Origin of the sequence: Planotetraspora silvatica (assembly GCF_016863315.1) — a bacterium.
Lineage (GTDB): Bacteria > Actinomycetota > Actinomycetes > Streptosporangiales > Streptosporangiaceae > Planotetraspora > Planotetraspora silvatica.
On sequence record NZ_BOOQ01000006.1, the window covers coordinates 1 to 96,234 of the forward strand.

The following is a 96,234-nucleotide window of genomic DNA, read 5'->3' on the forward strand; positions in this document are numbered from 1 at the left end:
CCGTGCCCGGATCTGTGCCCGGATCGGCAGGGGGAACGCCGGGGTTGCCCCCCGGTGGGTTCACGGGCGGGTCACCCGGGTCGGCGGGTGGGTTACCGGGGTTGGCGGGTGGGTTCGCTGGAGGGTTGCCCGGGGGATTCGCGGGCGGGTTCGCCGGGTTCCCCGGCGGGTTGGCGGGGGGATTGCCCGGCGGGTTCGCGGGCGGATTGACGCCCGGGTTGCCGGGAGGCTGCGGCACCACTCCGGGATCGGGGCTCGGCGTCTCCTCGGGCTCGTCCGAGACCGTCTCCTCAGGCGTGACTGGTTCGTCGGTGGTCTCGGTGCCGGCTCCGGGCGCCGCGGGCGACTCGGCCGCCGTGCCCGCCTGGAGCTTCGTCCCGTTGGTGATGGAACCGACCAGCAGCGCGCCACCTGTGGCGACCACCACCGCGCCCGCCAGTGACAGGCCGACCTTCATGCCCGTCTTGCTCAGCAGGCTCTTGCCCCTGCCCAGCCTGGTCTCGGCGAGTGACGTGCCGACCTCGGGCGCCTCCTCGGTCAGCGGGAAGAACGGAAGCAGCAGCCCGGCGAGGACGGCCAGGCGCCGCCGGCCCTTCTCCTCCCATTCCGGGCCGTACGCGTCGTGCGCGACGAACTCGAGCTCGTTGACGAACGCCTCGGCGTTCTGGGGCCGGTCGGCCGCGTGTTTGGCCATGCCGCGCTCGATGAGGCCGCGCAGCGGGGCCGGCACCTCCTCCACCGGGGGAGGCGTGATCCGGTGCTGACGGGCGAGGGCGGCCATGTTCTGCGCCCGGAAGGGGCGGGTGCCGGTGAGGCACTCGAAGAAGACGACGGTGGCGGCGTAGACGTCCGTCGCCGGGCTCGCCGGCGCGCCCGACCACTGCTCGGGCGCCATGTACGGAGGCGTGCCGCTCGTGGTCGTGCCCTCACCGGCACGTGCGGCGATGCCGAAGTCGACCAGCTTGCTCGTGCCGTCGGTCTCGATCATGATGTTCTCGGGCTTGTAGTCCCGGTGGACCATGTCGGCGGCGTGCACGGCGGCCAGCCCGAACAGGGAGCCCTTCAGTACGGCCAGCGCCGCCTCCGGGCCGGTGGGGCCCTCCGAGCGCAGCATGACGCGCAGCGAGACGCCGTCGATCAGCTCCATGACGATGGCGGCGCCCTGCGGCGTCTCCAGGTATTCGTAGAAGCGGGCGGCGTGCGGACTGGGCGGCATCGTCGCGAGCAGGCGCGCCTCGTGCCGGAATCTCGCGACGAAGTCGAGGTCGGTCAGGAGTGCGTCCGACAGGTACTTGATCGCTACTAGGATGTCGTTGGCATCGTGTCGTGCGAGCACGACCCTTCCGGTGGCCCCAGTGCCGAGTTCTCGAATCTCGGTGTAGCCGGGGACGAACCAGGTGCCCGTGTGGCCGTACATACGGTCTCCTCATCGCCCGGGCCCCCGCCGGAACCGAGCTTAATGACGGCCGTCGTCGGTGGTACGAAAAGTCACGAAACAGTCGTGGGTGGCTGTCAAATAGTCTGAACGTTGTGTAACCGACTAATCACACAACTGGTCAGTCGGTGCGCGAATGCCGTGCGGGCGCCTTTCCGGAGCGGTTCCGCCTGACGGCCGCCGCCATGGCGCGCAGAATCCCGGGCGGCCGGTCGAGGGGCGGCCGGTTGAGCGGGAAGGTGGGGGCCAGTGGCGCGGCCAGGTCGGCCACCGCGCGCCTGCCCCGCTGCTCCCATGCCGCGCCGCACGCCGCGGACGCGATCTCGTCCAGCTCCGCGACGAACATCGCGGCGCTCGGGGGGCGCAGCTCGGGATCCCCGGCCAGCCCCCGCTCGACCAGATCGCGCAGCGGTACCGGGACCTGCCTGGACGCCGCGTGCGAACGCCGTCCGCCGGGGAGGCGGCCGGTGAGGCATTCGCGGAGCACGGCGGTCGCGGCGTACATGTCGGAGGCGGCCGACGCCGGCTGTCCTGCCCGCACCTCGGGAGCGAGATAGGCGGGCGTCCCGGTGCGTACGGCCAGGCCGAAGCCGACGAGCTTGCTCGCTCCGTCGCCCTGGACGAGCACGTGCTCGGGCTTGTGGTCGCCATGGACGACGCCCGCCTCGTGGGCCGCCGCTAGGCCGAGCAGCGAGTCCTTGAACAGCACGAGGGCGGCCCGCGGCGCGATCGGGGACTCCTCGCGGAGCACCGCCCGCAGCGAGGCCCCGTTGACCGGCTCCATGACGACCGCCGCGCCGCGCGGCCCGTCGGCGTACTCGTGCACCCGGGCCACGTGGGGGTCGTCGAGATCCGCCAGGAGCCGGAAGTCCGCGCGGAACCGTTCGGCGAAGCCGGGCTCCGTCCGCGTCTCCTCCGGCAGGTACCGGATGGCGACGTGGGAGCCCGACGTCTCCTCGACGGCCAGGACGACGCGGCCGTCATCCCCCGATCCGAGCGCGCGCACCTCGGCGTATCCGGGTACCCGCCACTCGCCGGGGACGGTCATGCGCACTCCTGCGGTGAGCGGGGCCGCCCATCGGGAGGCCCATCCGATCGAACGGGACGCCCAAAGTGTGACGAATTAGGGGGATCCCCGCTATCCCCTCTTCCGGATATGCCGCGGAACAGTCACGCCGGGAGTCAGGCGGGGGTCGGGCAGCGGCTCGCCCCAGGACACGTTCAGCGGCAGCACGCCCGCCCATACCGGCAGGTCGTAATCCTCCTCGTCGTCCTTCGGCGGGCCCTGCCGCACCTTCACGGAGGCCTCCTTCAGAGACAGGGCGAGGACGGCGGTCGCCGCGAGTTCCTTCCTGGTGGGAAGGCGGACGACGTCCCACTGGCCGGGAGCGAGTTGCTCGGTGACGGCGCGCAGGCCGTCGAGATGCTCGTCCGGGTCGTCCACGCGGCGGGCCCGGCCGTAGATCATCGCGGAGCGGTAGTTCACCGAATGGTGGAAGGCCGAACGGGCCAGCACGATGCCGTCGAGATGGGTGACGGTGACGCACACCGGCTCGGTGGTCCCCGCCCTGAGCGACGAGGCGCCGGTCGAGCCGTGCAGGTAGAGCGTGTCGCCGATCCGCCCGTAGCCGGTCGGGATCACCATCGGCGCCCCGTCGACGATCACACCGAGATGGCAGATCAACCCGGCGTCGAGCACGGCGTACAGGTCGGTGCGGTCGGTCCGGGCACGTTCCTTGCCCCGGTTCAGGGTCGTACGGGCGGTGGTGGAGAGCATGCCCGTTAAGTTAGATGAAAGTGGACTGGTGAAACACGTCCACTTCAGGCGACTTATGGGAGACCACTTTGCGCACCGACATCGACCTTCCACTGGTCGTGGACCGGACGACACCGGTGCCGCTCGTCGTGCAGATCGGCGATCAGTTGCGGGAGGCGATGCGGAGCGGGGCGCTGAAGGCGGGGGAGCGGCTGCCGTCGAGCCGCGCGCTCGCCGGCCTGCTCGGCGTGAGCCGCACCGTGGTCACCGACGCCTTCCAGCAGCTCTACGCGGAGGGCTGGCTCGACGGGCGACACGGGTCGGGCACCTACGTGGCCGCTTCCGGGGACGGCGCGGCCACGGGACGAGAAGCCGCGGTGCAGGGGTGGACCAGGAGAGAGCACGCGCCGACGGAGGACGATCCGGTCGCGCGTGAACCCGTGCCCGATCGCGATGCGGCGGGGGTCGTCGATCTGCGGCCGGGGCGGCCGTGGGTCTTCGGATACGACCCGGCGGCGTGGCGGCGCGCCTGGCGCAGCGCGGGAGAGATCGCGCCCGCCGACAGGCCCGACCCCTACGGCCACGCCGAGCTGCGCGAACTGCTGGCCGAGCACCTCCGGCGGGCGCGAGCCGTGCCCACGGGCCCCCGGAACGTCATGGTCACCAGGGGGACGGGCAACGGGCTCGACCTCATCGCGGCCACGCTCGTCCGGCCGGGCGCCAGGGCGGGCGTGGAGGAGCCCGGTTACCGGGTCGCCCGCAACGTGTTCGCCGCGAGGGGGGCGGAGATCGTGCCGTGCCCGGTCGACGGTCAGGGGGTGGTCGTCGAGGCGCTGCCCGACGATCTGGAGGTGCTCTACACGACGCCCGCGCACCAGTATCCGGTGGGCGGCAGGCTGTCCATCCCGCGCAGGGAGCGGTTGCTCGCATGGGCCCGCCGTACGGGGGCGATCGTCGTCGAGGACGACTACGACGCCGAGTTCCGCTACGACGTCGCCCCGTTGCCCGCGCTCCACGGCATGGACCCCGAGCGCGTCGTGCTCCTCGGGACGCTCTCGAAGTCGCTCAGTCCCGACGTCGGGCTCGGCTGGCTGGTCGCGTCCGAAGCGCTGCTGGCCGCCGTCGCCCGCCGCAGGGACGAGTTGGGCGACAGGACGCCCGGGCCCGTGCAGAAGGCCGTCGCGACCCTGCTGGAGCGGGGCGACCTCGACAGGCACCTGCGCAGGATGCGGCTCGAGTACGCCCGGCGCCGCGCGGCCATCGTCGAGGCGCTCGGCCCGCTCGTGCAGGGGGACACCGCGGGCCTGCACGTGATGATCGAGCTGCCGGAGCCGGTCGTGCCCGACCTCGTCAAGAGGGCGGAGGACCGCGGCGTCCTCCTGGACACGACCGAACGGCATCACCACGGGCCGCCGCGGGTCCACGGCCTCGTTCTCGGGTACGGCTACGCGTCCCTCGCCGACGTGAAGCGCGGCTGTGCCGTGATCAGAGACCTGCTCTAGATCACGCGCTCCAGCACCCGGAAATCCTCGCGTGGGCGGGGAACCGAGAAATCGGGAGACTCGTCCCCGATGATCCGGGAGATGTCGATCGAGCCCGGGTCTCCCTCACTCGTCCCCGGCACCTGGGAGTGGCCGAAGTGTCCGCCACGCGCCCAGATACGGCCGCTGCGGGCACTCACGAGTGACTGCGGGAACGCCTGGGGCGGGCCCGCGGGCCAGCGACGGGGGATGTCCCACGAGTCGAGCCACGTCAGGATCTCATCGAGACCGTCCAGTTTCGTGTCGGTGAACGGCTCGTGCGCCGAGCCGATCACCCGGATCTGCACGCAGACCCGTCCGTTGCGTCCACGGTCGCCCGCCAGTCCACAGGCCGCCCTCGTGATCGGCAGGAGTTGCGCCGTCTCTCCTGTCACCGGGTTCCACACCAGGTGAGGGGGCCGTTTGAGCTGGATTAGCCGCTGGGCGACCGACCGTGCGGAGACCCCGTGAGGGTCGGCGGGCCAGATGAACCAGACAGCCCGGGGAGCTCCGCCGATCATCGGTCCGGAGTCCTCGGAGGAGGGATTCAGGCTGGCGCCAGGAAGCCATGCTTGGGCCACAATGCCCCCTAAGATCCTCGGTCGCGTGTTTCCTCCCCTTTCGCGCTCCGGCTGACACCTCGTGAATCGTGATTGTTACCGGCGGGGAGCCTTTGGCCGGATCCGGCCAAAGGCTGGCGTTATCCCTGGTGGTGATGGGTTTTGTGAGGCTTCAGATGAGTGCCGCAGGGGGGCGGGGACGGGGTCAGAGGACGGAGGGATCGGGGGACGGGCTTGCCGGTGGTTCGGGCGGGGGACTGCCGCCCGTCCCGCTCCAGGAGACGCGGCAGGTGGGGTTGCCCGCAGCCGAGTGGAAGGCGACGATCCCGCTGCCCGCCGAACCGGGGTCGATGATCGTCAGTGCGACCCGGCCTGAGGCATCCGCCTTGAGCCGGCCCTGTCCCGGGGCGATGGCCACACCCAGGGGCGGAGTCGCCGACCAGTCGACGGCCGCGTTGCGGGCGGCCAGGGTGATCGTGCCGCCCGTGGCAGCGCCGAGATCGCCCGGGCAGCCCACCTCCAGAACGGGAGGGGGAGGCCGCCGCGTCGGGGATCGGGTGGGAGCCGGGGTCGTCCGTGCTGCGGGAGGCCGCGGCGGAGTGGTCACACGCGCCCGCGGAGAGGCGGGCGGCGTGGGCGGCGTGGGCGGCGGGGACGTGGGGGCGGGGCTGGTCTCCTCCGGTTCGGCCGTCTCGAGCGGATCGACTTCCGGGGTCGGGACGGGCGCGTCGGGCGGTGCCGGTGCCGGTGCCGGGTTCATCGCCTCCAGACGGCGCTCGGGAGCCTGGCCGTAGATCAGGGTCGCGGCGCCGGCCGTGCCGAACACGAAGACCGCGGGCAGCAGGATGAAGGTCGTCCGGCTGCTGCGCCGGTCACGCGAGCCCCGTCGCCGGCGGCTCCGCCTCCTGCCGGACGGCCCCGCGGGCGCGATGGGGAACCCCCTCTTGTCGAAGCGGTTCCCCTGCTCGAGGATCGCCGCTCTGGCCGCCTCACACTCGGGGGAGACGCACGTGTCGATCACGTGACGGCGCAGCGACAGGGGCGGGAACGCGATGGGCATCGTGGTCAGCAGGGGATCGGCTGACACGTGCCGCTCGCGGCCCTCCACACAGACCTTGCAGCCGCTGATGTGCCGGCTCAGCCGCTTGCGGAGCGCCGTGCTCAGCGGCCCGTCCTGCCAGGAGGCCCCCACGCCGGAGTCGACGAGCGCGGACAGGTCGGGGCAGTGGGCCCGCCCGGTACGGGCGAGCACGATGGCCGCGGCGGAGTTCTCCACGTGGCCGCGCGCTTTGGAGAGGTGTCCCGCCGCCTGCCGGGAGGTGACGCCGAGCACCGCTCCGATCTCCGCGGTGGACAGCCCGTGCCGTACGGACAGGTCGAGGGCCTGGCGCTCGTGCCCTCCGAGTTCGCCGAGCGCCTCGTGGACGACGGCCGCGAGTTGCGGGTCGGCCGGCTCGTCCAGGGTGGCGGGCGGGGCCATGCCGTGCGGCGGCGTCCTGCCGCCGGTGCGGGCCGCGCTCCGCGTGCGGGCCAGCGCGTACAGCCAGGCCCGCAGCCGGGCCGGTTCGGTCAGCCGGTCCACGCATTCGTGGGCGATCACCAGGCTGTCGTGTACGGCTTCCGCGGCGAGATCCTGATCGTGGAGTAGGGAATGGGCGTAGTCGTTGAGTCGGTCGGCGTACGCGTCATAGAGACTGGCGGGCGCGTGCGCGTCCCCGCGCCGGAGCGCCTCCAGCAGTCGATGATCGTCGGTACGGCCGACGTCCGGCCATCCGGGCAACAGATTTTCCTCCCCGCGTGACGGAAACCAGATTCGAGCCAGTCCCCACACGAGAAAGACGCCGCCGGAGCGGCCCTCGTTTACTGATCCGTAAGTCATGCCCAGCGGGCATGACCTGCGAAAACTGTGTTCAGAGCGAGCCTTGCGGCAAAAGTGAACGCCGGGTCCCAATGGGGCCCGGCGTTCAGGGAGGGAGCCGCCTGCGCGCTCCCTCTGAGCTCCTCCGCGCTACTTCCCGGTGTCTCCGCAGTTCGGCGCGCAGAGGCGGCGGGCGATGCCCTTCAGGAAGATGTTGCGGATCTCGAGGACCGTCTGCGGGAAGTACGCCGTTCCGCCGGTGGCCTTCGCGATCGAGTTCATCTGCTTGCGGTTCTCGTCCTTCGTGGTGTTGAACGAGATGATCAGGATGCTGACCGGCTTCTTCGGGTCGTAAGCCTGCTTGAGCTTCTGCAGGATCTCGGGGTTGGAGATGCCGCCGTTCGGGTCGTCGTTCCCGACGCCGTCGGTGAACAGGATGATCGTGTTGACCTTGTCCGGCTCGTAGTCCTTCGACATCTTCTGGTAGGCCGCCCAGAGGGTGTCGTTGAGGCCGGTGTTGCCGGTCGGGATCGCCTTGGACGCCTGGAGGGCCTGCTCGATGAGGGTGCGCCGGGTGACCCCGTTGCTCTGCTGGGCGAGCGGGCCGATCGGCACGATCTGCTTCCAGTCGACGCCCTTGCCGCGGAGGTTGTCGGAGAAGGCCCAGATGCCGAGCTCGGCCTTGTCGGGGAAGAGCTTCAGCCCCTCGATTCCGACGCCCGAGATGGCCTGCATGCGGGTGGTGCCGGACTTGTCGGCCGGCAGGGCCATGGTGCCCGAGATGTCGATCAGAGCGAGGATCTTGGTCCCCAGCTTGATCTGCTGCCACGCCTGGGCGAGCTGCGTGATGGTCGCGGCGTTGGGAAGGGGCAGTTCCGCCGGCTTCTTCGCGTTCACGCCGTGCTCGGCCGTGAGCAGGTCGCCGCCCTTGCCGTCCGGCGTGCGGAAGCCGAACTCCTGCACGGTCTGGCGGCCCTTCGCGGAGGTGACCTGCGCGGAGAAGGCCTCGGCGGCCTTGCGCAGCCCGGCGTCCTTGGTCGTGATGATGATCGGGTAGTCCAGGCTGACCGTGCCCTCCGCCGGGTAGAGCGCGACGGCGGGGTTGCTCGGGGTCTTGTTGGTGTTGAACGCCCAGACCGCCTGCTCGGAGGCGATGCCGACGGGAGTGCGGGCCGCCGTCTTCGTCAGCGTGGCGAACATGCTGTCGGACGACGGCACCGTGGACTCCGACAACTGCCGGAGCACGCCGACGAGGACGTCCTCGCTGCCGCCCGCGCTCTTCAGCACGTTCGCGCCGGCGAGCAGCGCGCCGAGGCCCGCCGCGTTCTGCGTCGGGTCGAGCGCGAGCACGCGGACCTTCTTGGCGAGGCCGTCCGGGTTCGCGGCGTTGGCCGCGCTCAGCAGGCCCGTCCAGCTCGCCGGACTGAAGGCCGACTTGAGCTTCGAGGCCCCGGCCTTCGACGCCGTCAGCACGACGGGGGAGTCCGCGGCGCTGCCGGACGGCTTCACCGCGGGGCCGCCCGACTTGGCGAGCCCGGCGAGCCACAGGCTGGAGTCGGGGATCCACACGGCGGGGTTCAGCTTGGCGCTGGTCGGGCCGGTGCCCGACATCGCGTTGGCGACGTCGGCCGAACTCGCCGCCGTGACGGTGACGGCCACACATTGCCCGTCGACCGACGGAGGGGAGGTCTTCGCGATCTTCTCGACCGCCGGCTGGATGTCGGGGGACGCCACGACCGACAGGGCGATCTTGTCCCCGCCGCTGGTGCAGCCGGGACTCTTGTTCAGGAGTACGTACGCGGCCACGCCGCAGAGGACGGCCAACGCGACCGCGCCTGCCAGGGGGACGAACACCCTGCCCCGGCTGGCACGCCGGCGTGGTGGCGGATCGTTGTACGCGTCGAAGCCGCCATCGAGTTCGTCATTGCGGTGACGTCCGCCCATGGTGCCCTCTTTGGAGTCGATTGGCTCCCGACGGTACGCGTCTCTGCGGCACCATTTAGGGAGATTCACCTGAATGCTTACGGAACGATACTGGTTAGGCCAAGTCTGGCAAAACGCCGGTCTTGGTGCAGTGATTACGAAAAGTCATGGTAAAGACTCATCATGTAAACTAACTTGCGATACATCTTGACTGGGGGCAAACGCGATGTATCGTGAGGCGCAGAGGGCTAGGGGGCGCAGGTGGCGGCGGTCATGGACGGCGAGGTCGGCGAAACGGTGAGCGCGGCGACCCTCACGTCGTCCCGTGAGTGGCCCGGAGACCTCGTTCTCATCGAGTTCGCCGAACCGGGTTGCCCGGCCGAAGTCAGGCGGCGGTTGCGCGAGCTCACCTGCCTGCGGGGGATCGTGATGACGGGCCGGATCGGCCGGGCGTGGACCGATCCCGGCGGTGGGCCGGCCCTGGCGCGGGCGTTCCGCTCTCTCGGGTTCGACCTCGCGGTCGTCACCCTCCAGTGGCGGCGGGACCGGCCGTTCCAGGCCGTCCGGCCCTCATGTACGGCCACCGCGGACAGCCCGGCCACGATCGCGTGCTCGGCCGCCACCGGCAACGGCATCCTGACCAAGATGATCGTCGTGACGGCGGACCCCGGCACGCCGGGCGCGGCCCGGCAGTCCTGATCCACCCTGATCCGTGTGCCGCGGGCGGCAGAGGGCACGGCCTGTGCGGGCGGAAGCCGGCCGTCGGGGGATCGCCCGCGGATGGCGGCGACGTGTCGCGCACGCCGTACCCTTGGCGCGTGGTCATCCCGGTCGAAGACGCCGCCGATCCCCGTCTGGCGGACTACACGCGGCTACGCGACGTCGACCTGCGCAAGAGCCTTGAAGGTGCGCGGGGGCTGTTCCTCGCCGAGGGGGAGAAGGTCATCAGGCGGGCGGTGGCCGCCGGGCATCCGGTGCGCTCGGTGCTGACCACCGCCAAGTGGCTCGGCCACCTCGCGGACGTGATCGAAGGCGTCACCGTCTACCTGGTCTCCGACGAGGTCATGGAGGGCGTCACCGGCTTCCAGGTCCATCGCGGAGCGCTCGCGTCGATGGAACGCCTCACCCCGCCGTCGGTCGCCGATGTCATCTCCGGCCGTGCACTCGCCGGAGGGACGGAGCCGGAGGGCCGGGGGAGGACGCCCCGCCGGATCGTTGTGCTGGAGGACCTGGTCGACCATGGGAACGTCGGAGCCATCTTCCGCTGCGCCGCGGCCCTGGGCGTCGACGCCGTGGTCCTGTCGCCCCGCTGCGCCGACCCTCTCTACCGGAGGTCGGTGAAGGTGTCGATGGGCGCGGTGTTCGCCGTTCCGTACGCCCGGATGGCCGACTGGCACGACGGGCTCGCCGAGATCCGCGCGGAGGGGTTCCAACTGCTGGCTCTGACGCCCGACCGGGCGGCCGTGCCGATGGACGACGTGCCGCTCGGCGACCGCGTCGCCCTCATGCTCGGCTCGGAGGGCGACGGCCTGTCCTCTCACTGGCTGCACGAGGCCGACCACCCCGTCCGCATCCCGATGAGCGAGACGGCGATGGACCTCGGGGTCGACTCGCTGAACGTCGTGGCCGCCGCCGCCATCGCCTGTCACAGCCTGGTGCGCTGACGTACGAACAGCCTGGTGCGCTGACTGCCCGGGAACGTTCCGCGTTCCCGGGCAGTCGCCGTAGAGGTCTGCGGGCCTATGCCTTCTTGGCCGCCGCCACCTGCGCGCCGGCCCATTGGAGGAGCTTGCGGGCGGAGGTGAAGCGGGCCGCGTCGGACTTGTCGCCCAGGACGGCGCCGACGATCGTGTGACCACTCTTCACCTGCGCGAACGTGAGGCAGTAGCCGGCCTTCGCCGTGTAGCCGGTCTTCAGGCCGATCGCGCCCTCGCTGAGCAGCTTGTTCGTGTTGGTCCACGTGTGCTTGCGGTGGACCTTCGTCGCCGGAGTCGTGTACTTCTTGACCTTGATGATCGTCGACAGGGTCGGCGTCTTCAGAATGGTCTGCGCCAGCTTCGTCTGGTCGCGCGCCGTCGAGTACGACTTGGTCGAGGTGAGGCCGTCCGCGTTGGCGTAGCGGGTGTCCTTCAGCCCGAGCGCCTTGGCGGCGTCGTTCATCCTGGCGACGAACTTGGTCTTACCCGGGCCGTACTTCACGGCCAGCGCGTTCGCCGCGTCGGCAGCGGAGGGGAGCATCAGGGCGTAGAGCAGATCCCGGACGTACAGCCGCTCACCCGCCTTGAAGCCGCCTCCGGTCGCGCCGTGGGACGAGGCCCACTGGATGTCGGCCTTGCTGATCGTGACGATGTCGTTCAGCTTGGCCCGCTTCAGCACGACGTAGGCGGTCATGAGCTTGGTCACGCTGGCGATCTGCACGCGGGTGGCCGATGACTTGGACACCAGGGCCTTGCCGGTGGTCGCGTCGATCACGTACGCCCGGAGGGCGGTGATCGACGGAGGCGCCGCGACCGCAGCTGCCTTTGTGGGAACCGCCGTCGCGGGGATGGCTACGGATACGGTCGCCGCGGTGGTGCTCACGGGCACGGTCGCCGCGGCCGCGGCCGTGCCCACCGATCCTGTGGCAAGAATGGCGGCTGTCAACGCGCCGATGATTCTTATACGCATCCGCACATGATCGCATGATTGGCAATCTTGAAAGGTTGCTATTTAAAGGCGCTATGGAGTGAATCGTCAGGATGCCGTCGTCATGTTTCTGCGCCGTCTCCATGCGAGAAAGGCCGCCGCGGCTGCGGCGAGGACCCCGAGCAGCCCGACGGCGAGGACCGGCGACGCGGCGACCAGTCGCACCCAGGTCCAGATGAGCGAGTAGAGCCCGAACGTCGTCACGGGCACCCACGTCAGGCAGCCGAGCGCGCTGGCGACCAGGTACCACCGGTAGTCGACGCGCAGTGCTCCCGCGACCCAGGGCAGCGTGTGCCGCAGGCCGGGGATCCAGAAGCAGCCGTAGACGGCGAGCGCGCCCCACCTGCGCACGATTCCCTCGACCCGGGCGATCCGCTGCTGCCCGATCTTCCTGCCCATGCGTGACCGGTAGAGGGCCTCACCGAGTCTGTGGCCGATCCAGTAATAGGCCTGGAACGCGCCGAACAGGGCGGCCGCGCCGATCGCGACGACGAGCCACAGGGGCAGGCCGAGTATCGAGGCCCCCAGGGGGTCGGGGATCCGCACCGGCCACCACCGCCCTTTCTGAGGTCAGGCTTACCTTACCGCCGGGTTCGGTCGCCCCTGCAAGCCGCCGTCAAGCGCCGGTCAACCGTTCGGCCTGAATGTGGGGGTGGAAGGAAGGGGAGGCCGATGAGTCCGCGAAGCAGTGTGATGCCGATCGTGGCGAGCGGCACCGTGAACATGGCGAAGCTGCTGATCGCCACCATGGCGGTGGCCGGCGCGTACGTGGGGGCGCAGGCGTCCCAGACCGAGCCCGGCGGTGTCCCGGCGATCTCGTCCACGGTGCCCTCGGCGCCCGCGAGGTCCACCGGGTCCACCGCCGCGGCGTCGGCGGCGTCCACGACAGGGGCCTTCGCGGACCGGCCCACCCGAGTGATGACCCTGACCACCCGCGCCGATGAGACGGACGCGGCCCCCAGGCCCGGCACGGTGGAGGTGACCATGACGCCCGGAGGCGCGGGATGCGAGCGGACCTACCGGGTGCGGACGGTGATCGGCTCCCCCGGCGCGGACACCTCGTACGGCTGGCAGGTCCAGCGCTGGAACTCCGCGACAGGTGAGTGGCAGCCCTACTTCGCCAGCAGGAGCGGTTTCACGGGCGGCCCGCGGGCCGTCGAGTGGCGGCCGAGGATCTCTGGCAACCCCGGTCGCTACCGCGTGCGGCTCGACGTCGCCTCCCGCTCATACGAGAGTGCGACGTTCCAGATCACCTGCTGACCATGTGACCTCGGCCCTTTTGGGTGGTGATCATGCACAGGTTCTGCGAAGGGCCCATCCACAAGCCCAAACCCCCGCCGTGATCATGCACAGGTTCGGCGAAAGGCCCTTGACCTGCGGATCCCGAGTTCGTGATCATGCGCAGGTTCGGGGAATCACCCCACCACCAGGGCGCATTCACCGCGTGATCATGCAACGAGCCCGCCGCTGCATGATCACGGTCGTCATCGTCCGAGGTCGACAGCCCGATCTCCGAAAGCGCGCATGATCACGCTCACGGTTTGACCAGGTCACTCGGCAAGAGCCCGAATCCGTGCATGATCACGGGCTGGGTTTGTGCACGTCAACAGCACCTTCGCCGAACCTGTGCATGATCACGACTCAGGTGGGCAGGGACTGGCGGGCTTCGTCGATCCAGCGGGGGACGCCGACCCGCTCCGCCACCCCGAGGGCCGTCTCGTAGTGCTCACGGGCGGGCAGGCCGAGCCGTACGGCGAGATCTCCGAGAGTCCTGGCCACCGGCCACAGGGCGACCACGCCGGTTCCCGCTCCGGCGATGCGGTCGCGGAACGGCACGAGCTTCTCGTAGGCCTCCTTCATCCGATCGGCGTCGTCGAGGAGCATCCCGGCGAGCGCCCGCCAGATGAGCGCGAGCTCGTAGAGGAAGTCGGTGCGCACCGGCTCCCGCCCGGTCGCGATGACCTGGGCGTCCTTCAGGTGGCCGGCGGACGCGAGCGCTACGGCGTAGGCGTCGAGCGTCCACTTGGCTCCCCGCTGGTGCGCCTCGGCGAGCGGCTCGGCCATCTCGGCGGCGCGCCCGTCCACGAGGTGCAGGCAGAAGGTCGCGATCAGCGGCAGGTCCTGGCGGCCCTCCAGCATGCCCGCCCGGGCCGTCAGCCTGGCCGCGTTGCGGTAGGCCCGCTCGGCTTCCGCGTAGTCGCCGGTGATCATCAGGCGCTGTCCGGCGTACCAGGCGCCGACGGCGGCCGGGGCCGGCAGGTCGTACTGGCGTCCGAGCGACTCAGCCTCCGCCAGGTGCCCGTCTGCCTCGGCGAAGTCGCCGCGCGCCGCCGCGCATTCGAGCAGGACGAGGTGGGCCAGCGCCCGGACGGCGATCTGTCCTGATTCCGCGCCGACCCTGAGCAGTTCGCGGCCGATGGTCTCCCGCTCGTCGACCTGCGTCATCGTGTAGGACTGGCGCAGCCTGCCGCTGAGCGCCACCGCCAGCAGGGCCGGGTCGCCGCTCGACCGGGCCAGTTCCTCCGCCTCCAGCGACGCCTGGTATCCGCGCTGGGTGGCGGAGCCCTCCAGTTCGAGCGCCAGCGTGGCCAGCAGGCTCGCCCGCAACGACTGCTCGCCCGGAGGCAGCTCGACCAGGGCCTTCTCGGTGACGTCGACGATCTCCCAGGCGGTCCTGGTGAAGTCGCGGGCGATCCCCTTGTGCGGGACGGCGAGGGCCGCCGCGATCCGCGCCGTCAGCTCCATGTCGCCGAGCGGAAGGGCGACGTTCATGGCCTCCCGCCGCAGGCCGCGCGCGGCGGTCATGTCGCCGCCCAGGGCCAGCGCCCTGATGTGCCTGAGCTGAAGCTCCAGCCGCTCCCTGACGGGGCCGTGTCCGCCGTGAGCGCGGTCGAGGGCGGTGACGGCCTGCTGCCACAACGACGCCGCCTCGCGATGCGCGAACCGACGCTCGGCCTGCTCGGCCGCCAGCCCGGCGTACCAGCCGGCCTTCGCCGCGCTGTCCGCGGTGCCCGCGGCGTCGTAGTGGTGGGCCATCGCCGCCACGTCGCCCGGATTGCGCCGCTCGATCACGGACGCCACGGCCGCGTGCAGCCGGGACCTGCGCAACCGCGAGGCATCGGAGTACAGGGTGTCCCTGACCAGGTCGTGGTCGAAGCGGAGGAGGCCGGTGCCCGGCTCGGTGACGAGCCCGGCGAGCAGCGCGGCCTCGACGGCGTCCACCACCGCGTCCTCGTCGCCCGAGACGTCGACCAGCACGTCGACGTCGACGTCGCGCCCGATCACCGCCGCCTGGAGCAGCACCTGCTGCGCCCGCTCGGGTAGCCGGGCGATCCTCCGGCGCAGGACGTCGCGGACCCCGGACGGCACCTCGGAGATGTCGGCCTCGGCCTCGAACAGGCGGACCGTCTCCTTGACGAAGAAGGGGTTGCCGCCGGCCCGCTCGACGATCGTGGTGACGACCTCGTCGTCCACGTCGTGCACACAGGTCGCCCTGACCAGCTCGGCCACCGACGCGTCGTCGAGCCCGTCGAGGCCCACCCGCACGGGCCCCAGCCTGGCCAGTGCCGCGAGCACGTCCTGCTGCTGGTCGTTCAGCTCGCCGTCACGGCAGGTCACGACCATCAGCACCCGGCTGGCGGCCAGCAGACTGGGCAGCGCGCGCAGCAGCGCGAGCGTCTGGTCGTCGGCCCAGTGCAGGTCCTCCAGGACGATCAGCAGTGGGGCCTCGCGCGCCACCGCCGACAGGTAGCCGCCGACCGCCCGGTGGAGGCGGAATCCACCCGACGCCTCGTCGTCTCCCGTGTCCGGCGCCGCGTCGTCGAGCAGGGGCGCCAGCAGGGCGGCGTATTCGCCCGCACCGCGCCGCGCGACCAGAGCCCGCAGCACCTCGACCCACGCCCAGCCGGGAGGTGTCGCGCTGCTGTCCGGGCAGCCGCCGGCGGCCGCGATCCAGCCGCCGTCTTCCAGCAGGCCGGACAACTGGCGGACGAGCGTCGTCTTGCCCGCGCCGGGGTCACCGTTGACGACGGCGACGGTGAACCGGCCTGCCCCGGCACGCGGCGCCGCGGCCCGCAACATGTCCAGTTCGCCGTCGCGGCCCATGAAGGGCTCGGGCTCCAGCGGAGGCAGGTCCACCGCCTCGAACGACCGGGGCGGCCAGGTCGCGCCGATCTCCGTGGTCCGGCGGGCCGCGGGTGCGGCGAGGTCGAGTGCGGGGTCCTGCGACAGGATGCCGGACTCCAGCTTCCGCAGCGCCGGGCCGGGGTCGATGCCGAGCTCGTCCGAGAGGATCGTGCGGGCCTTGCGGATCGCGGCGAGCGCGTCTCCCTGCCGCCCGCACCGGTAGAGCCCGAGCGCGAGCAGCCGCCAGCCCTCCTCGCGCAGGGCGTGCTCGGTGGTCATCGCCTCGAGGTCGGGAACGGTCTCGGCGTGCAGGCCCATCCGCAGCCCGGCGTCGGCGTGCCGTTCGCGGGCCACGAGCCGGAGTTCGCTCAGCCTGGCCACCTCCGCCTCGGCCCACGACTGGTCGGCGAAGCCGGAGTACGGCGTGCCCTGCCACAGCCCGAGGGCGGACCCGAGCCTGGCCCTGGCCGAGGCGGGGTCGTCATCGAGCCACTCCCCGGCCGAGCGGACGGTCGCCTCGAAGCGCAGCGCGTCGACCTGCTCGGCCGCGGTGCGCAGGGCGTAGCCGGAGGCCACCGTCACCAGCAGGCGGTTCGGCCCGCCGCGCGGGCGGTTCGGCTCGAGCACGCGGCGCAGCCGCGAGACGTAGACCTGCAGCCCCGACTGCGCCCCCTTGGCGGCGTCGTCGTCCCACAGGTCGAACAGCAGCGTGTCCACGGGAACGACCTGCCCCCGTGCGACGAGCAGGCGGGCGAGGACGGCACGCTGCCGCAGGCCGCCGAGGTCGATGAGGCCGGCGTCGCCGTCGGCCTCCACCGGGCCGAGGACCCGGAACGTGACCGGACTCATCGGGCGCTCGTCCCGCGCCCGGCCGTACGGATGGTCAGGGGTGCACGCCCGGGCGATCGCCGTGCGTCGTACGCGTCCGCTGCCACTTGCCCACACATGTCAGCCGTAACGGTATGCGCGCCCGCGAAGGGGGCACAAGGTCTTTCCGGATCCGGGCATCATCGCTCTCGCGGGACGGTCACGTCGTCTGCGCGCGGGCCGGTGTCCGCCGGTCCTCCGTCGACCTGTTCTCGCGCCTGCGGAGCAGCGACCACGCGCCGAGCGCCAGCGCGCCCCAGGGGATCTCGATCGTGTAGGTCCAGAAGCCGAACAGGATGGCGGCCGCGGTCGCTCCGCTCGCGGGCTGCCCGAAGGCGCCGATCAGCAGGGCGGCCACGCCGCCCTCCATGATCCCCGCACCGCTCGGCGTGATGACGGCGGAGGTCAGCACGCGGCTCAGCGCGAAGACGGCGATCGTCTCCGCGGGGCCGGGATACGAGTCGGTCGCCACGAGGCAGCAGGCCATGATCGCGCACTGGAGGGCGAGGAAGGCGATCATGCCCAGCGAAAGTCCCAGCCACTTCCGGTGGATGATCTCCGCGGTGTCCCGGCGGAGCCGGTCGATCGCCGCGGAGGCGGCGTGCTCGGCGGGCCGGAACCGGCGGGGGGCGAGCCGGAGGAGCCCGTCGAGCGCCCGGCTGAGGACCGCCGCGGCACGGTCCCAGTAGAGGGCCGCCGCCACGACGGCGACCAGGCCGACGATGGACGCGGCCCCGACCCATCCGGCGTTCGCGACGGTCGGGTTGGTGGCCTTGCCGGCGATCAGCAGGCCGGCGATGCCGACGGCCGGCAGCAGGAACCTGAACAGGGAGTTCCAGATACCCGTGACCAGCGTGTAGACCACGATGGGCCGGTTGGCGAACCCCCAGCCGCGGGTCATCCCGAAGGTGAGGGCGACCCCCGCCGCGCCGCCGAACGGGAGCAGGTTGCTGACCGCGCTTCCCGCCGCGTTGAGGGTCAGTGCCTGGAGGTGGCTCAGACCGGGCAGCGCCGAGGTCATCACGAAGGTGTACGCCCAGAGACTCGCCAGCCACAACACGGTCATCAGCAGGACCGTGTGCCAGCTCAGCCTGCCGAACTCGCGCCCGATCTCGTGCCAGCTGACCTTGGCGCCGGTCAGCGTGTGCACGATCCAGGGCAGGTAGACGACGAGCGCGACGGCCAGCGCAAGGGACAGCGCGGACAGCGCGACACGCAGCCACTTGTTGTTCACTCGAGATGCCCCCAGTCGTCCTTGGTCGCCTCAAGTGTGCCGGGAGATCGGTTACCTGGAATCATCCTGACGGATGATCGGGTCCCCTAGGGGTTGCCGAAGGGATGCCTGAGGCGGGTGCCAGGGGGCAGCCCCCGCTGGACGAACCATTCGGTCCCGAACACGTACCGGTAGATCGGCGCCGGGATTCTGAGCATGGCGCCGAGCGTCCGGTCCCCGTTTCCGCCGCTGGCCTGGCTCACATGCGCGGCCATGGCGGTCCGCTTGGCCCTGGTGTGCCTGCGGACGTTCACCCGGTGGGTGATGGTCTCCCCGGCGGAGTAGGCCCTCTCGAAGCTCCTGACGTCGAGCGCCGGATAGAAACGGGCCGCGAGCCGCACTCCCTTGACGAGCCAGTCCCGGTTCACCGTTGCCTCCAGCACGATCGGCGTCCCGGCGATCTCGGCCGCCCGGCTGCCGACCCGGTACACCTGGACGTGGTCCGGGTGCCCGTAGCCGCCGGAGGGGTCGTAGATCGTCACCAGGTCGGCCGTCTCCTCCTTGAGGATCGCGGCGAGTCGCTGCGCGGCCTCCTCGATGTCGACGTCGATGAACGCGTTGTCCGCCCGGTCGTCCGCCATTCCGCCGTCGATCGCCAGGCCCGAGTCGCCGTATCCCAGCTGAACGACGCGGGCGCAGCCGAGCGCCGCCGCCGAGCTGCGCAGCTCGTCCATCCTCGCCTTGCCGAGCTCCTCGCCGTGAGGGAGCTCCGCGAGGCCGCGCTCTCCCGCGGTCGCGACGACGAGCACGACCCGATGCCCCTCGTCCGCCAGCATCGCCATGGTCCCCGCGGTCAGCAGGGCCTCGTCATCCGGATGGGCGTGGAAGAACACCGCCGTTTTCATCCCGTTACGCCGAACGTTGTCATCGTGCTCCACGAAATGTTGTCCCAGTCCCTGCCCCATGATCCCACGTGGCGGTTCACGCTCACGGTCCACCCTCCCGGGGCGCACCGGCGGTTTGATGGGCGACGCGCGCTCTGTCACGCTGGCCCGGTGAGGATCCTTCACGTCAGTGACTGCTACCTCCCACGACTCGGGGGAATCGAGGTGCAGGTCGCTGACCTCGTCAGAGTGCAGCGGGAGGCGGGCCACAACGTCGAGGTGGCCACGGCGACGCCCGGGGAGAGCCTGCCCGGCGTGCACCGCGTGGTGGCCTCCCTGCCCTTCGACCTGCCCGTGCACCCCCGTGGAACCACGCACCTGCTCCGGATGATGACGGCGCGGCGGCCCGACGTGGTCCACGTCCACGCGGGGGCGGCCTCGCCGTTCGCCTGGATGGGCGTGCGCGCCGCCGTGCGCGCGGGCCTGCCGGTGGTGGTGACCGTCCACAGCATGTGGGATCCCGTGACGCGGGGCGGCTACCGGGCGTTGCAGAGCGTCTTCCGGTGGCGCCGCTGGGGTCTGGTCGCCACCGCCGTGAGCGAGGCCGCGGCCCGTCCGATCAGGGCGGTGGCCGGGCCGAACGTGCCCGTCCTCGTCGTGTCGAACGGGCTCGACGTCTCGGCCTGGCGCCCCACCGGTGAGCCGGCGCACGAGGAGACGGTCCACGTGGTGGCGGTGGGGCGGCTGGCCCCGCGCAAGCAGCCGATACGGCTGCTCAAACTGCTGGAGGCGGCGCGTGGCCGCGTGCCGGACGAGATCGCGATGCGGGCGACCATCGTGGGAGACGGGCCCGCACGGGGACGCATGGAGCGGTACCTGCGGGCCCGGGGGATGGACTGGGTGTCGCTTCCCGGCCGGTTCAGCAGGGAGCAGATCAAGGTGCTGCTCGCCTCGGCCGACGTCTTCGTTGCCCCGGCGCCACGGGAGTCGTTCGGGCTGGCGGCCCTGGAGGCGCGCTCGGCGGGGATCCCCGTGGTGGCCCGGATGCAGAGCGGTGTGGCCGACTTCGTCCGTCCCGGTAAGGAGGGCCTGCTGGGGCGCACCTTCGACGAGCTGGTCACCTCGGTGGCGACACTGGCGCGAGACAGCGAGCTGCGCCATGCCATCGCCGGTCACAACCGGGAGACCGAACCGGTCAAGTCCTCCTGGCCCGCGGTTCTGGAGGGTTTCGGCCGCTGCTACGAGCTGGCGGCTGAGACCTCCTCAGCGAGCCGGGGCCTCCCCGGTACGTCCGGACCCTTTTGAGAAGCCGGGGCCTCTCAAAAAGGGAGGACCTTGCCCGAAGGGGTGCGCAGGTCGACGGGCTCGGGGTGCTTCGGTGGCCGGGGCCGGGGAATGATCTGCAACTTCTTCATCGGGGGCTGCCCTCCTCTCAAACTCTTGGTGTCATGATTCCCACGAAATCATCGGGATTATCCTCGCCAGGCCATTTCCGCTTCACTTCTTGTTCTTGTACTCCGCAGGCGCCCGCAAACCCTTCGTAGGGCCTCATGCCAGCCGGGTCACCTCGACCGTCACCTCCTGGTTCTCGGCGGGCGGCCCCTGGTAGACGCCCTTGAGGGGTGGTACGTCCGAATAGTCCCTGCCGCGGGCGACGACGACGTGTCCCTCCCCGACCTCCGTCCTGTTGGTGGGATCGAGGGCGGCCCACTCGCCGGTCCAGTACTCGACCCAGGCGTGGCTCTGGCCGACGACGCGGCGGCCGATCTCGGCCTCCCGTTGCGGATGGAGATATCCCGAGACGTATCGGGCCGGGATCCCCGCCGCGCGCATCAGGGCGACGGTGAGGTGGGACATGTCCTGGCAGACGCCCACGGCCTGATCCCAGACCTCCTGGGCGCTGGTGAGCACGCCGGTCGCCCCGGGTGTGTACGCCACCCGGTCGTTCACGCTCCACGCGATCGCCTCGGCCGTCTCGTGCGGGTCGTGTCCCTCGGCGTGCTCCCGGACCGTGGCCGCGAGCTCCGGGGAGATCGAGCTCTGTGCGGTGGGGCGGAGCATCTCCGCCACCGGCCCGTCGACCGTGCGGAGCTCGCCCCAGCTCAGCGGCTTACCGCGGGGACGGGAGGCGGCCGTCTCCACCCTGCTGACCGACTCGATCGTCAGCGACGTGTGGGCCTTCGGCAGGTCGAAGACGCTGACGAGCGTGCCCCAGTGGTCGACGTAGGTCCAGATCGGGGTGGCGGGCCGGACGATCAGCCGCCTCTCCAGGGTGTTCTGCCTGCCGTCGTCCAGTGGCGTCATCCTGACCTCGTTGTACGACGCCGAGGCCGTTCCGTCGTACTCGAAGCCGGTGACATGCCTGATCTTCACACGCCAGCCCATGAGGAGCCTCCTCTCACCCAGCTCGTGGGGGCGGTCTGCTGGAAGAAACGATCCGTGATCGCCAGGGCGGCGGCCGTCCCCGCCTCCTGCAGCGCGATGAGCAGTTGCGGAAGCTGGTCCTGCAGCGATGTCACGTCGGCGTACTCCAGCCCCATGCGGACCCGGCCGATCGCGGCCCGCGCCGAGTCGGTCATGCCCGCACGGTCGTGGTGGGGGGCCAGTTCGGCGAGGCACTGCTCGGCCGTCGCCAGGGCGTGCATGACCGACCGGGGGAACAGCCGGTCCAGCAGGAGGAACTCCAGGACCTTGGCCCTGTCGCCCCGATGGGTCCGGGTGAACGACTCGTCCGCCCCGCAGGCCTCGAGCAGCAGCCGCCACGTCGCGGGCTCGGAGGTCGCCGCGGGCGATCCGGAGACGGCGGAGTGGTGGACGGCGAGCAGGCGGGAGGTCATGTCGGCCCGTTCGAGGCTGCGCCCGAGCACGATGAACCGCCACCCGTCGTCCCTGCTCATGGTCGCGTCCGCCAGGCCGAAGAACAGCGCCGACCGTTCGCGGACGTACCTGAGGTAACTGTGCGGCCCGAGCCGTTCGGCCGCGCCGCGCATGGCGGGCAACTGGTTCCAGGTGACGTTGAGACACTCCCACGTCTCGCTGGAGATGATCTCCCGGACTCCCCGGGCGTTCTCCCTGGCCGCCCGCACGCACCCGGCGATCGAGCTCGGATCGGCCGAGTCGTAGGCCAGCCGCCCGACCATGGTCTCGGTCGTCAGCGGCTCGGCTCCGTCGTGGCCGAGGATCGCGAAGACGGCGGTGCCGTCCTCCTCGCCGGCGAGGGCCCGGTGGAGGGAGACGTCGAGGATCCGGGCGATGTCGTCGGCGCGCTCGACGTACCGCCCGATCCAGTACAGCGTCTCGGCGATCCGGCTGAGCAGCTCTCTCGTCATCCCGTGTCCCCCCGTCATTGTTGTTCGGCGTCCCAGGCGGCGCTGCGGCTCGGCTCCCACTGCACCGGCGGTGCGCCGCCGGCCGCGGCGGGAGTCGTACGGGCCGGCTCGCCGGGCAGCACCCAGGTGTCCTTGGAGCCGCCGCCCTGGCTGGAGTTGACCACCAGTTCTCCTTCCGGGAGGGCGACCCGGGTGAGTCCTCCGGGCAGCAGCCAGACGTCGTCCCCGTCGTTGACCGCGAAGGGACGCAGGTCGATGTGGCGCGGGCGCGGACGGTCGCCGATCAGGCTGGGCGCGGTCGACAGGGCCACCGGCCGCTGCGCCACCCACCCCCGCGGATCCGCTCGTACGGCTGTCGCGAGCGTGTCCAATGCCGCCTCGGACGCCCTCGGGCCGATGACGATGCCCTTGCCTCCGGCGCCGTCCACCGGCTTGAGCACGAGGGCGGAGAGGTTGCCGAGCGCCCACTCGAGCGTGTCGGGATCCTCCAGACGGTAGGACTCCACGTTGGCGATCAGCGGTTCCTCATTCAGGTAGTACTTCATGAGGTCGGGGACGTAGGTGTAGATCAGCTTGTCGTCGGCCACGCCGTTGCCCACGGCGTTGGCGATCGTCACGTTCCGGGAACGCGCCGCGTTGACCAGTCCCGGACAGCCGAGGGTGGAGTCCCAGCGGAAATGGAGCGGGTCCAGATACTCGTCGTCCACCCGCCGGTAGATCACATGGACGGGACGCTTGCCATGTGTGGTCACCATGTAGACGCGGTTGTTCTCGCAGACCAGGTCCCGGCCTTCGACGAGTTCCACGCCCATCAGGCGGGCGAGGAGGGCGTGCTCGAAGTAGGCCGCGTTGTAGACGCCGGGCGTGAGGACCACCACGGTCGGATCGGCCACGTGCTCGGGGGCGGCCTTGCGGAGAGCGGCGAGCAGGCGGCCGGGATACTCGTCGACCTGCCGCACCCGCTGCTCCGCGAAGAGGGCGGGCAGCGTGCGGCTCATGGCCAGCCGGTTCTCCAGGACGTAGCTGACCCCGCTCGGCGTGCGGACGTTGTCCTCGAGGACCCGGAAGTCGCCGTATTCGTCGCGGATGATGTCGATCCCGGCGACGTGCACGCGCACACGGGCGGGGATCCCGTCGGCCGCCCGATGGAAGTGCGGGGAGGAGTGCAACAGCCGCCAGGGCACCACTCCGTCGTGGAACACCTGGCGGCTGCCGTACACGTCGTCGAGGAACCCCTCCAGCGTACGGACGCGTTGCCGTACGGCCCGGGCGATCAGGTCCCACTCGGCCGCGTCGAGGACCCGCGGGATCAGGTCGAGAGGGAAGGGGCGTTCCTCTCCGGCATAGTCGAAGGTCACGCCCCGATCGGTGAACACCCGGGCGAGCTGGTCGGCCCGGAAGCGGAGCTCGTCCGCCCCCAGCGGTTGCAGGGCCGCGAACAGCGCCTGGTACGGCGGGCGGGGGACGCCCGGCCGCTCGAACATCTCGTCCCATGCGTTGGCCAGGGCATATGAGTCGAATATGTCCGCCATGTCCGGAGGGTAGGAAAGCTATGTTTCGGACAATGCGTGGGAATGTTTCAAGTCATGTCCCGGTGGCGGATTCGTCCTTACTCACAGGCCCGTAGCCGCCGAGGTCAGGCCACCGACGCGACGATCTTGCCGAAGAGCGGGGTCAGTTTGGTGGCCGTCGCCTTGTCGGCGTTGACCAGGTAGACGTTCACCAGGCGATCGTCGTCTCCGACCAGCCCCTCCACGACGACCTTGTTCCTCTCGCACACGACGCCCTTGCCGGAGTCGCGCAGCTTCCCGCCGAACCCGGAGCACGAGTCGCCGAAGGCCTGCCGGACCCTGGCCACGTCGGCTCCGAGCACGACGTCGGCGCGCAGGGCCAGCGGGTCCGAGCCCTCCTGGGGCGCTTGTGCGCTGGTGAACAGGCAGACGGTCGCCTTGATGGACTCGGCGGTCTCCAGGGGGTGGTCGTACAGCTGCTCCTGCAACTCCCACTTGAGTGAGGTCGCCTGGCCGAGCGACTCCGCGCTGAGCGGGCAGCCCACCTTCTTGCCTTGGCCGTCCCCGGCCGCGGCGGCCGCACTGGCCTTGGTGGACGCGCCGGACGCACTGGACTCGCCGGGCGTGGCCGTCGAGCCGCATCCGGCCAGGAACGCGCCGGCGATCACGACGGTGACCACCTTGCTCACAGAATGCCGCATGCCTGCGACACCATCCTTTTCATCTGACGAAGGCGCCCGAGAGCGCGGTGCGGGGTCCACACGGCGAGGTCGCCGTGCTCGATCTGCCACTCGACGTGGCCGGGAGACGGGGCCTTGCCCGGCGCCCGTCCCCCGGAGCCGTCAAAGTCGCCCGGCGGCCGTGGCGGCGAGTTCCTCCATCGGTTTCCTGTTCGCCTCCGGGTCGGTGAGGAGAACGAGCCGGATCCCCACCCAAGTGCCCGATTTCAAGAAGAAGACCATGCCGTCCTCGTAGTACGCCTCGTCGCCGACGCCGGGGACCGGGGTGAACTTGTGCTTCAGGGTGCGGTCGATGTCGAGGACCTTCTTCGCGCCGTCGCCCGCGTACACCTCCACCTGCGCCGTCGGCCCGGTGGGCGGCCCGGTGTATCTGCAGGAGCTGGGGTCGCCTGCGACGCCGTCGGCCAGCGGAGTCCCTGCCAGCTTCTCCGCCTCCTCGTGCGTCACGAGCTCGCACGCGACGACGGCTCCCGCGGGAGCGGCCGCCGCGTCCGGTGTCGAAGGGGCGGCGGCCGGCTCCTCGGTAACGGTGACCGTCACCGTGGCGGTGGGCGCGGGGCTCGCCGCGGAAGCGCCGCAGGCCGCGGTCGCCAGGGCGCCGGTGACGAGGGACAGCGCCGTGGCCCACCGGAACACGCGGGCACGCACTGATCGGCTGTTCATGAAAGTCGACCTCAGCTCTTGCAGAGTGGAACGTCTGGTTGGGTGACGGTCCGGTTGACGATGTCCTTCTTGCGGAGGTCCTTCTCCGCCGGGACCTTGACCTTCAGCGTCTTCTCGATCGCCTTGGCGAGCGGGGCGGAGAGGTTGATGCCCGCCCCGCCCCGCACGGTCAGGACGAGCGTCGTCCCCCTGCACTTCACGGCGGGCCCGGCGAGGGGGAGGCCCACGCGGCCCGCCGCCGAGCCGTTCGTCAGCCCGAGCGAGGCCACGACGCCCACGTACGGCCCGGCCCCGGCGACGGGGAGGCCGACCATGAGGCCGAAACGGAACTCCGCGGCCACGACGATGCCCTCGACGCCGATGGAGACGCCGCGGATGGAGTCCATGATGCTCTTGCGCACCGAGAACGTGGGCGTCAGGACGGTCCCGCCATCGAGCCCGAGCGGGCCGCTGAGCCCCCACTCGCCGCCGGCGGAGATCGTGCCGTTCTTCGCGGAGAACGCCGTCTCGACGAGAAGCTTGAAGGTCTGTTTGAGCGTCGCGGGGAACCCGCCGATGAGGATCGGCTGCTTGAGCTCGACCGGCAGTTCGATGCGCGCCTTCTTGTTGTCGGTGTACCCGCCGCCCGCCCCCGCGTGTACGGACATGGCGATGCCCGTGATCCCGAGCAACTGCAGCTGGGGCTTGACGATGGTGCCGTTGGCGACGGTCATGCTCGACCTGATCCGCAGGTCGTTGAACTGCAGCGTGACGTCCAGGCCGACCTTCAGGCCCTTCTTGGCCGTCGCGGCGTGGTCGGCGTGGAGGGTGAGCTGGGTCGGGCTCTTGGCCGCCAGGATCTCCCAGGGGCCTACCTTGGCCGGCTGCGTCTGCGGCCCCGGGCTCGGGGCGCGCCGGTCGCGGGCGACCAGCTGGAGGGCGGGAGCCGCGAGGGCCACCGTGCCGGACGAGGCCGCCGGCGCGAAGGCGGAAACCACGCGGGAGCCGCTCGCGGGCCGTCCACGCAGGGAGGCGGGCGCGGCGGTCCCTCCGGACGAGGGGTCGCTCTCGGGGACGGAGACCGTGTCGTCGGGGCCGGCCGTGTCGGGGTCGACCTCCCCCAGGAGGTCGGGCAGGGTCTGGAAACTCTGTGCCTCGACGTCGAGCGGCTGGTCGACCGAGAACGTGCCGTTGCGCACGATGTCGGTCAGCTCGATGGGGGCGAGAGTCACCGCGAGGTCGTCGTTCGAACGTTCCACCCGGACGACGCGGCCGGCGGCCTCGCCCGTGACGAACATGACCTTGCCCGGCCGTACGTCGCCGGCGCCGTCGGCGCCTCCGTCGATCGTGTAGGTGAGACCGTCCTTGCTGACGGAACGGATGATCGAGCCGCCGCCCTTCACGATCACGACGTCCGGCTGGTACTCGACCGAGGAGTCCGGGCGGGGGGCGTACCCGTATTCGAGGTTGTCCGCCGCGGGGGTGTCCGAGCCCGCGCCGCACGCGGCGACCAGGACCAGGCACAGGACGGACAGGACGCCGCACGCGCCGCGGCGGATGAGCCTGAGTGATCTCATATGCGGTTCTGCGGTGTGTAGGGGCGGACCTCGATGCCGTCGAGGTCGTTGACGTGATACAGGCCGCTGGACACGGCCATCGGGCACCTCCGTCAGGGGGCAGCGTGGCAACCGATGATGTTGAGAATGGGACTTTAAAGTAGTGCTTTAAACAGATGGGCGGGGTCAAGGGGCAGCGGTCCGAACAGACGAAGAACAGGATCGTCGACGCGGTGCGCACTTCGTTCGTCTGGCCCGGCGGGTCAGACGGCCCGGGCCGCGAGGTAGGCGGGCCAGCTCCCATGGGACGTGATGTCCCTGGCGTCCGGTGCGGCGTACGGCTCGCACAGGAAGCCGGTGACGAGACGCCCGTCGGACAACTCGACGGTGCCGAGACCGAGCGGCGGGCGGATCGTCACGAGCAGCCGGCCGAGCGCCTCCGGGGTGAGGCGGAAGAGCTCCACCTCGATCGGCCCGCCCGAGGAGTCCCGGATGAGGCCGGGGCGGTCGCCCAGGTCGTAGAGGCGGTACGTGGAAGCCGTATGGGCGAGGCCGCGGGCGACCGCGCCGAGTCCGGCCAGCTCAGGATGGAGCGGCTGACCGGAGCGGTGTGCTCCCACGACCGCGAGCAGCGCCTCGCCCAGCAGCGCCCCGCCGGGGGCGAGGACCGGGCCGCTCACCGGGGCCGCGCCTGGGTTGCTTCCCACTGCCGCGCCTGGGCTGCTCACCGCGCCCGTGCCGCTTTTCGCGGCCGGGCCGTCTTCCGTGGCCGCGTCCCTTTGCGTGACCGCGTGGAACGACGCCGCCAGATCCGCGAGCAGGGCGTCGGAACCGGCAGGGGCGAGGACGGTGACACCGTGCGGCCTGCCCGTGGCGGTCGTCCCCGCGGGCACGGCCACGGCCGCGAGATCGAGGAGGTTGGCGAAGGTCGTGTAGTGCCCCAGCATGCTGTTGCGCCCGATGGGGTCGGCGGCCACCTCGTCGAGCGTGAAGGTCGTCGGCACGGTGGGGACGGCGAGCAGGTCGATCTCCGCCCAGGTGCGCCGCGTCAGGGCCCGAAGCTCACGGAGTCGATGGAGCCCGCGGAACGTGTCCGCTCCGGTGATGTCCCGCCCTGTGGCGAGGACCCGCGCGGTGACCGGATGGGCGTCGTCAGGGTGGGCAGCGACGAAGTCGCCGACGGCCGCGAGCCGTTCCGCGACCCACGGGCCTTCGTAGAGCAGCCGCCCGGCCGCGAGGAACGGACTCAGGTCGACGGGCACGAGATCGTGCCCCAGGGCCGCGAGCCGCGCCGCGGCTTCGGCGAAGCCCGCCGCCGCGGCGCGGTCCCCGAAGAACTCCGCCTTGTCCGGCAGGCCGATCCGCAGACGCCCACCGGCGCCGGAAGGGACGGGCAGGGGGGAGATCGGCCGTGACCACGGATCGGCGGGCTCGAAGCCGGCGATGACCGAGAGCACGGCCGCGGCGTCCGCCACCGACAGCGCGAACACGCTCGGGCAGTCGAGAGACGCGCAGGCCGGCACGATCCCGAGCGTGCTCACCAGGCCCCGCGAGGGCTTGAGGCCCACCGTGCCCGTCATGACCGCGGGGACCCGGCCCGATCCGGCCGTGTCGGTTCCGATGGAGAAGGTGACGAGGCCGGCGCCCACCGCCACCGCCGACCCCGAACTCGACCCCCCGGAGACAAGCCCCGGAACGAGGGGCGATTCGCAGGAGCCGTACGGGCTGCGCGACCCGGTGAGGCCGGTGGCGAACTGGTCGAGATTGTTCTTGCCGATCAGGACGGCTCCCGCGGCGACGAGCCTGTCCACGAGGGGCGCCGACACCGGCGGCCGGTAGGTGAAGGCCGGGCAGGCCGCCGTGGTGGGCATCCCGGCCACGTCGATGTTGTCCTTGACCGAGAACGGGATGCCGTAGAGGGGGAGACCGGGATCGCCGAGGGAGGCCAGGACCTCGGCCTCGGGACGCAGGCTGATCCAGACGCCGTCGTCGCCCCGCTCCCTGATCCTCCGGTAGACCTCGTGGACGATGTCGGCCGGGGTGAACTCCCCGGTCCGGTAGCCGTGGGACAGCGCGGCCGCCCCCAGGGTCGAGATCGGCACGCTCACCCTCATCTCGTGACGGTTTCGTCGATTGTCGACAGAATACGGCGGGACGCCTCCCTGTGGCAGACGGTAGGAGCGCCGGATTTCACGCCGTGACGGTGCACGTTAATTCACGGTGGCGGGCCGCTCACCGCGCGACAAGGCTCACCGCGCGACAACGCCCGCCGTACGGGTCGCTCACCGCACGAAGACGCTCGCCGTACGGGTCGCTCGCCGACTCAGGCGATCGTCGCGGCTACCTGCGCGTAGGTACCGAGCATGAGATCCCAGAAGCGTCCGGTGTCGATCGAGGTGCCGACCAGCGCGTTGGGAGCCCGGTCGCCCAGATGGAAGTCCACCACGGTCATCCCCGAGGTGAAGCGCCCCATGGTCTCGACCTGGACCACGGCCTGCTGGATCTCGATCAGCGTCGGGTCGATGAGGTAGGCGATCGCGCACGCGTCGTGGATGGCGGGCCCGTCGTTCGCCGTGACCATCCCGTAGAACTCGGCGCAGGGGACGAGCAGGTCGGAGCCGAGCCGTCCCATCTCCCGCATCCGGTCCACGACGGCCATCGTCGCGAGGGCGGTGCGGCTGACGTCGAGGCCGATCATGGTGACCGTCCATCCCGCGGAGAACACGATGGCCGCGGCCTCGGGGTCGGCGGCGATGTTGAACTCGGCCGCCGGGCTGAAGTTGCCCCGGGTGTAGGAGCCGCCGAGGATGACGAACTCGCGTGCCCACTCCACCAGCCGGGGCTCCTTGCGCACGGCCAGTGCGATGTTGGTCAGCGGGCCGATGGCGACGAGCGAGATCTCCCCGGGGGCGGACGCCAGTGTGTCGATGATGAAGTCGACCGCGTGGCCGTCCGCGGGGGGAAGGGTCGGCGGCGGCAGTCGCGTCTCCCCGAGCCCCGAGTCTCCGTGCACCTCCGACGCGTCGATCGTGGAACGCAGCAGGGCGCCCGGGCTCCCCGGGACGACGGGAACCTCGGGGAAGCCGAGGAACTCGCGGAGCCGCAGGGCGTTGGCCGTCGTCTTCGGCAGCGAGACGTTGCCCCCGACCGTGGTGATTCCGAGGATCTCCAGTTCGGCGCTGCCGTGCGCGAGGGTGATGGCCAGCGCGTCGTCGATGCCCGGGTCGCAGTCGATGAGGATCTTCTTCACCCGGGCAGCGTAGTCCTGAGGGTCGCGGTGCCCTGTCACCGGCCACTGAGCTATCTGATAAGCGCGGAGTGCTTGATTTGGCGGCGCTTTCTCACGGCGATCTCTATCTGGCGTTCCATGATCCGGGCCCGCTCGTGATCTCCCTGGCGGGCGCTCGACGCGGCGAGATTCGCCACGACCGCCAGAACGGCTTCCGCGACGTCCTGGAGACGCGTTTCCGATGCCCAGATCTCGCTCATCGGGTCGAGTCCGAGGACATTCAGCATCGCCCGCACGGAACGGCATTTCGCGGCCGCGCCTTCGTGGTCTCCCGCGTTCAGCGCCGCGTTGCCCGCGCCGACCGCCGCGTGGACGACGGCCAGTGCCCGGGACACGTTCAGGTCGCTGTCCATGGCCGCGCTGAACTGCGGGGGAAGCGAGCCGAGGGACGAGCCGACCCGGAGCACGAACCGTTCGATCCTGCGGTAGGCCGCGGCCGCCTCCTCGACCGCCTCGACCGAGAATTCGACCGGCGAGCGATAGTGGGCGGCGGCCAGGTAATAGCGGAGCTCCACCGGCCGAATCCGATCGAGTACGGCCCGGACGGCGAGCGGGTTGCGCACGTGTTTACGGATTTTCTCCCCGCGATGGGTGACCGGTCCGTTGTGCAGCCAGAAACGCGCGAACGCGTCTCCCGCCGCCTGTGACTGGGCCATTTCGTTCTCATGATGGGGAAAGATGAGATTGGCTCCGCCACCGTGGATGTCGAATTCTCCGCCGAGATATCTGCGGGCCATCGCCGAACATTCCAGGTGCCATCCGGGCCGTCCTTCGCCCCAGGGGGCGGACCAGACCGGCTCGCCCGGCTTGGCGCGTTTCCACAGGGCGAAATCGCGGGGGTCGCGTTTTCCCCGCTCGTTCTCCTCGGTGCCGCGCATATGCGTCGCCTGCCGTCGTGAGAGCGACCCGTAATTGGGATAGGAATCGACCGCGAAATAGACGTCTCCGTCCGCCTCGTAGGCGTGGCCGGCGGCGACGAGTTCCTCGATCATCTCGATCATCTCGGGGATGTGACCGGTCGCCCGGGGCTCCACGCTGGCAGGAAGGCACCCGAGCGTCGCGTAGGCACGGGCGAAGGACCGGTAGACGGGGCCGGTGATCCGCCACCACGGCGTCCCCTCGGAAAGGGACCTGCTGATTATCTTGTCTTCGATGTCCGTGACGTTCCGACATAACAGGACTTTGTGGCCGGTGCTTCTCAGCCAGCGGTGAAGAATGTCGAAACTCACCTGCGACCTGATCTGCCCGACATGGGGAGGAACGACGACGGTGGGGCCGCACAGATAAATCGATACCCTGCCGGGAATTCGAGGGGTGAAATCGCGGACCATGCGACGACGCGTATCGTAAAGGCGAAGACCCACCTATCCGAGGGTAAGCGACTAATCCGCTCGCTGTCGATAGCGGTGCGCGGGCCCATGAGCGCACATCGCGGAATGCGGATTGTGAGACGTGCGGAAGGGGGAATAAGCGGACGGCATCCCGTGGTTCGCGCTGACATGGAGACGACGAACCGGGGCCGCGTCCGCGTCGAGACGACGGCCAAGCGCGTGCGGGCCTTCGTGAACGGGCGTCCGGTGGCCGACACCACCCACGCCCTCCTGGTCTGGGAGAGCCCGCACTACCCGACCTACTACTTCCCCGTCGGCGACGTCGACACCGACTCGCTCAAGGCGACCGGCGGGACCAAGCACTCCCCGAGCCGGGGTGACGGACTCCTCCACGACCTGGGGGAGCGGAGGGACGCGGCCCTCCTCTATGGGGACGACGCCCCGTTGAAGGAGATTCGCGGGCACGTCAGGCTCGACTGGGACTCCGTGGACAACTGGTTCGAGGAGGACGAGGAGGTCTTCTTCCACCCGCGTGATCCGTACACGAGGGTGGACATCCTCCCGAGTTCCCGGCACATCCGGGTGGAGGTCGGCGGGGTCACGGTCGCCGATTCGAAGCACACGCGGATCCTGTTCGAGACCGGGCTGCGGCCGCGCTACTACCTGCCGAAGACCGACGTCAGGCTCGACCTGCTGACCCGTTCCGACTCCGTGACCCACTGCCCGTACAAGGGCACGGCCGAGTACTGGTCGATCGGGGAGGGCAAGGACCTCGTCTGGTCGTATCCGACACCCCTGCCCGAGAGCCAGAAGATCGCCGGCCTCGTCTCGTTCTACAACGAGAAGATGGACATCTACGTGGACGGCGTCCTCGAGCAGCGGTGACCGGGTCTCCAGGCCGAGCGGGTCGACCCGGCTAGCGGCGGATGACGTGCAGGACGCTCGCGATGCGCTCGGCGGCGGTGACGACGTCGGAGGCGTGCCCGATGCGGCCGGCCCAGGACAGCCAGTACCACCACTCGCCGTCGCTGGCGTTCGACGCGAGGACGTCCTCGGCCATGGCGGGGGCCATGGGGTTGATCACGCGCAGGCGGGGATACAGCCCCGCCGGCGCCGTCAGGCGCACCTGGAACGAGTGGGCCTCCAACTGGGCGGCGAGCCGCTCCAGATGGTCCATCGCCTCGCTGCGATCTGGCGTCATGGTCGGCCTCCAGGGGATGTCGGTACCTTTCAATCGGAAGCCTGAACCCGACCAGACCGCCCGGCAATCGGGGGCGATCGGCGAAACCGTGCAATAACCAGGGAATTCATCGATATTCCGTGGAACATCCTCGGGTCCCCGGCCACGAACACGTAACGGTGCGGGAGGCCGGGTGCACCTCGCTTTACATTTGGGAAACATTCGTACAGGGGCGACACTCCAACTGCGGAGGGCACGCACATGGCCCGTGGAGAGCATTCACCCGCATGCGCCCGGCGCTGGCGTGAGCAGGCCGAAGGCCGTCAGTGGACGCTCTGGCAGACCGTCCAGGCGATCCACGGATGTTGCGGTGTGAGCCTGCTCAAGGCCCACCGGCTCGGCCGCGGCTGGTCGGCCAGGCAGGCGATAGAGGAGCTCGAGTTCCTCTGCGAGCAGCAGTCCCTCGGGCTGCCGCGCGCCAGCATCGACCTGCTGAACGCCTGGGAGAACAACCGGGCCAGGCCCCGCCCCCAGACGATCGACCTGCTGGCCCGGCTCTACCGGGCCAATGCCGTACGGCTCGGCCTCGCCGCCGACTACTGCGAGGACCAGGGCGGGCAGAAGGTCGTGGTCGTCGGCCCCGGCCAGTCCGACGAGACCGTCCATCTGGAGGACGCCGGCGACGACACCGAGCGGCGGGCGCTGTTCCACCAGGCCATGCTCCTCGGCACGCCCAACGGCCGGTTCTTCGCCGAGGTCGAGGGCACCCGGCACGACATCGACAGGACCCTGGCCGCCGGGTCCGTGACCGAGGACCAGCTCGATCGGCTGGACGAGCAGGTGCTGCGCTACCGCCGCGAGTACATGACCACGCCGCCGATGCCGATGTTGTGCCGCGTCATGCTGGAGATCTCCGACGTGCGGAAGCTGAGCGCGGCCCGCCAGCCGTCCTCGGTGCAGCGCCGCCTGCTGACCGCGACGACGATGCTGGCCCTGCTCTCGGCGGACGCGCTGATGAAGCTGGGCGACACCCGCCAGGCCCACTCCTGGTACGGCACGGCCCGCGCCTCCTCCGACGACGTCGGGGACCTGAGGTTGCGGGCCCTCGTCCGGGCGCAGCAGACGATGTTGCTCTACTACTACGGCGACCTCAACGAGACCGTACGGCTGGCCAGGGAGGCCCGGATGCTCGCGGGATCGGCCCCGAGCTCTCCCGCGGCGCTCGCGGCGGCGGCCGAGGCCCGGGCGCTCGCCCGGATGGGGGACGGCAAGGCGGCCAGGCTGGCCCTCGCGGAGGCCGAGCAGATCTTCGCGAGGATGCGGGGCATGAGCCAGGACGACCTGGCCTTCGTCTTCACCGAGAAACGCATGAAGTTCTACCGGACCGGGACGCTGATCGAGCTGGGCGACGCCGACGATTTCGACGGCCTCGACGGCTTCTCCTCCGGCTTCCACACGATCGACCCCGCTCTCATCCAGCTCGACCAGGCCAGCCATCTGGCCAGGCACGGGGACCACGAGGAGGCGTGCAGGATCGCGGCCGACGCGCTGAGACAGGTGCCGGCCGAGCATCGGACCTCGATCGTCGTCACCCGCGCGAAGGCGCTGCTCGCCGACGTCGACCCGGGGCTGCCGGCCGTGCGGCACCTGCGGCAGGTGCTCTCGGAGTCCTCTTCGCGGCTCGCCCTGGACAGCCGGCTGTGAGGCGGCGATGAGAGCCGGGGGGCGGCCGCCGCTCGCCGAGGAGGCGTTCGGCCTTCTGCGTGAAGTGTGCGGCCAGCTGGGCGTGGATTCCCGGGGCGCACAGCTCATGCGGTTGCGCAGCAACGCGGTCTTCAAGCTCCGCGGCGACATGGTCGTGCGGATCGCCACCGCCCCCGACGCCCTGACACGGCTGCCCGTGGTGCTGGCGGTCGCGCGCTGGCTCGCCGACCGGGGCTTCCCGACCGTGCGCCCGGTGGACGAGATCCCGGGCCAGCCCATCGTCTACGGCGGCAGGGCCGTGACCTTCTGGCGGTACGTGCGGTCGAGGGGCCGTCCCACGACCCAGGAACTCGGCCGGATCCTGCGGAACCTGCACCGCGAGCCCGTGCCCCCCATGCCGCTGCGCCGGCTCACCGACCCCCTCGCGGAGGTGCGTCATGCCGTCGAGCACCGGGCGGAGGTGCTGACCGCCGGGCAGCGGGCCTGGCTCGGCGACCGGATCGAGGAGCTCACCGGGCGCTGGGGCGACCTGGAGACCGGGCCTCCCGTCCTCCTGCACGGCGACGCGTGGATCGACAACCTGCTGCGCTGCCGGGACGGCCACGTGGTGCTGCTGGACTGGGACGGCGTCGCGGTCGGCCCCCGGGAGTGGGACCTCGTGCACACCTACCACGGGCAGCGCCGTTTCGGCCTGTCCGCGGCCGACGTCGAGGAGTTCGCCCGTGCGTACGGCGCCGACCTGCGACTGTGGCCCGGCTACGGCACTCTGATGGAGGTCAGGGACATGTACGCGGTCGGCATCCACATCCGCAACGCCCTGGGAGACCCCTTCTCACGGCAGGAACTTCCCCGCAGGCTCGACTCGTTGACCCGTGGTGACGGCCACGCGAGGTGGTACATGGCATCGCCCGCATAGGTATTCGGCGATCCGGGTACTCTCCGGATAGGCTGTTGTTGTTGCAGCGGTGATTTCCTAGAACGTGTTTTAGCCAAAGGCACGCACTCGGGGAATCTCCCGGCGGCGGGCGTGCTTGCTTGCTTTTCCAGCGTGATACGCGGATGCAGGGTAAGGTCCGCTGAGCAGCCCCGTGTCTCCGACCTGGTGACATGGTGAGGCTCCCGTAAAGGAGAAGCAGTTGTCTGAAGGCACCGTCAAGTGGTTCAACGCCGAAAAGGGCTTCGGGTTCATCGCTCCTGACGACGGTACACCTGACGTGTTCGTTCACTACTCGGCGATCACCTCGAGTGGTTACCGAAGCCTGGACGAGAACCAGCGCGTCAGTTTTGTGACCGTACAGGGCGCCAAGGGTCCGCAGGCCGAGCAGGTCACGCCCCTCTAGGCTCAAGAGAAGTTCGAAGATTCGGGCTCGCGCTCACGAGCCCGACATATCGAAAACCGGACCCGCGTCGCACCGGCGGCGCGGGTTTCCGGATGTTTTGCCGACTTTTTACCGGGCAGCCACCAGCCTTATGAGGCTGAGCGTCACGTCCGATCTGTGGTGGAAGAACGCGGTCGTTTATTGTCTTGATGTCGAGACATATGCCGACGGGAACGGCGACGGGGTCGGGGATTTCCGGGGTGCCATCCAGCGGATCGACCACCTCGACCGGATGGGCGTGACGTGCATCTGGCTGATGCCGTTCTTCCCCAGCCCCGATCGTGACGACGGCTACGACATCACCGACTTCTACAACGTGGACCCGCGACTGGGCACACTCGGCGACTTCGTGGAGTTCATGCGGGTGGCCAGGGACCGGGGCATCCGGGTCATCGCCGACCTCGTCGTGAACCACACGTCCGATCAGCACCCGTGGTTCCTGGACGCCCGATCGGGTAAGGACTCGCGATATCGCGACTGGTACATCTGGTCCGACGAACCCGAGCCCGACGACCCCAAGGGAGTGGTGTTCCCCGACAAGGAGAACAGCCTGTGGGAGTTCGACGAGAAGACCGGCCAGTATTACTTCCACCGGTTCTACCGGTTCCAGCCCGACCTCAACACGAACAATGCCGAGGTGCGCGACGAGATCGCGCGGATCCTCGGCTTCTGGATGGAACTCGGCCTTTCCGGATTCCGCGTCGACGCGGTGCCGTTCCTGGTGGAGCAGGTCACCGATCCCGGTGACGAGAAGCTTCCCGACCCGCACGAGTTCTTCGCCGACCTGCGCGCCTTCATGAATCGCAGGGACGGCTCCGCCGCACTGCTCGGCGAGGTGAACCTGCCCTATGACGACCTCGTGAAGTATTTCGGCGACTCGCTCGGCAACCAGATCACGATGTGCTTCGACTTCATCGGCATGCAGAACATGTATCTCTCGCTGGCCCGGGGCGACGCCGGGCCGCTCGCTGCGGCGCTCAGGGAGCGGCCCCGGCCGCCCAGGGACGCCCATTGGGCGACCTTCGTCCGCAACCACGACGAGCTCACCTTGGACAAGCTCAGCGACTCCGAGCGCCAGGAGGTCTTCGCGGCCTTCGGCCCCGACGAGGACATGCAGTTGTACGGCCGGGGCCTCCGCCGGCGCCTGCCCACGATGCTCGGGGGCGACCTGGAGCGGATCAAGATGGTCTACAGCCTGCTGTTCTCCCTGCCCGGCACCCCCGTCCTGTTCTACGGGGAGGAGATCGGCATGGGGGAGAACCTGGCCCTGGAGGGCCGGCAGGCCGTCCGCACGCCGATGCAGTGGACCCCCAACCGCAACGGCGGTTTCAGCACCGCCGACCTCGCGAAGATCCACAATGCCATGCCCTCCGGGGACTACGGCCCCGAGCGTGTGAACGTCAGTGCCCAGCAGCGCGACCCCGACTCCCTGCTGCTCTGGATCACCCGGCTCGTCCGGCACTACCGGGAGTGCCCTGAGCTCGCCTGGGGCGACTACACCGTCCTCGACTGCGGGGCCGACGCCGTGCTGGCCCATCGGGCGGACGCGGAGGGGGAGACCGTCGTCGCCGCGCACAACTTCGGCGACGAGGAGACCGAGGCCGAGATCGTCCTCGAGGGCCTCGACTCGTCCAAGGTGCTGACCGATCTCCTGGTGGACGGGACGGTGGAGATCTCCGACAGCGGACGCGCGCGATTCGGCCTCGGAAGGTACGGATGCCGGTGGTTCCGCGTCTCCACCCCTGAGACCGCCCCTGCCGATTCCGCGGACCCGTCCTAGGGGAACCTCAGGGGCCGGTCGGGTATATCTCCGATGGGCCGGTGTCCTCCCCGCGGCCACAGTGATGAGCCATGGGGATGTTCTTTACCTTTGCCGGAAACCCGTATGACGTCGCACTACGCCGAGGGGGTTGGGCGCCCGCCTGGTGGGGGCCCGATCTCGCCCGAGTCGCGGGGAACGCGCTGGTCGCCGCCGGCTGCCTGGGCATGGTGCTCCTGCACCTCGTGTCAGGGCTCGACCCTGTGCGCGACGTGATCAGCCAGTTCGTCTTCGCACCGTACGGCTGGCTGTTGCCCGTCTCGCTGGTGTCGCTCGCGTGCGGCTCGGCCCTGGCCGCCCTTCGGCTGGCGCGACTGGACCGCAGGGTCGCGTTGCTGGCCGGGCTGTGGAGCGGCTGTCTGCTTCTGGTGGCCGGATTCCCTACGGACCGGCCAGGGTTGTCCCTGTCGATGTCCGGGGGGATTCACCGATACGCGGCAGCCGTCGCCTTCGTCAGCCTGCCGGTCGGGGGACTGATCCTTGCCCGGATCGTGGGCTCACGCCTCGTCCGGGCGCTCAGCGTGGTCACGCTGGCCCTGGTCGTCCTGGTGCTTCTGCCGTACCTCGCCAAGACGCTGGGTCATGACCTCGGGGCGATCCCCGCCGGCCTGACCCAGCGCCTGACCGTGCTGTCGGACGTGGCAGATCTGGTCGCGATGACGTCGCTCACCGCCCGTGGGGCGGTGGCGCGGCGCCGGTCAGATCAGACCGAGTTCCTTGACGGCGTCGCGCTCCTCGATCAGCTCACCCACGGAGGCGTCGATGCGGCCACGGGAGAACGCGTCGATCTCCAGACCCTGAACGATCTCCCAGCGGCCGTTCTTCGACACGACGGGGAACGAGGAGATGATGCCCTCGGCCACGCCGTACGAGCCGTCGGAGGGGATGGCGGCCGAGGTCCAGTCGCCCTCGGGCGTGCCGTTCACCCAGTCGTGGACGTGGTCGATGGCGGCGTTGGCCGCCGACGCGGCGGAGGAGGCGCCGCGGGCCTCGATGATCGCCGCACCGCGCTTGGCCACCGTCGGGATGAAGGTGTCGCGCAGCCAGTCCTCCTCGACCTGCTCAGCGGCGATCTTGCCGCCGACCTCGGCGTGGAAGAGGTCGGGGTACTGCGTGGCGGAGTGGTTGCCCCAGATCGTCATCTTCTTGATCTCGGAGACCGGGACTCGGAGCTTGGCGGACAGCTGCGACAACGCGCGGTTGTGGTCGAGGCGGGTCATCGCGGTGAACCGCTCGGCGGGGACGTCGGGCGCCGCCGACCGGGCGATGAGGGCGTTGGTGTTGGCGGGGTTGCCGACGACCAGGACGCGGATGTCGTCGGCCGCGTGGTCGTTGATCGCCTTGCCCTGGGGCCCGAAGATGCCGCCGTTGGCCTGGAGGAGGTCGCCCCGCTCCATGCCCGCCGTGCGAGGCCGGGCTCCGACGAGCAGCGCGACGTTGGCGCCGTCGAACGCCTTGGCCGGGTCGTCGGAGATCTCGATGCCCCGCAGCAGCGGGAACGCGCAGTCGTCGAGCTCCATCGCGGTGCCCTCTGCGGCCTTGACCGCCTGCGGGATCTCCAGCAGGCTCAGCGTCACCGGGGTGTCGGCACCCAGGAGCTGGCCTGAGGCGATGCGGAAGAGCAGCGCGTAACCGATCTGGCCGGCCGCGCCGGTGACGGTCACTTTGACGGTCATGACGATCCCCATTCGCGATAAGTATGACTCACGGATGCTACTCGCCTGGGGGCCCGCAGGCGGTGCTGAGGTGCCGGTAGTGCGCCACGTCTTCGCCGGGCCGTGACTCCCCGCCGGGCGGACGAAGCCCGCCTCACGCACCCTGACATGATCTCAGGGTGAACGATCTCTCCCCTGGTGGCGAGGCGCCCGATCCCCGGCTCGGAGCCGCCCTGCGGTTCGCGACGGAGCTGGTGGCGTGGGTGGCCGCCCCGTGGGCGTTGTGGAGCCACTCCGTGGTGCTGGCGCTCGTCTCGGTCGTGGTGCTGATCGGCCTGCCGACGTTGTTGTCCACACCTGGGGACAAGGCCTCGGCCATCGTCCCGGTCCCGGGGTGGGTGGTGATCCTCCTCGTCCTGCTGCAGTTCGCCGCCGCGGCGGTGGCCTCGTGGTTCGCCTGGCCTCCGGTGGTCGCCGTGCTCGTCTGGGTCCTGGTCGTGGCCGCGGTCGTCGCCCAGGGCCCGCGCTGGCGGTGGCTCGCCGGCAACCCGGGCACGGCCAGGAGCTGAAGCCCCCCGGAGTGGGATCAGCGGCACGCTGGGCCGAGCCGGCCGCGAGCGCCCCGGTCATGTCGCGCCGGGGTGGGAGGGGCCGTGCGGGTCCCGGCAGTGCGGGCCCTCCTCGCCGATGATCAGCAGCTTGGGAGAGGCGTGGTCCACCTGGAGCGTCGTGTGCTCGATGCCGTACGTGTCGTGCAGCATGGCCTCGGTGGCCTGCCGTACGGCATGGCAGTCGGAGCCGGGGGCGACGAGCACGTGGGCGGAGAGCGCGGCGTAACCCGAGGTGACCGTCCAGATGTGCAGGTCGTGCACCTCGACGACGTGCTCCGTCGCCGCCATCCGGGCACCGATCTCGTCGGGCGCCATCCCCGCGGGCGCCGCCTCGAGGAAGACGCGGCCGGAGTCGCGGACCAGGCCCCAGCCCGCCTTGGCCATCAGGGCGGCCACCACCAGGGCGGCGATGGCGTCCGCCCGGGCCCACCCGGTCAGCCAGACCACGAGACCGGCCGCCGCCGTGGCGATGAACGCGTAGAGGTCGCTGAGGATGTGCTGGAAGGCCCCTTCGACGTTGAGGCTCGACCGGTTGGCCTTGCTGATGAGCCAGGCGGCGATCACGTTGACGACGATGCCGACGAGGCCGGTCACGGCCACGAGCGCACCCTCGACCACGGGCGGGGACACCAGCCGGTGCACGCCTTCGGCGACGAAGAACACCGTGAGCAGCAGCAGCGTGATGCCGTTGATCTGCGCGCTGATGATCTCCACGCGCTTGAGCCCGTAGGTGAAGCCGCCCTTGGCCGGGCGTGCGGCGATCCGCATGGCGACGAGCGCCAGCCCGATCGCGGCGGCGTCGGTCAGCATGTGGCCGGCGTCCGACAGCAGCGCCAGGGAGCCGGCCAGCAGTCCGGTCACCACCTCGGCCGCCATGAAGCCGAGGATCAGGAGCAGCGCTCCCACAAGTGGGCGCCGGTCGGCGTCCGAGCGCACGGCGTGCCCGTGGCCGTGTCCGTGCCCGTGTCCCGCGTCGTGGCCCTGGCCCTGGCCCGCGTCGTGGTCGCCAACGTCTCCGTGCCCGTGTCCCGCGTCGGGGTCGTGCCCGTCTCCGGGCCCGTGTGCCCGCTCGGCTCCGGACCCCGGGGCGTGCCCGCGGTCGCGGGCGGCCCGCTGATCAGTCATGTGAGCCGGCCTCGTCGTGGGTCACGTGGGTGAGGCCGAGGTCGAAGAGCATCCGTACATGCGAATCGGCCAGCCGGTAGTACGCCATCCGGCCGGACCGCCGCACCTTCACCACGCGGTTGAGCCGGAGCAGTCGCAGCGCGTGGGAGACGGCCGACTCGCTCTGGCCGCACGCCGCCGCGAGATCGCAGACGCACATCTCGCCACCCTCGAGGAGCGCGGCCATCAGCCGGAGCCGCCCGGGATCGGACAGAAGCCCGAAGACCTGGGCCAGGCCCTCGATCGCCGTCTCAGGGGGGAGCGACGCCATGACGGCGCTCACCCGGTCGGCGTCGACCACCCGTGCGTGTGAAGAGGTGCTCATATGAGCGATGGTATGCGCCGTATGAGCGGTTGGCCCGGCGGCTCCCATGATGCCGCGTGGACGGGCCCCGGCCGGCCGCGGCGCCCACGGCCGGCCGCCGGGATGAGTGGGTCAGGCGTAGTGATCGCGGCTTCCGCCGGAGCGGGTCAGCTTGACGACGACGGACACGATCAGTGCGACGGCGCCGATGATCAGTACCCACTTCAGCGCGCCGAAGATGAGAGAGATGATCGAACCGAGCACGAAGAAGCCGACGATGACCGCCGCTGCGATGAGGAGAATGCGTCCCATGTCTTCACCGTAAGCTCCGCCCGCCCCACGATCACAGGGCGGGCGGCCAAGTTCAGGGCTACCTCAGGGACATCTCAGGGGTCAGTCGTTGGCGTGGAGGGCGGAGTTCAACTCGATGCCCGTGCCGGCCCGGTGGACCGCCTCGACCGCGCCGGTCGTGGAGTTGCGGCGCAGCAGGAGCCCGCTCTTGCCGGACAACTCCCTGCCCTTCACGACCTCGCCGCCGGGCAGCGTGACCTTGGTGCCCGCCGTGACGTAGAGGCCCGCCTCGACCACACAGTCGTCGCCCAGGGAGATGCCGATCCCGGAGTTGGCACCCAGGAGGCACCGCTCTCCGACGGAGATGATCTCCTTGCCGCCGCCCGACAGGGTGCCCATGATCGAGGCCCCGCCGCCGACGTCCGAGCCGTCGCCCACGACGACCCCGGCCGAGATCCTGCCCTCAACCATCGAGGCGCCGAGGGTTCCGGCGTTGAAGTTGACGAAGCCCTCGTGCATGACGGTGGTGCCGCTCGCCAGGTGCGCGCCGAGCCGTACGCGGTCGGCGTCGGCGACGCGGACCCCGGTGGGCAGCACGTAGTCGACCATCCGGGGGAACTTGTCCACGCCGTAGACGGTCACGGGCCCCCGGGCGCGCAGGCGGAGCCGTACGGACTCGAAGCCCTCCACCACACACGGGCCGTGGTTGGTCCACACGACGTTGGCCAGCAGGCCGAAGACCCCGTCCAGGTTGAGGCCGTGGGGGCGCACGAGGCGGGAGGACAACAGATGGAGCCGCAGGTACGCGTCGTGGGCGTCGGCAGGCGGCGCGGACAGGTCGGCGATCCCGGTGCGCACCGCCACGACCTCGACGCCGCGGGCGGGGTCGGGCCCCAGGAGCGCGGCCAGGTCCTCGTCGAGACCGGCCACCGCGAGCGGTTCTGTTCCGATGACGGGCGGCTCGCCCAGAGCGGGGGAGGGGTACCACGTGTCGAGGACGGTGCCGTCCGCCGCGATCGTCGCCAGGCCGATTCCGTGGGCGCCCGAGGTTGTGGGGTCCATAGCTGTCATGGCACCCAACGCTACCGGCATCACCAGGTGAGAGCCTTGCGTGGAGGGATGGTCGGGGGAGCTTGCCTTTTTTCCCGCTAAATCCCCTGGTTTTATGGCAATTCAGGTTAGTTCGTGATGCTCCCGGGGAGAACTCGTTCCCCGGAAAGTTCTGCGCCATTCGCGGAGTCTGGAGATCCGCGTGGACGCCGATGGAGGGGCGAATGACCGACGTACAGGCGTACGCCCGGAAGTGTTTTCGTGGCGCCACCACCGACCGGGTCGGCGTCGAGCTGGAGTTCCTCGTCTTCGACGCGGAGGTCCCCGCGAAGCACGTCCCCATCGCCCGGACCATGGCCGCCCTTCCACCGTTGCCGGGCGGCAGCCGGGTCACGTTCGAGCCGGGCGGGCAGCTCGAGCTCTCGGCTCCGCCGGGGCCGCTCCCGCAGGCCGTCGCCGATCTCATCGCCGACGTCGACGCCGTGCGGCTCGGCCTGGCCGGGGCCGGGCTGACCCTGGGGGCGGGGGGCCTCGACCGGTTGCGGCCACCGAAACGCCAGCTCCGGGAGCCGCGCTACGACGCCATGGCGGCCTATCTCGGCGTGCCGTACGGGATCACGATGATGTGCTCGACAGCCTCGATCCAGGTCAACGTGGATTTAGGCGCCGACCCCGCGGAGCGGTGGGCCCGCGCCCACGTGCTCGGGCCGGTCCTCGTCGCGGCCTTCGCCAACTCGCCCGCCGACGGCTGGATGTCCGGACGCCAGGCGGTGTGGTTCAACCTGGACCCGTCCAGGACCGCCTCCGCGGCGGCGGGCGGCGACCCGGCCGGCGACTGGGCCCGGTACCTGCTGGACGCCGGGCTCATGATGGTCCGGGACGGCGACGGCATCCGCGCCGTGCCGGCAGGATCGGCGTTCCGCGACTTCGAGACCGTGGCCGGGCGACCGCCGGAGGAGGACGACGTGGCCTACCACGCGACGACCCTCTTCCCGCCCGTACGGCCACGCGGCTGGCTCGAGATCCGCTATCTCGACGCCCAGGGCGCCGCCGACTGGCCGGTCTGCGCCGCCGTCGTGAGCGCCCTCCTGATGGACGACCGCGCGGCCGCCGTCGCGCTCGACGCCGCCGGGCCGGTGCGCGACAGCTGGGTGCCGGCGGCCCGCCTCGGCCTGGCCGACCCCGCGCTGCGCGAGGCGGCCGGGACGTGTTTCCTGGCGGCGGCCGAGGCCCTTCCCCGCCTGGGGGCCGAACCCTGGCTGGTGGCCCGTGTCTGCGCCTTCGCCGCCAAGCACATCGAGTCCGGCCGCTCGCCGGCCGTCGATCTGATGGAGGAGATGTACGCGTGACCGATTCCATCAAGGTCCCTGATGTGACCGCCCTCAAAGAGAAGATCGCCGCCGAGTTGGCCGCCGTGCGCGACCGCTCCCTGGCCTACACCGACGTCGACGACGACCTGCTCGTCCGCCAGCATTCGCCTCTGATGTCCCCGCTCGTGTGGGACCTCGCCCATGTCGGGAACTACGAGGAGCTCTGGGTGCTGCGCGAGGTCGGGGGGATCACCCCGCTGCGGCCGGAGATCGACGATCTCTACGACGCCTTCACCCACACGCGGAGCGCCCGGCCGAGCCTCCCTCTCCTCGGGCCCGACGAGGCCAGGCGCTACATCTCGGGGGTGCGCGGTCGGGTCCTCGACGTCCTGGACAAGATCGATCTCGACGACCCGGACCCGCTGCGGGCGGGAGGCTTCGTCTTCGGGCTGGTCGTGCAGCACGAGCACCAGCACGACGAGACCATGCTCGCCACCCTGCAACTGTCGAGGGAGCCCGGCCTGATCCGCGAGGGCGACCTGCCGCCCGGCCGCTCCACGAACCTCGGAGCGCCCCGGGAGGTCCACATCCCCGGGGGGATCTTCACGATGGGCGCCGCCGCCACGCCCTGGGCGTACGACAACGAGCGGCCCGCCCACCGGATGTACCTCCCGGGGTACTGGATCGACCGGTTCCCCGTGAGCAACGGGGCGTACACGGAGTTCGTCGCCTCGGGTGGGTATGAGGATCCCCGCTGGTGGACGGCCGAGGGATGGCAGTGGGTGGAGGCGAAGGGCGTCCGCGCCCCCCTCTTCTGGACGAGAGACGGCGACATCTGGTGGCGCACCCGGTTCGGCCGGCCGGAGCCCGTGCCCGCGGACGAGCCGGTGCAGCACGTGTCCTGGTACGAGGCCGACGCCTACGCCCGCTGGGCCGGCGGGCGGCTGCCGACCGAGGCCGAGTGGGAGAAGGCCTGCGGCGGGCGGACCTATCCGTGGGGGGACGCCGATCCCACGCTGGACCAGGCGAACCTCGGCCACCTGGCGGCGCGTCCCGCGCCGATCGGGGCGTTCCCCCAGGGGGCGAGCCCGTACGGGGTGGAGCAGCTCATCGGGGACGTCTGGGAGTGGACCGACTCGTGGTTCCTGCCCTACCCGGGCTACCGGAGCTTCCCCTACAAGGAGTACAGCGAGGTCTTCTTCGGCCAGGAGCACCGGGTGCTCCGCGGCGGATCCTGGGCCACCCATCCCTCAGCCGTCAGGACCACGTTCCGCAACTGGGACTATCCGGTTCGCAGGCAGATCTTCTCCGGGTTCCGGTGCGCCCGCTCGGAGGATTAGATGTGCCGCCACGCGGCCTGGCTGGGGCCGTCGCGAAGCCTGTCCTCGCTGATCTTCGAGCCTGATCAGGGGTTGCTCCGGCAGGCGTACGCCCCGCGCATGCAACGGTTCGGAAGCGTCAACGCCGACGGGTTCGGGGTGGGCTGGTACGACCCCTCCCTCTCCGAGCCGGTCCGGTACCGCAGGTCGATCCCGATCTGGGCCGACGCCAACCTGCCCGGCATCGCCGGCGTCGCGCGCTCCTCCTGCCTGATGGCCGCCGTCAGGTCGGCGACCGTGGGCATGCCCATCGAGGAGTCGGCCACCGCCCCGTTCGCGGACGGCATCTGGCTGCTCAGCCACAACGGCCGGGTCCAGAGGGAGGCCGTCCGGCCGTTGGCGCCCGGCTCGGAGAGCGCGTGCGACTCGGCGTGGCTCGCCTCCGCCGTGTTCGCGCTTCTCCGCGAGGGGATCCCGCTCGCCCGGACGCTTCCCCTCGTCGTCAGGGGCGCCGCGGAGGCCGACCCGGCCGCGCGGCTCAACCTGCTCGTGTGCGGCGGGATGGAGCTCGCCGCGACGGCGTGGGGGGACACCCTCTACGCCCATCTCGGGGAGGGCGTGCTCGTGGCGAGCGAGCCGCTCGACGACCGCCCCGGATGGCAGGCCGTGCCCGACCGCAACCTCCTGCTCGCGTCCCCCGACGGCGTGCTCGTGACACCCATCGACTGAGGAGCGACCACATGACGCTGATCGACCATCTCCACGGTGACTACCTGCGGCAGGCGCTGGAACACGACGTGCGCACCGGGCTGACCTCCACGCCCAAGTGGCTGCCCCCGAAGTGGTTCTACGACGCGGCCGGCAGCGACCTGTTCTCGCGGATCACACGGCTCGACCAGTACTACCCGACCCGCAGGGAGCTCGCCATCCTGCGCAGGAACGCGGCCGACATCGCCGCGCGCAGCGGGGCGGACACGCTCGTCGAGCTCGGCTCGGGCACCAGTGAGAAGACCGTCCTGCTGCTCGACGCGCTGTCCGGCTCGGGCACGTTGCGGACCTACATGCCCGTGGACGTCGACGCGGTCACCCTGGAGGCCGCCGCCGAGCGGCTCGCCGCCCGCTATCCCCGCCTGGCCGTACGGCCGGTCCGCGCCGACTTCGAGCACCACCTCTCGCTGCTGCCGAGGACGGGACGGCGGATGGTCGCCTTCCTCGGCGGGACCATCGGGAACCTCCCGCCGGCGGCCCGCGAGGTGTTCCTCAAGGAGCTGCGCTCCACCCTCAGGCCGGGTGACACCCTGCTGCTCGGGACCGACCTGGTGAAGGACGTCCGGCGGCTGGTCGCGGCCTACGACGACGACCACGGGGTCACGGCCGCGTTCAACCGCAACGTGCTCCACGTGATCAACCGGGAGCTGGACGGCGACTTCGAGCCGGACGCCTTCGAGCACGTCGCCCGGTACGACGAGGACAACGACTGGATCGAGATGCGTCTCAGGGCGACCAGGGCCATGCCCGTACGGCTGGGCGGCCTCGGCCTGTCCCTCGCCTTCGAACCCGGTGAGGAGATGCGGACCGAGATCAGCGCCAAGTTCCGCGAGGAGGGCGTGCGGAGCGAACTGGCCGCCGCGGGATTCGAGGTCGTGCGCTTCTACACCGACCCCGCGGGCGACTTCGGGCTCACCCTGGCCGGTCGCTGACGGCGGCGGCCGCAGGCGCGTGGTGGTGCAGGCGCCGTAGCGCGAGGGCGAGCTGCAGTCGCAACCGTCCCTGCGGCCCGTGGACGGACCAGCCGAGCACCTGCTCGGCGTGGGCCAGCCGATCCTGCAGCGTGGAGTGGTGCAGGTGCAGTGCCGTCGCCGCGGTGCGCAGGCTGGACTGGGAGGCGACCGCGTCGAGCATGGCCAGCATCCACGGGGCCGCCGCGGCGGCGCGATCCAGGGCGTGCACGTCCGGGATGGGATCGCTTCCCGGGCCGATCGCCGCGGCGAGGACGGCGAGCCCGCCCATCTGGTCGGCCCGCACGAGCCGCGGTCCGGGGTCTTGCTCGGTCCCTTCGGCGGTCAGCCGGAGGGCGACGAGCGCGGCCGACCAGGACGCCGGGAGGTCGAGGAGGCGCACCGCCGGGCCGACCCCCGCGCGCGGGTCCCCCGGCGGCGGAGCGGCGCCGGACGGAGGCACGGACTGGATCAGGGCCTGACCGCCCGCGAGTGCCACGGCCCTGGCCGGGACGCCGGGGCGCAGGCCGAGACGCCGGGCCGCGTGCAGGCGCGCCGTCTCCGAGGCGGACGCGTCCAGCAGGACCTCGACGAAGGCCTGGTCGCCCGCGGCGTCCACCGGGGCGCTGCCACGCGTGCGATCGAGCACGGCACGGATCGAGGCCACGGCCCGTTCCAGCACCATCGCGTCGACCACGCCGGCAGGTCCCTCGCGTTCCAGCCACAACGCGGGCGGGCCGTCCGGCGTCAGCGGCGCGGACAACCACGCGGGGTCGGCGGGCTCTTCGTCGTCGGCCCGCCGGCCGTCGGCGTCCACCCTGACGTGGACGCCGCGCTTCTCGTCGGCCAGCCGGGCCGGGCAGCCGGCCAGCACCGCCGCCCCACGCACCAGCGCCTCCAGGCCCGCACGGGTCTCGAGGAGCCGATCGAAGTAGGCGATCACCCGGACCGCCGCGCCGGCGTCGGGGTCGAGTGCCGTGAGCCGGCCGGCAAGCTCCTTCACAGGCCCAATCCTGCATCGTGCGGGGAATCGGTGCCAGGGCCGCCGCTCTGCGAAGGCGCGCCGCCCCGGCGTGCGGCCGGCGTCGCGGCCGGCTCGGCACGTCGGGCCGGCGCGCGACCAGCCCGCCGGCAGGCGGCGCGGTATCAGCGGGTCAGCAGGCGGCGCAGCCAGTCGATTCGGGCGGCGCGGGCCGCCTGGGAGATCGCGGCCTGGGGCACCATGATGTCGAACCCGTGGAACCCGCCCGGCCACACGTGCAGCTCCGCCTGGCCGCCCGCCTGCCAGATGCGGGTGGCGTAGGCCACGTCCTCATCGCGGAACGTCTCGGCGGAACCCACGTCGATGAAGGCGGGCGGCAGCCCGGAAAGGTCCTCCGCGCGGGCCGGGGCGGCGTACGGGGAGACATCGGGGCCGCCCCGCCGTTCCCCGAGCAGCGCCGTCCATCCGGTGTCGTTCGACGTCCTGTCCCACACGCCCAGTCCGGCCATCTGCAGGCTCGACACGGTGTCGTTGCGGTCGTCGAGCATCGGGCAGGCCAGCAGCTGACCGGCGAGCGACGGACCGCCGCGGTCGCGGGCGAGCAGCGCGACCGCCGCGGACAGGCCGCCTCCCGCGCTGCCGCCGCCGACGACGATCCTGTCCCGATCGACGCCGATCTCCTCCGCGTGCTCCGCCGTCCAGACCAGGCCGGCGTAGCAGTCCTCGACCGGGGCGGGGTGCGGGTGTTCCGGCGCCAGGCGGTATTCGACCGACACCACGGCGAGCCCCAACTCCTGGGCCATCTCCAGGATGCCCTCGATCCCGGTCCGGTTGTCGCCCATGACCATGCCGCCGCCGTGGATGTTGTAGAGGGCGGGGATCGGACCGGTCACCCCGGCGGGCCGGCAGATGAGCAGCGAGATGGCGGGGGCGCCCTCCGGCCCGGGCATGGTGCGCTCCTCGATCTCGAAGGCGCCCCCTCGGCGGAGGTCGTCGTCCGACGGCCGCATCAGGACGGCCCCGCCCTGCAGGGCGGGGATCATCTCCGGCAGCAGCGAGGAGGGGATGCTCTCCGCCATGATCGCCAGAGCGGCGGCCAGTTCGGGGTCGAACGGCGGAGGGCTCAGGCGGTCGTCGTGCGGCGGGGAAGACGGGGTGGTCATCGGCCCTCCAGGTTGCGTGTCAGCGTGGTAGACCCATGCTGCAACGCGCCGGGAGTCCAGGACAGCGCCATGTGGCGGGGACGGCCCGCCACATGGCGGGCGTCGCCGGTGGCCGGCCGATCGTTCGTACGCGAGTCGGCACCGGTGATCGGACGGCGGGTGCCGGTGTGGTGAGCGACCGGCGTCATAGCGACCGCGCTTCGATGATCTCGTCGCAGAACCGCGCGCAGCCCTCGCAGATGCGGACTCCTCCGCCGGTCACGAGTGCCGAGACCTCCGTGGCGGACTTGCCGCAGAAGGAACACGACAGCGCGCTGGGGAGTGCCACGAGTTCCAGATGGGCGCGTGACGCGTCCGGCCGTCCGGCTTCCTCGACGACCCGGCAGGCGATCGAGACGCAGCCGTCGCAGATGAACACGCCGGGCCCGGCGACGAGCCGGGTGACTTCGGTCTTGCCCGCCCCGCAGAAACCGCACGCGGGGTCGGCGGATTTCCTGCGGGACCTCCAGCCGGCCGTGCCGCCGGTGGCCTCGATGATCTGGTGAACCCGCTGGTGGCTGATGCCGAGGGCCTCGGCGATCTCGCGCAGCGACGCTCCTCCCAGGTGCAGGCGCCGGACGGCCTGGTGGTAGGCGGTCTTGGCCTGCACGACGTGGTCCTGCGCCTCGGCCCACCGAGTGCCCGCCTGACGGGCCTGGAGCAGCAGTTCCTCGTCGAGAGCCATGGCGACCGGGTTGTCTGGGTCCATCGGGGGGTGCCTCCTGAAACACGGGTGTCTATGCGTAATAGACAAGGAGTATGCCGTCTAGCATCCCTTGACGCAATCGAGCCCACGTGGCCGGAGGGTTCTCAGGACACCGGTTGTGGCGGGGTCAGGAACTTCGACTGCTCGTATTGGGAGCGCTCGCTCGGCAGGATCCGCGCACCCGGGGTCCTGTCGGTCCTGAGCCGGTTCATCGAGATCGCGAGAGACGTTCCGTACACCACGTGGCCCAGTGCCAGGAGAGCCTGGCGCCCCGGGCTGTCACGGGAGATCGGCGGATAGGCGCCCAGCCGGGGCATCACGTGCTGGAAGCTGGCATACCAGACCGCCAGGCCGTAGGCCGCTCCGACCGGGAGAGGGATCCGCTGGCCGCGGAACAGCAGGCCGAGCACGGCTCCCGCGCCGCTGCCGTACGCGTAGTGGGCGATCGTCGCGAGCACCCCCTCACCCGGCTTGCGCCGGTGCCTGCTGCCGGGGAGGGCGACCCGCATGATCTTCTTGGGTGGCGTCTGGTCCAGCAGGCCCGCCCGGTCGCCGGCCATCAGGACGGCGCTGTACGCGGCGGTCGCGAGCGCGCCGCCGACGGCGCCGTTCACCATGTTGCGCGTCATGGTGGTGTCTGTTCCCACAGCCTCGCGGGCGCGTTCCCCGCAACCGGCCCGCTTCCGGTAAATACCTCATCCCGCATCGTCCGCGAATCGCCCGGCCGATCACCCTTGATCGTTTCCATACCCGCCGCGCGGTTTGTGCGGCGGTGGTGCCGGGGCACGGACCAGCCATGACACCGCTCGCCGTCCTGGCAGGCCCGGCGAGCCCGGCCGATCTGGTGGCGGCGCGGACCCAGATGGCGCTCTCCCTGGGCTGGCACATCGTCTTCGCCTGTCTCGGCGTGGGCATGCCCGCGCTGCTGCTGTTCACCGAATGGCGGGCCCACCGGACCGGCGACGCGGACTACCTGCGTCTCGCCCGTCGGTGGGCCACGGCGGTCGGCGTGCTCTTCGCGGTCGGGGCGGTCTCCGGCACCATCCTCAGCTTCGAGATGGGTCTGCTGTGGCCCGGCCTGATGGGCGTCTACGGCGAGGTGATCGGCCTTCCGTTCGCGCTGGAGGGCATCGCCTTCTTCATCGAGGCGATCTTCCTCGGCATCTACCTCTACGCCTGGGACCGGCTTTCTCCCCGGGCGCATCTGCTCAGCGGGGTGCCCGTGCTCGTGGCGGGTGTGGCGTCGGCCATGTTCGTCGTGTCCGCCAACGCCTGGATGAACCAGCCGCGCGGTTTCGACCTCGACGGCGGCCGGGTCACCGGGGTCGCCCCGTGGGCCGCCATGTTCAACCCGGCCACGGCTCCGCAGAGCGTTCACATGATCATCGCGGCTTTCATGGTGTCCGGGTTCGGCACCGCCGGGGTCTACGCGGTGGCGCTGCTGCGGGGCCGCCGGGACCGCTACCACCGCCTCGGCTTCCTGGTCCCGTTCACGCTCGCGGCCGCGCTCTCGCCGGTCCAGATCCTCGCGGGCGACTTCGCCGCGAGGTTCCTCGCCGGTTACCAGCCCACCAAGCTCGCCGCCGCCGAGGCGTTGTTCCGCACCGGCCCGAACGCGCCCCTGCACCTCGGCGGGCTGGTGCTCGACGGTCAAATCCGGTACGCGGTCGAGATCCCCAGCGGGCTGTCGATGCTGGTGGGCTTCACGCCCGGGACGGTCGTCCAGGGGCTGGACCGGGCCGCGCCCGCGGACCGGCCGCCGATCGCGCCCGTCCACCTCGCGTTCGACACGATGGTGGGCATCGGGACGTTGTTGCTGCTCCTGTCGGCCTGGCTGGCCCTGAGCTGGTGGCGGCGCCGCGACATGCCCGCCTCGCCGTGGTTCCTGCGGTTCGCCTCCGTCGCGGGCGTTCTCGCCGTCGTCGCGGTCGAGACGGGCTGGGTCGTGACCGAGGTGGGCAGGCAGCCCTGGATCGTGTACGGCAGGATGCGGACCTTGGAGGCGGTGAACCCCGCGCCCGGCCTGTGGGCGGGGTTCACCGTGGTGGCCGTCGTCTACGCGGTCCTCACGGTCGCCGTCGTCTACGTCCTGCGCCACGTGGCCCGCACCGGGCACGTCGCCCCCCAGGAAACCGCGGAAACCTGATGGAACCGGCGCAGATCCTCCTGGCCGTCATGTGGGTGGGGCTCACCCTCTACGCGCTGCTGGGCGGGGCCGACTTCGGCGCCGGCGTCCTGGACCTGCTCGCCGGGCGCAGCCGGGCCGGGATGCCGCAGCGGCGGCTCATCGAGCACTCGATCGGGCCGGTATGGGAGGCCAACCACGTCTGGCTGATCTTCGTGCTCGTGGTGTTGTGGACGGGCTTCCCCATGGTCTTCGCCTCGGTGATGTCCACGCTCTACATCCCGCTCACGCTGGCCGCGCTCGGGATCATCGCGAGGGGCGCCGCCTTCGCCTTCCGCAAGGCCAGCACGGAATTGTGGCAGCAACGCCTGTTCGGCGGGGCCTTCGCCCTGTCGTCCGTCCTCACCCCGTTCTTCCTCGGAACGGTCGCCGGGGCGATCGCGTCCGGCAGGGTCGAACCGGGTCTCGCGGCGGGTGACCTGGTGACGAGCTGGCTGAACCCGACCTCGCTGCTGGGAGGCGCGCTCGCCGTCCTGGTCTGCGCCTACCTGGCGGCGGTCTACCTGTGCGACGACGCCGCCCGCTCGGGAACGCCGGAACTGGCGGACGGCTTCCGCCTCCGCGCCCTCGTGGCCGCCGCCGCGACCGGCGCCGTCGCGCTCGCCGGCATCGCGGTGCTCCATCAGGACGCGCCCCGCCTGTACTCCGGCCTCACCCACCGGGCGCTGCCCCTGGTCGTGGCCAGCGCCGTGCTCGGGATCGCGTCGATCGTCCTGCTCTGGCGGCGGCGCCACCTGCTCGTGCGGGCGGCGGCCGTGCTCGCCGTCGTGGCCGTCATGTGGGGCTGGCCGGTCGCCCAGTATCCCGCCGTGTTGCCGCCGGGGCTCACCTACCAGGAGGCCGCCGCGACGCCGGTGGTGATCACTACCGTCCTCGTGGTGGCCGGGGTGGGCGCGCTGCTGGTGCTGCCGTCCATCCTCTGGCTGTTCCTCCTCCAGCGCCGCATGCCGTACGACTCCCATCAGACGTGACCGACGTTCGTGGTTCCTGCCAGGCGCGACGCGCTCTCCACGATGGCCTCCAGCCGGTTCCCGTGCGCTCCGCGCCAGTAGACGTGGCCGCAGTCGGGGCATCGGGCGAACGTGTCGTAGCTCCGCCTGGTCCCCGGCGGCAGGACTTCTTCGATCTCGGCCTTGGCGACCGGGGACAGGAGTCCGTTGCATGCCGTGCACCGGGTCCAGGGTGCGAGTGGCGGCGCGAAACGATCGAGCGTGTCGCGGAACTGATCGTCCGGGCGCGCGCCGCGGACGTAGGCGCCGAGCCACAGGCTCCGGCGGAACAGCAGCCGGCGATCCTTGGTGAGCAGCACTCTCCGCTCGGCGTTCGCCTGGATGATCAGCGCGTCGTCGTCGAGGTCGTTCCGGTAGGCGACGTCGACGCCGACGAGGCGCAGCCGCCTGGCGAGCGTGCCGAGGTGGACGTCGAGGACGAACCGGGGAGCAGGGATCCGCTGCGGCCTCGGCATCCCGCACACGTGGACGACGTCGGCCGTGCTCGGACGGTACGACGGCGTGATCGGCCGGCCGCCGGTCAGAAGCGAGCCGATCTCCGGGAGCGGGATGCCCGCCGACTCGACGACGTGCCCCAGCGACGACGTGCCGTCGTAAGGAAGGCGCAGATCGGCGTGCCGCCGGCGGGGCGGGAGGAACAGCCACAGCTCCGCCGCGACGCGCAGGTCGAGTTTCCCGCGGACCATGCCTCCATCATGCCGGGGCGCTCAGGACGGGCACTCGACCGCGTCGGCGGGCACGCGATGACGCGTAGGAGATTTCCTACGGTTGACACGTAGGAAATCTCCTACCTATTGTTTCCTCATGACAGGAAGCGAGCGCGTGACGGCGGGGAACGCGGACGTCTTCGCCGCTCTCGCCAGTCCCGTGCGGCGCGAGCTGACGGCGCTGTTGCTGAGAGGGCCGCGGTCGGTGAACGACCTGGCCTCGCATTTCGAGATGAGCCGTCCGAGCGTCTCCGAGCATCTCCGGGTGCTGCGCGACGCCGGGCTGGTCAGCGAGGAGCGCAGCGGACGGCGGCGGCTCTACCGGTTGGAGGCGGAGCCGCTGATGGAAGTGTCGCGCTGGCTCTCGCCGTACGAGCGGTTCTGGCGGGACAGGCTCGCCGGGCTGCGTGAACTGCTGGATGAGGAGGATGGCGATGACCATGAGCACTGATCGGACGTCGATCGAGGTCGACGAGTTCCTGCCGCACCCGCCTGCCAAGGTGTGGCGCGCCCTGACCGATCCTGCCCTGCAGGAGCGCTGGCTGATGGCGGGTGACATGAAACCCGTGGTGGGGCACCGCTTCACCTTCACCACCCGGCCGATCCCGCAGGTCGAGTTCGACGGGGTGATCTCGTGCGAGGTGCTCGACGTCGAGGAGGGACGCCTGCTGCGCATCAGCTGGCGAGGCGGATCGCTGGACACCACGGTCACCTGGAGACTGGTCGCCGAGGGACAGGGGACCCGGCTCTTCGTCGAGCACGCGGGCTTCGACCTCGACGACCCGGCTCAGGCCTTCGCGTTCACGAACATGGGCAGCGGCTGGCGTTCCACGGTGATGCGGTCGCTCCTCAAGACACTCAGCGAGATGTGACCGTCCCCTCCGGCAGGTATTCGGCGGCGGCGTCGAGGAGCCAGTCCGCGAGGTAGCCCGCGAACGAGGACCGCACGAACACGCGGAACCCGTCGTCCTCCCGGGCGGCGAGCACGACCTGCGCGCGGGCGAGCATCGTCTGCGCGCAGCGCCCCGGGCCGAACACCCGGGGATGCAGATCGAGGGCGCAGCCGTGCGCGAGCAGGTCACGTGACCTCGGACCGTCCACGGCGACGACCGTGCGCTGGGCCGACACGTCGGTGATCCCCACGTGGGCCGTCCCCGCCGCCGCCCGGATCGTCGCCTCGAGATCGTGGCCCCGCGCCCCGACCACCAGCCACTCGTCGGGCCCCATCCAGAGCACGTCGGCGTCCGCGCTCGTGCAGGTGCCCGGCTCGGTCGGCAGTGGCGCGCCCAGCGCCACCCCGATGTCGGCGGCCGCCCGGCTCTTGGGATCCACCCGCAGGTTGATCTGCGTGAGGAAGGGGATCTCCGCGATCCGCAGGTCGTCGGCCGACACCGGCGTGAACCGGGCCAGCGGGCTCAGTCGCTCAGCCATCGCGGCGGGCTCCCTCGGGGTCGTAGAGGATGTGGGACGTGACGGTGACGGGGACCTGCTCGCCGCCGAGCGGGACGTACAACACCTCGCCCATCCGATCGCGCCCGCCGCTGACCAGGGCGAGTGCGAAGGTGCTGCCGAGAACCGCGCTCCGGTAGCTCGACGTCACGTGGCCGAGGGTCGGTACGGGCGGCTCGGGCAGTGTGCTCGTCTCCACCAGGTGGGCGCCTTCGGGGAGCAGGCGGCCGGGATCGGCGGGCAACAGGCCGACCAGGTGCTTGCGGTCCGGCCGGCTCGTGTCGGCCCTGGCGAACGACCTCTTCCCGATGAAGTCGGGTTTCTTCTTCGACACGACCCAGTCCATGCCGAGGTCGGCCGGGGTGACCGTGCCGTCGGTGTCCTGGCCGACGATCGGGTAGCCCTTCTCCGCGCGCAGGACGTGCATGGTCTCGGTGCCGTACGGCGTGACCACCCCCGTCCCCATGACCGCCTCCCACAGGGCGAGGCCGTCCCACGCGTTGACGTTGATCTCATAGGCGAGCTCGCCGGAGAAGCTGATCCGGCACACCCGCGCGGCCAGCCCGGCCACCTCGGTGTCCCGCCAGGTCATGAAGGGGAAACTCGCCGCGTCCACGGCCAGGCCCGGGGCCAGTCCGGCCAGCACGTCACGGGAGCCGGGACCGGCGAGGGCCACCGTCGCCCAGTGCTCGGTTACCGACGTGCAGTAGACGCGCAGCCCCGGCCACTCGGTCTGGAGCCACTCCTCCATCCAGTCGAGCACGGCCGCCGCGTTGCCCGTGGTCGTGGTCACCAGGAACCGGTCGTCCGCCAGGCGGATCACGGTGCCGTCGTCGAAGACCATCCCGTCGGGCCTGCACATGACGCCGTAGCGGATCGCGCCCACCTTGAGGGTGCTCATCATGTTCGTGTAGATCCGGTCGAGGAACTCCGCCGCGTCCGGGCCCTGCACGTCGATCTTGCCGAGTGTGGAGGCGTCCATCGCGCCCACGGACTCCCGTACGGCGCCGCACTCGCGCAGGACCGCCGTCTCCATGTCCTCGCCCGCACGCGGGTAGTACCAGGGCCGCTTCCACTGGCCGACGTTCTCGAACGGCGCGCCGTAGGCCACGTGCCATTCGTGCAGAGACGTGGTCCGCACCGGATCGTGCAGCGCGCCCCTGTGCCGTCCCGCGAGCGTCGCGAAGCCGACCGGCACGTACGGCGCGCGGAACGTGGTGGTGCCGAGATCGCCGAGCGGCAGGCCGAGGGCGTGGCCGACGACCGCGCTGGTGAGGACACCCGACAGCTTGCCCTGGTCGTGTGCCGTGCCCGCCGTGGTGTAGCGCTTGACGTGCTCGACCGAGCGCAGGCCCGCTCCGGTCGCCCGCATGACGTCGGCGACGGTGACGTCTCGCTGGAGGTCCACGAAGTGCGTGCTGTAGTCGGCCCCGGGCACGAGCCACAGGTGCTCTGCCGGTGCGGCCGGGTCCTCGTCCGGCGTGCGCGGGACCTCGAACGTGCCCTCCACGCGGAACCCGGCGGCCTCGGCGGCCCGCGCTCCGGCGGCGGCGCCGTCCTCCAGGCATCCGGCCAGGGTGAACACTCCGCGAGCGGCGCCCGCGACCTCGACCGCCTGCCGCGCGGACGCGGGTACGAACGAGCCGATCCCGTCGTCGTGGCGCAGGTCGCCGCCCGACTGGCTGAACAGGTGGACCAGCGGGCTCCAGCCACCGGACACGAGCAGCAGGTCGGCCTCGATCTCCCGGCCGGCCCCGCCGTCAGAGGGGGAGACGGTGACGGACGAGACGCCGTCGTCTCCGCCGACCGCGGTGACCACGTGGCCGGTGAGGATCTCCACGCCGTCTCCGCCGCGACTGGGGGTCGCCCGCGTGTCGACGATCGCGGCGATCTCCACGCCGGCCGCCGCGAGGTCCCTGGCAGCGGCGTAGGCGCTGTCGTTCGTGGTGAACACGACCGCACGGTCGCCGGGGAGGACTCCGTGGCGGTTGGCGTACGCGCGTGCCGACCCGGCCAGCATGACGCCCGGCCGGTCGTTGCCCGCGAAGGCGATCGGCCGCTCGTGCGCTCCGGTCGCCAGCACGACGCGGCGGGCCCTGATGCGCCACACGCGCTCGCGCGAGTGGGCGTGCTCTCCGCGGCGCTCGACGGCGACGAGGTAGTTGTCGTCGTAGTAGCCGAACACGCTGGTGCGGCGCAGCACCCGGATGTCGGGACGGCCGTCGAGCGCGTCCAGCGTCGCGGCCGCCCACTCGGCTCCCGCCACGCCGCCGACCGTCTCCGCCGTGTCCGGCAGGCTGCCGCCCGCGATCGGCCGGTCGTCCGCGATGATCACTCGGGCGCCGGTCTCCGCCGCCACCGTCGCGGCCGCCAGCCCGGCCGGGCCCGCGCCCACGACGAGGACGTCGCAGTGCGCGTGGACGGCGTCGTAGCGTGCCGTGTCCGTCTCGTCGGTCAGCCGGCCCCTTCCCGAGAGGCCGTGCGCGTCGAGCCCGTCGCGCAATTCGACGGTCGTGGCCTGCAGCATCGGCTCCGCGGCGACCTGGACGAGGGCGTTGGGCTCCTCCGTCCAGGCGGCGTAGATCCCCCGGGGGCGGCCGAGCGCCGGACTGGCGGCCACGGTGCGCACGCCGTTGGCGAGCAGGGCGGAGGCCAGTGTGTCGCCTCGGACCCCCTCGTAGTCGCGGCCGTCGAAACGGAACCGCACCGTCTCGCCCTGCCACCCGGTCATCCGACGGGATGTCACGCGGTCACCTCGCCGGCCTCGATCTCGTTGGTGGCGGTGTTCCGTACGGCGTTGAACCAGCGGCGGCAGCCCGCCGTGTGGTTCCACCGTTCGGCGAACCGCCCCTTCGGGTTGTCACGGAAGAAGAGATAGCGGGCCCACTCCTCGTCGGAGAGCGCCGCGGGGTTCTCGGGGTAGGCGACGTGCGCCTGCCCGCCGTAGTGGAACTCGGCCTCGTCGCGCGGCCCGCACCACGGACAGGGGATCAGCAGCATCGGGGGATCTCCTTCAGTGGGCCACGGCCGCCGCGCCGTGCTCGTCCACGAGCGCGCCGGTGGTGAACCGTTCGAGCGAGAAGGGGGCGTTGAGCGGATGCGGCTCGCCGTGGGCGATCGTGTGCGCGTAGCACCAGCCCACGCCCGGCGTCGCCTTGAAGCCGCCGGTTCCCCAGCCGCAGTTGACGAGCAGGCCGTCCACGGGCGTCTTGCCGACCACGGGGGAGGCGTCCGGGGTGACGTCGACGATCCCCGCCCAGGTGCGCAGGACGTGGGCCCGCGCAAAGATCGGGAAGAGCTCCAGAGCCGCCGACATCTGCTGCTCGATGATGTGGAACGCGCCGCGCTGGCGGTAGGAGTTGTACGGGTCGATGCCCGCGCCCATGACCAGTTCGCCCTTGTGCGCCTGGCTGACGTAGACGTGCACGGCGTTGGACATGACCACCGTCGGGTGCACCGGCTCCAGCAGCTCCGACACGAGCGCCTGGAGCGGGTGGGTCTGCACCGGCAACTCCACCCCGGCGGTCGCCGCGACGACGGAGGAGTGGCCGGCGGCGGACAGGGCCACCGTGCCCGCCGCGATCCTGCCCTTCGTCGTCTGGACGGCCTGGACCCGGCCGCCGGCCACCTCGACGCCGGTGACCTCGCAGTTCTCGATCAGGTGCACGCCCATCGCCGCGGCGGCCCTGGCGAAGCCCCAGGCCACGTAGTCGTGCTTGGCGATGCCCGCGCGCGGCTGGTAGGTCGCGCCCAGCACCGGATAGCGCACGTCGGGCGAGACGTTGACGATCGGGCAGATCTCCTTGACCTCGTCGGGCCCCAGCCATTCCGCGTCGACGCCGTTGAGGCGGTTGGCGTGGACCCGGCGCACGCTGTCCCTGACGTCCTGCAGGCTGTGCGCCAGGTTGAGCACGCCGCGCTGGCTGAACAGGATCGGATACCCGAGGTCGTCCTCGAGCCCCTCCCACAGCTTGAGGGCGTGCTCGTAGATCCCGGCGCTCTCGTCCCACAGGTAGTTGGACCGGATGATCGTGGTGTTGCGGGCCATGTTGCCGCCCGCCAGCCAGCCGCGCTCCAGCACCGCCACGTCGGTGATCCCGTGGTTCTTGGCCAGGTAGTAGGCCGTCGCCAGCCCGTGGCCGCCTCCGCCGACGATCACCACGTCGTACGAGCGTTTCGGCTCGGGGCTGCTCCACAACCAGTCGGGATGCTCGGGGACGTCCCGCATCACGAACCATCTCCGGCGTTCTCGTCGGTGTAGAGCGGGTGCTTCGCGGCCAGGGCCTCGACGCGTCCGCGCAGGTGGGCGATGGAGGACTCGTCGCCGTCGCCGATCAGGGCCGCCGCGATGACGTCGGAGACCTCCTGGAAGTCGGCGGCCTGGAATCCGCGCGTCGCGAGCGCGGGGGTCCCGATCCTGAGTCCGGAGGTGACCATCGGAGGGCGGGGGTCGAACGGCACGGCGTTGCGGTTGACGGTGATCCCGGCCGCGTGCAGCCGGTCCTCCGCCTGCCTGCCGTCCAGTTCGGACTCGCGCAGGTCGACCAGCACCAGGTGGACGTCCGTACCGCCGGAGATGACCCGCACGCCCGCCGCGGCGGCGTCGGGTTCGAGGAGGCGGGCGGCGAGGATGCGCGCCCCTTCGAGCGTGCGCCGCTGACGGTCGGCGAACCAGGCGCTCGCCGCGATCTTGAAGGAGACCGCCTTGGCCGCGATGACGTGTTCGAGCGGGCCGCCCTGCTGACCGGGGAACACCGCCGAGTTGATCTTCTTGGCCAGTTCCTCCGAGGAGAGGATGACGCCGCCTCTCGGCCCGCCGAGGGTCTTGTGGGTGGTCGTCGTGACGACGTGGGCGTGCGGCACGGGGGAGGGGTGCAGCCCCGCGGCCACCAGGCCGGCGAAGTGGGCCATGTCGACCATGAGGTACGCCCCGACCTCGTCGGCGATCCGCCGGAAGGCCGCGAAGTCGAGGTGGCGGGGGTACGCCGACCAGCCCGCGATGATCAGCTTGGGCCGGTGCTCCCTGGCCAGCCGCTCCACCTCGTCCATGTCCACGAGGTTGTCGCTCTCCCGCACGTGGTAGGCGACCACGTTGTAGAGGCGGCCGGAGAAGTTGATCCGCATGCCGTGTGTCAGGTGGCCGCCGTGCGCGAGATCCAGCCCGAGGATCGTGTCGCCGGGCTCGAGCAGGGCCGCCATGACCGCCGCGTTGGCCTGGGCGCCCGAGTGCGGCTGCACGTTGGCCGCCTCCGCTCCGAACAGGCCCTTCACCCGGTCGATCGCCAGCCGCTCGATGACGTCGACGTGCTCGCAGCCGCCGTAGTAGCGCCGGCCCGGGTAGCCCTCGGCGTACTTGTTGGTCAGGACGGACCCCTGCGCCCGCATGACCGACACCGGGGCGAAGTTCTCCGAGGCGATCATCTCGAGCGTGGACTGCTGGCGGTGCAGTTCGGCGCCGATCGCCGCCGCGACCTCGGGGTCGGCCTCGGCGAGCGGTATGTCGACCAGCGATTCGGGTGAGTTCAAGGCGGGTCCTCCAGAGGTGGTGCTCATGCGGCGACCGCGTCAGCCGCGGAGGCGTTCCATGGCGGGGTCGAACAGGGGTTCCTCGGCGACGACCGCGGCGATCCGCCGGTCGAAGTACCCGATGTGCACCACCTGGCCGGGGGTGGACAGCTCGGTGGGAAGCCAGGCGTAGGCGATGCCCTTGCCGATCGTGTAGCCGTAGGCCGCGCTCGTGACGTAGCCGACGCAGTGGTCGCCGTCGTACACCGGCTCCTTGCCCATGACCACGGCCTCGGGGCCGTCGATGGTCAGGCAGGTCAGGCGCCGCCGTACGTCCTGGCGGCGTTCGAGCAGGGCCTCGCGGCCGATGAAGTCGCCCTTGTCGGGCTTGACGGCGAAGGCGAGGCCCGCCTCGAAGGGATCGTGCTCGTAGGTCATGTCCGTGCCGAACGACCGGTAGCCCTTCTCCAGCCGGAGGCTGTTGAAGGCCCCGCGGCCGCCCGCGATGATCCCGTGCTCCTGGCCGGCCTCCCACAGGGTGTCCCAGAGCTTGGCGCCCATGTCGGCGGTCGTGTAGAGCTCCCAGCCGAGTTCCCCGATGTAGGACAGCCGCAGCGCCGTGACGGGAACCGCCCCGACGTAGGCCTTCTTGCCGCGGAAGTAGCGGAAGCCGTCCTTGGAGAAGTCGCGCCCGGCCAGTGGCGCCACGACCTCACGGGCACGGGGCCCCCAGATGCCGATACAACACGTCCCGGCCGTGATGTCGCGGACGACGACCGTGCCGTCGGCGTGCCGGTGGAACCAGTCCAGGTCCAGGTTGCCGTTGGCGCCCACCTGGTAGTGGTCGCGGCCCAGCCTCGCGATGGTGACGTCGCTGCGGATGCCGCCGTCCTCGTCGAGCAGCAGGCAGTACGTCACCGAGCCGACGGACTTGTCGACGTCGCCGGTCGACAGGCGCTGGAGGAAGGCCGTGGCTCCGGGCCCGCTGACCTCGATGCGCTTGAGCGCCGACATGTCGTACACGGCCACGGACTCGCGGGACGCCTGGGCCTCCGCGCCGACGATGGGCGACCAGTGGCGGGACGCCCAGTCGCCGGGGTGGGGGATGTCCCTGCCGTCGGCCAGGCCGGCGTTGGCGCCGTACCACTGGGGCCGCTCCCAGCCGGTCGCCTCCAGGAAGTACGCGCCGAGCTCGCGCTCGCGGGTGTGGAAGGGGCTGGTCCGCAGCGGCCGGAGGTCCGCCGGGGGCTCCAGCGGATGGATGATGTCGTAGACCTCGACGTAGTTCTGGCAGTCGCGGGCCAGGACGTAGTCGGGGGCGAGCTGGTGTTGCTCGAACCGGTTCACGTCGCACTCGTGCAGGTCGAACGAGGAGCAGTGGCCGTCGGCCAGCCACTCGGCCATGGCCCTGCCGACGCCGGCCGAGTGCGTCACCCACACGGCCTCGGCCACCCAGAAGCCCTTGACCTCGGGGGACTCGCCGAGCAGCGGCATGTTGTCGGTCGTGAAGGAGAACAGCCCGTTGATGCCCTCCTCGACCTTGGCGTCGCGCGTGTCCGGCAGCAGCGACCGGGTCTCGGCCCAGGCGGGCGCGAAATCGTCCTCGGTGAAGGTCAGCACCGAGGGCATGACCTCCGCCTCGCCGAAGGGCAGGATCTCGTCGGAGGTGATCGGCAGGGGGCGATGGCCGTAGTAGCCGATGCCCAGCCGGTCGAACCGTTCGCGGTAGTAGAGGTCGGCGTCCTGGTGCCGCAGGATCGGTCGGACGGCCTCGTCGGCCTGGCCTTCGAGAGCGGCGACGGGGCCGGTCCAGGCGAGCTGGTGCGCGAGCGGCGTGAGGGGGAGCGTCATGCCCGCCATGCGGGCGACCTTGGGCCCCCAGATTCCGGCGCAGCAGACCACGATGTCCGCGGGGATCTCGCCCTGGTCGGTCACGACTCCGGTGACCCGGCCGTCTTCGTTGCGGATGTCGAGGACCTCGTGCCGGTCGAGGACGCGGACACCGCGCTCGCGTGCGCGTTCGAGCTGGACGTCGACCGCGCGGACGGCCTTGGCCAGGCCGTCGGTGGGGACGAACAGCCCGCCGAGCACCCGGTCGGCGGACAGGAGGGAGTGCCGCTCGACGCATTCCTCGGGGGTCAGCAGGTGCGCTTCCAGGCCCCAGGCGGTGGCCCAGCCGTGGCGCCTGCGCAGTTCGACGAGGCGCTCGGGCGTGGTGGCGACCTCGAGTCCGCCCACCTGGAGGAAACAGCCGAGCGCGCTCAGCTTCTCGACCGTGTACCTGGCCATCTCGGTCATGGTCTTGGACGAGTTCGTCTGGAAGACCAGGCCGGGGGCGTGGGACGACGAGCCGCCCGTGGCCGGAACCGGGCCCTGGTCGACGACCGTGATCTCGGTCCAGCCCTTGGCGGAGAGCTCTTCGGCGAGGGCGGCCCCGACGACTCCGGCTCCGATGATGACGACGCGCGGGCCAGCCATGTACACCTCCGTCGTTGCGCATGTCGAAACGTCATGCGCGTCCCGCAACAGCGTCCTATTCACCCCATATGCCTGTCAAGAACATCCTTCTCCCGTAAATCCCCCTCCCTTTCCCGCCCCTTCCCGCGTGATCATGCACAGGTTCGGCGGAATGCCTGCCGACCCGCGCAAACCTCGGTCGTGATCATGCACAAGTTCGGAATCATGCCCGTCTACCGGCGGAGATTCATTTCGTGATCATGCGCGAGCGGCTTTGCATGATCACGTCAGCTATTAGCGCTGATCAGGCCGTACGTCTGCGAATCTGCGCATGATCACGGCATGGATTCGGGCAGGGCAACCCGTCTGCGGCCGAACCCGTGCATGATCACGGCGGAGGTTCGTGCAGGTCAACGCGGCCATCGCCGAACCTGTGCATGATCACGACCGAGGTTTGCGCGGGTCGGCAGGCATGTCGCCGAAGGTGTGCATGATCACGGAGTGGGTTTGGGCAGGCAGACGGGCGTGATCACGAATGTGTGCATGATCACGCCCGAGGGGTGGAGGGGGTTAGGGGGTGAACCAGTTTTGGGGGGTGGGGGAGATGTTCTGCCAGATGTGCTTGGGTTCGCGGTATTCGTTGAGGCCGGTCGGGCCCAGCTCCCGCCCGACGCCTGACTGCTTGAATCCGCCCCACTCCGCCTGTGGCACATAGGGGTGGTAGTCGTTGATCCACACGGTTCCGTGGCGGAGGCGCCGGGCCACCCGTGCGGCCTTGCCCGCGTCCTGGGTCCACACCGCGCCCGCCAGGCCGTAGTCGGTGTCGTTGCCCAGCCTGACCGCCTCGTCCTCGTCGCGGAAGCGCTCGACCGTCAGCACGGGGCCGAACGACTCCTCCCGGACCACTCGCATCTCCCTGTGGCACTCGTCGAGCACGGTCGGCGGGTAGAAGTTGCCCTTCCCCGGCAGCCGCTGCCCGCCACAGCGCAGCACGGCGCCCTCGGCCACGCCGGCCGCCACGTAGGCCTCGACCTTGGCCAGGTGCGCCGCCGAGATCAGCGGTCCGGTCTCCGCCTCGGAGTCGAACGGCCCGCCCAGCCTGATCCGCGAGGCCCGCCGTACGACCTCGTCGACGAACGCGTCGTGCAGCGAGTCCTCGACGAGCAGGCGCGCGCCCGCCGAGCAGACCTGTCCCGAGTGGAGGAAGACGGCGGTGAGCGCGAAGTCGACGGCGGCCTCGAAGTCGGCGTCGGCGAAGACGATGTTGGGGTTCTTGCCGCCGAGTTCCAGGGCGACCTTCTTCACCGTCGCGGCCGCGGAGGCCATGATGACCCGCCCCGTGGCGAGTCCGCCGGTGAAGGACACCATGTCGACGTCCGGGTGGTCCGCGAGCGGGGCGCCCACCGAGGCTCCCGCGCCGAGCACGAGGTTGGCCACGCCCTCGGGCAGCCCGGCCTCCTCCAGCAGCCGCATGAGCATGATGGCCGTGGACGGCGTGAGCTCACTCGGCTTCAGGACGAACGTGTTGCCGGTGACGAGCGCGGGGGCGACCTTCCACGACGTCTGCAGCAGCGGGTAGTTCCAGGGCGTGATGAGCCCGCACACGCCGACCGGCTCGTACACGACCCGGCTGATCGCGTCGTCACGACCGGTGTCGATCACGCGCCCGGCGTCGGTCCCGGCGAGGCCGCCGAAATAGCGGAAGCACTTCACCACGTCGTCGACGTCGTACTCGCTCTCCACCAGCCGCTTGCCGGTGTCGAGCGACTCGGCCGTGGCGATCTCCTTGCGGTCGCGCTCCAGGAGGTCGGCCACGCGCAGCAGCAGCGCTCCGCGTTCCCGCTCGGGCGTCCCCGGCCACGGTCCTTCGTCGAACGCGGCCCGCGCCGCGGCGATGGCCAGCTCGGTGTCGTCACGAGTCGCCTCGGCGACCGTCGTCACGAGCCCGCCGTCGGCCGGCGAAAGGATCTCGCGGCTGCCGCCCGCGACCGGCTCCCGCCAGGTCCCGCCGATGTAGAGATCTTTCAACGTGCTCACTTCACCTTCTGGTGACGGTAGAACTCGACCGGCTCGGCGGGCAGGGGGGTGTTGCCGAGGATCAGGTCGGCGGACTTCTCCGCCAGCATCATCACCGGGGCGTATATGTTCCCGTTGGTCACGTACGGCATGGCGGACGCGTCCACCACCCGCAGCCCCTCCAGGCCGTGCACCCGCATGGTCAGCGGGTCGATGACGGAGAGCTCGTCGACGCCCATCCGCGCCGTGCACGAGGGGTGCAGCGCGGTCTCGCCGTCCCTGGCCACCCAGTCGAGGATCTCCTGGTCGGTCGAGACGGAAGGACCCGGCGACAGCTCTCCCGCGTTGTACCGGCCCATCGCGGGCTGGTTGAGGATGTCACGGGCCACCCGCACGGCCTCGACCCACTCGCGCCGGTCCTGGTCGGTGGACAGATAGTTGAACCGGAGCGCGGGGTGTTCCCGGGGGTCGGTGCTCTTGATCTTCACGGAGCCGCGGGCGTCGGAGTACATGGGCCCGATGTGCACCTGATACCCGTGCCCGCCCGCGGGCGAGCTGCCGTCGTAGCGCACGGCGACGGGCAGGAAGTGGAACATCAGGTTCGGGTACTCGACGTCCTCGTTGCTCCGGGTGAACCCGCCGGCCTCGAAGTGGTTGCTCGCTCCCGGACCCTTGCGCAGGAACAGCCACTGCGCCCCGATCCACGGCCGGTTGCGCAGCTTCATCGCCGGCTGCAGCGAGACGGGCTCCTTGCAGCCGTACTGGATGTAGACCTCCAGATGGTCCTGCAGGTTCTCCCCGACGCCCGGCAGGTCGTGGACGACGTCGACGCCGAGCGCCTTCAGCTCCGCGGCGTTGCCGACGCCGGAGAGCTGAAGCAGCTGGGGCGAGTTGATCGCGCCGCCGCAGAGGATCACCTCGCCGGCCCGGACGGTCTTGCCGTTGTACTCGACGCCGACCGCCCGCTTCCCCTCGAAGAGGATCTTCGTGACGAACGCCCGGGTCTTGATCTCCAGGTTGGGCCGGTTCTTCACCGGGTGGAGGTAGGCGCGGGCGGCCGACAGGCGGCGTCCGCGCCGGACGTTGCGGTCGAAGCGGGCGAAGCCCTCCTGCCGGTACCCGTTCACGTCGTCCGTCAGCGGGTAGCCCGCCTCCTGGACGGCCTCGAAGAACGCCGAGAACAGCGGGTTGCGCACCGGCCCGCGCTCGAGCACCAGCGGGCCGTCGTGCCCGCGCATGGGGTCGTCCGCGTCGGCCGCGAGGCAGGTCTCCATGCGCTTGAAGTACGGCAGGCAGTGGGCGAAGTCCCACGTCTCCATGCCGGGGTCGGCTCCCCAGCGCTCGTAGTCCAGGGGGTTGCCGCGCTGGAAGATCATCCCGTTGATGCTGCTGGAGCCGCCCAGCACCTTGCCCCTGGCGTGGTAGATCCGGCGGCCGTTCATGTGCGGCTCGGGCTCGGACTCGTACTTCCAGTCGTAGAAGCGGCTGCCGATCGGAAAGGTCAGCGCCGCGGGCATGTGGATGAAGACGTCCCACGGATAGTCCGGTCTGCCGGCCTCCAGCACGAGCACCCGGTTCGACGGGTCGGCCGACAACCGGTTCGCTAAAGCGCTGCCGGCCGATCCACCGCCGACTATGACAAAGTCGTACATGTCTGCCTCCCGGGCAGGATGATATTGGTCTGTGCAATGGGGTGCGTAATTCGCAACAGCCGGGCCGTCCTGTCCAGCTCGCGCGCTACAGTCCGGCTATGGCCGAAGAATCTTCCAGTGCCCGAGCCGAAGGCGGTGGCGTCCAGTCCGTCGATCGCGCCATCAGCATCCTGGAGATCCTTTCGCGCCGGCGCGAGGCCGGCGTGAGCGAGATCGCCCTGGAGATCGCGGTGCACAAGTCGACGGCGTTTCGCCTGCTCGGCGCGCTGGAGGCCCGGGGTCTGGTGGAGCAGGCCGAGGACCGGGGCAAGTACCGCCTCAGCTTCGGGCTCGTCCGCCTCGCCGGAGGGGTCGCGGCCAGACTCGACCTCACACAGCAGAGCCGTCCGGTGTGCCGTCGTCTCGCCGACGAGATCGGCGAGACGGTGAACCTGGCCGTCGCCCGCTCCCACTACGCGGTCAACCTCGACCAGGTACGCGGCCCGTCCGCGGTCACCGCCCACAACTGGGTCGGGCAGCTCACCCCGCTGCACGCCACCTCGAGCGGCAAGGTGCTGCTCGCCCACCTGGACGAACAGCAGCGCGACGAGCTGCTCGGCGTCTCGGGACTCGAGCGGTACACGCCCGGCACGATCACCTCGGCCGAGCAGCTGAGGTCGGAGCTCGACGAGGCCAGGCGGCGGGGATACGCGGTGACCGTGGAGGAGTTCGAGATCGGGCTGAACGCCATCGCGGCCCCCATCCGATCTCACGACGGCGAGGTGGTCGCCGCCGTCAGCGCCTCGGGCCCGGCGTACCGCTTCAGTGAGAAGCGGATGCACGCGCTCGCGCCGACCCTCATCGCCGGAGCGGATGACATCAGCCGCCGCATGGGATACGGCGGCTGAGCCGTCCGGCGATCCTGAAAAGATCACTCGCCGGCCCGCCGGCTAGGCGAGCGTCGTGCCCAGGCGGTCGAGCACCCACTCGTGGAAGCCGCCGATGTGGTGCTCGCTCGGCACGAGCACCCCGCCCTTGGCGTACGCGCGGGAGCCCATTCCGAGCTGGGTCCGCTCGCAGGCCTCGAAGTCCTGCACGTTGACCCGGTGGAACAGCTCGATGGACGAGTCGAGGTCGCGGCCGCTGTCGACCACGTCCTTACGGAACAGCCAGTCGCACTCGACCACCGTGCGGTCCACCGCGAGCGGGAACATCCGGTGCAGGATCACGTGGTCGGGCACGAGGTTGACGAACACCAACGGCCTGACCGTGAGCCCGTAGTAGCGGCGATCCTGGTCCTCGCTGACTCCGTCGATCCGGTCGGCGCCGACCGAGCCGTCCACCGTGAAGCCCTCGACGTCTTCGCCGAACTCGGCCCCGTGGCCCACGGACAGCTGCGTGGCGAGCCCTTCGGCGAACTCCGGGATCACCTCGGTGAGCTCCGGGTGGATCGTCGCGCAGTGGTAGCACTCCATGAAGTTCTCGACGATGAGCTTCCAGTTGGACTTCACGTCGTAGACGGTCCGCCGGGCCAGCCCGAGGTCCTCGATGCCGTAGTTGTGGATGGAGTCGAGGTCGCCGAGCCGTTCCACGACCTGGCCCTGCACCTCCTCCTCGAACGGCGTGGGCTCGTCGGAGAGGTTGACCCACACGTACCCGAGCCACTCCCGGACGTGGACGTTGATCAGGCCGTACTCGACCCGGTCGATGTCCGGCATCTTGGTGAGGTTGGGGGCGGCGATGAGCTTGCCCTCGAGGTCGTACGTCCACGCGTGGTAGGGGCACTGGAAGGCCCGCTTGACCTCGCCGCGCTCCTCGGTCTTGATCCGTGCGCCGCGGTGGCGGCAGACGTTGAGGAACGCCCGGATGGAGTTGTCGCGCGCCCGCGTGACGAGCACGCTCTCCCGGCCCACCTGAACCGTCTTGAACGCGCCCGGCTTGGCCAGGTCGGCGGCGCGGACGACGCAGACCCACATCGACTCGAAGACGTGAGCCTGCTCGAGGGCGAAGATGTTCTCGTCGGTGTAGTGACCGCCGGGCAGAGTGGCGATCACGCTCGGGGGCAGGCTCCTCGTGGTCACGCCGCCTCCTTCGCGGGCCGCGCTCCGGTGGACGCTCCGGTCGATGCGCCGGCCGTTGGCTGGTTCACATGCACTCCCTATCCCTCAACCCGTGCTGACGGTGCCTAGCCTGCGGCGCCACCGGGTGAACTGGCGGACCTGGTCCACCCCGAGCACCGCGACGGGCCGGTCCTCCCGCCGGTAGACGGCGAGAAAGCTGCGGGACGCCACGTCGCCCTCCTCGACGGTGACCGAGTCACCGGGGCGCGTGTGACCGGCGAACTGGATGCGCCTGCCGTACTGGTCGGACCAGAGGTACGGCGGGGCCTGCGGAGGGGCGGGTGCGGTCCCGCCGGACAGGAGCGTCGCGGCGGCGACGGTGGGCCGATGGACCGCGCCGGTCCAGTGCTCGACCCGGTGGTGGTGTCCGAGTCCCGGATCGAACCAGGACGCGCAGTCGCCGACCGCGACGACGCCGGGCACGCTCGTGCCGCCTCCGGAGTCGCAGAGCACCCCGTCGCCGAGGTCGACCCCGCTGCCCTCCAGCCAGCCGGTCTCGGGCCGCGCGCCGATGCCGACGAGCACGACGTCCGCGTCCAGCCGGCGCCCGTCGGCGAGCAGGACCCCGTCCACGCGGTCGTCTCCCGTCAGGCCCTGTACGGCGACGCCGCAGATCAGGAGGACTCCGCGGTCTTCGTGGAGGGCGCCGAGCGCGGTGCCCATCTCCCCGCCGAGCGCCCTGGCGAGCGGCGCGGGAGCCGTCTCCACGATGGTCACGCCGAGGCCCAGTTCGCGAGCCGTGGAGGCGACCTCGGCCCCGATGAAACCGGCGCCGATGACGACCAGGCGGCGGCCGGTCACGAGGTCCGCGCGCAGCGCCAGAGCGTCGTCGAGCGAGCGGAGCGTGTGGACTCCGCGCAGTGAGGGGGAGTCGCCGGGGAGGGAGCGGGCGGTGGCGCCGGTGGCCACCACGACGCCGTCGGCGGTGATCGACGTCCCGTCGGCGAGCAGGACACGGCGATCGTGGCGGTCGAGGCCCGAGGCGCGGACGCCGAGACGCCACTCCGCGCCGAGATCCTCGTCCTCGGTCTCGAGAGCGAGGTCGGCCTCGGTGATCCGGCCGGCGAGGAACTCCTTGGACAGGGGAGGCCGGTCGTAGGGGCGATGGCGTTCGGACCCGATGATCGTGAGCGTGCCGTCGAACCCCTGGTCACGCAGTGCCCGAGCGGTGTACAGGCCCGCCAGCGACGCTCCGACGATGGCGACGGACCTCATGCGGGCCTCACACGGTCCTCGCGCGGGCCCCTGGCGGCAGGTTGGGCGGCAGGTCCGAGGGGACCACGTAGACGGTGCCGTCCTCGACGACCACGCCGTGCGTCCTCACCGGCAGTTTGGCGGGAGGGGCGTCGACCTGGCCGGTCCGCAGGTCGAAGCGGGAGGCGTGCAGCGGGCACTCCACCTCGCATCCCTCCAGCCAGCCGTCGGCGAGTGAGGCGTCCTGGTGGGTACACGTGTCGTCGACGGCGTACAGGTCGCCGTCGTCGGTGTGGAAGACCGCGATCGGCGGTTCGACGGTGTCGAGCCGGAATGCCTCGCCCCGGGGAAGGGCCGCGAGGGCGCACGCAGGGATCATGCGGCAAACCCCAGTTTCGTCTGACGGAACAAGCAGCACTATGCGCAACAGCGTGACCGCGCACGAGTCTGATGTCAAGAGGCGACATATCGGGCTAAATCGTGGTACTCAAACGGCACGACAGTCCTCGCGAGAGGTCCGTCCGGAGCGGCCGTCCGGGCTGCGCGTCCCCGAGAGAACGAGATTCCGGCGCAGGTAATGTGCCGGTCTACTTTTGCCCTTATATGGGCCTTTCATCGCTTTCTTGCGGTTACCTTCAAGAGGGGAGCTGACCTGGACATTTCCCCAAAGAGTGAACCGCGTTGGGAGGCGGACGGTTGCTTCTTCCGGACTCGGTCCGCGCACGCACCACGATCGCCGTCGCGGGATTCGCCCTGCTCTTCCTCACCGCCATCGGCACGAGCATCGACTTCCTGATCGTCGGCGGGATCCGGGCCCAGATCTCCCAGGAGGCGCAGAGGGCCGCCGCCAACTACCTGGGCACCGTGCAGCCCGGGTACACGCCGCGGCCGGCCCCGAAGACGCGCATCGACCTCATCCAGCTCGTCGACTCCCGCGGCCGGGTCCTGACGGCCAGTCCCGCGGCGGCGGGCAGACCGGCCCTGAGCACGGCGCGCCCTCCTGTCGACGACCGGATGCAGGATCACACCGTGTGCGACGCACGGGGGGAGTGCGTCATGCTCGCCGCCGTGAGGGTGGCGCCACTGGAGACCCGCGAGATATGGCACGGTGAGCCGCACTACCTCTACGCGGGAACCACTCTGCCGTCCCTGCTGGCGACGCACCGGCTCGAGTTCCTCACCGCTGCCGCGATCACGCTGGCCACCGCCCTCATCGCCTGGGGGAACTGGTGGGTGGCGGGCCGCAGCCTCCGCCGGGTGGCGGCGATCCGCGCGACCATGGCGGAGATCACCGCGAGCGACCTGAGCCTCCGGGTGCCCGAGCCGCCGGGTCACAGTGAGTACGCGCTGCTCGCCCGTACCGCCAACCGGACCCTGGCCCGGCTGGAGGAGGCGGTGAGGCAGCAACGCCGATTCGCCTCCACCACCTCCCACGAGCTCAGGACGCCCCTCACGGGTCTCCGCGCCCGCCTGGAGGAGGCGCTGCTCTACCCCCACGAGGTCGACCCCCACGAGACCATCCGGGAGGCCGTGTCCGTCACCGATCGCCTGGAGACGATCGTCGACGACCTGCTGGTGCTGGCCCGTCTCCGCGCCGGCGACCCGGCCGCGCACGAGCCGGTCGACATCGGTGCGCTGGTGATAGAGGAGGCGACCGCCCAGGTGGGTGGAGTGCCGGTCCACGTCCGCGCGCGCCGCGGTGTGTACGTCCTGGGCAATCGGATCCAGTTGATCCGTGTCATCGACAACCTCCTGGCCAACGCCCGGCGGCACGCCTCCACGAGGGTCGAGGTCGTCGGCCTGCGCATCGGGGACCAGGCCGTGATCACGGTGTGCGACGACGGCGACGGCATCGCGCCCCAGGATCGTGAGCGGGTCTTCGAACGCTTCGTCCGCCTGGACGACGGGCAGCGCCGCGAACCCGGGGGCAGCGGGCTCGGCCTGGCCATCTCCCGTGACATCGCCCACGCCCACAACGGAACGCTGCTGATCGAGGACTCGCCGAAAGGTGCCCGATTCGTCCTGCGGCTGCCCCTGAAGCCGGCGGTGCAGGCGGCCACGCCGGGTGTTCCCATCGAGGAGTTCTCATGACGCTCGACGACCAAGAGATCACCGACGAATTGATAGCCGCGTTCAACGCGCATGATTTCGAGAAGGCGGCGAGCTGCTTCAGCCCGCGTGCCATCTACGTCTGCCCGGGCGGCGTTGCCGAGGGGCGGGAGGAGATCGCGTCCTACTTCGCGCTCTACCTGGAGGGGTTCCCCGACATCACGCTGACACCCCACGGCAAGGCCGAGACGGGGGATCTCGTGATGCTGGAGTGGACGGTCACGAGCACTCATGCCGGACCGTTCCTGCTGCCCACCGGAGAGGTCCTCCAGCCCACCGGCCGGCATGTCGTCGTCCGCGGCTGCGATCTCCGCACCATGGACGACGGACTGATCGCCAGTCAACGCGTCTATTACGACCAGTTGGAGATGCTCACCCAGATCGGTGCCGACCGCCCGATCGGATGACCCCCGGCGAGCGTACGGCCCCGCTCGGCTCTCGCCGGAAGCGAGGGGCGGGCGGGGCCGCCGGTTCACGAGACGCCGGGGGTTCCGGTCGAGCGGCTTCGGCCGGGTGCTTCAGACGGGTGCTTCGGCCGGGTGGCTCTGTTCAGGCGCGGCGGGGAATCGGTCGGGTGGCTCTGTTCAGGCGCGGGCGGGGGCCGCGCTGCGGGCCTGGAGAGTGGTCAGCAGGCCGACGACGACGGTCACGGCCCCGGCGATCCACGCCGTCCACGCCGCGGCCGACGCGCCGTCGAAGCCGAAGGCCCAGGGGGACACGAACAGCAGTGCCCCGAACGCGGCGGTGACCCAGGAACTCGCGCCGCCGGCGCCCAGGATCGCCCACAAGGCGGACACGATGAGGAGTGTCCCGAGGATGAGCAGTGGCTGGCCCGCGGCACCGGCGTTATCGGCCCAGAAGAACGGCGCGAGCGCCGCGACCAGACCGGCCAGCAGGGCGACGACGTCGGACAACGATCTCGTGAGATCCATCCGTGCCTCCGAAACATGGGGAGAGATGACCCTTTGATCCGACCATGTTCCTGATTGACCGACCGGTCAATGTTCCAATTCGTCAGGATTGCCTCACCATCCGTAATATCTGGCGGTGAGGCTGGTGGCCGATCCCTGGCGGTGAGGCCTGGTGGGGCGGCCGTTCCCGGCGTCTCTGGTGGCTCAGCCCGCGGGGTCGGTCCTGCCGGCTCAGCCCGCGGGGTCGGTCCTGCCGGTCAGGGTCATCGGGGCCATCGGAGTCCGCGGAGGCATCGGGGTGAAGGCCCGCTCCGCCTTACGGCCGCGGCCGCTGAGGACCGTCCTGACGGTGACAGGCCCGATCTCTTCCTGGGACGGCTTCGCGAGCGGCAGCCTGAGCACGAAACGCGCTCCGCCGAGATCGGATTTCTCCACGTGCAGGGTGCCGTGATGGGCCACCGTGATGTCGCGGGCGATCGCCAGGCCGAGACCAGTGCCACCGCGGTTGCGGCACCGGGCGGTGTCGAGCCGGGTGAACCGGTCGAAGATCTGGTCCCTGTCCGCGTCGGGGATGCCGGTGCCGTCGTCGCTGACGCTCAGCTCGGCCATGTCGCGGTCGCGGCGCACCTCGACCCGCACTCGGCGTACGGCGTGGCGCCGGGCGTTGTCGAGGAGGTTGACCAGGACCCGGTCGAGCTGTGCGGGGACGCCCTCGACGATGATTTGAGGGGTGAGCCGCAGCTCGACGGCGGGTCCGCCCCCACAAGGGGGGACACCCGTACGCACCAGGCAGTCGAGGTCCACCTGCTGCCGCTCGACCGGCTCGTTGGCGCCGACCCGGGCCAGCAGGAGCAGGTCGGTCATGATCAGCTCGAGCCTGTCCACATCACGCAGCGTGTTCTGCAGCAACTCGGGGATGCCGTCCGCGTCGGGATGGAGCAGGGCCTCTTCCAACTGCGCGCGGACGCCCGCGATGGGGGTGCGCAGTTCGTGCGAGGCGTCGGAGGCGAACCTTCTCTGCTGTTCGAGCGCTCGTTCCGTGCGTTCCTGCGAGCGTTCCAGTCGCCGCAGGGTGTTGTTGACGGTCTGCGCGAGCCGGGTGATCTCGTCGTCCCCGGAGGGCTCGGGCACGCGGCTGCTCAGGCTGTTGGCGTTGATCCCCGCGAGTTCGGCCCGGATGTCCTCGACCGGCCGCAGTGTCCGGCCGGTGACCTTCCACGTGGCCAGGGACGCGAGCGCCAGCAGACCGAGGGCCTGAGCTCCGAAGAGCAGGTCCAGCACTCCGGTCGAGAGCCCGTGCGGCGTGGACCGGCCCGCGTACACCACGGGGGAGTCGGCGGAGGGCCCGACCCGCACGGCGGCGAGCCGCACGCAGCCGACACGCGGATGGCCGCAGGTCTCCATGTCCTTCAGGGAGCCGGCGGACGGTCGGACGGTCGCCAGCGGGCCCAGACCGCGTGCCGCGTCCGAGGACGCGGTGATCTGATGTGCCGGTGACACGACCTGGATGAGATCGATGCCGGGGACCTGCGGCGTGATCCCGCCGATCGCCCGCCCGGCACGGATCTCGGCGGCGGTGAGGGTGGCCTGGCTTCTCGCGTCCAGCCACGCGGCCCTGGCGAAGGCCTGGCGGGCCACCACGGCGCCCGCCACGGCCGCGGGCACCAGCAGGAACGCGGCGACAACGGTGACGAGCAGCGTGACACGGCCGCGGATCGTTCGCGGCCCGGGGAGACGTGCGGATAGCGACATGACCCGTAGCCCCCCTGTCGTCGTGCGCCCGGGCCCGCCGGAGGTGTCCGGCGGGTCGTATTCATGGTGGCCCGGGAACCTTTTCCTCCACATCGCACGTCCGCGTAGCTTGCGTCCCGCGGAGCCGCTGCCATGGCCCCCACTTGCAGGCGCTGACGTGAGAAGTGGTGTCATGACTTCATGGGAGGCTCGTCCTCGCACGGCTCGGGGTCCGCGGCCGACTTCCAGTCGTCGTCGAGGCCAGGCTGGCGTGGCCGGGAGCGGGAATGGGCTGCGGTGGCCCGGGCTCTGCGGGCCGCGACGGAGGGCCGGGGCGGCGTCCTGCTCGTCGAAGGCCAGATGGGCATGGGGAAGAGCCGGCTCCTGCACGAGGCCGCGGAGGTGGCGGAACACACCGGCTTCGCCGTCCTGCGGGGCACGGCCGATGAGTTGAGCCAGATGATGCCCCTGATGCCGCTGATATCGGCCCTGGGGGAATCGCCGCACGCGCTGCTCACGGGGATGGCCGTCTCCGATGTCCTCGACCTCCGTCTGCTGATGACCGAGCAACTTCGATCACGGCTGGAGGGCCGGGCGGCCCAGGGCCCCGTGCTGGTCACCCTCGACGACCTCCACTGGGCGGACTCCACGACCATGCTGGCCCTCCGGACGCTGGCGGCGGATCTCACGAGCTATCCGCTGGTTTGGATGCTCGCTCTCACCAGGGGGTCGGGCGACGACCCTCCTCGCCTGGACCGGCTGTTCGAGGCGCTGGAACGCGACGGCGCCACGCCGGTCCGGCTGGGCCCGCTCGCGGACGACGCCGTGGCGCTGATCGTCGAGGATGTCCTGCAGGCGTCCCCGGGGCCGGACGTCCTCGCGCTGTCCGGCGCGACGGGTGGCAATCCGTTTCTGCTGGTCGAGCTGCTCGGAAAGATCAACGAGGAGGGCGCCGTCCAGATCGACGGCGGCCACGCGCGGCTGGCGTGGGCGGAGTTGCCCTGGGTCCGGGCGATCACACGCAAGCGCCTGGACGGGCTGGCGGCGCCCACCCGCCACATGCTCCAGGTCGCGGCGATCCTCGGCCGCTCGTTCGCCGTCCATGATCTGGCCGAGATGCTCGGTGAGCCGGCGAGCCGCCTGCTGCCCGCACTCGAGGAGGCGACGGCCGCGGGTGTCCTGGTGCCGTCGGGTGATCTGCTGGCGTTCCGCCACGACCTCCTGCGCCAGGCCGTGACGGACGCCGTCACCCCTCCGGTGCGCCTGGCGTTGCGCCGGCAGGCAGGCGAGATGTTGCTCAACAGGGGAGGAAGCAGCGTCCCGGCAGCCGCCCATCTCGTGCACAGTGCCCGCCCCGGAGACACCCGGGCGCTCGACGGTCTCGACAGGGCGGCTCGCGAGGTGCTCTGCGCCTCCCCGCAGACCGCGGCCGACCTCGCCCTCCGGGCGCTGGAGCTCACTCCTGACGACGATTCCCACCGGTTGGCGCGCACGGCGGCGGCCGTCGACGCCCTCACCGTCACCGGACGCCTCGCCGAGGCGGCCGACCTCGTTCGCGAGGCCCTGGCCACGCTGCCCGACGCCAAGTCCGTGGAACTGCGGTGCAAGCTCGCGGTCATCATGCTGCTCGGCGGCCAGCCGGGCGAGTCACTCGCGGAGGCGGAGATCGCCCTCGTCCAGCCCGACCTCCCCCCGGAACTGTCCGGCGTCGTCGAGCTCGCCTGGTTCAAGGCCCTGATCGCCCTGAACGAGTTCAAGCGCGGCGAGGAGCGGGCCGAGGGCGTCCTCGCCGACCCGGGCAGGTCGCCTGACGCCAGGGTCGGCGCGCTCCTGCTGCTGGGGCATCTCAACTTCCTCGACGGGCGCGTCGAGGCGGGGCTCGACCAGTTCCGGGAGGCCGTCCTCATCGCGAGTGAGGGATCGATCTCGGCTCGCCTGACCCATCCCCGGCTGCTGCTGGCTCGGATCCTCACGTGCATGCAGCGACTGGAGGAGGCCGAGACGAACATCCAGGCCGCGGAGGAGGAGGTCCGCGGGGCGGGCCACACGCCCTATGCCGCGAACCCGGCGTTCTTCCGTGCCCGCCTGCGGCTCGTCGCCGGCCGGATGGACGACGCCTCCGTCGAGGCGCAGACCGGCCTCGCCCTCGCCGAAGAGTTCGGCACGCACGCGTTCGAGTTGTTCGGCTATGCCGTGCTCGCCATCGTCGCCGTGCGCACCGGTGACATCGCGGCGGCGACCCGCCACATCGACCGTTACCGCTCCGAGCAGGCCGCGCTGGGCCTGAGGTTCGGATCCCTGTGGGGACTGTGGGCCCTGGCCCTGTTCGCCGAGGCGACGGGAGGGCCGGGGGCGGCGAAGGAGATGCTCGAGAGCACCGACCGCGAACGGCGCATGTGGCTGCTCGTCGTGGAGCCCCCCTCCGCGGCCTGGATGACCCGGATCGCGCTGATGACCGGCGACCGCGAGTCCGCGGAAGAGGTCGTCGAAGCCGCCGAGCGCCTCAAGCGCGACAACCCGGGTTTCCCGGTGCTCGCGGCGGCGGCGGACCACGCGCGAGGGCTCCTCGACGGGGACTCCGCCAGGCTCTCCCGGGCCGCGGCCTCCTACCGGGATCCATGGAGCCGGGCCTCCGCGTCGGAGGATCTCGGCGCCCTGCTGGGGAGTACGGCGGGCGCGCCCGACACCGACGCCGCCGTCCTGTGCCTGGAGCAGGCGCTGGAGGGCTACGACCGGGTCGGCGCCCTCCGCGACGTCGCCCGCGTGCGAGCCCGGCTCCGCCGGCTCGGGGTACGGCGGAGGCACTGGACCTACAGCGAGCGGCCGTCGACCGGGTGGGGCAGTCTCACCGAGACGGAGGGCACGGTCGCCTCCCTCGTTGCCCATGGGCTGACCAACCGTCAGGTCGCCACCCGGATGTTCCTGTCACCGCACACGGTGTCGTTCCATCTGCGTCAGGTCTTCCGCAAGCTCGGCATCGGCTCGCGGGTCGAGTTGGCGAGACTCGCCGCCGAGCTCGCACCGGAGGAGAACGAGGTCCCGACGTCGTCGTCCCCCGACCGCACCCGCCGTTCGCGCCCCCGCTGACCGGCGGGTGGACGGCGGGCCGGCGCAAGACGCCCGCGTGCCCGCTGACCGGCGGGTGGACTGCGGGTCGGGGCAAGAAGGGTCAGCGGAAGACCAGCAGGCGGATGGCCTGATCGATGGGAACGCCTCCGCCGATGAGCTCCAGTGTGCGGTGCCGGGTCTCCGGGCGGTCGAGCAGCGCCGCGATCACCGATGCCACGTCGTCGCGTGACACCTCGCCGTAGGGGAGCGGCGGGTCCGCCAGCGTGACGAGCCCGGATCCCGGCTCGTCGGTCAGGCGCCCGGGACGCAGGATGGTCCAGCTGAGCTCGCGGGACCTGAGGTCCTCCTCGGCCGCGGCCTTCGCCGTGATGTAGGCGCTCCACGACTCACCCGACCCGCGCGTGCGTGGAGAGCCGCCGCCCATCGTGGAGATCTGGATGAACCGCGGCACCCCCGCGTGTTCGGCGGCGTCGGCCAGGAGGACCGAGGCGCCCCTGTCGACCGTCTGCTTGCGCGCGGCCCCGCTGCCGGGACCCGCGCCCGCCGCGAACACCACGGCGCCGGCGCCCAGGATGATCTCCGCGACCTCGCCGACCCCGGCCCGTTCCAGGTCGCAGAGCACGGGTTCGGCGCCGGCCGACCTGAGGTCGTCGGCCTGGGCCGGGTCGCGGATCAGGCCGACGGGGGCGTCGTCGCGCTGGGCGAGCAGCCGTTCCAGCCGCAGGGCGATCTTGCCGTGCCCGCCCGCGATCACCACGCGCATGTGGATCACCTCCGTCGACGATCAACCGGTGGGCGGGGCGGCGCCGGGCCGTCCGCGTGTGGGTGTGTCCGGGCGTGCGGGCCGGGACGTCACCCAGCCGCCATGGCCGCATCATGTCGTTGCCCTCGTGCTCGAGGACGTGGCACTGATGGATGTACCCGGCGCGCCACCTCGGTCTCTTTTCCATCGAGAGCGGCGACCATCTCCCCAAATAGCGCCCCTAACCGCCCCGAACCGCGCGTCCGATCTTTGCGGTAAGGCGAGCCTCAACGTCACTTCATGTGGTAGTCATGTAACGCAAAGTGATCGGGAAAGCCTCCGGCCTGCCGGCTGAACTCGTCTATGGGGATGGTCAATGCTCGTCTGCGCATTCGCCGTGGTGGCGGCGGTCGGCCTCGTGGCCGGGTCCGCCTTCCTGTTCCGGAAGCTGGCCCGGGGGAAGACGGGGGACGAGACCTCCTCGGGGCACGCGGGGGCGATGGTCTCCTCTCTGTTCCTGCTCGTGTTCGCCATCGCGATCGTCGTGCCGTGGACGACCGTCGACTCCGCCAGGCAGAACACCTACACCGAGTCCCAGGCCGCGGTGGAGACCTACTGGTCCGCGGCCGCGCTGCCGGCCCCGGCCGGTGCCGAGGTGCAGGCGGGGCTGCGCGACTACGTGGGCTTCGTGCTCGACCGTGAGTGGCCGCTCATGGCGTCGGGCCGGCTCAGCCCCGAGGGCTCGTGGCGTCTCGACTCCCTGCGCACCCAGGTGGCGGCGCTCAACGTGACCGACGACGACGCGCGCGGCGCCAAGGGGGCGGCCCTCGACCGGCTGGCGGACCTGTCCGCCGCCCGGCGGCAGAGGGCGGCCGACGCCAAGGCCACGCCTCCTGCCGCGGTGATGCTGCTGACGATCGTGACGGGCGTCGTAGTCGTGGTCTTCCCGTTCCTGGCGGGCGCACGGCCTCGCGGATTCGCCCTCGTGCCGATGCTGGCGATGGCGGTGATGCTGGGAGTCGGCATCTACCTGGCCTGGGACATCTCCCGCGTGTTCACCGGCGGGCTGGCGGTCACACCGGACGCCTTCGCGAGCGCGCTGCAGGAGTTCCAGCGAATCCCCGAGAGTCGGTGACCCATGGGCTTCACACGGATGCTCGCGGTGGCGGGCGGCGCCGTCGCGGGTTTCACGCTCGTGGCCGCCGGGGTGGCCCTGCCGGCCGTGGCCGAACCTCCACCGGCCCCTCTGGTGAAGGCCGACGTCAAGGTGAAGGTGGGGGCACGGCCCCCGGACAACGGCGGTCTGGGCATCGGCGTCTGCGTCGATCTCCACGCACTGGTCCGGCTGAAGGCCGAGGTCGGCATCCTGGCACAGCCCCCGTGCGCCCGCTCGGAGCCTCAGCCGTCGCCGGATCCCCCACCCCCGCGGCCCTCCCCTTCCCCCTCACCGACACGGCGGGTGTCCGTCCCCGCGCCTGCCAGGCCCGTACCGCCGCCGCTGCCTGTCGTACGGCAGCGACCGCCGACGCCCAAGCCGCCGTCCCCCCGGCCGGAGCCTTCGACGGTCGCCTCCCCCTACCCCGTGCGCACGCCGATGGCGGCCCCCGCACGGCCTCACCGCAACCCCCTCGGCACGATCATGGTTCTCGTCATCTTCTCCACGGTGATCGCCACCGCGGCGGGAGTGGCGTTCGCGGCCTTCCGCTGAGCCGGGGCCGCCTCCGAGCGCGGAGCCGGCCCCGGCGTGGCGCTATTTCAGGCCGGCGTCATTTCAGGCCGGCGTCATTTCAGGCCGGCGTCGAGAGCGGTGGTCAGGGATCCGGTATCTCCGGACATCTCCCAGATCATCGCGCCGAGCAGCCCCTTGCTCTTCAGCCACGCGGTCTTGCGGCCGATCGACCAGGCGTCGTCGAAACTCCACCACTGGCCGCCGTTTCCGGTGAAGCAGTAGGTGGCGACCGCCTGCTCGTCATGCCGTACGGTGCAGCCGGGCACGCCGGACACCAGGTTCGAGTACCCGCGGGTACCGGCCTCCTCGGCGAACTGCCCGGGGGCCGCTCCGCCCGCCGCCTGCCACTCACCGGACCTTCCGCCGTCGGCGACGCCCTGCCAGCCCCGCCCGTAGTAGGCGAGGCCGATGGTGAGCTTGCGCGGATTCACTCCGGCCTGGAGGTAGGAGTTCACCGCGTTCTCCACACTGAAATGGAACGAGTACGGATCGTCGGCGTCGGCGTAGAGGTTGCCCTGGTGCCCCGTCCTGCCGGGCTCCCACGAGTTGTCGCTTCCGGCGCCGTGGAAGTCGTAGCCCTGGATGTTGAAGATGTCCAGGGACTTGGCGACCTGTGGCAGGTCCCATCCCGCCGCGATCTTCGCCGGGTCGGCCGGGGTGAAGGCGGTGAGCTGGTAGCGCTTGCCCGTCTCCGTCGTCAGGGCGTCGAGCTGCCTGCGGAACTCGGCGATCAGAAGGGTGTTGTTCGCCTTGTCGTTCGGGCTGACGTGGTTGCCCGGATGGCCGTCCGAGCCCGGCCACTCCCAGTCGAGGTCGATGCCGTCGAAGATCCCGCCGGCGCTGCCCACTCCGCCCGCGCTGTTGTACACCGGCAGATTGCCCTTGATGTACATGTCGATGCACGAGCTGACGAACTTCCGGCGGGACGCGTCGGTGGCCGCCACGTCGGAGAAGTATTTGGAGTAGGTCCAGCCGCCGATCGAGATCAGCACCTTCAGGTTCGGGTACTTGGCCTTGAGCTTGCGAAGCTGGTTGAAGTTGCCGCGCAATGCCTCCCAGCCGGTGTCCGCGACGCCGTCGACCGACTGCGCCGCGCTCATCGGCCTGCCGTAGTCGGCGTCCGCGTCGCCCGACCCGTCGCCCTGGGAGGGATCCTGCGGGTTGGCCGTGGTGCCCTTGGTGACACCGTTCAGGCAGGTCAGGTTCACCGGATCGATGTTGGCGAAGGCGTAGTTGAGATGGGTCAGCTTCGCCGCGGCTCCTGTGGTGTCGAGGTTGCGGACGAAGTACTGCCGGCCGTAGATGCCCCACTGCACGAAGTAGCCGACCCGGGCGTACCCGCTGCCGACGATGTCGCCGGTGGACGCCGTGACGGCGTTGCTCGGCGCCGAGGTGTTGTCGTACAGGTCGCGGGCCCGGACCTGGAAGGTGTACGCGGTGGACGGAGACAGCCCGGACACCGTGGCGGTGGTGCCGGCCACCGTGGTGGTGAGGGCGCCGCCCACGTAGACGTCGTAGCCCGCGACTCCCTTGTCGTCGGTCGAGGCGTTCCACGCGAGCGCGACCGCCGACGAGGTCGTGCCGGTGCTGCGCAGATTCGTGGGCGTGGTCGGGGGCTGGGTGTCGTCGGCGGGGTTGTTCGTCCGGACGGCCAGCGCCCCGTTCGCCGCGGAGAGGTTCCCCTTGCGGTCCTTCGCCTGGACGGTGAAGGAATAGCCGGTGTTCGGGGCCAGCCCGGTGACCGTGGTGGTCGTCCCCGTCGCCGTCGTGACGAGGGCCGCACCGTTGTAGACCTGGTAGCCGGTGACCGGGAGGCTCCCCGGGGTCGACGCGTCCCAGGCCAGGGAAACGGTCGTGGTGGTCTTGACGGGCGCGCGCAGGTTGCCCGGCGCCCCCGGCGGCGAGTCCGCCGAACCGTCGCACCTCACGTCGTTGACCCGGCAATTCGTGGCCTGCGCCGCGGAGCTGAGCGTGAACGCCGGGCTGTACGGCTCGGTCGAACCGTGGGCCGCCACCGTCGTGTTGTAGAAGGCGGGGTTCAGCGTCACCTGACGGCCGGTCTGGCTCAGCGTGCCGTTCTGCGCCGCGCTCGCGGTGACGCCCGCGGGCAGTTCGAAGGTGATCGACCAGCCGTTGAGGGCGGTGCCGGAGTTGTTCTTCACCACGAACTTCGCCTGAGTGCCGTTGGCCGAGTACGTCGCCGTGAGCGGGGCCGTGAGCGGGGCCGGCGGGGGAGCGGGATCGCCGGTGCCGTCACAGCGGGCGCCGTCGATGGTGCAGCCGCCCGGCTGGGCCGCCGCGCTGAGGGTGAACGTGGGGCTGTACGGCTCGGTGTTCCCGTTCGCCCGGACGGTGTCGATGTAGAAGGCGGGGGTCAACGTGACATGGGTCCCGGACTGCGAGGTCGTCGCGTTCTGGGCGTTGCTCACGGTCACCCCGGCCGGCAGGTCGAACTCGATCGACCAGCCGCTGATCGCGGAGGCGCCCGGGTTGCTCACCACGAACTTCCCCTGGGTGCCGTTCAGGGTGAAGGTGGCGATCAGGCGGTCGGCGGCGGAGGCGGGGGAGGCCATGGCGATCGCCAGGACGATTACCGACAACACGGCGGCTAATCGGCGCATGTGGAAGCACTTCCTTTTAGGAAAGTTTCCTAACAATTGAGCGGATCGTAATCCCGGCTCTTTCTCCAGGCAAGGCCCAAAACAGAGCGCCGCCTCCGCCTGTCCGGCGGGAGGCGGCGTCGGCCGGCGAGGTCAGCGCCCGCGGCGCGTCACACCCTGTGCGCCCGCGCGTGCCCTGGCCCTGCCGCGGACGATCGCCCGCAGAGTGAGCAGCGCCACGACGGCGACGATCTGCCCCCCGACCACGAGGCGGTTGACGTCGAGGGCCGGCTCCCAGCGGACCTTGCCCTCCTTGATGACGTAGACGCCCGCCGGGGTCGCGGCCAGGCCGAACCCCGCACCCGCCCCCTCGGCGTGCCGGTCGCCCGCCTGCTCCCGGTCCGTGACGGGATCGCCGGGAAGCGCGCTCGGGCCTCCGCCTCCGCCTCCTCCACCACCCGCGGCGATCCTGGCGACGGGGATGACCGTCACGCCGTCCACGGTGATCGGCTCCCCGAAGACCCGTCGAACCGTCACGTTGTCGTGGATCCGCGAGATCAGTTTCATGACCTCCATGGCTTGACTCCCTTCGTAGGGCCCGCGCCCCCATGGTCGTCGGTGACGCGTGCATGCGGAAGGCCGCCGGACAGCGAGATGGGCCGCCTTCAGGGGACTATGCGGAGGGCCGGGCGCTGGTCGGGCATGCCGAGCAGTTCCCGCACGCGGCCGACCGGCCAGGCCAGCGCGTTCGCGAGCTGGGCCATGGTGAGCCCCGTCTCGGCCACCGCGAGCTCGAAGGCCTGACGCAGGAGCGTCGGCTGCTCGCCGGGATAGCCGCTGATGGGCTCGGCGGCGAAGCCGGGCTGGTCGCGGAGCTCCCGGAGCCGCTGGTAGGCGCGGCTCGCCGCGGAGTCGGACAGCAGGCCCACCTCCCGGCAGCGGTAGAGGAGTGAGTCGACGGAGACGCCCCAGGTGTGCCTGAGCTGCCCCAGGCGGCGCAGGTCGAGCCGTCTGGGCAGGTCGGGCAGGATGCTGTCGCGGGGAGTGAGGAACTCCGCGGCGAAGACGTCGGCCTCCCGCTCCTGCTGGGTGTCTCCGGACGCCGTGTCGCCGTGGAGGACCAGATGGCCCAGTTCGTGCGCCGCGGTGAAGCGGTACCGATGGATGTCGTCGAACCGGTTGGCCGTCAGGACCACGATCGGCCGGGGCAACTGCGAGGTGGAGAACGCGTCGACCGTCGCGGCGTCCTCGTCGGGCGGCGGGAACACGACGATGACGCCGTGCGCCTCCATGTGCCGGACGATGTGGGAGAGCGGTCCGGTGCCCAGCCCCCAGAGCCGGCGCAGCACGCGGGCGGCCTGGGCGGGGTCGCGGGGGAGGTCCACCCCCGAGTGCACCTCGCCGCCGGAGAAGCCGGGCAGGTCGACGTGCGGGAGCCGTACCCGCTTCTCCAGTGCGTGGGCGAGCTCCCACACCTGCTCGACGAACGCGACGGCTTTGGCCCGCTGGTGCGCGCGCGTGGAGCGCAGGCTGCGAAAGTGCGCCATCGAGCCGTCGAGCTTGCCGTGCGGGCGGCCGGTCAGGAAGAACGCGGGCGGCACGGCGAGGGCGTCGGCGAGCTGGGGGACGAGCGCCGGACGCGGCCGGGTCATGCCCGTCTCGTACTGCCCGACGGCGGCGGGAGTGACCCCGATCCGCTCCGCCAGATCCTTCTTCGTCAGGCCCGCGAGGTGCCGCGCCTGGGTGAGCCGGTTCGGGTCGAACGCGTCGGCCACGGCCTGCGGGCTCGGGTGGCCCTGGTTACGGGTGCTCATTGTCGGCGGTGACCGGGGCTTCCTGAATCGCCTCGCTGTGGACGGGGAACATCGTCTCATTCGCCCGCTCGACCGGCGGTCTGGCGCGCAGGGCGAGGGAAGGCAGGACGCCCTGGTCGAAGCGCGCCGCGCCGGACGCCTCGACGCCGCCGCCGGACGCGGACGCGATCGTGAGTGGGATCGGCTCGCAATGGAGCCACCGGAGGTGCCCGAGGTCGTCGAGGAGCTCGGCTTCGCCCCAGTAGAGCCGGAGCAGTCCCGCGTGGGCGTTGCCCGCGTAGGCGATGGGGACCAGCCGGGTGTCCTCGGGGAGAAGGGGAAGCGCCGGGCGGATCGCGGCGGCCTCGTTCTCGGTGGACCAGGCCTCCAGGTCCTGCTCGCCTTCCCGGTCGTGCCCGGTCTCCCAGTCGATCGACAGGTCGAGCTCCTCCTGGCGGTAGGAGGCCGCCGGGCCGAACCGATCGAACAGCTCGCGCACCAGCGCCGAGATGCGGCCGTCGCTGATCCGGGCCTCGGAGATGGGCGTGGCGTCGTCCTCGGCGTAGCGGAACGGCAGCAGCAGGTTGCCGTCGAGCACCACCAGATGGTGCGGCGAGCCGTACGGCCTGACCGTCTGGAAGCCCGGCTCGTGCCGGAACCCTTCGACGAGCGCTTCGTACCGCCTGGTCATCAGGGTGTGGCCGTAGGGGAACCGCTTGTCGCTGCGCGACCAGCGCTGTGCGTCCTGGGCGTTGCCGACGGCCTCGGTCAGCGACGCGAGGATCTGACGGCGTACGGCGCCGGCCCGGTCGCCGAAACGCCCGGCTGCCCAGTCCTGGGGGGACGGACTCGGGTACATCGGCGACCTCCGATCCGGCTTCGCCCGCTGTCCGGACGTCACCGCCGACACTTCATTTCCGCGCATCATACTCCCAGTGAGGGTGTAGTTGATGTTGCCTTCTCCGGCACTGCGGGGGGCGTGCGGATCATCCCGGGAATGTTTGACCGGACATTGATCGACTAGTCGTAGATCATGCGGTCTGTGGTGCTTACTGTCGATCTCGTACCGTCATTAGCGTTGGGGGAAGCTCATGCCTTTCTGTACCTTCATAATGGCCGGCGTCCTGCTTGCCACGGGTTCTGGAACGTCCGCCGACCCGGCTCCGGCCGTGGACGCGCAGGGCGTCGTCTCCGCGCCGGAGGCCGCGTCCGGTCCCGTCCGGGGTGTGTTGTCGCAGCTCGCCTGGATCGACGACCCCATGCCGACCTTCCCCGACGCGGCCGCCCTCCATGCGCCCACACCACAGGACGTCGTGGTCGTGTGGCCGCCGGTCGACGGCACTGTGCCTGGAAGTCAGACGCTCATCCTGGACATCAAAGGCCACCAGCACGCGTCGTCGTGGTCCTCCGACGATTCCGACGGGTCCAGTTCGTCCGACGACTTCGGCTTCGACGGATCGGGAACGGGTGACGCCGGTGCGGGCTACACGCCCTGAGGCCCGCGACACCGCCCGAACCGGTTCAGCTCCAGGCCAGCGAGCCGCGCCGGGCCCAGTAGAGGTCCGGATCCTCGGTCATCGCGGCCAGCCGCCTTTCCAGCCCGTCGTCCCACGGGACCGCGGCGGACTTCAGGTTGTCCCGCAGTTGGGCCGTGGACGCCGCGCCGCTCAGAACGGTCGTGACCCATGGCCGCGCGAGCACGGCGGCGAGCGCCAGCGCGTCCGCGGAAACGCCCAGGTCTCGAGCGGCCGCCGCGAGTGCCGCGGGCGCCGCGCGGGGCGTCAGCCGGCCGTTCGCCACGCCCTCCTTGATGATCACACCGAGTCCGGCCGCGTGCGCCCGGGCCAGAGCGGATCCCGCTGAGCGCTCCAGCAGGTTCCAGGTCGACTGCACCGTGTCGAAGACCCCGGTGTCGACCGCCCGGTCGATGGTCTCGGCCTGCCGTGGGCCAGTGGTCGACAGCCCGACCGCGACGCCCTCCGCCCGCAGGGTGCTCAGCGAGCCGAGGACGTCATCGTCGTCGAGCACTCCGCTCTCCACGGTCGCCGAATGGATCTGGTAGAGCGACAGGTGCTCGCCGAGTAGTTCGAGTGTCTCGTCGAGCTGACGGCGCAGCTGTTCCGCGTGCAGGTCCTTGACCTCATGGCGCTCCGCGTCCAGCCGCCAGTCGCCGACGTATTCGTATCCCCACTTCGACCCGATCGTCGCGGCGCCCGGGGCGATCCCCCTGTCGTGCAGCCAGCCGGCGAGGAACTCCTCGGCCCTGCCGTACGAGCGGGCGGCGTCGAAGTAGCGCACTCCGGCCGCCCATGCGGCGTCGAGCACGGCCCAGCTCCGCGCGCGCATCGCGGCCACGCTTCGATCCTCGCCGAGGTCCTCGTCGCGGCCGAGCGTGATGTAGGCCGGGCGGCCGACCGCGGCCAGGCCGAAGCCGACCGAGGTGACCATCAGTCTCGTACGGCCGAGCGGACGTTCAGCGGGCATGGTCATTCCTCGTGAGGTTTGATCCAGTCGAAGGTGCGCTCGACCGCGCGTTGCCAGTTGTCGTACTCCCGGGCGCGGAGCGCCGGATCCATGGCCGGCAGCCACTGGGCGGCGCGGTGCCAGTTGCGGCGCAGACCTTCGAGGTCCGGCCAGTAGCCGACGGCGAGCCCGGCGGCGTAGGCGGCGCCGAGGGACACCGTCTCGGCGACCATGGGCCGGACCACCGGCACGTTCAGCACGTCGGCGATGAACTGCATGAGCAGGTTGTTCGCGGTCATGCCGCCGTCGACGTTCAGGGTCCGCAGATCCAGGCCGGAGTCGGCGTTCATCGCGTCGACGACCTCGCGGGTCTGCCACCCCGTCGCCTCCAGGACGGCCCGGGCCAGATGGCCCTTGGTGATGTAGGAGGTGAGGCCGACGATGATGCCGCGCGCCTCGCTGCGCCAGTGGGGGGCGAACAGCCCGGAGAAGGCGGGCACGATGTAGCAGCCGCCGTTGTCGCCGACGGACCGGGCCATCGTCTCGATCTCGGGGGCGGTGCCGATGAGTCCCAGCCCGTCACGGAACCACTGGACGAGTGCCCCGGTGACCGCGATGGACCCCTCCATCGCGTAGACGGCGGGCTCGTCGCCGATCTGGTAGCCGACGGTGGTCAGCAGGCCGTGGGTGGAGCGGATGGGCTCATGGCCGGTGTTGAGCAGCAGGAAGCTGCCCGTGCCGTACGTGCACTTGGCCTCGCCGACGGCGAAGCAGGTCTGCCCGAACAGCGCCGCCTGCTGGTCGCCGAGGGCGGCCGCGATGCGCACGCCGGGCATGACGCGTGTGGCCACGCCGTACGTCTGGGCCGACGGCCGGATCTCCGGCAACATGGCGCGGGGCACACCGAAGAAGTCCAGGAGCGTGTCGTCCCAGCTCAGATTGTTTATGTTCATCAAGAGCGTGCGGCTCGCGTTGGTCACGTCGGTGACGTGCACGCCCCCGTCGGGGCCGCCGGTGAGCTTCCAGATGAGCCAGCTCTCCATCGTGCCGAACAGGACGTCGCCCCGGTCGGCGCGCTCCCGCAGGCCGGGGGTGTGGTCGAGCAGCCAGCGGATGGTGGGGGCCGAGAAGTAGGTGGCGAGGTGGAGGCCGCACAGATCCTCGACGATGTACGCGTCGGGGCGGCGGGCCAGTTCCTCCACCAGCATGTCGGTGCGGGTGTCCTGCCAGACGACGGCCCGGGTGACGGGGATCCCCGTGTGGCGGTCCCATAACACCGTCGTCTCTCGCTGGTTCGCGATGCCGACGGCGGCCACCTCTCCGGAGCCGATCCCGGCCTGCGCGAGCGCCTTCGGACCGATCTGCTCCAGGTTGCGCCAGATCTCGGTGGCGTCATGCTCCACCCAGCCCGGGCGCGGGAAGTGCTGCTTGTGCTCGCGCTGCGTGACCGACACCAGGCGGCCGCCGTGGTCGAAGAGGATGCAGCGGGTCGAGGTCGTTCCCTGGTCGATGGACATCACATAACGCTCAGCCACGGTGTCCTCCCTCCGTGTCAGGCGGGCATCGGATTTCACCGGGTTCTCCGAGCGAGATCACCAGCGAGGGGCTCCGAGATCGCGCGACACCGCCCGCGCGGCGTCGCGTACGAAGGTCACGAGATCGGGCCGGGGCCGGTTGTGCGGATCGCAGAGCCGCTCGACGGGTCCCGAGATCCCCATGGCGCCGACGACCAGGCCGCCGTATCCGCGGATCGGGGCGGCCACGCTCGCCTCTCCCACGGTGGTCTCCTCGACGTCGGCGGCCCAGCCGACCTCGCGGATGCCGGACAGGGCGCGCGTGAGCTCCTTGGTCGTACGGATCGTGCGGCGGCTGAACGGCTCGAGGTCGCCGTCGGGCACGGCCGCGGCGGCGTTCGCGTCGTAGGCGAGCAGAACCTTGCCCATGGCCGTCGCGTGCATGGGCAGCAGCACGCCGACGTCCAGCGTCTGGAGGGTGTCGTCGGGCCGGAAGACGTGGTGGACCACGAGGAGCTTGCCCTGCAGATGGGTGCCGATCCGCACGGCCTCGCCGCTGCGGGCGGCGAGCGCGTCGGCCCAGTTGATCGCGCGGGACCGCAGTTCGTTGACGTCGAGGTAGCTGGTGCCGAGGTGCAGCAACGCGGCGCCGAGCTGGTATTTCCCGGTCGCCTCGTCCTGCTCCACGAAGCCGACCATCTGGAGCGTGCGCAGGATGCCGTGTGCCGTGCCCCGGGCGAGGCCCAGGGAGTTGGCGATCTCGCTGAGGCCGAGCCGCCCCGACCCCTGGGCGAGCAGGCGCAGGATGGCGGCTGCTCGCTCGATGGACTGAACTGGACCGGGCATGGGGCGGATCGTATCTCCGGCGAAAAGCGTTCGACAATGCCGACGCAAGATCTTGGCGTGAGGCTTTACCTCACCGGGTTTTCTTCGATGAACGACCGGCCGGGACGTTATAGACGGCAATGAAGTGGCCTGCGTCACGCAACGAGCCTAATACGGACCAGTGAGTCTGACCAGTGTTCGACAATGCCGACACTCATTCGTTGACGTACTTCACAGCGAAGCTTAACGTCCCGTTGCATCCCCTGTGGGGGTCCCAATACCACCGCCCGTCCGTGCCATTGGAGGCGGACATGGTCTTAGGAGGAGACATGGCGGAACGGTTCGCAAACCGAGGGCTGCTGGGTGAGCTGGCGGCCGAGTTCGCGGGGACGCTGATCCTCATCCTCTTCGGCACGGGCGTCGTCGCCCAGGTCGTCGGCGGCGGGATCGGCGACCACGACAGCATCGCATGGGCGTGGGGACTCGCGGTCGTCCTCGGCGTCTACACGGCGTCCCGCGTCAGCGGCGCCCATCTCAACCCCGCGGTGACCGTGGCCCTGGCCGTCTTCAAAGGGTTCTCCTGGCGCAAGGTCCTTCCGTACGCCCTGGCGCAGACCCTCGGCGCGTTCCTCGCGGCGCTGATCGTGCGATGGAACTACAGCGAGGTCCTGGCCAAGGTCGACCCCGGGCACACCGTCAAGACGCAGGGGGTCTTCTCGACCCTGCCGGGCAACGGCACGCTGCCGGTCCACATGTGGGGCGGCTTCCGCGACCAGATCATCGGCACCGCCATCCTCCTGTTCCTGATCCTCGCCGTCACCGATGTCCGCAACTCCGCCCCGCTCGCCAACCTGGCGCCGTTCATCGTCGGCCTGATCGTGGTGGCGATCGGCATGGCCTGGGGGACGAACGCCGGTTACGCGATCAACCCCGCCCGTGACTTCGGCCCCCGCCTCGCCTCGTTCCTGACGGGCTACGGAACCGCCTGGCGCGACCAGTACGGTGATCTCTATTTCTGGGTGCCGATCGTCGCCCCCCTGATCGGCGGCGTCATCGGTGCGGGCCTCTACCAACTTCTGGTCGACCGCTTCCTGCCGCGTGAGGGAGCGCCCGAGCCGGGCCGCACCCCGCCGCCGGCCGACTACGAGGCCGCGACGGCCGCCCGCTGATTCCCGACCCGGTATTAGATCGGTGTGACCCCACGACACGAGAGGCAGACGAGCGATGGCCGACTTCGTCGGAGCGATCGACCAGGGCACGACGAGCACCCGTTTCATGATCTTCGATCACGGCGGCAACGAGGTGGCCCGCCACCAACTGGAACACGAGCAGATCCTCCCCCAGGCGGGCTGGGTCGAGCACAACCCCACCGAGATCTGGGAGCGGACCCGCGCCGTCGCCGACACCGCGATGCGCGTGGCCGATCTGCACGCCTCCGACCTCGCCGCGCTCGGCATCACCAACCAGCGGGAGACGGCGGTCGTGTGGGACCGCCGCACCGGCCGGCCGTACTACAACGCGATCGTCTGGCAGGACACCCGGACCGACCGCATCGCCTCGGCACTGGAGCGCGAGGGCAAGGGAGACGTCATCCGGCGTAAGGCGGGCCTGCCTCCGGCCACGTACTTCTCGGCCGGCAAGATCCAGTGGATCCTCGAGAACGTCGACGGCGTCCGCGAGGCGGCCGAGCGCGGCGACGCGATCTTCGGCAACACCGACACGTGGCTGCTGTGGAACCTCACGGGCGGCGTCGACGGCGGTGTGCACGTCACCGACCCCACCAACGCCAGCCGCACGATGCTGATGAACCTGGAAACGCTCGACTGGGACGACGAGCTGCTCTCCTTCTTCGACATTCCCCGTCAGATGCTTCCGCAGATCAAGCCGTCGTCCAACCCCGACCTGTACGGCACCACCCGCCTGCTGGGCGGGGAGCTGGCGCTGTCCGGCGACCTCGGCGACCAGCAGGCGGCGACGGTGGGGCAGGTCTGCTTCGAGCCCGGCACCGCCAAGAACACCTACGGCACCGGCAACTTCCTGCTGCTGAACACCGGCACCGAGCCGGTGCGCTCGCAGAACGGCCTGCTGACCACGGTCTGCTACCAGTTCGGCGACGCCAAGCCGGTCTACGCGCTGGAGGGGTCGATCGCGGTCACGGGCTCGGCCGTGCAGTGGCTGCGCGACCAGCTCGGGATCATCTCGGGCGCCGCGCAGAGCGAGGCGCTGGCCCGGCAGGTCGAGGACAACGGCGGCGTGTACTTCGTGCCCGCCTTCTCAGGCCTGTTCGCCCCCTACTGGCGGTCGGACGCCCGCGGCGCGATCGTCGGGCTGTCGCGGTTCAACACCAACGCCCACCTGGCGCGGGCGACCCTCGAGTCGATCTGCTACCAGACCCGCGACGTCGTCGAGGCGATGCAGCAGGACTCGGGAGTCGTCCTCGACGTGCTGCGCGTCGACGGCGGTGTGACCGCGAACGAGCTGTGCATGCAGATGCAGGCCGACATCCTCGGCGTGCCGGTGTCGAGGCCGGTCGTGGCCGAGACCACCGCGCTCGGCGCGGCCTACGCCGCCGGGCTCGCCGTCGGTTTCTGGCAGTCCACCGACGACCTCAAGCAGAACTGGAACGAGGCCCGCCGCTGGGAGAGCCAGTGGAACGACGAGCAGCGCGAGCGCGGCTACGCCGGCTGGAAGAAGGCCGTCACCCGCACCCTCGACTGGGTCGACGTCCAGTGAAACGTCGCCGGGCCGCCTGCCTGTCAGACAGACGGCGGCCCGGCACCTCCCCTCGATCAATGAGGAGCTCTAAACACGATGTCTGAATATTCGGGGCCGACTTCCGTGCCATCCCTGGAGCCGACTCCAGGACCGTCTCGAGGGCCGGTGCTGGGACCCCGGTACCGGGCGGCGGCGCTGCGCACCCTCGGCGAGCACGAGTTCGACGTGCTCGTCGTGGGCGGCGGCGTCGTAGGGGCGGGAGCCGCGCTCGACGCGGTCTCCCGCGGACTGTCCGTCGCCCTTGTGGAGGCCCGCGATCTGGCGGCGGGCACGTCCAGCCGGTCGAGCAAGCTGATCCACGGCGGCCTGCGCTACCTGGAACAGCTCGACTTCCGGCTGGTGCGCGAGGCGCTCAAGGAGCGAGGCCTGCTGGTGACCCGGTTGGCGCCGCACCTGGTCCGGCCGGTCTCCTTCCTCTACCCGCTGACACACCGGGTCTGGGAACGGTTCTACGTCGGCGCCGGGATCACCCTGTACGACACGCTCGCCGGGTCGTGGGGGCTGCGGCGTCACCGCCAGCTCAGCCTGCGCCGGACGCTGGAGAAGGCCCCCGCGCTGCGCAAGGACGCGCTCGTCGGCGCCATCCAGTATTACGACGCGCAGGTCGACGACGCCCGGTTCACCATGATGGTCGCCAGGACCGCCGCCCAGTACGGCGCCTGCGTCACCACGAGGACACCGGTGATCGGCTTCCTGCGCGAGGGCGCCAGGGTGACCGGGGCACGCGTGCGCGACCTGGAGAGCGGCGCCGAGATCGAGGTCAGGGCCCGGGAGGTGATCAACGCCACCGGCGTCTGGACCGACGAACTGCAGCGGCTGGCCGGCGTGGAGGGCACCGCGACGGCCCGGCCCACCGAGGGAGTGTCCGTACGCGCGTCCAAGGGCGTGCACGTCGTCGTGCCGCGCGACCGGATCAGGCTCGACACGGGGCTCATCCTGAAGACGGAGAAGAGCGTGCTCTTCGTCATCCCGTGGGGGGCGCACTGGATCGTCGGGACCACCGACACCGCGTGGGACCTGGACAAGGCCGAGCCGTCCGCGACCAACGCGGACATCGACTACATCCTCGACCACGTCAACGCCGTCCTGAAGGACCCGCTGACCGCCGATGACATCGAGGGCGTCTACGTGGGCCTGCGCCCGCTCATCGGGCAGTCGGGCGCGAACACCGTCAAGCTCTCCCGCGAGCACGCCGTGACCAGGCCGCTCCCCGGTCTGACGGTCGTCGCGGGCGGAAAGTACACCACCTACCGGATCATGGCCGAGGACGCCGTCGACGCCGCGGTCAGGCACCTGGGCGAGGCCGTACCCGCGTCGATCACCCAGCGGGTCCCGATCATCGGCGCGGCCGGGTTCGAGGCCGTGCGCAACAACAAGAGGCGGCTCGCGGAGCGGGCCGGGCTCTCGGTCGGGCGCGTGGAGCACCTCCTGCACCGGTACGGCTCCCGCGCGGAGGAACTCCTCGAGGTCATCGGGATGGCACCCGGTCTGGGCGACCCGATTCCGGGCGCGGAGGGCTACCTCAAGGTCGAGGCGGTGTACGCGGCCTCGCACGAGGGCGCACTGCACCTGGAGGACGTCATGGTCCGACGCACCCGCATCTTCATCGAGGAACGCGACCACGGACTGCAGGCCTCAGCGGAGATCGCGGAACTCCTGGCGCCGATCCTCGGCTGGGACGTCGACCGGACGAAGAGGGAGATCGACGACTATCGGCAGTACGTCCAGGCCGACACCGCGTCCCGGCGGGAGCCGGACGACGCCGCCGCGAACGCCGTACGGCTGCGCGCCCTGACGCCGTCGGAAGCGGTCAGCTGATCACAGGCTGACCCGCCGGGCCACCGGGGACGGCGGTGGCGGCGGGCCCGTCCGGCATCGCGAAAGGGGGCCGGCGATCGACACATGCGATCGCCGGCCCCCCTCCGTATGCCCGGTCCTATGCGGTCACCGGTTCACGTGCTCAGTTGGCGTCCAGCCGGGCGAGCTCGTCCGCGGACAGCTTGAGGTCGACGGCCTTGGCCGAGTCGCGGGCCGTCTCCGGACGCGAGGAACCGGGGATGGGGATCACGACCGGGGCCTTGGCCAGCAGCCACGCCAGGCAGACCTGCTGCGGGCTCACGCCGTGCTCCTGTGCCACCTCCGCGAAGGGGGCGAAGCGGGAGCCCAGCTCGCCCGCGCGTGAGATGCCGCCGAGCGGGGCCCACGGCAGGAAGGCGATGCCCAGCTCCGCGCACAGGTCCAGCTCGGGCTCGCTCGAGCGGAAGGCGGGGGAGAACTGGTTCTGCACGCTCACCAGCCGGCCGCCGAGGACCTCGTTCGCCGTGCGGATCTGCTCGGGGTTCGCGTTCGAGATGCCGGCCATGCGGATCTTCCCCGCGTCCAGCAGGTCGCGGACCGCGCCGACGGAGTCCTCGTACGGAACGGTCGGGTCGGGGCGGTGGAACTGGTACAGCCCGATCGCGTCCACGCCCAGCCGCTTCAGCGAGGCGTCCGCGGCCTGCCTGATGTGCTCGGGCGATCCGTCGACCGTCCAGGAGCCGTCGCCCGGGCGGAGGTGGCCGCCCTTGGTGGCGACCAGCACCTCGGAGGCGTCGCCGCCGTAGCTCGCCAGCGCCCGTGCGATCAGGGACTCGTTGTGGCCGACCTCATCCGCGTGGATGTGGTAGGCGTCCGCGGTGTCGATCAGAGTCACGCCTGCGTCGAGCGCCGCGTGGATGGCTGCGATCGAGCGCGACTCGTCCGGCCGGCCTTCGATCGACATGGGCATACCGCCGAGGCCGATCGCGCCGACCTGGACGTCGCCGATGTTGCGGGTCTGCATCTGAATCCCCCAAAAACGACACGTACTCTTCTGTTCCTCCGCGGGCCGGAGAGGCCCCGGCTCGCGGAGGACGGGTCTCGTTCGACTCTAGTGATTGAAATCCGGAGTATCACGCCGGGCCCCGGCATCCGAATCAGGCGAGGATCCGCACCGGGTTCAGGCGAGGATCCGCACGGGGTTCTCGACCAGGGAGAGGAAGGCCCGCATCCACTCGGCGGCGACCACACCGTCGACGGGGCGATGGTCCACCGAGAGCGTCACCCGCATGACCGTGCCGACCTGGAGCTCTCCGTCCTCGACGACCGGCTCCTGACGAGCCGCTCCGACGGCGAGGATCGCGGCCTGTGGCGGGTTGATGATGGCCGCGAAGTCCTCGGTGCCGTACATGCCGAGGTTCGTCACGCTGATCGTGCCGCCCTCCAGCTCGTCCTGCCGGAGCCGCCCGGTCCTGGCCCGCTCGGCGAAGTCCCTGACGGCCGTGGCCACGGACGAGACGGTCATCCGCTCCACGGACCTGAGCACCGGCGTCACCAGGCCGCGCTCGGTGGCGATCGCCACCGACACGTCGACCGAGGAGAACGACCGGACAGCGTCCGGCGTCCAGATGACGTTCATCGCCGGAACCAGCAGGTGGGCTCCGGCGACGGCCTTGATCACCAGGTCGTTGACGGAGACGCGGACGGAGGCGCCGTCGTTCAGCTCCTCCCGCAGCCGTAGCAGCCTGTCGACCCGTGCGGTGCCGCGCAGGTAGAAGTGGGGGGTCGTCTGCTTGCTCTCGGTCAGCCGCGAGGCGACGGCCCTGCGGATCCGCGAGTGGGGGATCTCGGTGAAGGCCGGGATGCCCGCCACCGAGCCCGTCACAGATGCCGTCGCGGGGCCCGTCACGGGGGCCGCCGTCGTCGCCGGGGGCGTCACCGGGGCCGCCGCGAGGACGGACGCGGCCCGGTCCCGGCTCGTGATCGCCGCCTCCACGTCCCTGCGGATGATCCGGCCGTTCGGGCCCGTGCCGGTGATCTGCTCGTACGGCAGGCCCGCCTCCCTGGCCATCCGGCGGGCGAGAGGGCTGGAGAAGATCCTTCCCCTCCGCGTCCCGTTGGCCGTCCCGGCCGCCGGCGTCTGAGCGGGGGCCGCGCCGGCGGGGGAGGAGGGCGCCGGCGCGGAGTCGTTGGCGGCGGGCAGGGCGGCGGGCACGGTGGTAGCGGGCACGGTGGCGGCGGGCAGGGCGGCGGGCACGGTGGTAGCGGGCACGGTGGCGGCGGG

General features: G+C 70.9%; 83 protein-coding genes and 1 pseudogene. 30 read left to right on the top strand and 54 right to left on the bottom strand.

All coding sequences use genetic code 11. The features are described from left to right. The 3 genes from Psi02_RS06115 to Psi02_RS06125 all read right to left on the bottom strand — a co-directional run. Positions 1-1,417: serine/threonine-protein kinase (locus tag Psi02_RS06115; RefSeq protein ID WP_203972465.1), on the bottom strand; the 1,417-nt coding region annotated here is incomplete at its 3' end. A 139-nt stretch (positions 1,418-1,556) separates the two neighbouring features. Then, positions 1,557-2,483, bottom strand: a complete 927-nt coding sequence (locus Psi02_RS06120; protein WP_203972466.1) for a serine/threonine-protein kinase — start codon at positions 2,481-2,483, stop codon at positions 1,557-1,559. 90 nt (positions 2,484-2,573) lie between these two features. After that, a complete protein-coding gene (locus Psi02_RS06125) occupies positions 2,574-3,212 on the bottom strand; it encodes a pyridoxamine 5'-phosphate oxidase family protein (RefSeq protein ID WP_203972467.1) in 639 nt (212 codons plus the stop codon). Positions 3,213-3,280: 68 nt separating this feature from the next. On the opposite strand from Psi02_RS06125, the gene pdxR reads away from it, so the two are divergent. Beyond that, positions 3,281-4,693 (top strand): MocR-like pyridoxine biosynthesis transcription factor PdxR, encoded by a 1,413-nt coding sequence (pdxR, locus tag Psi02_RS06130; RefSeq protein WP_203972468.1) that lies wholly within the window; start codon positions 3,281-3,283, stop codon positions 4,691-4,693. On the opposite strand, the gene Psi02_RS06135 is transcribed toward pdxR, so the two are convergent. The 3 genes from Psi02_RS06135 to Psi02_RS06145 form a co-directional block, all read right to left on the bottom strand. Beyond that, a complete protein-coding gene (locus tag Psi02_RS06135) occupies positions 4,690-5,232 on the bottom strand; it encodes a hypothetical protein (RefSeq protein WP_203972469.1) in 543 nt (180 codons plus the stop codon). The genes pdxR and Psi02_RS06135 overlap by 4 nt on opposite strands. Positions 5,233-5,476: 244 nt before the next feature. Beyond that, a complete protein-coding gene (locus tag Psi02_RS06140; RefSeq protein ID WP_203972470.1) occupies positions 5,477-7,051 on the bottom strand; it encodes an RNA polymerase sigma factor in 1,575 nt (524 codons plus the stop codon). A 228-nt stretch (positions 7,052-7,279) separates the two neighbouring features. After that, positions 7,280-9,073, bottom strand: coding sequence for a substrate-binding domain-containing protein (locus Psi02_RS06145; protein ID WP_203972471.1), 1,794 nt, complete (start codon positions 9,071-9,073; stop codon positions 7,280-7,282). A gap of 252 nt (positions 9,074-9,325) precedes the next feature. Here Psi02_RS06145 and Psi02_RS39945 point away from each other — a divergent pair, with 252 nt between their 5' ends. Further along, on the top strand, positions 9,326-9,751 hold the full coding sequence (locus Psi02_RS39945) for a hypothetical protein (protein ID WP_239094648.1): 426 nt from the start codon (positions 9,326-9,328) through the stop codon (positions 9,749-9,751). Positions 9,752-9,870: 119 nt separating this feature from the next. After that, positions 9,871-10,716 carry a TrmH family RNA methyltransferase gene (locus Psi02_RS06150; RefSeq protein ID WP_239094649.1) on the top strand — a complete coding sequence of 282 codons (846 nt, stop codon included), beginning with the start codon at positions 9,871-9,873 and terminating at the stop codon, positions 10,714-10,716. A gap of 76 nt (positions 10,717-10,792) precedes the next feature. Here the strand turns inward: Psi02_RS06150 and Psi02_RS06155 are convergent, their stop codons facing one another. Together Psi02_RS06155 and Psi02_RS06160 are read right to left on the bottom strand one after the other, a co-directional pair. Continuing rightward, a complete protein-coding gene (locus Psi02_RS06155) occupies positions 10,793-11,719 on the bottom strand; it encodes a D-alanyl-D-alanine carboxypeptidase family protein (protein ID WP_203972473.1) in 927 nt (308 codons plus the stop codon). 66 nt (positions 11,720-11,785) lie between these two features. After that, positions 11,786-12,283, bottom strand: a complete 498-nt coding sequence (locus tag Psi02_RS06160) for a DedA family protein (protein WP_203972474.1) — start codon at positions 12,281-12,283, stop codon at positions 11,786-11,788. Positions 12,284-12,409: 126 nt separating this feature from the next. Here Psi02_RS06160 and Psi02_RS06165 point away from each other — a divergent pair, with 126 nt between their 5' ends. Beyond that, positions 12,410-12,997, top strand: coding sequence for a hypothetical protein (locus Psi02_RS06165; protein WP_203972475.1), 588 nt, complete (start codon positions 12,410-12,412; stop codon positions 12,995-12,997). Between the two features lie 381 nt (positions 12,998-13,378). Here Psi02_RS06165 and Psi02_RS06170 read toward each other — a convergent pair whose 3' ends face one another. The 3 genes from Psi02_RS06170 to Psi02_RS06180 form a co-directional block, all read right to left on the bottom strand. Beyond that, positions 13,379-16,711: an ATP-binding protein gene (locus tag Psi02_RS06170; protein WP_203972476.1), complete on the bottom strand. Its 3,333-nt coding sequence runs from the start codon at positions 16,709-16,711 to the stop codon at positions 13,379-13,381. Between the two features lie 178 nt (positions 16,712-16,889). Continuing rightward, a complete protein-coding gene (locus Psi02_RS06175) occupies positions 16,890-17,963 on the bottom strand; it encodes a lysylphosphatidylglycerol synthase transmembrane domain-containing protein (RefSeq protein ID WP_203972477.1) in 1,074 nt (357 codons plus the stop codon). Positions 17,964-18,049: 86 nt separating this feature from the next. Continuing rightward, the gene (locus Psi02_RS06180; RefSeq protein WP_239094650.1) at positions 18,050-18,847 is read right to left on the bottom strand and encodes a PIG-L deacetylase family protein; all 798 of its coding nucleotides are present in this window, start codon (positions 18,845-18,847) and stop codon (positions 18,050-18,052) included. A 150-nt stretch (positions 18,848-18,997) separates the two neighbouring features. Here Psi02_RS06180 and Psi02_RS06185 point away from each other — a divergent pair, with 150 nt between their 5' ends. Continuing rightward, a complete protein-coding gene (locus tag Psi02_RS06185) occupies positions 18,998-20,131 on the top strand; it encodes a glycosyltransferase family 4 protein (protein ID WP_203972478.1) in 1,134 nt (377 codons plus the stop codon). Positions 20,132-20,374: 243 nt separating this feature from the next. Here the strand turns inward: Psi02_RS06185 and Psi02_RS06190 are convergent, their stop codons facing one another. The 9 genes from Psi02_RS06190 to cysS all read right to left on the bottom strand — a co-directional run bounded on the left by Psi02_RS06190 (position 20,375) and on the right by cysS (position 31,257). Next, positions 20,375-21,211 carry a transglutaminase family protein gene (locus Psi02_RS06190; protein WP_203972479.1) on the bottom strand — a complete coding sequence of 279 codons (837 nt, stop codon included), beginning with the start codon at positions 21,209-21,211 and terminating at the stop codon, positions 20,375-20,377. Next, positions 21,196-22,155, bottom strand: coding sequence for an alpha-E domain-containing protein (locus tag Psi02_RS06195; RefSeq protein ID WP_239094651.1), 960 nt, complete (start codon positions 22,153-22,155; stop codon positions 21,196-21,198). Before Psi02_RS06195 ends, Psi02_RS06190 begins: the two co-directional genes overlap by 16 nt. A gap of 14 nt (positions 22,156-22,169) precedes the next feature. Next, positions 22,170-23,687, bottom strand: a complete 1,518-nt coding sequence (locus Psi02_RS06200; RefSeq protein WP_239094652.1) for a circularly permuted type 2 ATP-grasp protein — start codon at positions 23,685-23,687, stop codon at positions 22,170-22,172. Positions 23,688-23,791: 104 nt separating this feature from the next. Further along, entirely contained in the window at positions 23,792-24,367 is a 576-nt protein-coding gene (locus Psi02_RS06205) for a hypothetical protein (RefSeq protein ID WP_203972480.1), read from the bottom strand. 141 nt (positions 24,368-24,508) lie between these two features. Continuing rightward, positions 24,509-25,069 carry a hypothetical protein gene (locus tag Psi02_RS06210; RefSeq protein ID WP_203972481.1) on the bottom strand — a complete coding sequence of 187 codons (561 nt, stop codon included), beginning with the start codon at positions 25,067-25,069 and terminating at the stop codon, positions 24,509-24,511. Between the two features lie 11 nt (positions 25,070-25,080). Beyond that, positions 25,081-26,625: a hypothetical protein gene (locus Psi02_RS06215; RefSeq protein ID WP_203972482.1), complete on the bottom strand. Its 1,545-nt coding sequence runs from the start codon at positions 26,623-26,625 to the stop codon at positions 25,081-25,083. A gap of 242 nt (positions 26,626-26,867) precedes the next feature. Beyond that, complete coding sequence (gene atzF / locus Psi02_RS06220; protein WP_203972483.1) at positions 26,868-28,706, bottom strand: allophanate hydrolase; 1,839 nt, start codon at positions 28,704-28,706, stop codon at positions 26,868-26,870. 221 nt (positions 28,707-28,927) lie between these two features. Beyond that, entirely contained in the window at positions 28,928-29,854 is a 927-nt protein-coding gene (locus tag Psi02_RS06225) for a nucleoside hydrolase (protein ID WP_203972484.1), read from the bottom strand. Between the two features lie 50 nt (positions 29,855-29,904). Continuing rightward, entirely contained in the window at positions 29,905-31,257 is a 1,353-nt protein-coding gene (gene cysS / locus Psi02_RS06230; RefSeq protein WP_275415149.1) for a cysteine--tRNA ligase, read from the bottom strand. A 120-nt stretch (positions 31,258-31,377) separates the two neighbouring features. Here cysS and Psi02_RS06235 point away from each other — a divergent pair, with 120 nt between their 5' ends. Next, a complete protein-coding gene (locus Psi02_RS06235; RefSeq protein ID WP_239094653.1) occupies positions 31,378-32,109 on the top strand; it encodes a DUF427 domain-containing protein in 732 nt (243 codons plus the stop codon). Between the two features lie 31 nt (positions 32,110-32,140). Here Psi02_RS06235 and Psi02_RS06240 read toward each other — a convergent pair whose 3' ends face one another. After that, the gene (locus Psi02_RS06240) at positions 32,141-32,425 is read right to left on the bottom strand and encodes a hypothetical protein (RefSeq protein ID WP_203972486.1); all 285 of its coding nucleotides are present in this window, start codon (positions 32,423-32,425) and stop codon (positions 32,141-32,143) included. Between the two features lie 240 nt (positions 32,426-32,665). On the opposite strand from Psi02_RS06240, the gene Psi02_RS06245 reads away from it, so the two are divergent. From Psi02_RS06245 to Psi02_RS41050, 5 genes and pseudogenes are all read left to right on the top strand, one after another. After that, positions 32,666-34,108 (top strand): NsdA family TPR-like regulatory protein, encoded by a 1,443-nt coding sequence (locus Psi02_RS06245; RefSeq protein ID WP_203972487.1) that lies wholly within the window; start codon positions 32,666-32,668, stop codon positions 34,106-34,108. A 7-nt stretch (positions 34,109-34,115) separates the two neighbouring features. Next, positions 34,116-35,024: a phosphotransferase enzyme family protein gene (locus tag Psi02_RS06250; RefSeq protein WP_203972488.1), complete on the top strand. Its 909-nt coding sequence runs from the start codon at positions 34,116-34,118 to the stop codon at positions 35,022-35,024. A 220-nt stretch (positions 35,025-35,244) separates the two neighbouring features. Continuing rightward, on the top strand, positions 35,245-35,448 hold the full coding sequence (locus Psi02_RS06255) for a cold-shock protein (RefSeq protein ID WP_203881548.1): 204 nt from the start codon (positions 35,245-35,247) through the stop codon (positions 35,446-35,448). Between the two features lie 130 nt (positions 35,449-35,578). Further along, positions 35,579-37,267 (top strand): alpha-amylase family protein, encoded by a 1,689-nt coding sequence (locus tag Psi02_RS06260; RefSeq protein WP_203972489.1) that lies wholly within the window; start codon positions 35,579-35,581, stop codon positions 37,265-37,267. Between the two features lie 206 nt (positions 37,268-37,473). Further along, positions 37,474-37,953 (top strand): annotated as a pseudogene (locus Psi02_RS41050) (DUF998 domain-containing protein); the annotation flags it as partial. Between the two features lie 51 nt (positions 37,954-38,004). On the opposite strand, the gene Psi02_RS06270 reads toward Psi02_RS41050, so the two are convergent. Beyond that, complete coding sequence (locus Psi02_RS06270; RefSeq protein WP_203972490.1) at positions 38,005-38,982, bottom strand: malate dehydrogenase; 978 nt, start codon at positions 38,980-38,982, stop codon at positions 38,005-38,007. 158 nt (positions 38,983-39,140) lie between these two features. On the opposite strand from Psi02_RS06270, the gene Psi02_RS06275 reads away from it, so the two are divergent. Then, entirely contained in the window at positions 39,141-39,530 is a 390-nt protein-coding gene (locus Psi02_RS06275) for a hypothetical protein (RefSeq protein ID WP_203972491.1), read from the top strand. 57 nt (positions 39,531-39,587) lie between these two features. Here Psi02_RS06275 and Psi02_RS06280 read toward each other — a convergent pair whose 3' ends face one another. From Psi02_RS06280 to dapD, 4 genes are all read right to left on the bottom strand, one after another. Beyond that, positions 39,588-40,697, bottom strand: coding sequence for a cation diffusion facilitator family transporter (locus Psi02_RS06280; protein ID WP_203972492.1), 1,110 nt, complete (start codon positions 40,695-40,697; stop codon positions 39,588-39,590). Beyond that, positions 40,690-41,061, bottom strand: a complete 372-nt coding sequence (locus tag Psi02_RS06285) for an ArsR/SmtB family transcription factor (RefSeq protein WP_203952971.1) — start codon at positions 41,059-41,061, stop codon at positions 40,690-40,692. Before Psi02_RS06285 ends, Psi02_RS06280 begins: the two co-directional genes overlap by 8 nt. 111 nt (positions 41,062-41,172) lie before the next feature. Beyond that, complete coding sequence (locus Psi02_RS06290; RefSeq protein ID WP_203972493.1) at positions 41,173-41,352, bottom strand: hypothetical protein; 180 nt, start codon at positions 41,350-41,352, stop codon at positions 41,173-41,175. Positions 41,353-41,433: 81 nt separating this feature from the next. Beyond that, entirely contained in the window at positions 41,434-42,393 is a 960-nt protein-coding gene (gene dapD / locus Psi02_RS06295; RefSeq protein ID WP_275415150.1) for a 2,3,4,5-tetrahydropyridine-2,6-dicarboxylate N-succinyltransferase, read from the bottom strand. 212 nt (positions 42,394-42,605) lie between these two features. On the opposite strand from dapD, the gene Psi02_RS06300 reads away from it, so the two are divergent. From Psi02_RS06300 to egtD, 4 genes are read left to right on the top strand one after another with little or no spacing between them, the layout of a single operon-like run. Beyond that, positions 42,606-43,730, top strand: a complete 1,125-nt coding sequence (locus tag Psi02_RS06300; RefSeq protein WP_203972495.1) for a glutamate-cysteine ligase family protein — start codon at positions 42,606-42,608, stop codon at positions 43,728-43,730. After that, entirely contained in the window at positions 43,727-45,031 is a 1,305-nt protein-coding gene (gene egtB / locus Psi02_RS06305) for an ergothioneine biosynthesis protein EgtB (protein WP_239094654.1), read from the top strand. Before Psi02_RS06300 ends, egtB begins: the two co-directional genes overlap by 4 nt. Continuing rightward, the gene (egtC, locus tag Psi02_RS06310) at positions 45,032-45,739 is read left to right on the top strand and encodes an ergothioneine biosynthesis protein EgtC (RefSeq protein WP_203972496.1); all 708 of its coding nucleotides are present in this window, start codon (positions 45,032-45,034) and stop codon (positions 45,737-45,739) included. It begins immediately after the preceding gene. 11 nt (positions 45,740-45,750) lie between these two features. Further along, a complete protein-coding gene (egtD, locus tag Psi02_RS06315; RefSeq protein WP_203972497.1) occupies positions 45,751-46,710 on the top strand; it encodes an L-histidine N(alpha)-methyltransferase in 960 nt (319 codons plus the stop codon). Here egtD and Psi02_RS06320 read toward each other — a convergent pair. From Psi02_RS06320 to Psi02_RS06335, 4 genes are all read right to left on the bottom strand, one after another. Then, positions 46,691-47,731 (bottom strand): helix-turn-helix domain-containing protein, encoded by a 1,041-nt coding sequence (locus Psi02_RS06320; protein ID WP_203972498.1) that lies wholly within the window; start codon positions 47,729-47,731, stop codon positions 46,691-46,693. The genes egtD and Psi02_RS06320 overlap by 20 nt on opposite strands. Before the next feature lie 143 nt (positions 47,732-47,874). Continuing rightward, positions 47,875-48,873 (bottom strand): alpha/beta hydrolase, encoded by a 999-nt coding sequence (locus tag Psi02_RS06325; protein WP_203972499.1) that lies wholly within the window; start codon positions 48,871-48,873, stop codon positions 47,875-47,877. Positions 48,874-49,057: 184 nt separating this feature from the next. Continuing rightward, positions 49,058-49,621 carry a ClpX C4-type zinc finger protein gene (locus Psi02_RS06330; protein ID WP_203972500.1) on the bottom strand — a complete coding sequence of 188 codons (564 nt, stop codon included), beginning with the start codon at positions 49,619-49,621 and terminating at the stop codon, positions 49,058-49,060. Between the two features lie 101 nt (positions 49,622-49,722). Beyond that, positions 49,723-50,247, bottom strand: coding sequence for a hypothetical protein (locus Psi02_RS06335; RefSeq protein ID WP_203972501.1), 525 nt, complete (start codon positions 50,245-50,247; stop codon positions 49,723-49,725). Positions 50,248-50,414: 167 nt separating this feature from the next. Between Psi02_RS06335 and Psi02_RS06340 the strand changes: the two genes are divergently transcribed. Then, a complete protein-coding gene (locus tag Psi02_RS06340) occupies positions 50,415-51,764 on the top strand; it encodes a cytochrome ubiquinol oxidase subunit I (RefSeq protein ID WP_203972502.1) in 1,350 nt (449 codons plus the stop codon). Then, positions 51,764-52,774, top strand: a complete 1,011-nt coding sequence (locus tag Psi02_RS06345) for a cytochrome d ubiquinol oxidase subunit II (protein ID WP_203972503.1) — start codon at positions 51,764-51,766, stop codon at positions 52,772-52,774. Before Psi02_RS06340 ends, Psi02_RS06345 begins: the two co-directional genes overlap by 1 nt. Here Psi02_RS06345 and Psi02_RS06350 read toward each other — a convergent pair. Then, positions 52,765-53,499 carry a Mut7-C RNAse domain-containing protein gene (locus Psi02_RS06350; protein ID WP_203972504.1) on the bottom strand — a complete coding sequence of 245 codons (735 nt, stop codon included), beginning with the start codon at positions 53,497-53,499 and terminating at the stop codon, positions 52,765-52,767. The genes Psi02_RS06345 and Psi02_RS06350 overlap by 10 nt on opposite strands. 118 nt (positions 53,500-53,617) lie before the next feature. On the opposite strand from Psi02_RS06350, the gene Psi02_RS06355 reads away from it, so the two are divergent. Both Psi02_RS06355 and Psi02_RS06360 read left to right on the top strand, forming a co-directional pair. Next, positions 53,618-53,971 carry an ArsR/SmtB family transcription factor gene (locus tag Psi02_RS06355; RefSeq protein WP_203972505.1) on the top strand — a complete coding sequence of 118 codons (354 nt, stop codon included), beginning with the start codon at positions 53,618-53,620 and terminating at the stop codon, positions 53,969-53,971. Then, positions 53,961-54,392 carry an SRPBCC family protein gene (locus Psi02_RS06360; protein WP_239094655.1) on the top strand — a complete coding sequence of 144 codons (432 nt, stop codon included), beginning with the start codon at positions 53,961-53,963 and terminating at the stop codon, positions 54,390-54,392. The genes Psi02_RS06355 and Psi02_RS06360 overlap by 11 nt, the downstream gene beginning before the upstream one ends. Here the strand turns inward: Psi02_RS06360 and Psi02_RS06365 are convergent. The 8 genes from Psi02_RS06365 to betA form a co-directional block, all read right to left on the bottom strand. Beyond that, positions 54,379-54,951 carry a sarcosine oxidase subunit gamma gene (locus tag Psi02_RS06365; protein WP_203972507.1) on the bottom strand — a complete coding sequence of 191 codons (573 nt, stop codon included), beginning with the start codon at positions 54,949-54,951 and terminating at the stop codon, positions 54,379-54,381. The two genes, Psi02_RS06360 and Psi02_RS06365, sit on opposite strands and share 14 nt — an antisense overlap. Then, positions 54,944-57,715 carry a 2Fe-2S iron-sulfur cluster-binding protein gene (locus Psi02_RS06370; RefSeq protein ID WP_486352054.1) on the bottom strand — a complete coding sequence of 924 codons (2,772 nt, stop codon included), beginning with the start codon at positions 57,713-57,715 and terminating at the stop codon, positions 54,944-54,946. The genes Psi02_RS06365 and Psi02_RS06370 overlap by 8 nt, the downstream gene beginning before the upstream one ends. Then, positions 57,712-57,969, bottom strand: coding sequence for a sarcosine oxidase subunit delta (locus Psi02_RS06375; protein ID WP_203952986.1), 258 nt, complete (start codon positions 57,967-57,969; stop codon positions 57,712-57,714). Before Psi02_RS06375 ends, Psi02_RS06370 begins: the two co-directional genes overlap by 4 nt. Positions 57,970-57,982: 13 nt before the next feature. Beyond that, entirely contained in the window at positions 57,983-59,197 is a 1,215-nt protein-coding gene (locus Psi02_RS06380) for a sarcosine oxidase subunit beta family protein (protein WP_203972541.1), read from the bottom strand. Beyond that, complete coding sequence (glyA, locus tag Psi02_RS06385; protein WP_203972508.1) at positions 59,197-60,522, bottom strand: serine hydroxymethyltransferase; 1,326 nt, start codon at positions 60,520-60,522, stop codon at positions 59,197-59,199. Before glyA ends, Psi02_RS06380 begins: the two co-directional genes overlap by 1 nt. A 12-nt stretch (positions 60,523-60,534) precedes the next feature. Further along, positions 60,535-62,952, bottom strand: a complete 2,418-nt coding sequence (locus Psi02_RS06390) for a GcvT family protein (protein WP_203972509.1) — start codon at positions 62,950-62,952, stop codon at positions 60,535-60,537. A 549-nt stretch (positions 62,953-63,501) separates the two neighbouring features. Beyond that, a complete protein-coding gene (locus Psi02_RS06395) occupies positions 63,502-64,968 on the bottom strand; it encodes an aldehyde dehydrogenase family protein (protein WP_425564482.1) in 1,467 nt (488 codons plus the stop codon). Beyond that, on the bottom strand, positions 64,965-66,599 hold the full coding sequence (gene betA / locus Psi02_RS06400; RefSeq protein WP_203972510.1) for a choline dehydrogenase: 1,635 nt from the start codon (positions 66,597-66,599) through the stop codon (positions 64,965-64,967). Before betA ends, Psi02_RS06395 begins: the two co-directional genes overlap by 4 nt. A 98-nt stretch (positions 66,600-66,697) precedes the next feature. Here betA and Psi02_RS06405 point away from each other — a divergent pair, with 98 nt between their 5' ends. After that, on the top strand, positions 66,698-67,486 hold the full coding sequence (locus tag Psi02_RS06405; RefSeq protein ID WP_203972511.1) for an IclR family transcriptional regulator: 789 nt from the start codon (positions 66,698-66,700) through the stop codon (positions 67,484-67,486). A 42-nt stretch (positions 67,487-67,528) separates the two neighbouring features. Here the strand turns inward: Psi02_RS06405 and Psi02_RS06410 are convergent, their stop codons facing one another. From Psi02_RS06410 to Psi02_RS06420, 3 genes are all read right to left on the bottom strand, one after another. Continuing rightward, the gene (locus Psi02_RS06410; protein ID WP_203972512.1) at positions 67,529-68,659 is read right to left on the bottom strand and encodes an aromatic ring-hydroxylating oxygenase subunit alpha; all 1,131 of its coding nucleotides are present in this window, start codon (positions 68,657-68,659) and stop codon (positions 67,529-67,531) included. Positions 68,660-68,743: 84 nt separating this feature from the next. Beyond that, on the bottom strand, positions 68,744-69,913 hold the full coding sequence (locus Psi02_RS06415; RefSeq protein ID WP_203972513.1) for an NAD(P)/FAD-dependent oxidoreductase: 1,170 nt from the start codon (positions 69,911-69,913) through the stop codon (positions 68,744-68,746). Between the two features lie 7 nt (positions 69,914-69,920). Next, positions 69,921-70,271: a bifunctional 3-phenylpropionate/cinnamic acid dioxygenase ferredoxin subunit gene (locus Psi02_RS06420; RefSeq protein ID WP_203972514.1), complete on the bottom strand. Its 351-nt coding sequence runs from the start codon at positions 70,269-70,271 to the stop codon at positions 69,921-69,923. Between the two features lie 317 nt (positions 70,272-70,588). On the opposite strand from Psi02_RS06420, the gene Psi02_RS06425 reads away from it, so the two are divergent. Together Psi02_RS06425 and Psi02_RS06430 are read left to right on the top strand one after the other, a co-directional pair. Then, positions 70,589-71,983, top strand: a complete 1,395-nt coding sequence (locus Psi02_RS06425) for a sensor histidine kinase (protein ID WP_203972515.1) — start codon at positions 70,589-70,591, stop codon at positions 71,981-71,983. Beyond that, positions 71,980-72,408 (top strand): ester cyclase, encoded by a 429-nt coding sequence (locus Psi02_RS06430; RefSeq protein ID WP_203972516.1) that lies wholly within the window; start codon positions 71,980-71,982, stop codon positions 72,406-72,408. Before Psi02_RS06425 ends, Psi02_RS06430 begins: the two co-directional genes overlap by 4 nt. 177 nt (positions 72,409-72,585) lie before the next feature. On the opposite strand, the gene Psi02_RS06435 is transcribed toward Psi02_RS06430, so the two are convergent. Both Psi02_RS06435 and Psi02_RS06440 read right to left on the bottom strand, forming a co-directional pair. After that, positions 72,586-72,933 carry an SPW repeat protein gene (locus Psi02_RS06435; protein WP_203972517.1) on the bottom strand — a complete coding sequence of 116 codons (348 nt, stop codon included), beginning with the start codon at positions 72,931-72,933 and terminating at the stop codon, positions 72,586-72,588. Positions 72,934-73,143: 210 nt separating this feature from the next. Continuing rightward, complete coding sequence (locus tag Psi02_RS06440; RefSeq protein ID WP_203972518.1) at positions 73,144-74,664, bottom strand: sensor histidine kinase; 1,521 nt, start codon at positions 74,662-74,664, stop codon at positions 73,144-73,146. Positions 74,665-74,844: 180 nt separating this feature from the next. Here Psi02_RS06440 and Psi02_RS06445 point away from each other — a divergent pair, with 180 nt between their 5' ends. After that, entirely contained in the window at positions 74,845-77,730 is a 2,886-nt protein-coding gene (locus tag Psi02_RS06445) for a helix-turn-helix transcriptional regulator (protein ID WP_203972519.1), read from the top strand. Positions 77,731-77,812: 82 nt separating this feature from the next. Here Psi02_RS06445 and Psi02_RS06450 read toward each other — a convergent pair whose 3' ends face one another. After that, the gene (locus tag Psi02_RS06450) at positions 77,813-78,475 is read right to left on the bottom strand and encodes an SDR family oxidoreductase (protein ID WP_203972520.1); all 663 of its coding nucleotides are present in this window, start codon (positions 78,473-78,475) and stop codon (positions 77,813-77,815) included. A gap of 355 nt (positions 78,476-78,830) precedes the next feature. On the opposite strand from Psi02_RS06450, the gene Psi02_RS06455 reads away from it, so the two are divergent. Both Psi02_RS06455 and Psi02_RS06460 read left to right on the top strand, forming a co-directional pair. Next, positions 78,831-79,589, top strand: coding sequence for a bestrophin-like domain (locus tag Psi02_RS06455; RefSeq protein WP_203972521.1), 759 nt, complete (start codon positions 78,831-78,833; stop codon positions 79,587-79,589). A gap of 3 nt (positions 79,590-79,592) precedes the next feature. Then, entirely contained in the window at positions 79,593-80,162 is a 570-nt protein-coding gene (locus Psi02_RS06460; RefSeq protein WP_203972522.1) for a hypothetical protein, read from the top strand. A 74-nt stretch (positions 80,163-80,236) separates the two neighbouring features. Here Psi02_RS06460 and Psi02_RS06465 read toward each other — a convergent pair whose 3' ends face one another. The 4 genes from Psi02_RS06465 to Psi02_RS06480 all read right to left on the bottom strand — a co-directional run bounded on the left by Psi02_RS06465 (position 80,237) and on the right by Psi02_RS06480 (position 85,435). Next, entirely contained in the window at positions 80,237-82,804 is a 2,568-nt protein-coding gene (locus tag Psi02_RS06465) for a glycosyl hydrolase family 18 protein (protein ID WP_203972523.1), read from the bottom strand. 132 nt (positions 82,805-82,936) lie between these two features. Continuing rightward, a complete protein-coding gene (locus tag Psi02_RS06470; protein WP_203972524.1) occupies positions 82,937-83,359 on the bottom strand; it encodes a spore germination protein GerW family protein in 423 nt (140 codons plus the stop codon). An 89-nt stretch (positions 83,360-83,448) separates the two neighbouring features. Continuing rightward, entirely contained in the window at positions 83,449-84,597 is a 1,149-nt protein-coding gene (locus Psi02_RS06475) for a helix-turn-helix domain-containing protein (protein ID WP_203972525.1), read from the bottom strand. Further along, positions 84,584-85,435 (bottom strand): hypothetical protein, encoded by an 852-nt coding sequence (locus Psi02_RS06480; RefSeq protein WP_203972526.1) that lies wholly within the window; start codon positions 85,433-85,435, stop codon positions 84,584-84,586. Before Psi02_RS06480 ends, Psi02_RS06475 begins: the two co-directional genes overlap by 14 nt. 253 nt (positions 85,436-85,688) lie before the next feature. Between Psi02_RS06480 and Psi02_RS06485 the strand changes: the two genes are divergently transcribed. After that, the gene (locus Psi02_RS06485; RefSeq protein ID WP_203972527.1) at positions 85,689-86,072 is read left to right on the top strand and encodes a hypothetical protein; all 384 of its coding nucleotides are present in this window, start codon (positions 85,689-85,691) and stop codon (positions 86,070-86,072) included. A gap of 25 nt (positions 86,073-86,097) precedes the next feature. Here the strand turns inward: Psi02_RS06485 and Psi02_RS06490 are convergent, their stop codons facing one another. The 3 genes from Psi02_RS06490 to Psi02_RS06500 are packed head-to-tail and all read right to left on the bottom strand — an operon-like array spanning position 86,098 to position 89,399. Next, complete coding sequence (locus Psi02_RS06490; RefSeq protein WP_239094656.1) at positions 86,098-87,060, bottom strand: aldo/keto reductase; 963 nt, start codon at positions 87,058-87,060, stop codon at positions 86,098-86,100. Between the two features lie 2 nt (positions 87,061-87,062). After that, positions 87,063-88,574 (bottom strand): glycerol kinase GlpK, encoded by a 1,512-nt coding sequence (glpK, locus tag Psi02_RS06495; RefSeq protein WP_203972529.1) that lies wholly within the window; start codon positions 88,572-88,574, stop codon positions 87,063-87,065. A 57-nt stretch (positions 88,575-88,631) separates the two neighbouring features. Continuing rightward, positions 88,632-89,399 carry an IclR family transcriptional regulator gene (locus Psi02_RS06500; protein ID WP_203972530.1) on the bottom strand — a complete coding sequence of 256 codons (768 nt, stop codon included), beginning with the start codon at positions 89,397-89,399 and terminating at the stop codon, positions 88,632-88,634. Between the two features lie 308 nt (positions 89,400-89,707). On the opposite strand from Psi02_RS06500, the gene Psi02_RS06505 reads away from it, so the two are divergent. The 3 genes from Psi02_RS06505 to Psi02_RS06515 all read left to right on the top strand — a co-directional run bounded on the left by Psi02_RS06505 (position 89,708) and on the right by Psi02_RS06515 (position 93,971). Beyond that, positions 89,708-90,547 (top strand): MIP/aquaporin family protein, encoded by an 840-nt coding sequence (locus Psi02_RS06505; protein ID WP_203953009.1) that lies wholly within the window; start codon positions 89,708-89,710, stop codon positions 90,545-90,547. A 55-nt stretch (positions 90,548-90,602) separates the two neighbouring features. Continuing rightward, on the top strand, positions 90,603-92,111 hold the full coding sequence (gene glpK / locus Psi02_RS06510) for a glycerol kinase GlpK (RefSeq protein ID WP_203972531.1): 1,509 nt from the start codon (positions 90,603-90,605) through the stop codon (positions 92,109-92,111). 78 nt (positions 92,112-92,189) lie between these two features. Then, the gene (locus tag Psi02_RS06515) at positions 92,190-93,971 is read left to right on the top strand and encodes a glycerol-3-phosphate dehydrogenase/oxidase (protein ID WP_203972532.1); all 1,782 of its coding nucleotides are present in this window, start codon (positions 92,190-92,192) and stop codon (positions 93,969-93,971) included. Between the two features lie 142 nt (positions 93,972-94,113). Here Psi02_RS06515 and Psi02_RS06520 read toward each other — a convergent pair whose 3' ends face one another. Together Psi02_RS06520 and Psi02_RS06525 are read right to left on the bottom strand one after the other, a co-directional pair. After that, positions 94,114-94,974, bottom strand: a complete 861-nt coding sequence (locus Psi02_RS06520; protein ID WP_203972533.1) for an aldo/keto reductase — start codon at positions 94,972-94,974, stop codon at positions 94,114-94,116. Positions 94,975-95,130: 156 nt separating this feature from the next. Further along, positions 95,131-96,234: 2-oxo acid dehydrogenase subunit E2 (locus tag Psi02_RS06525; protein ID WP_203972534.1), on the bottom strand; the 1,104-nt coding region annotated here is incomplete at its 5' end.

Bases quoted from the DNA above. Each gene is read 5' to 3' on its own strand.
- Psi02_RS06120 (WP_203972466.1), bottom strand. From the start codon at position 2,483: ATGACCGTCCCCGGCGAGTGGCGGGTACCCGGATACGCCGAGGTGCGC.
- Psi02_RS06125 (WP_203972467.1), bottom strand. From the start codon at position 3,212: ATGCTCTCCACCACCGCCCGTACGACCCTGAACCGGGGCAAGGAACGT.
- Psi02_RS06135 (WP_203972469.1), bottom strand. From the start codon at position 5,232: ATGATCGGCGGAGCTCCCCGGGCTGTCTGGTTCATCTGGCCCGCCGAC.
- Psi02_RS06145 (WP_203972471.1), bottom strand. From the start codon at position 9,073: ATGGGCGGACGTCACCGCAATGACGAACTCGATGGCGGCTTCGACGCG.
- Psi02_RS39945 (WP_239094648.1), top strand. From the start codon at position 9,326: ATGGACGGCGAGGTCGGCGAAACGGTGAGCGCGGCGACCCTCACGTCG.
- Psi02_RS06155 (WP_203972473.1), bottom strand. From the start codon at position 11,719: ATGCGTATAAGAATCATCGGCGCGTTGACAGCCGCCATTCTTGCCACA.
- Psi02_RS06165 (WP_203972475.1), top strand. From the start codon at position 12,410: ATGAGTCCGCGAAGCAGTGTGATGCCGATCGTGGCGAGCGGCACCGTG.
- Psi02_RS06170 (WP_203972476.1), bottom strand. From the start codon at position 16,711: ATGAGTCCGGTCACGTTCCGGGTCCTCGGCCCGGTGGAGGCCGACGGC.
- Psi02_RS06180 (WP_239094650.1), bottom strand. From the start codon at position 18,847: ATGAAAACGGCGGTGTTCTTCCACGCCCATCCGGATGACGAGGCCCTG.
- Psi02_RS06190 (WP_203972479.1), bottom strand. From the start codon at position 21,211: ATGGGCTGGCGTGTGAAGATCAGGCATGTCACCGGCTTCGAGTACGAC.
- Psi02_RS06195 (WP_239094651.1), bottom strand. From the start codon at position 22,155: ATGACGAGAGAGCTGCTCAGCCGGATCGCCGAGACGCTGTACTGGATC.
- Psi02_RS06200 (WP_239094652.1), bottom strand. From the start codon at position 23,687: ATGGCGGACATATTCGACTCATATGCCCTGGCCAACGCATGGGACGAG.
- Psi02_RS06205 (WP_203972480.1), bottom strand. From the start codon at position 24,367: ATGCGGCATTCTGTGAGCAAGGTGGTCACCGTCGTGATCGCCGGCGCG.
- Psi02_RS06210 (WP_203972481.1), bottom strand. From the start codon at position 25,069: ATGAACAGCCGATCAGTGCGTGCCCGCGTGTTCCGGTGGGCCACGGCG.
- Psi02_RS06215 (WP_203972482.1), bottom strand. From the start codon at position 26,625: ATGAGATCACTCAGGCTCATCCGCCGCGGCGCGTGCGGCGTCCTGTCC.
- Psi02_RS06240 (WP_203972486.1), bottom strand. From the start codon at position 32,425: ATGACGCCAGATCGCAGCGAGGCGATGGACCATCTGGAGCGGCTCGCC.
- Psi02_RS06245 (WP_203972487.1), top strand. From the start codon at position 32,666: ATGGCCCGTGGAGAGCATTCACCCGCATGCGCCCGGCGCTGGCGTGAG.
- Psi02_RS06250 (WP_203972488.1), top strand. From the start codon at position 34,116: ATGAGAGCCGGGGGGCGGCCGCCGCTCGCCGAGGAGGCGTTCGGCCTT.
- Psi02_RS06260 (WP_203972489.1), top strand. From the start codon at position 35,579: ATGAGGCTGAGCGTCACGTCCGATCTGTGGTGGAAGAACGCGGTCGTT.
- Psi02_RS06270 (WP_203972490.1), bottom strand. From the start codon at position 38,982: ATGACCGTCAAAGTGACCGTCACCGGCGCGGCCGGCCAGATCGGTTAC.
- Psi02_RS06280 (WP_203972492.1), bottom strand. From the start codon at position 40,697: ATGACTGATCAGCGGGCCGCCCGCGACCGCGGGCACGCCCCGGGGTCC.
- Psi02_RS06285 (WP_203952971.1), bottom strand. From the start codon at position 41,061: ATGAGCACCTCTTCACACGCACGGGTGGTCGACGCCGACCGGGTGAGC.
- Psi02_RS06290 (WP_203972493.1), bottom strand. From the start codon at position 41,352: ATGGGACGCATTCTCCTCATCGCAGCGGCGGTCATCGTCGGCTTCTTC.
- dapD (WP_275415150.1), bottom strand. From the start codon at position 42,393: ATGGACCCCACAACCTCGGGCGCCCACGGAATCGGCCTGGCGACGATC.
- Psi02_RS06300 (WP_203972495.1), top strand. From the start codon at position 42,606: ATGACCGACGTACAGGCGTACGCCCGGAAGTGTTTTCGTGGCGCCACC.
- egtC (WP_203972496.1), top strand. From the start codon at position 45,032: ATGTGCCGCCACGCGGCCTGGCTGGGGCCGTCGCGAAGCCTGTCCTCG.
- egtD (WP_203972497.1), top strand. From the start codon at position 45,751: ATGACGCTGATCGACCATCTCCACGGTGACTACCTGCGGCAGGCGCTG.
- Psi02_RS06325 (WP_203972499.1), bottom strand. From the start codon at position 48,873: ATGACCACCCCGTCTTCCCCGCCGCACGACGACCGCCTGAGCCCTCCG.
- Psi02_RS06330 (WP_203972500.1), bottom strand. From the start codon at position 49,621: ATGGACCCAGACAACCCGGTCGCCATGGCTCTCGACGAGGAACTGCTG.
- Psi02_RS06335 (WP_203972501.1), bottom strand. From the start codon at position 50,247: ATGACGCGCAACATGGTGAACGGCGCCGTCGGCGGCGCGCTCGCGACC.
- Psi02_RS06340 (WP_203972502.1), top strand. From the start codon at position 50,415: ATGACACCGCTCGCCGTCCTGGCAGGCCCGGCGAGCCCGGCCGATCTG.
- Psi02_RS06345 (WP_203972503.1), top strand. From the start codon at position 51,764: ATGGAACCGGCGCAGATCCTCCTGGCCGTCATGTGGGTGGGGCTCACC.
- Psi02_RS06350 (WP_203972504.1), bottom strand. From the start codon at position 53,499: ATGGTCCGCGGGAAACTCGACCTGCGCGTCGCGGCGGAGCTGTGGCTG.
- Psi02_RS06355 (WP_203972505.1), top strand. From the start codon at position 53,618: ATGACAGGAAGCGAGCGCGTGACGGCGGGGAACGCGGACGTCTTCGCC.
- Psi02_RS06360 (WP_239094655.1), top strand. From the start codon at position 53,961: ATGAGCACTGATCGGACGTCGATCGAGGTCGACGAGTTCCTGCCGCAC.
- Psi02_RS06365 (WP_203972507.1), bottom strand. From the start codon at position 54,951: ATGGCTGAGCGACTGAGCCCGCTGGCCCGGTTCACGCCGGTGTCGGCC.
- Psi02_RS06375 (WP_203952986.1), bottom strand. From the start codon at position 57,969: ATGCTGCTGATCCCCTGTCCGTGGTGCGGGCCGCGCGACGAGGCCGAG.
- Psi02_RS06380 (WP_203972541.1), bottom strand. From the start codon at position 59,197: ATGCGGGACGTCCCCGAGCATCCCGACTGGTTGTGGAGCAGCCCCGAG.
- glyA (WP_203972508.1), bottom strand. From the start codon at position 60,522: ATGAGCACCACCTCTGGAGGACCCGCCTTGAACTCACCCGAATCGCTG.
- Psi02_RS06390 (WP_203972509.1), bottom strand. From the start codon at position 62,952: ATGGCTGGCCCGCGCGTCGTCATCATCGGAGCCGGAGTCGTCGGGGCC.
- betA (WP_203972510.1), bottom strand. From the start codon at position 66,599: ATGTACGACTTTGTCATAGTCGGCGGTGGATCGGCCGGCAGCGCTTTA.
- Psi02_RS06405 (WP_203972511.1), top strand. From the start codon at position 66,698: ATGGCCGAAGAATCTTCCAGTGCCCGAGCCGAAGGCGGTGGCGTCCAG.
- Psi02_RS06415 (WP_203972513.1), bottom strand. From the start codon at position 69,913: ATGAGGTCCGTCGCCATCGTCGGAGCGTCGCTGGCGGGCCTGTACACC.
- Psi02_RS06420 (WP_203972514.1), bottom strand. From the start codon at position 70,271: ATGATCCCTGCGTGCGCCCTCGCGGCCCTTCCCCGGGGCGAGGCATTC.
- Psi02_RS06430 (WP_203972516.1), top strand. From the start codon at position 71,980: ATGACGCTCGACGACCAAGAGATCACCGACGAATTGATAGCCGCGTTC.
- Psi02_RS06435 (WP_203972517.1), bottom strand. From the start codon at position 72,933: ATGGATCTCACGAGATCGTTGTCCGACGTCGTCGCCCTGCTGGCCGGT.
- Psi02_RS06440 (WP_203972518.1), bottom strand. From the start codon at position 74,664: ATGTCGCTATCCGCACGTCTCCCCGGGCCGCGAACGATCCGCGGCCGT.
- Psi02_RS06445 (WP_203972519.1), top strand. From the start codon at position 74,845: ATGGGAGGCTCGTCCTCGCACGGCTCGGGGTCCGCGGCCGACTTCCAG.
- Psi02_RS06450 (WP_203972520.1), bottom strand. From the start codon at position 78,475: ATGCGCGTGGTGATCGCGGGCGGGCACGGCAAGATCGCCCTGCGGCTG.
- Psi02_RS06455 (WP_203972521.1), top strand. From the start codon at position 78,831: ATGCTCGTCTGCGCATTCGCCGTGGTGGCGGCGGTCGGCCTCGTGGCC.
- Psi02_RS06460 (WP_203972522.1), top strand. From the start codon at position 79,593: ATGGGCTTCACACGGATGCTCGCGGTGGCGGGCGGCGCCGTCGCGGGT.
- Psi02_RS06465 (WP_203972523.1), bottom strand. From the start codon at position 82,804: ATGCGCCGATTAGCCGCCGTGTTGTCGGTAATCGTCCTGGCGATCGCC.
- Psi02_RS06470 (WP_203972524.1), bottom strand. From the start codon at position 83,359: ATGGAGGTCATGAAACTGATCTCGCGGATCCACGACAACGTGACGGTT.
- Psi02_RS06475 (WP_203972525.1), bottom strand. From the start codon at position 84,597: ATGAGCACCCGTAACCAGGGCCACCCGAGCCCGCAGGCCGTGGCCGAC.
- Psi02_RS06480 (WP_203972526.1), bottom strand. From the start codon at position 85,435: ATGTACCCGAGTCCGTCCCCCCAGGACTGGGCAGCCGGGCGTTTCGGC.
- Psi02_RS06485 (WP_203972527.1), top strand. From the start codon at position 85,689: ATGGCCGGCGTCCTGCTTGCCACGGGTTCTGGAACGTCCGCCGACCCG.
- Psi02_RS06490 (WP_239094656.1), bottom strand. From the start codon at position 87,060: ATGCCCGCTGAACGTCCGCTCGGCCGTACGAGACTGATGGTCACCTCG.
- Psi02_RS06500 (WP_203972530.1), bottom strand. From the start codon at position 89,399: ATGCCCGGTCCAGTTCAGTCCATCGAGCGAGCAGCCGCCATCCTGCGC.
- Psi02_RS06505 (WP_203953009.1), top strand. From the start codon at position 89,708: ATGGCGGAACGGTTCGCAAACCGAGGGCTGCTGGGTGAGCTGGCGGCC.
- glpK (WP_203972531.1), top strand. From the start codon at position 90,603: ATGGCCGACTTCGTCGGAGCGATCGACCAGGGCACGACGAGCACCCGT.
- Psi02_RS06515 (WP_203972532.1), top strand. From the start codon at position 92,190: ATGTCTGAATATTCGGGGCCGACTTCCGTGCCATCCCTGGAGCCGACT.
- Psi02_RS06520 (WP_203972533.1), bottom strand. From the start codon at position 94,974: ATGCAGACCCGCAACATCGGCGACGTCCAGGTCGGCGCGATCGGCCTC.